This window comes from Sulfitobacter sp. SH24 (assembly GCF_965641895.1).
Lineage (GTDB): Bacteria > Pseudomonadota > Alphaproteobacteria > Rhodobacterales > Rhodobacteraceae > Sulfitobacter > Sulfitobacter dubius.
The window spans coordinates 1,656,373-1,767,335 of sequence record NZ_OZ282575.1; the positions used below are offsets into that span (position 1 = coordinate 1,656,373).

Below are 110,963 nucleotides of genomic sequence, written 5' to 3' on the forward strand. Positions count from 1 at the left end.
AAGGTTGATGTCGACCGTGCGCTGAAAGGCATCCAATGGATGCGGGCCGTCGCGGCCTGTGGTCTTGATGCCAAGGGCGATCCCGGCGCAGTTCACCGCTGCTGTGATCCAGCCCATTTTATCGGCGGCGTAGTCTACCGCCGCCTGAACTGAGCTTTCATCCGTCACATCGGTCAGAATGAAATGGCCACCGATTTCCTTGGCCACAGATTCGCCCCGGGCGGCGTCACGATCCAGCAGGGTGACCTGCGCCCCCTGCGACGCAAAATAGCGCGCCGTGGCTTCGCCAAGCCCCGATGCGCCTCCGGTGATGATGGCGGCTGTGCTGTCTAGTTTCATGATGGCTCCCCCCGATATGAACGCTTGTTCAGTTCAACACGAAGTTCCGCCCCATGCAAGCCATGCTTGCCCGGACCGAGATGGAGAAGGAGCAGGCCGGGGGCCGTAAGGCAGCCCCCGTTGAGACTTTAGCCGATCTGCACCAGCGCGTGGCGTTTCTTGCCCGCGCTCAGCTTGATCGGAGAGGACAGCGCACCAGCATCAAGCATCATGCCCGCATCTGTCAGCGGCTGATCATCAATCCGCGCACCATTCTCGGCAATCAGGCGCTTGGCCTCTTTGCCGGACCCAGCAAGGCCCGATTTCACCAGCAGTTGCACGATAGAGACGCCGTCGCCCACATCCGCCGCCGAGAGGGTCAGGGTAGGCAGATCGTCGCCAACGCCGCCTTTTTCAAAGACTTCGCGCGCCGTGGCTTCGGCGTTGCGCGCTGCTTCTTCGCCGTGCAGCAGGCCGGTGACCTCGTTGGCCAGACGCACCTTTGCCTCGTTGATCTCGGACCCGGCGAGCGCGCCCAGACGGTCGCATTCATCGACCGGCAGCTCGGTGTAGAGCTTGAGGAAACGGCCCACATCGGCATCGGTGCAATTGCGCCAGAACTGCCAGAACTCATAAGGCGAAAGCATATCGCCGTTCAGCCAGACCGCGCCGCCTGCCGATTTGCCCATCTTCTTGCCGTCGCTGGTGGTCAGCAGCGGTGAGGTCAGGCCGTAGACTTCGCCGTCGATCACGCGGCGCGTCAGGTCGATCCCATTGACGATGTTGCCCCATTGGTCGCTGCCGCCCATCTGCAGGATACAACCGTAGCGACGGTGAAGCTCCATAAAGTCATAGGCTTGGAGAATCATGTAGTTGAACTCGAGGAACGACAGCGATTGCTCCCGGTCCAACCGTGATTTCACGCTTTCAAAGCTTAGCATCCGATTGATCGAGAAATGCCGCCCGATGTCGCGCAGGAAATCGAGGTAGTTCAACTCATCCAGCCACTCGGCGTTGTTCAGCATCAGGGCACCTGTCTCGCCCTCGCCGTAATCGAGGTATTGGGCAAAGACCTGACGGATGCCTTCGACATTGTCGTCAATCGCTTCGGGCGTCAGCAGGGGGCGTTCATCCGACCGGAACGATGGATCGCCCACCTTTGTCGTGCCGCCGCCCATCAGGGTAATCGGCTTGCCGCCGCATTTCTGCAACCAACGCAGCATCATGATATTGACCAGATGCCCCACGTGCAGCGATTTGGCTGTGGCGTCATAGCCCACATAGGCAGGAGCGGCACCTTTCATCAGGGCGTCGTCCAATCCCTGATAATCGGTGCAATCGGCCAGAAAGCCGCGCTGCATCATCGTGTGGATGAACTCCGATTTGGGATGGTATGTCATGGTGACTTGCCTCAAAACTGTATTGCGGGGCAATCTATATGCGCACGAGCGGCAAAGGAAAAGGCCATGAATAGGGCCATGCACAGGCAACATGTCGGAACCGGTGTGGTGACGGCTCTGGGAATGATGTCGGGCACCTCTTTGGATGGGGTGGACGCCGCGATTTTGCGTACCGATGGGCATGACATCACCAGCTTTGGCCGCAGCGCCTATCGCAGCTATTCGGCAGAAGAGCGTCGGGTGATCGCCGCCGGATTCGGGAAATGGCACGGGGCCGAGGTCGAGGCGGCAGCCCAAGCGGTCGAGGCCGCGCATCTGGCGCTGTTGGATGATCTGTTAAAAGATGAACCCGGGGTCGAGCTCGTCGGCTTCCACGGCCAGACCCTTGCCCATGCGCCGCGGATGCAGGGCACGCTGCAAGTGGGCGACGGGGCGCTGTTAGCGCGCACCATCAACTTGCCCGTTGTCTGGGATTTTCGCAGCGCCGATGTGGAACTGGGCGGAGAGGGCGCGCCTTTGGCCCCGTTCTTTCACCATGCCTGCGCCCGTTTTGCAGGGCGGGAGGGCCCGGTGGCTTTCTTGAACCTTGGCGGCGTGGGCAACCTCACTTGGGTCGATCCGCGAGTCGCACGGCCAGAGGAAGAAGGCGCGCTGCTGGCTTTCGATACCGGTCCGGCAAATGCGCCGATCAACGACCTGATGCAAGCCCGCCTTGGCCAAGACTTTGACGAAGGTGGCAAGCTGGCCGCGCGGGGCAGGGTGGAGCATGGCGCGTTGGAGCTATTCCTTGCCGAGCCATACTTCGCACGCATGCCGCCAAAATCACTCGACCGGAATGATTTTGCTGAAATGGTGGCACTGGTGGGCGAACTGTCCGACGCCGATGCCTGTGCCACCTTAACCGCCATGTGCGCCGCTGGCGTGGCCGAGGCGATGCAGCACTGCCCAGCCCCGCCCGAGCGGGTCTATGTGACCGGGGGCGGGCGCCATAATCCGGTGCTGATGCGGATGCTGGATGTTAGCCTTGATTGCCCTGTCGCTCCGGTGGAAGAGATCGGGTTGGATGGCGACATGCTGGAGGCGCAGGCTTTTGCCTATCTCGCCGTGCGCGTGGCGCGTGGCCTGCCGACTTCATGCCCCGGCACCACTGGCGTGCGTGCAGCAGTGGGTGGCGGTACTGTCAGCCGGGTATAGCCGCGTTCAGACAGATCCGGCGCTTGCCGGTATGTCGGTCAGCGGCAACTCATAAAAGCAGATCGCGTCGCGTGTGAACTCAGGCATCGGTTGGTAGGCACCGCGCTCAATGAATCCCAATGATGTATAAAGCGCGCGGGCAGGGGCAAAGGCGATGGAGGTGTCGAGATAGACCTTCGCAAACCCGTCCTCCCGCGCCTGGTCGATCAGCCTTTGGCAGATCGCGCGGCCCGCGCCGGTCCCACGGGCAGCATCCGTCACAAAGACGCGCTTGATCTCACTCTCGGTATTGCTCAGCGCATGGGACATGCCGCAGCCCAAAGGAATGCCGTCACGCTCGGCCAGCAGAATGATCCCACGCGGACGGGCGTGTTCCTCGGCCAGACGGTCCATCAGGGCGCTGTATTTGTCGTGGGGGTAGAATGTCTCAACAATCCGCCGCTCGGTCGGGGCGAAGTTGTACAGAAAGTCGCGGTAGGCCCAGCAAAGATCAACCACCGCCGCGAGGTCCGCAGCGGTGGTGACAGGGCGAATGGCGATTTCAGACATCAGCCGCGCAGGATCGAGCGGCCCGCGTATTGTGCGGTCTCGCCCAGCATTTCCTCAATACGGATCAGCTGGTTGTACTTCGCCAGTCTGTCGGAACGCGCCAGCGAGCCGGTTTTGATCTGACCGCAGTTGGTCGCCACGGCGAGGTCTGCGATGGTGGCATCCTCAGTCTCACCCGAGCGGTGCGACATGACGTTGGTGTACCCCGCGCGATGCGCGATATCGACAGCCTTGAGCGTCTCGGTCAGCGTGCCGATCTGGTTGACCTTCACCAGCATGGAGTTGGCGCAGCCGCGCTTGATGCCGTCGGACAGACGCGCGGGATTGGTGACGAAGAGATCATCGCCAACCAGTTGCACCTTGCCGCCCAAGACATCTGTCAGTGCCTTCCAGCCGTCCCAGTCATCCTCGGCCATGCCGTCTTCGATGGAGATGATGGGATAGTCGTTCACGAGGGCAGCCAGATAGTCGGCGTTCTCTTCGCTCGACAGGGTCTTGCCCTCACCGGAGAGGACATATTTGCCGTCTTTGTAGTATTCCGTCGCCGCGCAATCGAGGGCGAGGTACATGTCTTCGCCGGGCTTGTAGCCCGCTTTTTCGATGGACTTCAGGATGAAATCAAGCGCGTCGCGCGACGAGCTGATGTTGGGGGCAAAGCCACCTTCGTCGCCGATCCCGGTCGACAGGCCCGCGGCGGAAAGCTCTTTCTTGAGCGTGTGGAACACCTCGGCCCCCATGCGCACGGCTTCGCGGATGTTTTCCGCGGCGACCGGCATGATCATGAATTCCTGTATGTCGATCGGGTTGTCGGCATGTTCGCCGCCGTTGATGATGTTCATCATCGGTACGGGCAGAACGCGGGCGGTGGTGCCGCCGATATAGCGGTAAAGCGGCTGTGTGCAGTAATCCGCAGCGGCTTTGGCAGCGGCCATCGACACACTCAGAATGGCGTTCGCGCCCAAGCGAGATTTGTTCTCGGTGCCGTCGAGTTCGATCATCATCTCGTCGATTTCGACCTGCTCGGTCGCATCAATGCCCACCAGCGCTTCCGCGATCTCGCCATTCACGGCGGCACAGGCTTCCAACACACCTTTGCCCATGTAGCGAGACTTGTCGCCATCGCGGCGCTCATTCGCTTCATAGGCGCCAGTGGATGCGCCGGAAGGAACCGCCGCACGGCCCATTGTGCCGTCTTCGAGGATTACGTCGACTTCGACGGTCGGGTTGCCCCGGCTGTCGAGGATTTCGCGGGCGTGGATGTCGATGATCGTGCTCATGGGCTTTGTCCTCATGTTCGGGTTTGCAGCGGTTTACCCCGGCAGGCCCGGCTTGGAAAGACCGCGGCGGGGCCGGGGGGTGATTTTGCGTTCGCGCAGCAGGGTATAGACCCCCGAGGCGATGATGATTGCGGCCCCAACCAGCGTCAGTGTGTCGGGAGTTTCTTTAAAGACCAAGATCCCGGCAACCAGCGCGAATAGCATCCGCATGTAGCGAAACGGCGTGACGAAGCTGACTTCGCCCACGCGCATGGCGGCCACGATGGCGTAATAGGCCATCACACCGATCACCATCGCCGCGGTAAGATAAATCACCTCGGCACCGCCCGGCATCACGGCGGGGGTGCCAGCGGCGGCCATCAGGATCAACCCTGCCGGGACCAGCACGATAAAGGCAAGAAAGCTAAGCTGCATGGAACTGATGCTTTTGGGAACCTTGCGCGTCGCAAGATCACGCAGGGCAAGACCGATGACTCCAGCGACAGCAAAGAGCGACAGCGCGTTGAACCCTTCCAACCCTGGGCGCACGATCAGCAGCACGCCAAGAAAGCCTACAACAATCGCGCTCCAACGGCGCCAGCCGACGGGTTCACCCAGAAACAGTGCGGCCCCAAGGGTCACGGCCAGCGGCGTGGCCTGAAGGATGGCAGAGGCCGAGGAGAGCGGCGTCAAAACAATGGCGGTCACGAAACACAGGGTGCCAAGCACCTCACCCACGGCGCGCAGCAGGATCGGCCCGGTGAGCATATCCGCAGAGAACAACCGCCGCCCCTGAATGCGCAGGATCACGGCAAAGATCGCCCCGCCGCCCGCGCCCAACAGCGCGATGATCTGCCCCACGGGGAGGGCGTCGCTCGTCAGTTTGACGAACATGTCTTCGATGGCGAAACCGGCCATGGCCAGAACCATCAGCATCGCGCCGCGCAGATTGTCCATGATCACGTCCCTCCATCCGTGGAATTGCCAGTCGCCCATGAACCTTTTGCGACGAAAGGGCAAGGGTGCGCGATGCGCGCCATGCGTGTGACACTGGCGCCCGCTCTACCGGGGTGCTAGCCCTACCGCATGAGATGGCCGATCCCTTCGCTCGCCCCGCGCGATACTGTGCTGACCCTTGCGACCGGGGGCTTTGGCGCGCTGCTGTTCTGGTGGCTCAATGCGCCTGTCTATATGCTGCTGGGGCCGGTGATCGCGGTGAGTGGTCTGGGGCTGGCCGGTCTGCGCACGGCAGTCGACCCGCGGCTGCGGGATGCTTGTTTCGTGGTTTTGGGCATCGCTGTTGGCGCGGGTTTTAACCAAGATGCGGTCAACGCCATGGTGCGCTGGCCGCTGGCCTTTGTCTTTATGACCCTGGTGATCTGGGGCATCATGGCCGTCTGCCGCTGGATGCTGGCGCGATATTTCGGGTTTGACGCGCGCTCAGCGCTTTTGGCTTCGGCACCGGGGCATCTTAGTTTTGTGATGGCGATTGCCAGCGACAGCGGCTCTGACGTGCCGCGGATTTCGATCACCCAGTCGGTTCGCCTTTTGGCACTGACGATCGTCGTGCCTTTTGCCGCTTTGCTGATGGGCGTCGACATGACCGGCAATATTGCCCCGGCGGGCGCGGGGATGGGGGTGCTTTCAATCTTTGTGATGATCTTTGCGGCCGTGCTTGTGGGGCTGATCTTTGCCCGGCTTTCGGTGCCCGCGCCGCTTTTGATGGGGGCGATGGTGGTCTCTGCCATCGCGCATCTGACCAAGTTGGAGACCGGGGTACTGCCGGGTTGGCTGACCCTTATCGCCTATCTGGTGCTGGGCTGTCTGATCGGCACGCGGTTTTCGGGCATCACGCCCGCGCGGTTTGTCAGCGGCCTTGGCGCGGGGCTTGCGATTACCGGCGTGGCCGTCGGGCTGGCGGGGTTGGGCGCGGTGCCGGTGGCTTGGGCGCTTGGCATGCCGCTGGGCCATGTGTTGGTGGCCTTCGCGCCCGGTGGGCTTGAGACGATGATCGCGCTTGGCGCGGTGCTGGCGGTGGTGCCGGGGTTTGTCGCTGCCTGTCACATCATGCGGCTGGTGGTGCTGAGCGTTCTATTGCCCGCCATGCTGTCGCGGGTGGCGAAGCAAAAACAGCGCGCCGCCGAGTGATTCCGTCCTAGCTTTTCAAGCGGACCATGAGCCGGTTGCCATCTTTGCGCGTCTCCAAGGCTTTGAGGTCAGCTGCCAAGGCGCTCAGCTTGCCATGGCCATATGTCCGGCTGTCGAAATCCGGATGCGCTGCCTGAATCGTCTGGCCAATCTGGCCGAGATTGTACCAATCGTCTTCGGTGTCAATCTTGTCCATCGCCGATTTGAACAGGGGCAGGGCGTCGGCCACCTTGGCGCTGGCGCGTGACGTGGTGTCCGGCTCGGCTCCGTCGAGGTTTTCGATCAGGATGAAACGGTTGTAGACGTTGCGCAGCGAATCGTGAGTCTTCTTCTCGCCGATGCCGATCACCGTCACCCCATCTTCGCGCAGGCGGTTCACCAGCGCGGTGAAGTCACTGTCGGAGGAGACGATCACGATGATATCGAAGCGGCGGCTGTGCAGGATGTCCATCGCCTGAATGACCAGACCAATGTCGCTGGCGTTCTTGCCCTTGGTGTTCGCGGTTTCCTGATGGGCCACCAAGCCCAACTCACGGATCGGCGCCTTCCAACCCTTGAGGTGGTCATTCGACCAATCGCCATAGACGCGGCGCAGGGCGGGCTCTCCGATGGTTGTGACCTCCCGCATGATGGCTGCGGCATGTTTGGCCGGGACATTGTCGGCGTCGATCAACACGGCCAGAAGCGGGCGGTCTCGGTCGGTCATGGGTCATCCTTTTTAATAGGCACACCGTAAAGTTCCATCCGGTGCCCCTGCAGTTTGTACCCCAATTTACGCGCGATACGTTCCTGAAGCTCTTCGATTTCGGCGTCGACGAATTCGATCACCTCACCTGAGTTCACATCGATTAGATGGTCGTGATGTTCGCGCTGCGCATCTTCATAGCGCGCCCGGCCATCGCCGAACTCCAACTTGTCGAGGATGCCTGCCTCTTCGAACAGTTTCACCGTGCGGTAGACCGTGGCGATAGAGATGCCGCTGTCGATCTCAGTGGCGCGGGCCAGCAATTCCTCGGCATCGGGATGATCGTCGCTGTCGTGGATCACCTGCGCGATGACCCGGCGTTGACCTGTCATGCGCAGGCCCATGGCCTCGCACCGTTTGATAATCGGGTTGCGCATCGTTTCGCCCTTCGTCCGTCGGACCACGTACCTAGCATTCTAGCGCGGCCAGACGCCACCGCAATTGAACCCTGCCGGTTGACTTTTGCCCGCGCGCGGCCCATGTGGGGGTCAAGCGAAGCCTTCTGCCGCGTGAGCAGTATCAGCGCCAAGTCCCATAAGGGGCCTCTGGGACGCTGACGACAAGGCCCGCCGATGTTCCCAAAATCACGCGTGGGGCCAAGCGCGACAGACGGGTGTGAGGCATGTGGCCTGCGCCCGCGATCTGGCTTGCGCGACCCCGTGGCGCCTGAAATGGGCGCGGCGACTAAGGATGGCGCGCGCTCTGCGTGCCGGAAAGTGAACGAATGAGCGATTTTGACATGATGGGCCTGCCAAAGAACTTGGTGGCCCGCTTGAATGAAATGGGTCTGAAAGATCCAACCCCGATCCAACGCCAAGCAATCCCCCAAGCCATGAATGGCCGCGACGTGATGGGCCTTGCCCAGACCGGCACCGGCAAGACAGCGGCCTTTGGTGTGCCGCTTATCGCACAGATGATGGAGCTTGAAGGCCGTCCCGCGCCACGCTCCGTGCGCGGCCTTGTCTTGGCCCCAACACGCGAGCTGGCCCAACAGATCGCCGTGAACCTGCGCGGCTATGCCGAAGGCACGCCGATCAAAGTGGCGATGGTTGTCGGAGGCCAGTCGATCAATACGCAGATCAAGCGTCTGGAACGCGGTGTTGATCTGTTAATTGCCACGCCGGGCCGTCTGCTCGACCTGCTCGACCGCCGCGCGGTCAAGCTCGACACGACGACCTTCCTCGTGCTCGACGAAGCCGACCAGATGCTCGACATGGGCTTCATCCATGACCTGCGCAAAATCTCGAACCTGATCCCAAAAGAGCGTCAGACGATGCTGTTCTCGGCGACCATGCCCAAGCTGATGAACGAGATCGCCAACAGCTATCTCAACAGCCCGATCCGCATCGAGGTCTCACCTCCGGGCAAGGCGGCGGACAAGGTGACGCAAGAGGTTCACTTCATCGCGAAGGCCGAGAAGACAGAGTTGCTGAAGGAACTGCTGGCCAAGCACAAGGGCGAGCGGGCGTTGGTCTTTGGCCGCACGAAACACGGCTCGGAAAAGCTGATGAAGACGCTGGTGAAGGCCGGGTTTGACGCCGCTTCGATCCATGGCAACAAAAGCCAAGGCCAGCGTGACCGGGCGATTGCGGGCTTTAAAGGTGGCGAGATCACTGTGCTGGTGGCCACCGATGTGGCGGCGCGGGGTTTGGACATTCCGGATGTGAAACACGTCTACAACTTCGACCTGCCGAACGTGCCCGACAACTATGTGCACCGCATTGGCCGGACCGCGCGCGCGGGCAAAGACGGCGCTGCCGTGGCCTTCTGCGCACCGGATGAGATGGGCGAATTGAAGGCCATTCAGAAGACTATGGGGATTTCGATCCCGGTGGCCTCGGGCCGTCCTTGGGAAGTGATCGATGAGCCGTCCAAACCCAAGGGCCGTGGCCGTGGGCGTGGTGGCCGACCCGGTGGCGGCGGTGGTCGTCCCGGTGGTGGTGGCGGCGGGGGCGAAGGCGCTGGAAAACCAAGTGGCGGTCGCCGTCGGCGGCGCGGCGGTGGCGGCGGCAAGCCGGGCGGCCAGCAGGCAGCCTAAGCCGACACTTAGCAATTAAACGATCCAATGGCGCGCTGTGAAAACCACGGCGCGCCATTGACTTATCCGGGCCGGATGGCGCTTCTGGCGGAATGGAACGCAAATTGCACATCGATGGTTTTGGCGCTGTGGCCTTGGTGCTCTTTGCGCTAAATTTGGGCTTTAACCAAGTTGTAATCAAAGTAAGCACCGGTGGGTTCAATCCTGTCTTTCTGGCCGGATTGCGGTCTCTCGGTGCTGTGTTTTTACTGCTGATCTGGATGCGGCTTCGGGACGTGAGCCTATCGCTTCCGCGCTCTGCGCTGATGGGCGGGCTGGCAGCTGGGGCTTTCTTCACGCTTGAGTTTGTCTGCCTCTTCCTTGCGCTCGATCTGACCACGGTCAGCCGTGCGTCGATCTTGCTCTATTCCATGCCTGTCTGGCTTGGGATAGCGGCCCATCTGTGGCTGCCCGGCGAGCGCCTGAGCAGGGCGCGCCTGTTGGGCATGGGGCTGGCCATGGGCGGCGTGGCACTAGCGCTGAGCGATGGCGGGGCCGAGGGGGCGAGCTGGCTTGGCGATCTACTGGCCCTGCTTGCGGCGCTTTGCTGGGCTGGCATTGCGCTTTGCGTTCGGATCACACCGCTGTCAAAAGTACCGCCCGCGCAGCAGCTGATGATGCAACTGATCATCTCGGCCCCGGTGCTTTTGCTGCTTGCGCCGCTCTTTGGCCCCTTGCTGCGCGAGGTCGAGCCGGTGCATCTGGCAAGTCTCGCCTATCAGATCATCGCGGTGGCGAGCTTTGGGTTTCTAGCGTGGTTTTGGCTGCTAACCGTCTATCCTGCAGCCTCGGTGGCGTCCTTCAGCTTCCTCTCGCCCGTCTTTGCGGTGCTCTTGGGTTGGCTGATCCTGTCGGAGAAGATCGGGCTTACCGTTTGGCTCGCCCTGCTGCTGGTCGCGGCAGGGATTTACCTGATCAACCGCAAACCCCGAGCGCGCTAGGGGTCAGGTACCGCAAAAGGTCGCGGGCACAATCTCATCTTCGGTCGGCGGGCGCTGCAACTCTGGGTTGGTCTCTTCAAAGGGCGAAGATAGCGCCTTCATTAACCGCTCAAACGGGGCCATGTCGCCTGCGACGGCGGCTTCGATCATCTGCTCAATCCGGTGGTTTCGCGGGATCACGGCAGGGTTTGCCGATTGCATGACCGCCTGCGGGTCTGGCTCATCCTCAATCCGGGCGCGCCAGCTTTCCGCCCATATATCAAAGGCGTCACGGTTGGTGAACTGATCACGTGCTTGATCGGTGCCCAGAGCGCGGAATGTGTTGGTGAAATCCGCGCCGTCCGTTTGCATCAGGCTCAGCAGTTCATTGATCAGATCAACATCTTCGGGGCGGGGGGTGGAAATTCCGACCTTGGCCGCGAAACGGCGCAGCCATGCGGCTTCGATCAACTCGGGCATGTCATGAACGATTTCGGTGGCGTCTTCGACGGCGGTCTCTTTGTCGTCCATCTGTTGCAAAAGCGAGGTCGCCAGTTGCGCCATGTTCCACACAACGATCTGCGGCTGATTGCCGTAGGCATAGCGGCCCTGCCGGTCGATAGAACTGAACACACGGCCCTGATGAAACGCATCCATAAAGGCGCATGGGCCATAGTCGATCGTCTCGCCCGAAATGCTGCAATTGTCGGTGTTCATCACCCCGTGAATAAAGCCGAAGGACATCCACTGCGCCACCAGTTCCGCCTGCGCAGCACAGACCGCGCGCAGAAGGCCAAGCGGACCCTTTGCATCGGGATAATGCCGCGCGATGGCATAGTCGGTGAGGGCTTTGAGCGCCTCCGTCTCACCGCGATGGGCAAAGACCTGAAAGGTGCCGACGCGCAGATGGCTTGCGGCGACGCGGGTGACGATGGCGCCGGGCAGGGGGCCGCTTTCGCGCAGGATCGGCTCCCCGGTGGCAACGGCGGCGAGGGCACGGGTGGTCGGCACGCCGAGCGCATGCATCGCCTCGCTGATCAGGTATTCGCGCAGCACCGGCCCAACCCATGCGCGGCCATCGCCCATACGCGAATAGGGCGTAGGGCCGGAACCTTTGAGCTGAATGTCACGGCGCTTGCCGACGCTGTCGATGACCTCACCCAGCAGGATCGCACGGCCATCGCCAAGCTGCGGGTTGAAATTGCCGAACTGATGCCCGGCGTAAAGCTGCGCCAAGGGTGCCGCCCCTTCGGGCACCGCATTGCCGCCGAAAACCTGCTCGCGGGTCTCTGCATCGCCCCCTTCGATCCCCAGCAATGCCGCCAGATCAGCGTTCCAAGCCAAGAGCTTGGGCTCTTTTACCGGCGTCGGGTCGAGCCGGGTAAAGAACCCCTCAGGCAGGATGGCATAGCTGTTATCGAAGGGAATACGCATCACAGTTTCCGAGACATAAGCATATAATCCTCGCGGGGGCGGAAGCCCGCGCGGGTGTAGACTTTGAGCGCCGCCTTATTGGTGCGGTCAACTTCGAGATGTATGGCCTTCAACCCGCCCGCAGCCAGCGCGCGCGGCAGAGCGATCAGCGTCTCTGAAGCGATCCCGCGTCCCCGCACGCCGGGACGGACGTAGATTTCATCAATGATGGCGTCCAGCCCGCCGAATTCAACAGACCAGCCGAAACAAATCACCACATAGCCAATCGGCGCACGGGGTGGGCCGATCAGATAGGCGGCGCCATGGGGGATCCCCTCCAGCAGCGGCGCAAGCCCGTTGCGGCGCTGCTCATCAGTCATCTCAATGCCCGCTTCGGCGTGAAAGGCAGTGACCAGCCCGACCAATTTATCAAGATGCTCAGGCGCGCCGAGGGTGAGATGTGCGCTCATAGACGTGCCAGCCTTTCGGTGAGCAGCGCAAAGAACCCGTCGGCGTCAAGGTCGCCTACAAAAACTGCGTTGGGCGCGCGGTCGGTCACGCCCCACCAGTCGGCCACGGTCATGCCCATGGTCAGTTCTGACTGGGTTTCGATCTCGACGTTGATGTGGCGACCTTTGAACAGGTCTGGATTTATCAGATAGGCGGTGACGCAAGGGTCATGCAACGGCGCGCCTTCGGAGCCGTATTTCTCTTTATCGAACCGCTCGAAGAAATCGGTCATCTCGGCCACGGCGACGCCTACCGGCGTGCCAAGCGCGCGGAAGGCGTCATTGCGCGGTTTGGTGACCAGCGCCTTGTGCGTCACATCGAGCGGCATCACGACGATGGGGATGCCGGATTTAAAAACGATATCAGCGGCATGCGGGTCGACATAAATGTTGAACTCCGCCGTGGGGGTGATGTTGCCCCCCTCGAAATAGCCGCCGCCCATCAGCACGATCTCTTGCACCTTCTCGGCGATATCGGGCGCCTTTTGCAGGGCGGTTGCGATATTGGTGAGCGGGCCTAAGGGGCAGAGGGTCACGCTGCCTGCGGGATGGGCACGGACCTGTTCGATGATGAAATCGACGCCATGGCCCTCGGTCAGCGGCATGGTGGGGTCGGGCAGGTCGGGACCATCAAGGCCGGTCTTGCCGTGCACATGTTCTGCCGTCACCAAGTCACGGCCCAACGGGCGGTCGCAACCGGCAAAGACCTTTATATCCCGGTGCCCCGCCAATTCGCAGACGATGCGGGCGTTTTTCGAGGTGAGATCCAGCGGCACGTTGCCCGCGACACAGGTGATGCCCAGCACATCGATCTCTTCGGGGCTGGCCAGCGCAAGGAGGATCGCGACGGCGTCGTCCTGTCCGGGGTCGGTGTCGATAATGATTTTGCGCGGGGTCATGGGCTTACTTTCGTCAAATTGCTTGGGGCAGAGCCTTGCCGGAGGCTCATGTCTTTGTCCAGCCGCAGGCCCGGCGATTAGCCGCGTTCCGCCAGTTTCACTGCATCCCAAAGCGCATCCATCTCGGCCAGATCACTGTCTTGCGGGGTTTTGCCCATTGCCGCGAGCCGGGCCTCAATGCCCTCGAAACGCCGGGTGAATTTGGCATTGGAGGCGCGCAGAGCGGCTTCGGGGTCGAGCCCAAGGTGGCGGCCCAGATTGGCCATGACGAAGAGAAGATCGCCGTATTCCTCCTCAACCTCCGCTTGGCTTAGCGTGTCCCTCGCCTCGACCAGTTCCGCGGCCTCTTCGGTGATCTTATCCAGCACCTGTGTCGTCTCGGGCCAGTCGAACCCCACCCGCGCCGCGCGTTTCTGCAGTTTCATCGCGCGCAAAAGCGCTGGCAGGCCGATTGCCACCCCGTCCAAGGTGCCTCCCTGTGCCTTGCCAGCGCGCTCTGCGGCTTTAATCTTTTCCCAATCGGCGGTCTGCTGTTCGGCGTTTTTGTCGCGGGATTCGTCGCCAAAGACATGCGGGTGCCGCGCCACCATCTTATCGCTAATGTTGCGCACCACGGATTGAAAGGTGAAGTGCCCAGCCTCTTCGCCCATGGCCGTGTGATAGACCGATTGCAGCAGCAGATCGCCCAACTCGCCCTCAAGTTCCGCCCAATCGCGGCGGGCAATGGCATCAGCAACTTCATAAGCCTCTTCAATGGTGTAGGGGGCGATACTGTCGAAATCCTGTTCGATATCCCAGGGGCAGCCGGTGTCGGGATCACGCAGGCGGCGCATGATTTCAAGCAGCCGTTCAATGCCCGCATCGGAATCGTGAATGAGATCGGCTTTTGTGTCGTCCGGCATTGCAGGCCCCGTATGTCTGGTGTCAGATGCACCCTGACCAAACCAACCCCAAGGAGTCCAGCCCATGCCCGTGGTAAACCGCATCAACGCCTTTGCGGAGGATATGACAGCGTGGCGGCGCCATTTGCATACGATCCCCGAGTTGGGGTTGGAATGCCATGAGACGGCGGCTTTCGTGGCCGAGCGGCTGCGCGCGTTCGGCGTGGATGAACTGCACGAGGGCATCGCGACGACGGGCATCGTGGCGATCATCGAGGGGCAGGGCGAAGGCCCGACCATTGGCCTGCGCGCCGATATGGATGCGCTGCCGATCCATGAGGCGACGGGCAAGGACTATGCCAGCACGCGGGAGGGCAAAATGCACGCCTGCGGGCATGACGGGCATACGACGATGCTGCTGGGGGCCGCGCGCTATCTGGCGGAGACCCGCAATTTCGCGGGCCGGGTGGCGCTGATCTTTCAACCTGCTGAAGAAACGGGCGGCGGCGCGGGCGTTATGGTCGAAGAGGGCATTATGGAGCGGTTCGACATCGCCCAAGTCTACGGCATCCACAACGCGCCGGGCTTTGACGAAGGCGCGTTTTACACCACTCCGGGGCCGATCATGGCGGCGGTGGATGAATTCCATATCCATATCAAAGGCAAAGGCGGCCATGGCGCGATGCCCCATGATACCCGCGATCCGGTTGTGGCGGCCTGTGGCATCGCCACGGCGATCCAGACCATCGTCAGCCGCAATCATGTCGCCACGCAGGACTTGGTGGTCTCAGTCACACAGATCCACACCGGCTCTGCCGATAACGTGATCCCTGAGACCGCCTATATCAACGGCACCGTGCGGACCTTTGACCGCGAGGTTCAGGCCATGGTCATGCGTCGGATGCAGCAGATCGTGGACGGGCAGGCGGCAAGCTATGACGTCTCAGCGGAACTGGACTATGAAGTCGGCTATCCGGCCACGATCAACGACCCGGCCAAGACCGAAACCGCCATCGCGGCGGCGAGCGAAGTGGTGGGCGCGGCCCAAGTGCACGGCGATTATGGGCGCGAGATGGGCGCGGAAGATTTCAGCTATATGCTCGAAAAACGCCCCGGTGCATATCTGTTCCTCGGTGCCGGTGAAGGCGCAGGGCTGCACCATCCAGAATACGACTTCAACGACGAGATCGCGCCGCTCGGCGCATCCTTTTTCGCCCGTATCGTTGAGCGGGCACAGCCAGCAGGAGGCAAGTAATGGCACTGGAAGACGCGGCCAAACAGATGGATATGGCCTTTACCCGCGAGGACCTCAAAGGGCCGAGCTATGAGTTGACCTTTGGCGGGGCGACCTCTTTCCTGCGACGTAAATACACCAAGGATCTGACCGGCGTGGACATCGCGGTAACCGGCGTGCCGTTTGATCAGGCCGTCACCAACCGCCCCGGTACGCGCCTTGGCCCCCGCGCCATCCGCGAGGCGAGCGCCTTGCAAGCCCCCGACGCGCCCTATGGCTGGGACTTTGACGTACTGAGCGAATTTGCAATCGCGGATTATGGTGATCTGGCCTTCGACTATGGCCATGTCAGCCAGTTCCCCGCCGCACTCACGTCGCATATCAAGACCATCCTTGATGCTGGCGCGGCCTCGGTTGTCTTGGGCGGGGATCACTATATCTCTTTCCCGATCCTCAAGGCCTATGCTGAGAAATACGGTCCGATCAGCCTGTTACAGTTCGATGCACACACGGACACATGGCAAGACGACGACATGGACCGGATCGACCACGGCACCATGTTCTACAAGGCGGTCAAGTCCGGCATCGTTGACCCTTCCACCAGCGTGCAGGTTGGCATACGCACAACCAACGAAGACACGATGGGCGTCAACATTATCGATGCCCGTGAGGTACATGAGAAGGGGCCGCAGGCCACCGTGGCTAAGATCAAAGAAATCCTCGGCGATCGGCCCTGTTACCTGACCTTCGACATCGACGCACTGGATCCGGCCTTTGCCCCCGGTACCGGCACGCCGGTTTGGGGCGGGCTGACCTCGGCGCAAACCTCGATCATGCTGCGCGATTTGGCCGGGATCAACATCATGGGCGGCGACGTGGTTGAGGTCTCTCCGCCTTTCGACACCACAGGGGCGACAGCGATCGCGGGCGCGCATGTCGCGACCGAGATTCTGTCGCTGCTGGGCCACCGCATGAGAACCGCGTGAGCGAAGACCACAACTTTATCGGGCAGCCCTCAGGCTTGGGGGCCGCCCACCTCACCGCGACCACCTGCGTCGCCTCAAATCGCCGACCTTTGAAAGGTGCTTAAAATGCTGTTCTGGATCATCGTGATCGCCCTCGTCGCCTTGGTGGCCTATGTCCGCCTTGCGCCCATCGACACCGCACGTTGGCATATGCAGGCCGAAGGGCAGAAGATGGGCAAGTCCCAAGGCACCAACAGCTATATCTGGCGCGCACCCGTTGACGGCGACGGGCAAGAGACCTTGGCGCAGCTTGACCGTGCCATCATGCAGACCCCGCGTACAGAGGTCGTCGCCGGATCACTGGCCGAGGGGCAGGTCACCTATGTTACCCGCACCAAATTGATGGGCTACCCCGATTTTACCACCATCGGCGTCTACGGTGACAACCCGAGCTATGTCGAAGTCTATGGCCGCTCGCGCTTTGGGCGGTCAGATATGGGCGTCAACGCCAAGCGGGTCAATGCTTGGCTCGCTCAGATCGAGGCGCGATGACAGGCAGCCCTGCTGCACTTCGCGCCACATCGGCACATTGAGCGACATCTGACACTGGGCCATGAACATGCGGCCGCCGACCTGTAGACAGATGGTTTCACCCAGTTCCACACGGTCGCCGGTGCTGTTGGTGCAATAGCAATCAATCGTCTTCCCGCCCGGCGCTTTGACATCCGCAAGGGCAGGGTGCAGGGCCGTCAGGGCCAAGAGGCAGGACAGCGGCAAGATGCGTTTCATAACCTATGATAGCATAAGCCGCCTCTTGACCAAAGCATTTGCATAAGCGACAGGAACCCCATGATCCCGATGCACCGCCTCGCGCAAATCTCGCAACGCTTCCAGTTTTTGGAGGCCAGCATGTCTGCGGGCTCCGATGGGGCCGATTTTGCAGCCCTCGCCAAGGAATACAGCGATCTCAAGCCCGTGGTGGATCAGATCGACCTTTACCAACAGCTTCAGCGTGACCTCGAAGAAGCCGAGTTGATGCTAAAAGACCCCGAAATGGCTGAGCTTGCGCGGGAGGAGTTGCCGCGTCTCCGGGCACGTCTGCCAGAGGTGGAGCAGGGGCTGCAACTGGCGCTTCTGCCGCGCGATTCTGCCGATGCAAAACCCGCGATGCTGGAGATCCGGCCCGGCACGGGCGGAGATGAGGCGGCGCTGTTCGCGGGCGACCTGCTGCGCATGTACCAACGCTACGCCGAAGCGCGGGGCTGGGGTTTCGACCTTATTGAAAGCCAGATGACCGAGTTGGGCGGCGTCAAGGAAGTTGTGGCCCATATCACCGGGCAGAACGTTTTTGCCCGGCTGAAGTTCGAGAGCGGCGTGCACCGTGTCCAGCGCGTGCCCTCGACAGAAAGCGGTGGGCGCATTCATACCTCGGCGGCCACTGTGGCGGTCCTGCCCGAGGCCGAAGACGTGGACATCGAGATCAACGCGAATGACCTGCGGATCGACACGATGCGCTCTTCGGGCGCTGGTGGGCAGCACGTCAACACAACTGATTCCGCTGTGCGCATCACCCATATTCCGACCGGGATTGTGGTGACATCTTCGGAAAAATCCCAGCACCGCAACCGCGACAAGGCGATGCAGGTGCTCAAAGCGCGGCTTTATGACATAGAGCGCAGCCGGATCGACAGCGCACGGTCCGCCGACCGCGCGGCGCAGGTCGGAACCGGCGACCGGTCCGAGCGCATCCGGACCTACAACTTCCCACAAGGGCGGATGACCGACCACCGGATCAACCTGACGCTCTACCGTCTTGAGGCCGTGATGCAGGGCGATCTGGATGAGATCGTCGATGCCCTGACCGCCGACGCCCAAGCACGTCAATTGTCGGAGATGGAGGGGTGAGCCCCCAGACCGCCGCCCAAGCCATGGCCGCTGCTGCCGGCCGGCTGCGTGCCGCGGGCGTGCCCGATCCGGCACGAGACGCGCGGCTTTTGTTGGCCCATGCCGCAGCCGTGGATGCCGTCCGCGTGACACTGATCGCGCCCGAAGAAATTGCCCCCGACGTGGCCGAACGCTTTGATCAACTCATCGCCCTGCGCGCCGTGCGTGTACCGGTCTCACAACTGATCGGGAAGCGCGCGTTCTATGGCCGCGATTTCAGCATCAGCCGCGATGTGCTGGACCCGCGGCCAGAGACGGAAACGTTGATTGATCTGGCCTTAACCACCGATTTTACCCGCATCCTGGACCTTGGCACCGGATCGGGCTGTATCCTTGTCACGCTGCTCGCCGAACGCCCACAGGCCACGGGGCTGGGCGTAGACCTCTCGGAAGCCGCTTGCCTTCAGGCCAGTGCCAATGCGGTACAGCACGGCGTGGCCGAGCGTGCCGACATCCGCCAGTCAGATTGGTTCAGCGCGGTCGAGGGGCGGTTTGACCTGATCCTGTCGAACCCGCCCTATCTTGCCGCCGAAGAGATGGCCGATGTCTCGCCCGAATTGCGCCGGCACGAGCCGGAAATGGCGCTGACCGATGGTCAGGACGGGCTGAGCATTTACCGCATCATCGCCACTGAGGCGCAGGGCTATCTGACATCCGAAGGCCGCGTCATGGTGGAAATCGGCTGGCAACAGGGTGAGGCGGTACAAGATATCTTTACCGCTGCGGGCTGGGGCCGGGTGACGTTGGCGCATGATCTGGATGGCCGCTCTAGGGTGGTTTGTGCAGATAAACCGGCATGAAATCGCGAAAATTCGGGTCTTTAGCAGGTTGGATCGCAATTTCTTCTTGCTCAAGGCTTTCTGGCATGGTTAGTCAGAGGTGTTGCAGCGGTGGATGCCATAGGCGGTCCCGCGCGGCACTATGCCCAACATATCGCTTAGGCCGGGACGATGACGTGCTTTGCACCCCCGGTAAACGACACACAGCACACAAGGCTGACATCATTCCATGAACTCTCCCAGATCACGCTCCCGGTCGAAGAACAATCGTAAACGCTCCCCACATGGTGGTGGCGGCGGCAATGTCGTCAATCGGGTGTTCGACAGCTCCGGTCCTGAGGGTAAGGTGCGCGGCACGCCGCAGCAGGTTATCGAGAAATACAACCAGCTGGCCCGCGACGCGCAGCTTAGCAATGACCGTGTGGCGGCTGAGAATTTTCAACAGCACGCTGAACATTACCTACGCCTGCTGAGCGAAGCACAGCGCGAGATTGACCAGCGCCGCGAAGAGCAAGAACGCCAGAACCGTGAGCGTCAAGCCGAGCGGGATCGCGAGCGTGCTGAACGTCAGGAGCGCGAAGCACAGCAAGGTGGCCAGCAACAGGGCGATCAGCCGCAAGCGGAACAGCAGCCTGCGCAGGACAGCGCGCCCGAGCAACAGCAGCCACAGCAGCAGGCTGAGGCCGAAACCAACGGCGAAGAGAGCACGCTGGTTGAAACGCCCGAGAGCAAGCCCAAACCAAAACGTGCTCCGCGCCGCAAGCCCAAGCCGAAAGTGGCAGAGGCACAGCCGCAGGATGCTGGCGGTGACGGTAGCAACGATCCGGCCAAGGCCGCAGAATAAAGAAAAGCCCCGCAATTTGCGGGGCTTTTTCGTATCGGTCCAGGGCAGGGTGGCCTACCCTTCCATTCCCGCTTGCACGTATCTGATCCGCCCATTGCGGCGCAGAACCTCTTCACGCGGCTCCCAATCATAGCGCGGATCGTTTGTGACCGGCGACCAGAACAGCACGCCCCCCTTGCGCCACGGATCAAGGACAATCCCCGCTTGCATCGGCGCGCCTGCCGCCGAGATGATGGCGGTGGAGTGGTCTATCAGCAGCCGGGTGTCACCGTTGGCAATGGCCCGGTGCATGTCGAGCGTGGCGAAACCTTCGGCCTTCAAACGTTTCTCCAGATCCTCAGCCCAATGCCAGCACAGCCCGCGCGGCCGGCGGCCGCTGTTGACCTTGGCATTGTGAATAAGCGGCGCATCGGTGATCTGATAGGCAATCGCCAGTTCATGCGTGTGGCGATAGGCAATCTGCGCTGCGCGCGCGGCCTCTGCCGGGTCAATGGCGGGCGAAAGCCGTTCGATGGCCCGCGTCAATTCCGAAATCTCGGCGTCTGTGCCGACGGGCGGCGGGCCGTTGCGGGGCATGGCGCAGGCAGACAGGCTTAGAATTAGCGCGCAAAGCAGCAGTAGACGATGGAACATGATCACCCCTTGGCGATTTCGCGGGCAAGGGCGCAGAAACCCTCCAGCGGGATCTGCTCGGCTCGGTCGGTGGGTTTCAGCCCAGCGGCCTGCAGGCGATCCTCAATGTCGGGTGCCGCCCCTTTAAGCGCCGAACGCAGCATCTTGCGGCGTTGATTAAAGGCCATGGCGACCACACGGCTAAGCACGGCGGGGTCGGCAGGATAGCGCGGCTCAGTCAGCGCGGTCAGATGCACCACGCTTGAAGATACCTTAGGCGGCGGTGTGAAAGCTCCGGGCGGCAATTGCATGACGATCCGCGCATCGCTGCGCCACTGTGCCAGCACGGCCAGCCGCCCATAGGCTTTGGAGCCGGGCGTCGCGACGATCCGCTCGGCCACTTCGCGTTGGAACATCAGCGTCAGGCTCTGCCAGAAGGGGGGCCATTGCGGCGGGGTAAGCCAACGCACCAGCAATTCGGTCCCGACGTTATAGGGCAGGTTGGCGGCCACGCGGATCGGCGGGGTCAGGTGGCTCAGCGGGTCGATCTCCAGCGCGTCGCCTTCGATGACCGTCAGGCGACCGGGGTAGTGTTCCGCCACTTCAGCCAGCGCGGGCAGGCAGCGGCGGTCCTTCTCGATCGCCAAGACATGACGCGCGCCTTCGGCCAGCAGTCCACGGGTGAGGCCACCGGGGCCGGGGCCGATTTCAAGCACGTCGCAATCGGCCATATCCCCGGCCTGTCGCGCGATCTTGGCCGTGAGGTTCAGGTCCAGCAGAAAGTTCTGGCCCAGCGATTTCCGCGCGGCCAGTTCGTGTGTGTTGATCACCTCGCGCAGCGGCGGAAGGTTGTCGATTGCACTCATGTTTTCTGGCCCATCTGCCATGCCAGTTTGATCGCTTCGATCATGCTGGTCGGATTGGCGCGCCCTTGTCCCGCGATGTCAAAAGCTGTTCCGTGATCGGGGGAGGTACGCACGAAGGGCAAGCCCAACGTCACGTTCACGCCTCGGTCAAAATCCAGCGTCTTGATCGGGATCAGCGCTTGGTCGTGATACATCGCTACCGCCGCGTCATAGCCTGCGCGGGCGCGGGCGTGGAACATCGTATCGGCGGGCAGCGGCCCGGTCAGTGCGTAGCCTTCGCCCTGCATCTCGACAATCAGCGGCGCGATCCAGTCGATCTCTTGCCGGCCCATACTGCCGCCTTCGCCCGCGTGCGGGTTCAGCCCGGCGACGGCAATGCGGGGGCGGGCGATGCCAAAGCGGTTTTGCAATTCCTGCGCGGTGATCTCAATCGTGCGGCGCAGGCCGATAGGGGTGAGCGCCTGCGGCACCTGATCGAGTGCGATATGGATGGTAGCGGGCACGACGCGCAACTGGTCGGAGGACAGCATCATCACCACATCCTCAACCCCTGCCAGTGCAGCGAGGTATTCAGTATGGCCGGGATAGGCGAAATTCGCGCCATCCTGCAGGGCTTTCTTATGGATCGGTGCGGTGCAGATGGCGCAAGCGGCCCCGGTCTGCACCAGATCGACCGCGCGGGCGATCACGTCAATCACCCCCTGCGCATGGCCGGGCTGCGGCACACCAGCGAGGGCGGTGCTTTCGAAAACATGAGACAGCACAGGCAGCGCATCGGTGCTCGGTTCGCCTACATCTTCGGGGCTATCGATCAAACGGTGCGGCACATCTTCAGGCAGGTGGCGCGGGTCGCCAATCCAGAACATCGGGATGTCAGACGAAATCGCCGCCCAAGCATGGGCGGCGATTTCAGGGCCAATCCCGGCGGGTTCACCGCAGGTGATGGCCACAGGCCGAGACGGGCGGCTCATTGGCGGGTGATGCGGGCTTCGGCGCGGGCCTGTTCCAACAGTTGCGTGGCATAGCCCTCAAGCTTGCGCTGCCGGATCGAGCTGATGACCGCGTCGCGGTTCACCTCCGCATTGGCCGCCGTGGTGCGGTTGCAGAGCATCAGGAAGACCAGCGTTTGCCCATCGGCACGGGTCAGCGTGGTCGAGACTTCGCCGGGATCGAGCTTCGCCAGTTCAATGGCCACATCCTGTGGGATCTCACCCGGAGCCTTGGTGCCACGGTCGAGCACATTCGCGGGCTGGCCCTTGGCCACGCCATAGAGGTCATCGCACTGATCCACCTGACCGCGCAATTGTGCGGCGCGCGACAGGGCGGCCTCGGAACGGCCACCGGGGATGTAATAGGCCGCATAGTCAATCTCGGAGTATTCGACGCTTGGCTTGCCGGTCTCTTCGATGCCGCGCAGTTGGAACAGGGCCACGGCATTCGGGATCGGCAGCGGCGCTGTCACCTCACCCGGCGCGAGGGCCAGGAGGATCGGCCGCAGGCTGGCGGGAAGGTTTTCGAGCGGCGTCCAAGGCATTTTACCGCCGCGGCCCCGAGAAGCAGTGGCGGAATACTGGCTCGCATAAGAGGAAAACTCAGCCTCGGAACTGCTTTGCGCAATCCGTTCGGCCAGCGCGTTCACTTGATCGGCATTTTGCGGCGGGGCGGGAATGATGATCTCTGACAAAAGCACGCGCAGGCCGTTGTTGCCCCGGCTGCTGCCAAGTGCGCGCTCTACCTCTTCGTCGGTGATGTTGACCCGGCCATTATAGCGCGCGCGGATCAGATCGCGCCATGCAGCGCTGATGACGATGAAATCCCGGAATGTCTCTTCTGAGATCTGCGCTTGGCCGAGCACCTCAAGGAATTCTTCGGTCGACAGATCAGCACGGCTTGCGAATTCGGCCATGCCGGACTGTATCCCGTCTGGGCTGACTTGCAGCCCAGCTTGGTCAAGGATTTGCCCCCGCAGCCGGTCGTTGATCAGACTGTCGATGACGTTTTCGGTGTCCGCCCCCGGCGCACCGATCAACTGCATAAAGCGCTGACGCTGCTGCACCTCATAGCCTGTGATGGCCTCGTCGTTAACACGAGCGACGGGCGCAAAGAGGTTTTGTGCTGCCGCGGATTGCCCCACGACCAAAGCGAGGGCGAGGACCGCGGTGCCACGGATCCCGGCACGGACTGTCTGTTTCGTTACTTCCCACATGAGCGTACGTATCTTTCTGTTCCGGTGTTGGCGGCAAAGCCCCTGAGGCCGATGTTAAAACCGAAATCCGTTGAGGGCTCAACACTTGTTGAGGATGAATAGCTCCGGCTGACGGAAAGGTCGACCTGTACACATTCATTGTTATAGCTCAGGCCAAGACCCGCCGTCGCTGCGCGTTCGTCGGCCAAGTCAAAACGCCAGTCAGCAGAGGCCTGCCATTGGCTGTTGATCGAAAAGCTGCCGTCAAAGGTGATCTCCGACACGTTTTCATCGCGGTCTTCGGCGGCATCTTCTTGAAGCCAGACATAGCTGCTCGCGATTTGGCCGCGTTTGAAATTCCAAACGCCGCGCAACTCGGCCTTGGCGACCTCGAAGTCATCATCGACCAGCCCGCGCCCGATGAGCGCGAGACCATTGTCGCTGCGCAATTGCCCAGCCAGCAGAAAGTCAGAGTAAGTCCCCTGCAAGCCCGAGCTAAAGCTGAAATCGTCATCCGCATCAGCCCGGATCACCTGACCGAAGGAAAAACTTGCGTCGAGCCCGTTAGGGTCTATCCGTGCCCAATTCACGCCGAAGGCCGCAACCGCGCCGCGCTCGCGGCGGTCGGGTCGAGGGAAACGGCTGAGCGACAGTAGGTTGCCTTCGTCATACTCAACCAGTGTGCTTTCTTCATTGGGAATGTCCAGCCGATCGCCGCCGGTCCAGCCGAATTGTACAAGCGGTTCAATCTGTTGTACCGCGCCGCCCGTCTCGCGACGTTGCATGGGATAGCGCAGCGCGACGGCAACTTCGGGCACTAGATCACCATGGCGCGGTTCAAATCCAGCATCCTGCGCAATATTAAAGAGGCCAAAATTCGCACCAGCATGAAGGTCGCTGACCAACCCGTTAGAGAATGTCAGGCGTCTTAACCATGTCGCTTCACCGTTCAACCGCGAGACATCGCGGCCAAGCCCGCCCGCACTCACGTCGGAGCCGCGGCGGTGGGTGTGCGCTTCGAGCGATAGGCGCAGCTCTCCGCCCAGACGGGTTGGGAAATAGCGTCGCTGATGTTCGCCGTCCAATACCAGTGTCGGCAGTTCGGCGTTTACATCATCATCACGCAGGGAACGGTAATTGAGCAAACTGGCGCGGGTGTAATCGTCGCGCCGGGCGCGGCTCACGGTCAACTCATTCGTCAGGCGATCTTTGTCGGAATAGCCATAGTCATTGAGGTAGGAGCGGTCGCTGGTGGTCTCAATGTCGAAATAAAGCTTGTAGTCGCGCCGTAAATTAAAGGTGCCGTTTCCAAACAGATAGCCGCGCGTTTCGCCCGGTTCTTCATCATCGCGGGTAATCGCACCGTCAAAGTCAATCCGCCCCGAAACGAAGGCTTGACGGTAGCGGAACTCAAGCGTGCGGGTTTCGGCGGAAAGATAGGGCGTCAGCGTAAGGTCGCGGTGATCGCCCAGCTTGATGAAATAGGGCAGTTTCAGCCCCACACCCAGTTGCGAAGTGGACCGGATGGAAGGCGCTAGAAAGCCGGTGGCACGGTCCAACGTCGGGTCAGGCAGGCGCAGGCGGGGCAAATAGAAGATCGGCACATTCTTGATGCGAAACTGCGCTTCGTCGAAATAAAGCTGCTGGGCCAGTTGGTCATGCACCACTCGTTTCGCGCGGATTTGCCAAAGCGGGGCTTCACCATCTTCGCATACTTTACATGAGGTTACAGCCGCTTTGTAAAGCTGGCTATATCGCCCTTCGACCTGATTGATCTGCACAGCGGCAAGCTGCAACTGCTGCTCAAGGATCATGCGCGCGCCGCGCAACAACCCTGATTGTAACCCCGCATCGAGAGAGGCGGCATCAGCAAGAATTGTGGTATTCTCGCCCTCTGATAGCACAATCGGACCTTCAATGCTCAAGGCACCGGTGGCTTGATCATAGCGGATCGCGGTGGCGCGCAGCCGTGTCTCGCCCCTAAAGGCTTCGACATTCCCCTGCGCGACCAAGACCTTATCGCGGGTAATGAACACCTGATCGGCCACCAGAACGGCGGGTCGGTCGGTGGCCGGGGCGGTTTGCGCGCTGACCGTCAGGGGCGCAAAAGTAAGGGCAAGTCCAACCAGAGCCGCGCGCATGTCAGCCGTCCTCCGCATGCAAGAGCAGACCAAGTGCCAAAAAGATGGCGGCCACGGGTGGTGCCCAAGCGGCAAGGGTCACTGGGATTTGGCCATTCTCGCCAAGGATTTGCGCGAAACTGCGAATAAAATACAAACCGAACCCCAGCAAAATCGAGGCCAGCACAGCAACGCCGGTCCCCCCAAAACGGGTATGGCGCATGGTGAATGCGCTCGCAACCAGAACCATGGCCACCAGAAAGAAGGGTCGGGCTAATTCGGCCTGCAACCAAACCTCATGTTGTCGCGTGCTAAAGCCCGCCTGCTCCAACTGACGAATGAATTCAGGCAGCTCATAGATCGAGACGGCGGCGACACGGCCAATGCTTTCCCGAATACGCTCAACCGTGAGCGACGCGGGAATCGACAACGTCTCATGTACCTCGGCTTCGCCTTCGGCATTCACCCCGGCCGCAAGCGGCCAAATCTTGGCCCCGGTCAACTGCCAATCGCCACCGCTAAGCTGCGCGCTTTCGGCCTCGATCCGGCGGATCGGGCCTTTTTCGGCGTCATAGCTGATGATTGTCACATTATATAGGACAGAGGCATCACTGTTGGTACGCCATGCACGGATGACCGATTGGCCTTCCTCTGTGCCTTGGCGCAGCCAGAGCCCTTCGTCGCTCACAGAAAGGGCCGAGCTTCCGTTTGAGCGGTATTTCTGGGTCAGGTACTCCGCCCGTTCGCTGGTTGCCGCTACGATGGGGTTAAGCATGGCCACGGCCAGCGTGCCGATGATCAGCGCCACCACCATCGGTGCGATCAAGGCGCGCAAAGCAGAGCGGCCTGCCGCGCGGGTCACGACCAACTCAGAAGACCGCGCCAGACCGATGAATAACGCAACGGTGGCAAGAATCATGATCAGTGGAAGGATCATATTGATCGTCTGCGGCATGTGCAGCAGCGTCATCCCCAAGACCTGATCCCAGCCCACATCATCATCGGCAAAGCGCCGGGCCTGATCCACACCATCGACCAGCATCACCAAGGCGGCCAGCACCCCGGTGATGACGAGAAAGCTCATGAAAAAGCGGCGGGCGAAGTAGAGATGGAGGATCATGCGGCCGCCCCTTTGCCACGTAGCCGCCGCCTTATCCAGCGCGGATGCGCCGATTGCCAAAGCATCGCAAGTGTCAGTGCCGCCCCGATAAGCGACGGTAGATAGGCAAGCGGCCAAGCGGCGGCAGTCTCGCGAATTTGCACCACCAAGGTACCCCGCAGCCCGTCAATGGCGATCAACAGGCCAAAGGCGATCACTGCTTCGCGCCAGACACCAAAACGCGAGAAACCACCAAGGATCAAAGTGGCAAAACCAATCATTGCGGCGACGATACAGAACAAGGGCTGCGCAAGGCGGCCATGTAATTCTTCGGCAACGATGCCTTGTGTTGTGTCAGCCTGCGCGGCAACCCCGGCCCAGTCCCATAACAACGCAGGCGTCACCATTGAAGACACCGACTGGCCAATAGCCTCGTCACTGCCGACCAAGGGGGAGATATCGAAGGAAAAATCACGAAATTTGGCGGTGGCCAGCCGGTTCTGGACCGTATCAAGGCGCTGCGCCATGCCGTTGAGCATGATTAAGGTCGTATTCTCACCATTGCGGGCCAAGTAGGCTTCGGCGGCAGTATAGATCACCCCCTCATCGGCCTTGCGGCGATCCGACAGAAACACATCGCGCAAGACGCCATCGTTATCGATCGCGCGGGTATAGAAGGTCACCTCATCCGACGGATGCAAAAACGTCCCTTCCGTCAACAGCCGCGCGGTGAGATTACGCGAGATCTCGGCCTCACGCTGCTTAAGTTGACCCTGCGCCATGGGCACAAGAAAATTGCTCAGCACTGTCATCATCAGCGCCACGCAAAGGCCAAAGACAAAGACAGGCCGCGCCAGACGCCAAGGACCGGACCCCGCGGCCTGAAGGACAGACAGTTCAGATTCGCTCGACATGCGGTTGGTCACATAGACCGACGCGGCAAAGGTTGCGATTGGCAGGACGGTGACAATCAACTTGGGCAGGCCAAGGGCCGTAAACTCCAGAAACACCAATGCAGATTGGCCATCTCCGATCAAACGGTCGAATAAAACCACCGCGCGGTTGATCCAAAACAGCGCCACCAGCACCAGCGCGAAAAAGCCGAACATAACCAGAAGTTGCGACAGCATGTAGCGGTCAATTCGTGCCACTCTGATCCCCCGAGATGCTCTGACGGCGTTTAACAGGATCTTAAAGCAAATCTTGGGGCGGGAAAACTGCTATCTGGCCATGGGCGGCGCGGCGCGCTAGGTCTGGGCCAAATCAAACACGAGGCATACCATGACCGATCTGACCCCCATCACCTTTGCTGAGACCGACATTGACCGTATCGCAGGGCATTCAGGGCGGGTCGCGGTCTTTCTTGAACCTGAGGGTCGGCTTGATGCCGGGGCGCGGCGGGTGAACCGGCTGACCAAGGGCGCATTACAACGGCTGGTGGAGAGCGATCGTTTTACCAGCCTCAACCCCGGTGATGTGCTTAGCATGGGCTTTCCCGCCGGAATGGCAGCAGAGGCGGTGGATGTAATCCACATGCCGCGCCGCGCCGATGTCAAAACCGCGCGCAAGGCCGGGGCCGCGCTCGCCAAGCGCCGGGGCGACAGTGACCTTCTGATGCTCGCCGCAGGCACGCGCCGGGTGACGGATGTGGCCTTTGGTTTGGCAATGCGGGACTATGGGTTTGAGGATCATAAATCATCCCCCAAACCCCGTAAGGGCAGTGTTGAGGTGATGTGTTCCAAGCCTGAGGATGCACGCGAAGCTGCAGCGCCATTGATGGCCGTGGCGGAGGGCGCATTCATGACCCGCGATCTGACCAATGCCCCGGCCAACATCCTGACGACGACCAACTTTGCCGAACGTCTGGCCGAGATGGAGAACTTAGGCCTTAAAGTTGAAGTACTAGATGAAGAAGAGCTTGTAACGCTCGGAATGAGAACGCTTTTGTCGGTCGGGCAGGGCTCTGATAGCCCCTCTAAGGTCGTGGTCATGCGGTGGGAAGGTGGCGCTGAAGGCGCGGCCCCGCTGGCGTTAGTCGGCAAGGGTGTCGTCTTTGACACAGGCGGCATCAGCCTCAAACCCGGCGCGGGCATGGAAGACATGACCATGGACATGGGCGGCGCAGGCGTGGTGTCGGGCGTGATGCGCACGCTGGCGCTGCGCAAGGCCAAGGCGAATGTCGTCGGGCTGGTTGGGATTGTGGAAAACATGCCATCGGGCAATGCGACCCGTCCGGGCGACGTGATTACCACTATGAAGGGCGACACGGTGGAGGTCATCAACACCGACGCCGAGGGTCGCTTGGTCCTCTGCGATGTCATGTGGTACGCGCAGGACCGCTTCAAACCTGCGGCGATGATCGATCTGGCCACGCTGACCGGTGCGGTCATTATCGGGCTGGGTCATGAAAACGCTGGCGTCTTCTCGAACGACGACGGGCTGTGCAACGATTTCCTGAAAGCCGCCGAGAGTGAAGGCGAGGGCGCATGGCGTCTGCCGCTGGGGCAAGGCTATGACGATCAGTTGAAAAGCCGGATTGCCGATATGAAAAACATCGGCGGGCGTCCGGCGGGGTCTATCACTGCAGCGCAATTCCTCAAGCGTTTCGTCAAGGATGAAACGCCTTGGATCCACCTCGACATCGCCGGGGTTGCCTCGCTGAAGTCCGAGAGCACGCTGGCCCCCGCAGGCGCGACCGGCTGGGGCGTGGCGGCGCTGAACCGTCTGGTCGCCGACCGCTTCGAGAAGGGCTGAACCGGAAATGGGAGCGGCTTACTTCTACCACCTGACCCAGCGACCTCTGGTCGAGACGCTGACGATGCTGCTGGAAAAGTCGCTCGCCAATGGGTGGCGCGTGGCCCTGCGCGGGACGGATCGCGAGGGGCTAGAAGCGCTGGATCGGGCGCTTTGGACATTTTCCGAAGACAGCTTCCTGCCACATGGCATGGTTGGTGGTCCACAAGATGCAGATCAGCCGGTGCTGTTGACGATGGAAGACAGCACTCCCAACCGGGCGGATTGCCTGATGGCGGTACATGGTGCCAATGTCACGGCGCAAGAAACCGCAGCGTTGCAACGGGTTTGCGTGTTGTTTGACGGACATGACCCCATGGCACTGGATCACGCGCGAGGTCTATGGAAGCGGCTGAAGTCCGACGGTGCATCGGCACAATATTGGTCAGAAGAGAGTGGCCGCTGGGAAAAGAAGGCTGAGACCTGAAAAAGGGGCAGGTGGCAAATGCCTCCCGCCCCTCGAATGCGTAATCTCGGATCAGGCCGCTTTGTCGACTGCGGATTTTGCAGCGGATGCAGCGTTGTTGGCCGTGCCGTCTTGCGATTGCGGCTCGACCTTGGTGACGTAGGATTTCGCGGCCTTAACAGCGCTGTTATTCACCGGCGCAATTGTATCGAGCAGAGCGCGGGTGCGAACACTCTCAACGTTACGCTGTGCCGCAGCGCGGGCGAAAGCTTCGCTGTCAGCGTCTGACGCCTTCGGGGCTGTTTCCACCGATTTTGTCTGCGCGACAGCCTGCACCGCTTGGGTCTTTGCGGGCGCTTGCACGGATTGAGATTTGGTCGCTTCCTGTGCGGCGGCGCTATTTTGCGTCGCCTGTGGTTCGCTGGCTGGTTTTGCCTCAGCCTTGGGGGCGCTATTTTGGTTCTTTTCCGATTTCTCGGTCTTTTCGGCCTTCTCGGCTTTGGGGGGCTTGTTACTCTGTTGGTAGGAGGAAGACCCCCATAAAATGTTCGATAGCATGACAGCAAGTTCTCCAAATTCGGGTACAGTTGTGCCTTGCAGATATTCGCGCAAAACGGCGGTAACCTGTCCAATTTGCGGCGAATGCGGCGTCATTTTGCGGCGAATTTGATTGTTCAATGCCGGGAGGATAGGAAATTAGGTGCAGGATCAGCGACTTAGACGTAACTCGCCACCGCTAATCTCAATCCATCCCCAGCGTTGTAGATAGCCCATACCCAAAAGTGACTGTGACATTGCGCCTTCATTCACCACAGCAGAGACATTGTGATCTACCGCGTTGCCCACGACGATTTCGTCAAGCTTTACGAAAGCGGTGCGGGTTTCACCATTCGCTGTAGCGGCACGCCCGAGGTAGTTAAGTTCTTCGGGGTCGATGCCAATCCGCCCGGCATCGGCCTTGCTCAACACAATATCTGACGCGCCCGTGTCGACGACAAAACGCACCGGGGCTCCGTTGACTTCAGCAGTCAGGTAATAATGACCATCGCGCCCGCGCGGCAGGATAATCTCGCCTGCTTCGCTGATGCTGAGTTGCTGGCGCGCGGTGTCGCGGGTGATGTCTTGCCACAGGCCAACACCAGCGGCAGCACCGACAAAGATCAGGCCCCAGACTGCGGCCTGTTGCAGCGTCTTGTTCATGCTGGGACGATTTTGGAGGAAAAACCAGCCCGCCAACATGGTGAGCAGGACAATTAGGTAGATCAGATGTGCAGTGTCGATTTCGGCCATAAGTTCGCCTCCTTAATCCAGATATAGGAACGCAGAGGGCAAATGTCAGCCGGGTGTCGGGCCGGGGCCGAAACCAAAGGCCGCAAGGCCATCGAGCACGAATTGAACCGAAAGGGCCGCCAGCAGCATGCCCAGCAAACGGGTGATGATATTGATGCCGGTCTTGCCCATCGCGCGCTCAAGTGCGCCGCTTACTTGCATGGTCAGCGCCATAACCACCAACGTAAGTGCGGTGATCACGATAATGGTCAGCAACCCTTCGCCGCCCGGTTTCTCACCCGTCAGCAGGATGACAGAGGCGATAGAGCCGGGACCCGCGATCAGTGGGATCGCCATGGGAAAGACCGATGGATCGTCGTGGTCATCCTCATCCGCGCGGTCCTCGCGCCGTTTGGTCCGACGGTCAAAAAGCATGTCGAGAGCGGTTATGAATAGCAAAATGCCCCCCGCGACACGAAAAGCGGGCATTGAAATCCCGATGAAACCAAGCACCGCTTCGCCGAAGGCCGCGAAGATCAGCAAAATCAACCCGGCTACGCCCACCGCGCGCCAAGCGATTTTGCGCCTCTGCGCATTGCTCATCCCACGGGTCAGCGCCAGAAAGACAGGCGCAATGGCGATGGGGTCGATCACAACAAACATCGTGACGAGGGCGGTAATCATATAGGCGGTATCGAAGGTCATCGGTATTCCTTGGCGCGGTGCAGCCTTGTCAGAATGCACGAGGGCCGCCCTTTAGGCGACCCCCGCGTTGTATTGATATGAGAGTTTCAAGATCAGGCGGTGGCCTTCTCCAGCTTTTCCTGCGCCCCCATCCAAAGAGTTTCGGCGCGGTGGAGCGCCTCCATCACTTCGGCGTATTTCTTGTTCCAGACCTCAAGCTCGCCGGTCTTGGCGTCTTCGTAAAGCGCCGGATCGGCCAGTTTCTTGGCCAGTTTGTCGCGCATCTCATTGATCTTTTCCATGCGTGCTTCGGCCTTGCGAACCTCGCTGCGCAGGGCCAGCACCTCATCGCGGCTGGCGCGTTTGACTTTGGGTGCTTCTTTGGGCTGTTTCGAGGGGTTCTTGCTGACCGGTTTTTCGGGTGTCAGCAGCATCTTGCGATATGCTTCGAGGTCTTCCTCATAGGGTTTGACCGTGCCGTTGGATACGAGCCAAAGCCGGTCGGCCACCAGCGACAATAGGTGCATGTCGTGGCTGACAAGGATCACCGCGCCCGAGTAGCGCGTCAGCGCCTCAACCAGCGCCTCGCGGCTTTCGATATCAAGGTGGTTGGTCGGCTCATCGAGGATCAGCAGATGCGGGGCGTGCAGCGTGGCCAACAGCAGCGAAAGCCGCGCCTTCTGCCCGCCTGACAGGCGGCCCACTTCGGTTTCGGCCTGCTCCGGGCCAAGACCGAAGCCCGCCAATTGCGCGCGCAGTTTCGATTGCATCACACCGGGGCGGGCGGCGATCATATGTTGCAGCGGCGTCTCTTCGACGATCAACTCATCCACTTGGTGCTGGGCAAAGAAGCCCACCCGCAGCTTGGAGGAGTTGACCTGCCGTCCGGCCATCAGCGGCAAACGGTCCGACAAAAGCTTGGCCAGCGTCGATTTGCCCTGACCGTTCTTGCCCAAGAGCGCGATACGGTCGTCTTGGTCGATGCGCAGGTTCAGACGGGTCAGCACCGGGTTGTCGTCGGTATAGCCGACGGAGCCGTTCTCGATGTTGATAATCGGCGGCGAGAGTTCCTCGGGCTCAGGGAAGGTGAAGACCTTGCGCGCCACATCCTCGGGCGCGGTGATCATATCCATCTTCTCGATCATCTTCAGACGGGATTGCGCCTGTTTCGCCTTGGAGGCCTTGGCCTTGAAGCGATCCACGAAGCTTTGCATGTGATCGCGGCGGGCCTGTTGTTTCTTGGCCATCGCCGCCTGAAGCGCGCGTTTCTCGGCGCGCTGGCGGGCGAATTGGTCGTAGGGGCCCTGATAATACGTCAGCTTGCGGTCTTCGAGGTGCAGGATACCGCCGACGGCGCGGTTCAAAAGGCCGCGGTCGTGGCTGATGATCAGCACCGTATGCGGGTATTTCGCCAGATAGCTTTCCAGCCACAACGCGCCTTCAAGGTCGAGGTAGTTGGTCGGCTCGTCGAGCAGCAGCAGGTCGGGCTGGGCAAAAAGCACGGCGGCCAGCGCCACACGCATCCGCCAACCGCCGGAGAAGGCGGAGCAGGGCATCTGCTGCTCTTCGTCGTCAAAGCCCAGACCCTTGAGGATCGACGCCGCGCGCCCTTCGGCGGACCATGCGTCGATATCGGCCAAACGGGTCTGAATGTCAGCGATGCGAGAGGGATCCTCGGCGGTCTCGCTCTCTTTCATCAACCGCGCGCGTTCGATGTCGGCTTCCAGCACCGTATCGATCAACGAGGTCTCGGAGGACGGCACTTCCTGCGCCACGCCGCCAATCTTGGCGCGGGACGGCAGGGACAACTCGCCGCTGTCCAGCGTGAGTTCACCACGGATGAGTTTGAACAGCGTGGTCTTGCCCGCGCCATTGCGCCCGACGATGCCCACTTTGTGGCCCTCGGGGATCACGGCGGAGGCTTCCTCGAACAGAGGGCGGCCTTCGACGGAGTAGTTGATTTCTGAAATGCGTAACATGCACGCCGTTTGGAGCAAGCCGGGCCGAAGGTCAATCACGGCTTTTCATGTGTCAGACCCCATGCTAGGGAGCGCGCAAATCAACACCCGCTATGGAGTACAGCCAATGGCCCTCGAACGCACTTTCTCGATCATCAAGCCCGACGCAACCCGCCGCAACCTGACCGGCGCCATCGTCAAGAAATTCGAAGACGCTGGCCTGCGCGTTGTCGCACAAAAGCGCATCCACCTGACCAAAGCGCAGGCGGGCGAGTTCTACAAGGTGCACGCCGAGCGTCCCTTCTATGACGAACTGTGCGAATTCATGGCCTCCGCGCCGATCGTTGCTCAGGTTCTCGAAGGTGAAAACGCCATCGCAAAAAACCGCGAAGTCATGGGCGCAACCAACCCTGCTGACGCGGCAGAGGGCACCATTCGCGCAGAATTCGCTGAAAGCGTTGGCGAAAACTCCGTTCACGGTTCCGACGCGCCGGAAACCGCAGCGGTTGAAATCGCGTACTTCTTCTCCGGTCTGGAACTGGTCGGCTAAGCCACGGTTCTTCGGACACAGAATGAAAGGGTCGCCCTCGGGCGGCCCTTTTGCGTTTGGGATCAATTGTTAAGGGTCGGATGATGAGAGGACATGCGCCCTTCGATGTCTCCCATAGGCGGTGCCTTGGCGGCTTGGTCTGTAAGGTGACGTTCGAGCAGATCCACGTTGCGCAGCTTCGATTTCCAGCCGATGTCGAACAGATCACCGACCAGAGGCACCGAACCGATGACATAGTCGATCCCGGTGTTGACCAGCATTTTGGCCAACACGCCCTTTGGCGCGCCCATTCGGTGCGATTCTTTCAGAATATAGGCCGAGGGGAGCAGCGCGAGGGTATCGCCCACCACCGGCACCAGGCCCAGAATCGAATCCCATCCCATCCGCACGCCGACGATCGGCAGCTTATAGGCGCTGTCCATGCTGACGGCCAAACGGCGCAGACGGGCGAGGTCAGCCTCGTGAGAGGGGGGATGGGGTTTCATATCTTTCCTTGCGTGTTGCTCTAGGCGGCAAACGCATGGTCCGGCCCCAAAGTTCCCCCCATCCACCGGCCCCATCCGGTGCGCGGGGAGCGCCGTTCAAAGACTGGCGTAGTCGGTGATCAGCGGCGTGGGGCGCTGCGGTGGTTGGGCCGAGGTGCCGTTCGGCTTCGGCGCGGGCTTCGGTTTTTGCGGTTGCGGCGTTCTGTCAAGTCGGGCCATCGGGTAGCTCCTTTGCTGCTCGCTGGGGTTTGATGTCTCTCACCCCCGCAACCAGCTTGGGCGCGGTTCGGGTCCATAAAGGGGCCAGATTGCGCCCAGAATGGGGCATTTGTTGCGATTTTGCGACGGAAAGGCCCGCATTCCCCTATGAGTTGAGAGTGAAATGCGCCTCTGCCTGCAAGGCGCCCTCTGGGGCCACGCGCCCCCGGCCGGTCAGATCGACCAGATGCGCCAGCACGTTTCGGGTGGCCGCGCCTAAGAGCGCGGCAGGCGTTTCGGTATAGATGGCGCGAGCGAGGTCCTCCGCCGTCGCGGGTCCGGCAGCCAGTGCGTCGAGGATCGACACCTCTCGCGCGCGACGATGCGCGACCAACCAGTCGAGTCGCGCGTTGGGTTCGCTCACCGGGGCGCCGTGACCGGGGTAGAACACCCGCCATTGCCGCGCGCCCAGCTTCTCGCAGGAGGACATGAAATCGGTCAAATCCCCATCAGGGGGCGAGACGAGCGAGGTCGCCCAGCCCATGACGTGATCCGCTGTCAGACAGGCATCCCCCCAAGCGAGGCTGACGTGATTGCCGATATGGCCCGGCGTGTGCAGCACCTCCAGCGCCCAGCCGTCCCCCTTCAGTACATCCCCATCGGCCAGTGTGTGATCGGGGCGAAACCCGTGGTCCACGCCTTCACCGCCGCCCATCAACCCCGCCTCGGCCAGCCCCTGCATCACCGCCGAACGGCCCGCCGTGGCCTCACCAAAGGCCCAGACCTCGGCCCCCGTGCGCGCGGCCAGCGGTCGGGCGAGCGGCGAGTGATCCAGATGCGTATGGGTCACGATGATATGGCTGATGCGCTGCCCGGGCTGGATCGCAGCGAGGATCGCTTCAAGATGTGCGGGGCTGTCGGGGCCGGGGTCGATCACTGCCACATCGGTCTCGCCCAACAAATAGGTATTCGTGCCGCGATAGGTCATCGGCGAAGGGTTGGGCGCCACGATACGGCGCAGCCCGGGCTCCAAGGTTTCGGCAAGGCCAATCTCGGGGTCGAAGTTGTCGGGCGGCAGCATGGTTTCACCTTTCGCTGGGGCAGGGGGCTGGCTAAGGTCTAGCCATGAATTTTGCCTGGCTCAAACGATATGTGCCGCGCGGCATCTACGGACGCGCCGCGTTGATCCTGCTGTTACCAGTGGTGTTTTTGCAATTGGTCGTCGTGGTGATTTTTGCTCAGCGGCATTTCGAAGGCGTCACCGGCCAGATGACCGACACGGTCCTGCGGGAGTTGGAACTGGTGATGCTCGCCGTTGGTACCGCGCCCGATGCGCAGTCGGTCCCAATGGCAGTAGAGGCACGCGCGGGCCCGCTAGATTTTGTGGTGACCCCCGCTAATCGCCCGCTGCCCGAAACGGATAGCCTGCTGTGGTACGATTATTCAGGCCGGGTGCTGATGCCGCGTATGAGAAACCGCATGGAGGGGATCAAGGCATTCGACCTCAGCGATGATGATTTTGTCGTGCTCTATGTCGAAAGCGTGCATGGTCCCCTGCGCATTCAGTTTGAACGGCGGCGGATCTCGGCCTCGAATCCGCATCAGCTTTTCGTCTATACGGTGTTCTTTGGGGTGCTCTTAAGCCTCATCGCCTCGATCTACCTGCGCAACCAACTGCGCCCGATCAAGCGCTTGGCCCGTGCGGCGGAGGCTTTTGGCCGGGGGCGGCATGAACCCTACACGCCTACCGGTGCCGTCGAAGTCCGCGCGGCGGGCAACGCCTTTGTCGATATGCGCGCCCGGATTGAGCGGCAGATTGAGCAACGAACCTTGATGCTCTCGGGGGTGAGCCACGATCTGCGCACGCCGCTGACCCGGATGCGACTTGGTCTGTCGATGATTGACGAAGAGGATGCCGCGCCGCTTTTGGCCGATGTGGATGACATGCAGCGGATGCTGGATGAGTTCCTAAACTTCGCCAAAGGGGCCGCCGAGGGCGAGCCGGAGAAGGTGGAGCCGCATGGATTTGTCCGGACAATCGTCGAAGACGCGCAGCGCGGGGGGCGCAGGGTGACGCTGCTGCCGCCCGAAGGCAGAGGCGATGGCGTGGTGAAACTGCGTAAAATGGCGATGCGTCGGGCGGTCGATAACCTGATTTCCAACGCCGTACGCTATGGCACGCAGGCCGAAGTCTCGGTCATGCTCAGCGACCGCACCCTGCGCATCCGCGTCGAAGACGATGGCCCCGGCATTCCCGAAGAACGCCGCGACGAGGCGACGCGCCCATTCTCACGGCTTGATCCTGCACGCAATCAGGACAAGGGCGGCGGCGTGGGCCTTGGTCTTGCTATCGCCACTGACATCGCCCGCGCCCATGGCGGGGTGCTTCGGCTTGGAGAATCAGAGCGGTTGGGCGGGCTGCGCGCGGATATCGTCATTGCACGGTGACCCGGCGGCATGATTGTGCCATGCGCGCGCCTTTGCCAGAGTGAACCAACATCAAAGCGGAGCGCAGCCATGACCCCCTATGACATGATCAAAGCCCATCTCGATTCGGCAGTGCCCTTCGCGGCCCATGTTGGAGTGAAATTACTCAAGATCGGCGATGGCACCGCCAGCGCCGAACTGGTGCAGCGGCATGAAACCTCGAACCATATCGGCACGCAGCACGCAGGGGCGATGTTCACGCTAGGAGAGGCGGCCTCGGGTGCCGCCATGGCCGGGGCGATTGCGCCGGTGATTATGGACATGCGCCCCGTGGCGGCCATGGGGCAGATCACATTCAAAAAGATCGCCGAAGGCATGCTGACGGCCCACGCTGAAACCTCGCGCCCCGGGGCCGAGCTGCTGACCGCGCTGCAAGAGGACGGAAAAGTCGCCTTTGACGTGGCGGTCGACATCCAGAATGAGGCGGGCGAGACGGTCGTTGAGATGCAGGTGAACTGGCATGTCAGCGCCAAACGCTGAGGTCTGCGCGAAAGGCGGGGGCGGTATGGTAGGCCCGGCAGGACTTGAACCCGCAACCAAAGCGTTATGAGCGCTCTGCTCTAACCAATTGAGCTACAGGCCCGCCATGGGCGTTTGGGTATGACGCCACAGGCCGAGCGTCAAGACATTAGCTGCACCAAATGATTGCAGTGGGCGGCGCAATACTCTAACTCCGCGCGCAAGGGAAAATGCGCGCCGGGGGCCATGACCATGACAAAATCTGACAACGGAATCACCTATGCCGAAGCAGGCGTGGATATTGACGCAGGCAATGCGCTTGTAGAGCGGATCAAACCGGCGGCGAAATCCACCGCGCGGCCCGGCGTTATGTCCGGCCTTGGCGGCTTTGGCGCGCTGTTCGATCTGAAGGGCGCAGGTTTCACCGATCCGGTGCTGGTTGCCGCGACTGACGGTGTGGGCACCAAGCTGCGCATCGCCATCGACACCGGCAATGTGGACAGCATCGGCATTGATCTGGTCGCCATGTGCGTCAACGATCTGGTCTGTCAGGGGGCCGAGCCGCTCTTCTTCCTCGACTACTTCGCCACCGGAAAGCTTGAGCTCGACAGTGCCGCGCGGATCATCGAAGGCATCGCCCAGGGCTGCGCCGATTCCGGTTGCGCCTTGATTGGCGGCGAGACCGCTGAAATGCCGGGCATCTATCACGCGGGCGATTTTGACCTCGCCGGTTTCTCGGTCGGCGCAATGGAGCGGGGGACGGAACTGCCGCGCGATGTGAAGGAGGGCGATGTGCTCTTGGGGCTGCCGAGTGACGGGGTGCACTCCAACGGCTACAGCCTCGTGCGCAAGATTGTCGAGCGTAGCGGTCTGGGCTGGGGCGACGATTGCCCATGGGGCGAAGGTGATTTAGGCAGTGCACTGCTGACACCCACGAAGCTCTACGTCAAAGGCGCCGTGGCGGCCCTGCGCGCCGATGCCGTGTCGGCGCTGGCGCATATCACCGGCGGCGGCCTGACCGAGAACCTGCCGCGCGTGTTGCCCGTTGGGTTGGCGGCCGAGATTGACCTCAACGCATGGGACTTGCCGTCGGTCTTCAAATGGCTGGCCGCCGAAGGGGGCATGGCCGAGGCCGAGATGCTCAAGACCTTTAACGCTGGGATTGGCATGGTTGCCGTCGTCTCTGCCGATAAGGTCGAGGCTGCGAAGGCCGCCTTTGCCGAGGATGGCCACGCCGCCATCGAAATCGGGCGTATCACGACAGGCAATGGCGTCACCTATTCCGGCGCTCTGCTTTGACCAAGCGGGTTGCGATTTTCGTCTCGGGCGGTGGCTCCAACATGCGGGCGCTGGTCGAGGATATGACCGGCGACCATGCAGGCCGTCCCTGTCTGGTGCTGTCCAACAACGCGGATGCGGGCGGAATCGCTTGGGCGCAGGAGCAGGGGATCGCGACCGAAGTGGTCGATCACCGCCCCTTCGGCAAGGATCGTCCGGCGTTTGAGGCGGCGCTCACTGCCGCGCTCGAAGCCCATGCGCCCGACATCATCTGCCTTGCCGGTTTTATGCGCAAATTGACCGAAGGGTTTACCGATGCTTGGGCCGGGCGGATGATCAACATCCACCCCTCGCTACTGCCAAAATACCGCGGGCTGCACACCCATGCCCGCGCGCTGGAGGCTGGCGATACCGAACACGGCTGCACCGTGCATGAGGTGACCGCCGCTTTGGACGATGGCCCCATCCTTGGGCAAGCGCGCATTCCGGTTCTGCCGGGCGACACGGCGGAGACTTTGGCCGAGCGCGTGCTGGTGCAGGAACACCGCCTTTACCCCGCCGTGCTGCGCCGCTTTGCCGCTGGTGAGCGGCAGCCAGTCATGCTCACGGGCTGACGCTGGTCAAACCTTCGTACGTGATGTACCTCTTGGCACAAAGCCCGATGACCGGGCATGCAACTTGTCAAAGAGCATTTATGAAAACCATCACCACGACAGCCGATCTCGCGCAATTCTGTGAAGAGGCGGCCCGCCATGATTATGTGACCGTCGACACCGAATTTCTGCGCGAACGCACCTACTATTCCAAGCTCTGCCTCGTTCAACTGGCCATGCCCGGCACCGACGACAGCAACGCGGTACTGGTCGATCCGCTGGCCGAAGGCATTTCGCTTGAACCGCTCTACACGCTCTTTCGCGACACGTCGGTGGTGAAGGTTTTCCACGCCGCGCGGCAAGACCTTGAGATTTTCTTTGTCGATGCCGAAGTTTTCCCTGAGCCGCTGTTCGACACCCAAGTGGCCGCGATGGTCTGCGGCTTTGGTGAACAGGTGGGCTATGAGACACTGGTCCGCAAGATCGCCCATCAGGCGCTGGATAAGACATCGCGCTTTACCGATTGGTCGCGCCGCCCGCTGACCGAAGCACAGAAAACTTATGCGCTGGCCGACGTCACTCACCTGCGCCAGATTTACGAGTTTCTGGCCGGTAAGCTTGAGCAGACAGGCCGCGCACGTTGGGTTGCTGAAGAGCTCGAAACATTGCTCAGCCCCGATACCTATGTGACCCAACCGCAGGATGCGTGGAAACGTGTCAAAACCCGGACCAATTCGCCGAAGTTCTTGGCGATCGTACGGGAACTGGCTGCATTCCGTGAGGACTATGCCCGCACCCGCAATATCCCGCGCAACCGGGTGTTTAAGGATGACGCGCTGGTCGAATTGGCCAGCCTCAAGCCTTCGAACGGAGAAGAGTTGAACCGCGCCCGTCTGCTGCTCCGCGAGGCCCGCAAGGGTGAAATCGCCGAGGGCATCTTGAAAGCCGTGGCCGCAGGCGTCGCTTGCAAAGCCGCCGACATGCCTCAGCCTGACCGAAAGCGCGAGAAGCTGCAGGTGAACCCGGCGCTGGCCGATCTTTTGCGTGTGCTGCTTAAAGCCAAGACCGAAAGCGCGGGCGTCGCGGCCAAGCTGATCGCTTCGGCCAGTGATTTAGACATGCTTTCGGCCGGGGAGCGCGATGTGCAAGCGCTGCGCGGCTGGCGGCACGAAGTCTTTGGCGCCGATGCATTGCTGCTTTGCGAGGGCAAAATCGCCTTGGCGGCAGACGGCAATGACGTGAAAACCGTAAAGGTCTGAAACGCAAAGAGCCGCCCGATCAGGGGCGGCTCAACTCGGCAAGGCGCGGTGGAATCTCAGCGGCGCGACACCAATGTGTTCAGCTGCCCTTGAACGCGAATTTCACGCACACCGATCAGATCTTCGTCAGTCAGACGCCGCCCGGCGATAACTTCGCGAGTGGGTTGGCTGCCTTGGCGTGTCGCTTTGTCGGGGCGGATCCCTTCCAATCGATAAGTCAAAACACCGTCGACGGGCAATTCATCAACCGTTGCGGGGGTCAGACGTACCGCATAGATACCCTGCCGCGTGGCCAGCCCCGTGGCGCGCAGAATCGCACCACCCGGCACAGGCTCAATCGTCAGGTCGGTGATCTGCTCAAAGGGACGCCCCTCATAAGTCTCGGCCTCAACTGCGCGTCTGGCAAAAAGACCACGGCGTTGCGGGATCAGTGGGTTCGTGCTCTCCGCCGGTGCAGCCTCAACCGAGCGGGCGGGCCCGAACCAATTCATCGGGTTGATACGGCTGTCACGCACCGTGCCGCAGGCGGATACCAAGAGGGTCGAGGCCAAAAGAGCGAGGGTTGTCTTGCGCATAAGATCCGCCGTTAAGTTAACTTGTCTTGTGCTAACCCATCACGCAGGTCTTGGGAAGGGGGTGGACCTTTGCGCATCGGCATCCTACCTGTCAAACAGTGAAATTCACCCAAAGAGAGTGCACAGATGGCCACGCCCGCCTTTGAAGAACTGGTCGAAGATTTCGAGTTTTTGGAAGACTGGGAAGATCGTTATCGTCATGTGATCGACCTTGGCAAAGCGATGGACCCGCTGCCCGAACCACTGCGCGTGCCCGCGACCAAGGTCGATGGCTGCGCCTCTCAGGTCTGGCTCCATGCGCAGTTCGAGGGCGGTAAGTTGCATTTTGACGGTGCGAGCGACGCGATGATCGTGTCCGGGCTGATCGCGGTATTGCGTATACTGTTCAACGGCTTGGCGCCTGCTGAAGTTGGCAAAGTCGACGCAAAAGCGGAGTTGGGGCGGCTGGGGTTGAACGACCACCTTTCGGCGCAACGCTCCAACGGGCTGCGGGCGATGATTGAGCGCATCCGCGAAACGGCTGCACAAGAAGCGTGAAGGTTTACAGGTCGCGCAGAGCGGTCTGTAGATCTCCATAGCCCGTAAATCGCCGCTCGAACGTAAGGCCGAGCCGCGCGGCGCAATCTCGCGCCTTTTGGGTCAGCGCCGGGTCATCGGTCTGCGCCTGATAGACGAGTTTTTCGTAATTACCGAAATACATATCGCGTAACTCTGGATGCCGGTCGAGGCCCATGGGCTTGACGATGAACGCCTCAAACTGCCGCACCAGAAAATCGGTGAGGTAGAAGGTGGTGATCTCATCTTCCGAGGTTTTGGCGAAGCTCTCGTTGCCTTGAAAAAAGCTGTAGCAATGCGGCCCGGCCACCATCTGCACGCCCATCTCTTCACAAGCCCGCTCCAGCCCGCCGCCCGTGCCGCAATCTGCGTAGACGACAAAGAAATCGTCATAGTCCGCACGGTGTTTGGCGACCGTGTCGCACACCGCTTGGGTGATCTTTTCCGGGTAGAGGTGATATTTCGCGGGCAGGCAGGTGAGATCCAGATGGCTCCAGCCGTTCGCAGCCTTCAGATCCAAAATCTCACGGGCCAGCGCGCCACAGGCGATAAGCAGAATGCGGCCCGCGCGGGTGGGCGCGAGCCCCTCTTGGGTGAGGGTCCGATCATCTGGCAGATTGCTGTCGCTCATAGCGTCATCATCGCATGTCATCGACACCAACGCAAAGCAGGGACGGCCGCTCAGGCGTTGGCGGAGTTGTGTTTCCGGCCCATCCAGTCTTTGGCCGTTTCCACTGCCACGGCAGCATCGCGGCAATAGGCGTCAGCCCCGATGGCCTTGCCGAACTCTTCGTTCAGCGGCGCGCCACCGACCAGCACGATATAGTCATCGCGCTTGCCCTGTTCGATCAATGTGTCGATCACGACCTTCATATAGGGCATGGTCGTGGTGAGCAGGGCAGACATGCCAAGGATGTCGGCTTTTTCCGCTTCCAATGCTTCGAGATAGGCTTCGACCGCGTTGTTGATCCCAAGGTCTACGACCTCGAAACCCGCGCCTTCCATCATCATCCCGACGAGGTTTTTGCCGATGTCGTGAATGTCGCCTTTGACGGTGCCGATCACCATCTTGCCCACACGCGGCGCGCCGGTTTCAGCAAGCAGCGGCTTGAGGATCGCCATGCCGCCCTTCATCGCATTGGCGGCCAGCAAGACTTCGGGCACAAAAAGGATACCATCGCGGAAATCCGCGCCCACGATGGTCATCCCGCCGACCAGCGCTTTGGTCAGAACCTCATAGGGTTCCCAACCGCGATCGAGCAAGATTTGCACCCCTTCCTCGATCTCTTCCTTGAGACCGTCATAGAGGTCATCGAACATCTGCTGGACCAGTTCTTCGTCGTCCAACTCGGCCAGGATGATATCGTCTTCTTCCGACATGGTGTTTCCTTCTGCTGGGCGTGCAGGTGCATGACACTTGGGCCCTTGTCTCACGGAATGTTAGCGCCGGGGTCGCGGTTTGCGACATCGGCCGCGCCTTGCGCGACGCCTTGGGGACAAACTACTGCTTTTTGCGGTGTAAGGACAAGGGTTTGCACAAGGTTACTTGTCGATGTTCGCGCAATGTTCTAACCTTCTTTCATGGATAGGGAAGACCAGCGATTCCGCGTGCTTGGCCGCGCGGCAGCCAGCAATGACGCGGGCCGGTTTGAGCGTCATACCCGCGTGGCCGAAGATGATGATTGGGCACGCGAAGAGGTGCTTCCGGTGCTGCGAACCAGCACAAGCATCGAAGTGCCGCGCCGGGTGATTACCTACAACCGCTCGCCGGATTTGCCTTTTGATCGGTCGATCAACCCTTATCGCGGCTGCGAACATGGCTGCGTTTACTGTTTCGCGCGGCCCAGCCATGCCTACCTCGGCCTGTCTCCGGGCTTGGATTTCGAGACCCAGCTGATCGCCCGGCCCGAAGCGCCGCAGGTACTGGCGCGGGAGCTGCGGGCGAAACGTTATCAGGTCGCGCCCATCGCCATCGGCACTAACACCGATCCGTACCAGCCCATCGAAAAAACCCATGGCATCATGCGGGACTGTCTTGAGGTGCTGTCTGAATTCAATCACCCGGTGGCGATTGTCACTAAGGGCAGTCTGATCGAACGCGACATCGACATTCTGGGCGATATGGCCGAGCGCGGATTGGCGACGGTTGGCATTTCGGTGACCACGCTGGACGCAAAGCTCAGCCGTTTGATGGAGCCCCGCGCGCCCGCACCGCAGCGGCGGTTGCAGGTGATCCGAAAGCTGTCGGAGGCGGGGATCCCGGTGCGGATCATGGCGTCCCCAATGGTTCCGGCGCTGACCGATCCGGAGTTAGAGGCGATCCTGACCGCAGGGCGCGATGCCGGGGCGCGGCATGCCAGTTGGATCATGCTGCGCCTGCCGCGTGAGGTATCGCCGCTGGTGCAAGAATGGCTCGCCACCCATTATCCCGACCGGGCCGAGCGGATCATGGCGCGGCTGCGCGATATGCATGGGGGCAAGGAATACGACGCGGGCTGGCATAAACGCATGCGGGGCGAGGGGCCCTATGCGCAGATGGTGGCGCAGCGCTTTGATCTGGCAGTCAAACGTCTGGGGCTGACCCGCGCGGGCGTGCCACTGCGCTGCGATCTGTTTCGACCGCCCTCCGAAAAGGGCGATCAATTGAGCTTGTTCTGAGGCTTAGCCCCGACGGCGGCCGCGGCGCGGTGCGCGCACCGGGCCTTGCCCGTCGGTGCCGTCGCTTTCGGACGAGAAATCACCGATCTCTTCGCGGATCTGCTCAAGCGTCGGGGCCGGGCCTTTTTCCGTGCTGTCGAGCGCTTCGCGCATCGCAACCAGATGTTCGGGAAGGGTGCCGCAGCAGCCGCCGATGATGCTGGCACCGGCGTCGCGCGCCATGGTCGCATAACGTGCCATCAACTCAGGCGTGCCGTCGTAATGGATGTGGCCTTCGACGTATTTTGGGATGCCCGCATTGCCCTTGGAGATAATCGGCAGCGTGCCGTTCTTTGCGGCGAAGCCGAGCACAGTGCGTAGCAAGTCAGACGCACCTGTGCCGCAGTTGGCACCATAGGCCAGCGGCGTGTTGTCCAGCCCATGCACCATATCGACCATCCCTTCGGAGGTCAGGCCCATCATTGTGCGGCCCGCGGTGTCGAAGCTCATCGTGCCGCACCACGGCAGGCCCGCCAGCGCGAAGCCTTCGGCAGCGGCGCGGTATTCTTCGGGGGCGCTGATCGTTTCCAGCCAGCCGATGTCGGCACCGCCAGCCTTGAGACCATCGGCGGTCTCATGGAACATCTCAACGGCGAGGGAGTGGGTCAGGGTGCCCACCGGCTCCATAATCTCACCCGTAGGGCCGACAGAGCCCGCGACGATGACTTTCCGCTCAGCGGTATCGGCCACCTCACGCGCCAGTTCGGCAGAAACACGGCTCAACTCATGCACCCGCTTTTCAGCACCGTGCAGTTTAAGCCGTGAGGCATTGGCCCCAAAAGAGTTTGTCAGGAACAGATCGCTGCCCGAATCCACTGCAAACCGGTAAAGCTTGATGATCTTCTTCGGCTCGTCAGTGTTCCACATCTCAGGCGCGTCGCCCGACATCAGCCCCATGTTGAACAGATTGGTGCCCGTGGCCCCATCCGCGAGCAATGTGCCCTTTTCAGCGAGAAGATCGGTGAATGCGTTGCTCATGGGGGCTCCTGTAGGGTCTGGGAATTTCGCCTGATGTCATGATGGGTTCATGGGGGCAATCTCATAATATTCATCTTCATTATGAGGGCAGGCGGGTAGAGTGCACCCCGGCGCGTGGCCGGGGTGAGAGGGAGTTAGCTGGATTCGCTCAGAAGCTGCGCTTTGGCCTCGGCCATGAGGGTCTGCATCTTGGCGCGGATCGTCGTTTCATCAGCGCGGTCGCCCAAGTCGCCAGAGACTTTGCGGTAAACATCTTCGTCGCCCGCCTCTTCGAAGTCGGATTTGACGACTTCTTTGGCATAGTCGTCAGCGTCGCTACCCGATTTGCCTAAAAGTTCAGCAGCCCAGAGGCCCAACAGTTTGTTTCGGCGCGCCTCGGCGCGGAATTGCATCTCTGCATCGTGGGCGAACTTGCTTTCAAAGGCATTTGCACGGTCGTCGAACTTGCTCATAGCGGGTCTCCGATTGCTGGTGTTACCCTATTCATATGCGGTCGCCCCCGCCTTCCCACAAGTGGCGCGTCAAAGGTGACGGGCCATGCTTGCAGCAGCGGGGTGGTTGCACTAAGAGAAGCGCAAGCGGCGGGGATGTTCCCGGCCCCCTGTTGGAAAGGATGTTCATGGCCCGGCGCAACAAGATCTACGAAGGCAAGGCAAAGATCCTCTATGAAGGTCCTGAGCCCGGCACCATCGTGCAATATTTCAAAGACGATGCGACGGCCTTTAACGCCGAGAAGAAAGCCACGATCGAGGGCAAGGGCGTGTTGAACAACCGCCTGTCCGAGTTCTTTATGACCGGGCTGAACAACATCGGCGTGCCGACGCATTTCATCAAACGCCTGAACATGCGCGAGCAGCTCGTGCGGCAGGTTGAGATCATCCCGCTGGAAGTGATCGTGCGCAACTATGCTGCAGGCTCCATGTCCAAGCGTCTTGGCATCGAAGAAGGCACGCAACTGCCGCGCCCGATTGTCGAGTATTGCTATAAAGACGACGCGCTTGGTGATCCGCTGGTCACCGAAGAGCATATCGCCGCCTTTGGCTGGGCCACCCAGCAAGACATGGACGATATCCTGAGCCTCGCGCTGCGGGTCAATGACTTCATGTCGGGCGTGATGATGGCCGTCGGCATCAAGCTGGTGGACTTCAAAATCGAGATTGGCCGCGTTTACGATGGTGACTTCCAGCGTCTGATCGTCGCCGATGAGATCAGCCCCGACAGCTGCCGCCTGTGGGACATCGAGACGGGCCAGAAGCTCGATAAAGACGTGTTCCGCCGGGATCTGGGCTCGCTCACCGATGCCTATACCGAAGTGGCCAAACGTCTCGGCGTCATGCCCAAGAACAATGCGCCGGTGTCCAAGCCGACGTTGATCAACTAACGCGGCTTCGCCGTTCAATTTGCAGATGTTACAAAGGGGTGTCGCGCCATGAAAGCACGGGTGCATGTGATGCTGAAGAACGGGGTTCTCGACCCTCAGGGCGAAGCTGTCCGCCACGCGCTCGGAGCCTTGGGCTTTGACGGGGTGAACGGCGTGCGTCAGGGCAAGGTGATCGAGCTTGACCTCGCCGAGGGCACGACCGAGGCCGATGTGACCGCCATGTGCGAAAAGCTCTTGGCCAATACGGTGATCGAATCCTATTCGGTGGAGCTGGCCTGATGCACGCAGCGGTAGTTGTCTTTCCCGGGTCCAATTGCGACCGCGACCTTGCCGTGGCTTTCGAAGCAGCAGGCGCCAAGGTTTCCATGGTCTGGCACAAGGACAGCGAACTGCCGCAAGGCGTTGATATCGTGGGTATCCCCGGCGGGTTCTCCTATGGGGACTACCTGCGCTGCGGGGCCATTGCCGCGAATTCGCCGATCTGCCGCTCTGTGGCGGCTCATGCCAATCGCGGCGGTTATGTGCTGGGCATCTGCAACGGCTTTCAGGTGCTGACCGAAACCGGTCTGCTGCCGGGTGCACTGCTGCGCAATGCGGGGCTGAAGTACATCTGCAAGACTGTCGGCCTCAAGGTTGAGACCACGGCGAGCGATTACACCTCTGGCTACGACGCCGGTCAGGTCATCAACATTCCGATCGCGCACCATGACGGCAACTACTTTGCCGATGATGAGACGATTGGGAAACTGCGCGGCGAAGATCGTGTGGCGTTCAGCTATGCCGAGAACCCGAATGGTGCACGCGATGATATTGCCGGAATCCTGTCGGAAAACCGCCGTGTGCTGGGCATGATGCCGCATCCTGAGCGGGCGGCGGAAGCAGCCCATGGAAATACGGATGGGGCGGCGCTCTTCCGCGCATTGACTGGCGCATTGCAGACTGCTTGACTTGAGTGCATCGCGCGTAAGGCGTAAGTTGCCATGATGAGCGATGCATCCCGTCCTGAGCGCAGCAGTATAGCCGTATCCTGGCGGGTGCGGTTTGCTATTGCAGCGTTGCTGGTTTTGGCCGTGGTGACGATTTCGATCACCAACAAGCTGCTGACTGATCGCTTTACCGAGAGCACCCGCAACCGCGCGGAACTGCGTATCGCGCTCTACAGTGGCAACTTACTGGCCGAACTGCGCCAGAACGCGATTGTACCACAGCTTCTGGCGCGCGATCCCACGTTAATCGGCGCGCTGCAAACGGCAGATTATTCGCTTTCCACGCAGCGGCTTATCTCTTTTGTTGAGGAAATCGGCGCGGCGTCTTTGATGTTGTATGACATTGACGGGCGTACGGTGGCCGCGACCGACCGCAACCGGCTTGGATCAGCGCATAAGTCAGAGCCCTATTTCGTTGATGCCATCCGTTCCAACGCGACGATCTTCTCGACCATCGCGCGTGAGCAAGGCGGGTATCGGTTTCTTTATTCGCGCCGGATGCAATCGGGCGGCGAAACGCTGGGCGTGATAGCGGTTGAGGTTGATCTGCAAAAGTTCGAGCGTGCTTGGGCCGGGATTTCCGATGCGGTGATCGTCATGGACAGCACTGGCCAGATCATCCTCGCCACTGAACCGCGCTGGCGCGGGCTGACCGAACCCGAAGCGCTGGCCAACCACACGCCGCAAAGCGCGATTGAGCGTGCCATCCAGGCCACGACGGATTGGACAGCATTACCCCCCGATGCCTATCTGCAAGGCGAAGCGGTGATGCGGCTGGAAAACCGGATTCCCTTTCGCGGTTGGCGGATGAGCAGTTACACCACCTATGCGTCTGTCCGCGAAAAGGTGAATGGCGTCTTGGCGCTAGAGGTCATGGGTTTTGCGATACTTCTGGCCTTAGCATTCTATTTCCTTAGTCGCCGGACGGCGGGCCGTTTGGCGATCTTTCAGCGGGAATCGGCCAAGCTTCGGGCGCTGAACTTGGCGTTACAGCGTGAAATCGCCGAGCGGAAGCGCGTGCAACAGACCCTCGCCGTGGCTGAGCAAACGCTTGAGCAGTCGTCAAAACTGGCCGCCTTGGGCGAAATGTCGGCTGCCGTGAGCCATGAGTTGAACCAACCCCTAGCCGCGATGAAGACCTATCTGGCAGGCGCACGTCTGCTGCTTAATCGGAACCGGCAGGAAGAGGCGCTGTCTTCGTTCGGCCGCATTGATGACCTGATCGAGCGGATGGGCGCGATCACCCGGCAGCTGAAATCCTATGCCCGCAAGGGGCAGGAGGCGTTCTCTCCTGTCGATATGGGGGCGGCGCTGGCATCATCGTTGTCGATGATGGAGCCACAGCTGCGCCAGCGGCAGGTCCAGATCAGCCGTATTCTTCCCGATAACCCGGTACTTGTAATGGGAGACCGTATGCGGATCGAGCAAGTTATGGTAAACTTGCTAAGAAACGCATTAGACGCAACAAAATCGGAACGAAACCCGCAGGTAGACATTATACTATCAGCGGGGGAGACGGCGACATTGACCGTGCGCGATAATGGCCCGGGGATTGAGGACCTAGACGCGCTGTTCGAACCTTTCTACACGACCAAGCAGCCCGGCGATGGTGTTGGGCTGGGTCTTGCTATTTCCTCGGGGATCGTAAACGACCTCGGAGGACGGCTGACAGCGCGCAACGGACAGAACGGCGGTGCTGTATTTGAAATGCAACTGCCTATATTGGCAGACGAAACGAAGATAGAAGCGGCGGAGTGAACGCATGGCTCAGGCAATGAAAATCGCGATTGTAGATGACGAACAGGACATGCGGCAGTCCATTAGCCAGTGGTTGGCCTTATCGGGCTATGACACTGAAACCTTCGGCAGCGCCGAAGATGCGCTAAAGACGCTCGGCCCGGATTATCCGGGCATCGTCATCTCCGACATCAAAATGCCGGGCATGGATGGGATGCAGTTCCTGAAAAAACTGATGGGCAGCGACTCGGCCCTGCCGGTTATCATGATTACTGGCCACGGCGATGTGCCGATGGCGGTTGAGGCGATGCGCGTGGGTGCGTTCGACTTCCTTGAAAAACCCTTCAACCCCGACCGGATGAGCGAACTGGCCAAGAAGGCCACGAATGCGCGCCGTCTGGTGATGGACAACCGCGCCCTGCGGCGCGAGCTGTCGGACGGCGGCCAACTGATGAAGAAGTTGATCGGCCAGTCCCCCGTGATGGAACGGCTGCGCGAGGATATCCTCGATCTGGGGCAGGCCGACGGGCATGTGCTGATCGATGGTGAAACCGGCACGGGGAAGACGCTTGTGGCACACGCGCTTCACGCTGTTGGCAGCCGCGCAGGTAAGAAATTTGTGCTTGTCTCCTGTGGTGCGCTGGAAGAAGACGCGCTGGCAAAGCGCCTTTTCGGCCCGATGCAGCCTGAAGACGCGCAATTGCCCGCCATTGAAGAGGCGCGTGGTGGGACGTTGGTGTTGGAAGACATCGAGGCACTCACAGAAAGCCTTCAGGCCCGGCTGTTGAGCGCGATCAATGAACAGGGCACTCCAGCAGAGACGCGGATCGTCGCGATCTCGAACCTACAAGAAGCGGGCCGGACATCAGAGGACGCGTTGCGCTCTGATTTGTTCTACCGGTTGGCCGCGTTGCGCATCACGGTGCCACCGCTGCGCCAGCGGGGCGAAGACATCCTGACGCTTTTCACTCGTCTAAGCGACCAATTCGCCGATGAATACGGCTGCGACGCACCGCAGGTTTCGGCGCAAGAGGCTGCACAGCTGTTGCAAGCTCCGTGGCCCGGAAATGTGCGTCAGTTGATCAATGTGGCTGAACGCGCGGTGCTGCAATCTCGCCGCGGATCGGGCACCATCGCGTCCTTGTTGATGAGCGATCATGATGAGATGCAGCCGGTGATGACCACCGAGGGCAAACCGCTAAAGGAATACGTTGAAGCCTTTGAACGCATGTTGATCGACAATACGATGCGCCGTCACAAAGGCTCTATCGCCAGCGTGATGGACGAACTTTGCCTGCCGCGCCGGACATTGAATGAGAAGATGGCAAAATACGGATTGCAGCGGTCAGACTACCTCTGACCGCGATTGGGACAGCGCGGCTTAACCGCTGCGCTGCTCTGCAATCTCGATGGCTTTGCCGCTTGGATCGGTGATGCACGACCAGCTTGCGCCACCGGGCACATTCACCACATAGCGGTAAAGTTCGACCACAGGACGCGTGGTGTTGATTGCCACGCCCGCCGCGCCCGTTTGCTGGCCTACTGCTGCCAGACAGCTTTTCTGACCGCGCAGGTCGGCCAACGCCGCCGGATCATCGGCCACGGCGATTTCGTCACAGGCGGCGAGGCCAAAAAGCGTAAGGCAAATTGCCGGGCTGAGTATTTTTTGCATAGAATGCGGTCCTTCAAGGCTGGGTGCCGCAGCCTGTGACCGGGCAATACTTTTGCGTCGCGCAGGGTAACCGTGCCGACAGTCTGAATGTTTCCAAGCGCATGCGGCTTGTCAACCGAGCGGAGATAAACCGCATTTGACTGTTGCTCATTCGATTGCCCATTGTCTTTCACCCCTTAAAGCTCTTAACTAGTCCGATAAGTCCCGTAACGCCCGACAGGCGTATGAAGACTTTTGACAGTTTCGCTGCTGCGTCACTCCGAGACCGGGGGGCAGGCAGACCGATTGGGCCGGAAACGGCCGAAGAACCGCTGATATTCGCGAGGGTTAGCCCAGACGAAGCACAGCTAATTAATGGATGGGAGAGGCGCAAAGGCCCTCGCATCGGAGAAGAACCGCGATGACGCGCGCAGATGCTCAGAGCAGACAGACCGGGGCCATTCGTGGCCCTGCTGTTGCCGCGTCCTCCATCGCCCTGACAAGTCACACCTCCCAGCCCGATGCCCCGCCAGGGGCCTTCCGTGCGCGGGTGCTGTGCATAATGGATCTATGTCTAAGAAAATGCTTATCGATGCCACCCACGCCGAGGAAACTCGCGTTGTGGTCGTGGACGGAAACAAGGTCGAAGAATTCGATTTTGAATCAGAGAACAAACGCCAGCTTGCCGGCAATATTTATCTAGCCAAAGTTACACGGGTCGAACCGTCGCTTCAGGCGGCCTTTGTAGATTATGGCGGCAACCGTCATGGCTTCCTCGCTTTCTCGGAAATTCACCCCGATTATTACCAGATTCCCGTGGCCGACCGTCAGGCGCTGCTGGAAGAAGAACGCGCCTATGCCGAAGCGCAGGCGGCCAAGGACGACGAGGACGAAAAGCCCAAGCGGACCCGCTCGCGGTCGCGCAGCCGGTCGAAAAGCCAAGCCGCAGAAACCACCAGCGACGACGCCGTCGCTACGGTCGAGGTTTCTGACGACAGCAGCGACCAGATCGCTGGGATGGAGACGGTCGACCTCGACAGCGAAGAGGGCAGCTCGCCCATGGAGCGGGTCGCCGAGACACCGGTAGAAGGGCCGGAGGCTAACGGCGACGAACGCGATACATCGCTGGCAACGGAGTCTGCGGAAAGTGACGCGGACGACTCTCATGCTGACGAAGCCAATGGCGACGACGACAAGGGCAGCGATGCCACGGCGAAGGACGATTCCATCGAATCCGTCGCCGACGAGGACGACAGCGAAGACATCCGCCCAGTCCGCAAACCGCGCCCGCGTCGGTACAAAATCCAAGAAGTGATCAAGGTTCGCCAGATCCTTCTGGTGCAGGTGGTTAAAGAAGAGCGTGGCAACAAAGGTGCGGCGCTGACCACATACCTCAGCCTTGCGGGCCGTTACTGCGTCTTGATGCCCAACACCGCCCGTGGTGGTGGCATCTCCCGCAAGATCACCAATGTTGCAGACCGCAAGAAGTTGAAGGAAATCGCGACCGAGATCGAGGTGCCGAAAGGTGCCGGCCTCATCGTGCGCACCGCAGGCGCGAAACGCACCAAGGCCGAGATCAAGCGCGATTACGAATACCTCCAGCGCCTCTGGGAGCAGATCCGCGAGCTGACGCTGAAGTCCATCGCGCCCGCCAAGATCTACGAGGAAGGCGACCTAATCAAACGTTCGATCCGCGACCTCTATAACCGCGAGATTGACGAGATTCACGTTGAGGGCGAGCGCGGCTACCGCATTGCCAAGGACTTCATGAAAATGATCATGCCGTCCCACGCCAAAAACGTGAAGCTCTACAACGAAAGCCTGCCGCTCTTTGCGCGCTATCAGGTGGAAAGCTACCTGTCGGGCATGTTCAACCCCACGGTGCAACTGCCCTCGGGTGGCTATATCGTGATCGGCGTGACAGAAGCGCTGGTGGCCATCGACGTGAACTCGGGCCGGGCGACCAAAGAAGGCTCGATCGAGCAGACGGCGACCAAGACCAACCTTGAGGCCGCCGCCGAAGTGGCACGTCAGTTGCGTTTACGTGACCTTGCGGGCCTCATCGTGATCGATTTCATCGACATGGACGAGCGCAAGAACAACGCCGCCGTCGAAAAGATGATGAAAGACAAGCTCAAGACCGACCGTGCGCGCATTCAGGTGGGCCGCATCTCGGGCTTTGGCCTGATGGAAATGTCGCGCCAACGTCTGCGTCCGGGCATGATCGAGGCGACGACCCAGCCGTGCCACGCCTGCCACGGCACCGGTCTGGTGCGCTCTGACGACAACCTCGCCCTGTCGATTATCCGCCAGATCGAAGAAGAGGGCACTCGCCGCCGTTCGCGCGAAGTGCTGGTGCGTGCGCCCGTGGGCATCGCCAACTTCCTGATGAACCAAAAGCGTGAGCATATCGCCAATATCGAAATGCGCTACGGCATGTCGGTGCGGATCGAAGGCGACCCGTCCTTGGTGAGCCCCGATTTCCACATCGAGAAGTTCAAGACCGCCACCCGCACCGTGCCGCCCGTGTCAGATCACGTTGTGTCGGTCGATACATCGCTGATGGATCAGATTGACGAAGACGAGAGCACCGCAGAGGCCGAAGTGGAAGAGGCACCTGCCGCACAGGAGGCTGCCCAGTCCGAGAACGGAAACGGGAATGGCAACGGCAATGGTGAAGAGGGCGAGGGCAAATCCAAACGCCGCCGCCGCCGTCGTCGCAGCCGGGGTGGCCGGGGCCGCAATGGCAATGGCGATCATCAAAATGGTGCCGACGATCAGAACGGCGGTCAGCAGCAGGAAGAGGCGAAGCCGGACGAAGGCGACAAGGCCCAGCCGGTAGAAGCTCAGGCGTCGCAGACCGAAAGCGATGATGCGCCTGCCGCCGAGGAAAAGCCCAAGCCGAAGACGCGCAGCCGGTCGCGCAAGCCGAAAGCTGAAGTGGCCCCCGAAGCGGAACCAGCACCTGAGGCGCTTGCCGCAGCCGAAGGCGAAGAGCCAAAGGTCACTGCAGAGGCCGAGGTTGAAGACACACCGAAGCCCAAGGCCAAACGCAGCCGTGGCAGTCGCGCCAAGAAGCCCAAGGCTGAGGTCGAGGCCGCGGAAGGCACCGTAACGGCAGACGCTGTGGCGACAGAGGAAGAGGCCGCACCGGCGCCGAAACCCAAGCGCCGCAGCCGTGCCAAGGCGAAACTGGTCGAACCGGTAGCCGAAGCCACGCCTGATGCATTGGCTGAAGCTTTGCCAAGTGACGCGCCAATCACGACACCGTCGCCGGAAACGGCAACGCCTGTCGCTGAAGAACCGCAGTCTGCACCTCAACCCGAGCCAGCACCGCAGCCCGTAGCTGCTGAGGTTCCGGCAGCGGAGGCCGCGCCTGAACCTGTTGCGGAACAGGTCGAGGAACAACCTGCCGAAAGAACCAAGCCGAAACGTAAGGGCTGGTGGTCGCTGGGCAGCTAAACCACGGCACTTGAACAGAAACGGCGGGCCTCAGGGCCCGCCGTTTTCGTTTTGATCATGTGAAAGGTAACGACAGCGCCTGCGCGGTCTCAGCCGCCTTTGGTAATGACGTAAAGCTCCGCCGCACCTTCCGTCCGGGTTTCGGTCAACTCATGCCCGGCCTCAATGCAAAAATGCGGCACGTCGATCACAGCGGCCGGATCATCGGCATGCATATGGAGTTGATCGCCCGGCGCCAAAGCGGCCAGTCGCTTGCGTGCTTTCAACACGGGCAGGGGGCAGAGCAGCCCCGTGGCATCTAGTTTTTCGATCTTCATAGGATCAGTTAATCCAAGAGTTTCTCAAGGTCCACGATCTTGTGACAATATGACAGGTGACGCCGGAGCGCTCTCGGTCTAGGAGTCAGTCATGTTTGAAATCAGCCTCCTCGACGCCGGGCTTTTGCCCGCCATGACAATCGCCCTGATCGCCGGGATTTTCAGTTTCCTGTCACCCTGCGTTTTGCCCATTGTGCCGCCCTATCTGGCCTATATGGGGGGCGTGTCGATCAACGACATGTCCAGCCAATCCAGCGCCAGGCGGCGCGCGGTCGTGGCGGCGTTGTTCTTTGTGCTGGGGCTGAGCACGGTGTTCATCCTTCTGGGCTTCACCGCCTCGGCGTTCGGGATGTTCTTTCTACAGAATCAGGCGCTCTTTGCCAAAATCTCAGGCGTGGTCATCATCGTCTTTGGCCTGCATTTTGTGGGTCTGTTCCGCATCCCGTTCCTCGATCAAGAGGCGCGTTTGGACGCGGGCGACAAGGGTGGCTCCAGTTTCGGTGCCTATGTTCTGGGGCTGGCCTTCGCCTTTGGCTGGACGCCCTGTATTGGCCCGCAGCTCGGCGCGATCCTGTCGCTGGCGGCGAGCGAGGCTTCCGTATCACGCGGCACGCTTTTGTTGGGCGTCTATGCGGCGGGGCTGGGCATTCCTTTCCTGCTGGCGGCTATGTTCATCACCCGCGCCATGACGCTGATGAACCGGATTAAACCGCATATGAAGCTCATTGAACGGATCATGGGCGGGCTGCTGGTTCTGGTGGGTCTGGCGCTGGTGACCGGGGCGTTCACGACCTTTTCTTTCTGGCTGCTAGAGACCTTCCCGATCCTCGCCACCGTGGGATAAAGCCTTATTCTTGCCCCGAATTGCGGCTAGACTGTGCCGGACAAGGGGTTGAACATGAGCGACAGCAAAGCAGGGCAGGTCAAGACACGCCGGGTGTTCTACATTCCCGGCTACGATCCGATTCACCCGCGCCGCTACCGTGAGCTTTACCGCAAGGAGAGCGCGGCGCAGGCCGCGATTTCGGGCTATGAGATTGCGCTGGAACCAAAAGCGGGCAAGGGCAATTACGGCTGGCGCGTTAACGCTGGGATCGACGGTCATCAGGTGACCTCTCAGGTCGAAGTGCTGGTCTGGTCCGACATCGTGCGCGAAAGCATGAGCAATTCGATCCCCGCGACCTATTGGCAATTGCTGCGCACCGCTTGGGTCTACATCGGCTCGGGCGCGCTTTGGCGGTTGATGCGGCTGCGCAAGGGGCCAGTGATTGCGGCGCTTTATCCGGTGGGAATGCTAATCTTGCAGGCGTTGCTGGCGCTGGCGATTGGCCTGCTGACATATCGCCTTCTCGGAGTGATAAGCGACCATTGGGCGGCGCGGCTGGCTTTTGCGGCTATCGGCGTGGGTTTGGGCATCGCTTTGCTTCGCTGGTTCAAGAAGAAAGACGGCAAATTCTTCGCCTATTACCTCATGCATGACTATGCCTATTCCGCCGCCACGCGGGGTGCGAACCCGCCGGAGTTGGAAGCCCGCATGGAGATGTTTGGCCACGACATCGCCGCCGCCTTGGCCGAGGACGTTGACGAGGTGCTGGTTGTCGGACATTCCTCTGGCGCACATCTGGGGGTTTCGGTACTGGCAGACCTGATCCGCGCGGGCAGGGTGCCCGGGCAGGGACCTGCTTTGGGGTTTCTCTCGCTAGGGCAGGTGGTGCCGATGGTGTCCTTTCTGCCGCGCGCCGACCGGTTGCGCGCCGACTTGCGCTATCTCTCAACCCGCGATGAACTTACGTGGGTCGATGTCACCGCGCCCGGCGATGGCTGCGCCTTTGCGCTCTGCGATCCGGTGTCGGTTTCTGGCGTCGCCCCCGACGGGAAACGCTGGCCACTGGTCTTTTCCGCCGCCTTCACCCAAACGCTAAGCCCCGCGCTCTGGAAGGCGTTGCGCTGGCGGTTCTTCCGGCTGCATTTCCAGTATCTCTGTGCCTTCGACCGGCCGCGCGACTATGACTATTTCCAAATCACTGCAGGGCCGCAGACCTTGGCCGCGCGATATGATGGGCGCCCGGCCTCCAAATCTCGTATTGACCACGCGGTCAGCAAATACACTTCTGTCGCCGCATGAACCTGCCCCCGAAGCCTCCCGCGCGCCCTGATCGTGTGTCACTCTGGCGCTATGCCAAGCTGTTTCGCGCCGACATCCTCTCGGCCCAGCCCGCCCGGCTTTACCGGGCGTGGATGGCGGAGTTTAAAACGCCGTTTTTCCGCAGCTACTTGATGAACCAGCCCGAACTGGTGAAAACGGTACTGAAGGACCGGCCCGATGATTTCCCCAAGTCCGACCGGATCGGTGAAGGGCTGCGCCCGCTTTTGGGCAACTCCGTCTTCCTGACCAATGGCGAGACATGGAAACGCCAACGCCGCATCATCGATCCGGCGTTCGAAGGGGGCCGCCTGCGCGAAACCTTTCCTGCCATGTGGGACGCGGCAGAAGCCGCCGCCGTGCGGCTCGACGGACAAGTGGGGCAGGTGGTCGAGATCGAGGCCGAAACCAGCCATGCCGCCGCCGATGTAATCTTTCGCACGCTGTTTTCGCTGCCAATTGAACACGAAGTCGCCCGCGCGGTCTTTGACGAGTTTCGCAACTACCAACGCAGTCAGCCGATCCTGAACCTTGGTGCGCTCTTGCCGCTGCCACGTTGGATGCCGCGCCTGTTTCGCAAAGACACCCGCGCCAGCGCCGCGCGGATCAGGGCGTTGATTACCGAGTTGACCCAAGAACGGATGCAGCAAATCAAGGCGGGCACCGCGCCTGACGATCTTGCCACCAAAATCATGACACAGGCAGACCCCGAAACGAGGGCGCGGTTTGACACCGAGGAGATGGTCGATCAGGTCGCGATCTTCTTCCTCGCGGGCCATGAGACAAGCGCCTCTGCATTGGCTTGGGCGCTTTATCTGATGGCCACGCACCCCGAATGGCAAGAGCGGCTGGCCGAGGAGGCACAGGCGCTGGAGACCTGCGATTTCTCGGTGATGTCCAAGCTCAAACTCAGCCGCGATGTCTTTCGCGAGACGCTGCGCCTATACCCGCCTGTGCCGATGATGGTGCGCGAGAACAGCTGCCCTGAACGCTTTCGGGATCGGGATGTGAAGAAGGGGGCGCAACTGGTGCTCAGCCCGTGGCATCTGCATCGGCACGAACGGCTCTGGGACAATCCCGACGGTTTTGACCCGACCCGCTGGCAGACCGAGAACGGCAAGCAATGCCAGCGCGAGGCCTTCATTCCATTCTCAGCCGGGCCGCGGGTCTGTACAGGGGCCGGGTTCGCGATGGTCGAAGGGCCACTGATCTTGTCGCGCATCCTGCGCGACTTCCGCGTAACGGCGCAGCCCGACCGTGTGCCCGTGCCTGTCGCACATTTGACCGTCCGTTCAGATAAGGGTATTTGGTTAGCGCTATCAAAGCGCTAGCCTTCTATCATCGGCTTTGCGTTTCGATTAGAAACGCTGCAAACGGAATCAACAATAGGACGTGGGTGACATGGGCTACGACAAGGCGCAACTTGAGCAAATGAACAGCGGCAAGGGCTTCATCGCGGCGCTCGATCAATCGGGTGGCTCTACCCCCAAGGCGCTAAGCCTCTATGGCGTGGAACCGTCGGATTACAACGGCGACGAAGAAATGTTCAAAGCCGTCCACGACATGCGCGCGCGGATCATTCTGGCCGAGGATTTCACCTCTGACAAAGTGATTGGCGCGATCCTTTTTGAGCGCACGATGGATGACACGATCAACGGCAAACCCGTCGCGCAGTTGCTCTGGGAAGACCGGGGCGTGGTGCCTTTCCTGAAGATCGACAAGGGGTTAGAGGAAACCAACAACGGCGTGCAGATGATGAAGCCGATTATGGAGATCGACGACCTGCTGGCCCGCGCGGTGAAACATGGCATCTTCGGCACCAAGGAACGCTCGGTCATTCACGAGGCCAATGAAAACGGCATCGCCGCCGTGGTTGCACAGCAGTTCGAACTGGCGAAACAGGTCTGTGCGGCGGGCTTGGTACCGATCATCGAGCCTGAGGTGAACATCAAGTCCGACAGCAAAGCCGAGGCTGAAGAGATCCTCCGCGACGAGATCGAGAAGCGCCTAAACGCGCTCCCTGAGGGCGAGATGGTGATGCTGAAACTGACAATCCCCGAGAGAGCCGGCCTTTACGACGAGCTGGCGGGTCACGCTAACGTTCTGCGCGTTGTGGCGCTGTCGGGTGGGTATTCCACGGCAGAGGCCTGCGAACGGTTGGGCAAGAACCGCACCATGATCGCCAGCTTCTCGCGCGCTTTGACTGAAGGGTTGAACGTCAAGATGACAGATGCAGAGTTCAACGAGGCGCTTGGGCAGAACATCGAGAAGATTTACCAAGCGTCAATCTGCTGAAACGGAATTTTTTGAAAATTCCGAGGCCGTTTTCTTTAAAAGAAAACGGCTACGCAATCCGCCGGATGGGTTCTCTATTGCAAAATATGATGACCTGTCCGGCGTTCTCAACCGCTTGGAAACCCCGACGTTTCAATTCGTTTTCAAATTCTTGGCGTCCGACAAACTTCTCAATATCCCGCGCTTTACGTCTAATAACCTGTCCGCGGATTGCCGCCTTAGAGGCGAATATATCATCCAGCCAAGCGGCGGGTGAGAGAGGGGATGCGAGGGCCATGGCCCGACGCTAATCTGCCTTTGGTAAACGTTCTTTTAACGCGCGCAACACGAACAACCGGATTGCCCCGGCAAGCCCGATGTCCAGCCCGCGCGCCGCGTCGATTTCAGTCACCAGCGCATTGATCGGCAGCCCCCGCGCGGCCGCAATGGCGCGGAACTCATACCAGAATTCATCTTCGAGAGAAATCGATGTCCGGTGACCCCGAAGGGTCACCGAATGTTTGCGGGGCCGCGCGTTCATGTCTCGCGCTTATGCGCTTCCAGATTGCGGGCGATCTGTTCGGCGCGGGCCTTCAGCGCTTCTTTTTGCGCTTTGGTCTGGCCAAAACCCACGGCGTTTTCATTCGCGCGGGCCTTGCGGGACGACCGATCCCGCTCTTTCTTCACCTTGTTAAGGTTGATGGGCGCACTCATTTTGGTCCGATCATGTTCTCGGGCCGCACGACCCGTTCAAAGGTTTCGGCGTCCACAAAGCCCAGTGCGATGGCTTCTTCTTTCAATGTGGTGCCGTTCTTATGCGCGGTCTTGGCGACCTTGGTGGCATTGTCATAGCCGATCTCGGGGGCCAGCGCGGTTACCAGCATCAGCGACTCGCGCATCAGCTTTTCGATCCGGTCCGCATCGGCCTTGAGGTCGACCACCAGATTGTCGGTGAAGGCCGAGGCCGCGTCACCCAAAAGCTGCATAGATTGCAGAACGTTATAGGCCATCATTGGCTTGTAGACGTTCAATTCGAAATGCCCTTGGCTGCCTGCGAAACCCACAGCGGCATCATTGCCCATCACGTGGATGCAGACCTGCGTAAGCGCTTCGCATTGGGTCGGGTTTACCTTGCCCGGCATGATAGATGAACCCGGCTCGTTTTCCGGCAGGATCAACTCGCCCAACCCGCAACGCGGGCCGGAACCCAGAAGGCGGATGTCATTGGCGATTTTGAACAGCGAGGCAGACACGGTTTTCAGCGCGCCAGAGATTTCCACCATCGCGTCATGGGCAGCCAACGCTTCAAATTTGTTAGGCGCGGTGACGAAGGGCAGGCCGGTGATCTCGGCCATGTTATGCGCCACGGTCTCGGCCCAGCCCTGTTTGGTGTTCAGCCCGGTGCCAACGGCGGTGCCGCCTTGCGCCAACTCATAAATGCGGCCCAGAGCGTCACGCACGCGAGCGATGCTCATAGCGACCTGATGGGTATAGCCCGAGAACTCTTGGCTCAGCGTCAGCGGCGTCGCGTCCTGCGTGTGGGTCCGGCCAATCTTGATAATGCCGTCGAATTCCTCGACCTTCTTCTGCAATGCGCCGTGCAGCTTCTCCAGCCCCGGCAGCAGCACGTCACGCGCGGTCATCGCGGTGGCGATATGCATGGCGGTGGGGAAAGTGTCGTTTGACGACTGGCCCATATTGCAATGATCGTTCGGGTGCACCGGGTCTTTGGACCCGATGGTGCCGCCCATAAGCTCAATCGCGCGATTGGCAATGACCTCATTGGCGTTCATGTTCGACTGGGTGCCAGAGCCGGTCTGCCAGACCACCAGCGGGAAGTTGTCGTCGAACTTGCCTTCAAAGACTTCACCAGCGGCCTGAACGATTGCTTTGCCGCGTTCTTCGTCCAGCGAGCCTTGGGCCACATTCGCCTGCGCGCAGGCCTTCTTGATCACGCCAAGCGCGCGCACGATGGCGATGGGTTGCTTTTCCCAGCCAATCGGGAAGTTGATGATCGAGCGCTGCGTCTGCGCGCCCCAGTATTTATCGGAGGGGACTTCGAGCGGACCAAAGCTGTCGGTTTCGGTGCGAGTATCGGCCATTCTGCGGCTCCTGCTGTGACTTATCGTTGTCCAGCGGTGTACCTGTGCCTTGCGGTCTGCGCAATGCAGGGATGGCGCTAACGGTGCTGTTGCGCTTACTTCCTGAACGAATCCAGCGACACGATCTCGGCGTCTTTGGACGGCTCTTCCGCGACTTCCAACTCATCTTCGTCGGTCTGGTCGAGCGCATTCTCATCGGTCTCGTCGTCTTCTTCGGTTTCTTGCTGTTCAAACCGCAGACCGAATTCAACAGACGGGTCCACAAATGTGCGGATGGCATCGTAAGGGATATACAGCGGCTCTGGCGCATCGCCAAAGTTCAGCGTGATAGCAAAACCATCTGGCGTCACGTCCAGCCCATCATACCAATGCTGCATGACCACCGTCATCTCATCGGGGTAGCGGTCAGACAGCCAATCGGCCAGCTCCGCATCCGGATGGGAGGTATCGAAGGTGATAAAGAAATGGTGATTCCCCGGCAGGCCATTGTCAGAAATATCCTGCAAAACCTTGCGGATAAGACCCCGCATGGCTTCGTGCATTAGGTTGCCGTAATCAATGCTGCGGCTCATTCTTCTCTCCGGTCCGGGCGATGGGCAGGGGTCAGCATACCCCATTCACGGGCGAGTAAAAGGGGTCGCGGCGCTAAATCGCGCTTAACAGCAAGGCAAGGGCCGCGAGCAGGACCATAGAGGTGACGAAACCGCGCCTGAGCCCCAGCATCAAAACAGCGGCGAAGAATGTCAGCACTGCGGCCATTAGGTTAAAGCTCCCCCAGACCGGGGTGGGCAGGGCGAGGAGGGTCGCCGGATCGACACGATCAAACAACTCATGCAAGGAAAACCAGACAGAAAGATTGGCAATCACGCCGACCACCGCTGCGGTAATCGCCCGCAGCGCACCCGCGATACGCGGCTGCGCCGAAAGCGCTTCGAGGTAGGGACCGGCAAGGAAGATCCACAAAAAACACGGCGTAAATGTCACCCAAAGCGCCAGCATCCCGGCGGCAAGCGCGCCCCACGGCCCACTTTGCGCAAAACCCGCCAGCATTCCCACAAACTGCGTCACAAGGATCAGCGGTCCGGGGGTGGTTTCTGCCAGACCGAGCGCATCGATCATCTGATCCGTGTCGATCCAGCCGAAATCCTGCACAACCGTCTGCGTCATATAGGCCAGAACTGCATAAGCGCCGCCAAAGGTGACGACTGCGAGCTTCGAAAAGAACAGCCCTAATTGCAGCAGGAATTCATTCCCCAAAAGCGCCAATATAACGAGGGGCGCCGCCCAGAGAGTGCCCCCAATTAGCATGGTTCGAACGCTGTGGGCACGGGGCAGCTGCACATTTTCAGGCGCGGCAGCGGGTTCTTTTGCGATCATTCCAACGGCAGCGGCCCCCAAAATGATCAGAGGGAAAGGTAGCCCGAAAACAAAAAGCGCGATGAAAGACCCAAGCGCCAAGGCCCAGCCCAATCTGCCCTGAAGCGCTTTTGAAGAAACCTTGATAAGCGCTTGGAATACGACGACAATAACAGCCGCCTTTATTCCCAGAAATGCGGTTTGAACCAGCAGCAATTGCCCGTACCACGCATAAAGCAGCGCTAGAACGGCAATAAAAATCGCACCGGGTATAACGAAAAGCGTACCGCCCAAAAGCCCCCCGGCCACGCCGCGCAGTCGCCACCCGGCGTAGGTGGCAAGTTGCATCGCCTCCGGCCCGGGCAACAACATGCAGAGCGATAGGGCGCGCAGGAAGGTCTGGTCGCTCAGCCAAGGGCGATCTTCGACCAATTCACGGTGCATCACTGCAATTTGGGCCGCCGGGCCACCGAATGACATCAGGCCGACGCGCCCGAACACGCGAAACATCTCAGGCCAATTGGGCGGGGTCATCGGCGTGTCCTGCTATCTGAGAGGCCTTAACGGCGTTTTCTCATAACGGATAGGCAGGTCAAAGAGCGCGGTCAAGATCGCCACGTAAGCTGACATAAACAAACAGATATCGGGAATAAAAGTGCAGGTTTCTGTTGCCAGGTACCTGCGAACCCCGCCTTAAGCTGCAAAGCCTAAGGACTTAGATTTCAGTCGCTGAAACCGCTTACGCGGCCATCGCAACTGGAGCACGATTGTCATTTGCAATTGTACAGTTTGTACCGATAACGGTGGTAACTCACCGAGACAAAGCAACCCCTTTAGACGTTCGTCGATCCTATTTCGGCCCCATGATCCCCAAATGAAGGATGTTTGGTGGAGCCGCCGGGTACCGCCCCCGGGTCCGAACCGCTTATTACGAGCGCGTTTATGTCTATAGTCCCGAAGGACATGACTAAGGTAGGGCTGGGGGGGATGAATTGCAAGGGGTGCAGTTCCGGGAAAATTTTGGGCGAGCCTTAGCTGGCAACGCATTGAAAAGTATATCTTTCGTCAGACATCAACTTTCCAATCTAGCCTTCGCATCAAGCCGTGCAGCGCGGGCGGCGAAGACACTTTGCGCTAATTCTTGGGTCTCAACCTCAAGTGCGCTCAAACCTGCGGTAACCGCTGCACCGTCATGCGCCTCTGCCGCATCGGCGATTTCTTGGTGCAGTGCGACGATACGGGCACGATCCCGCGCAGTGAAGGTAATCATATTCATCAACGGCTGCATGGCCTCGACGGCGCCGGCAAGTTGATAGCTCAGAACAGGGTTGCCCGCCCCATCAACCAACGCCCGGTGAAAGGCGACATCCGAGGCGCAAAATGATTCATCGGTCAGCCCCGGCTGCGCCTGACGATGTATTTCTGCGCGCATGGTGGCAAGATGATCGGCCGTGCGCCGCTCCGCCGAGAGAGGCGCACAGGCCCGCTCAAGGGCATAGCGCGCTTCACAGGCGGTCTCAAAACTCACGGCGTTCATCGACAAAAGCAGCGTAGAGGTGGTGATCTGTTGGTCGTAAGCCTCTGGAAAACTGAGCCGATTAACAAATGCACCGCCCGTCGCCCCGCGTTGGGTCCGGATCAACGACTGCGCGGCGAGACGCTTCAACGCCTCCCGCACCGTGGGGCGAGAGACCTCAAATTGCTCGGCCAATTCGGCCTCAGACGGTAGCCGCTGGTCGACGATCAACCGCCCGCCCACAATGGCATCACGGATGGCAGAAGCGATCTGTGCCGACAGGTCAGCAGGATTTCTTGGATCGATTTTCATATGTCTTACAATTATTGTTTGCGGGGACTTTAATTGTCTGACATTAAATTCACAAGAGCATCCACGGGGAGGGGGGCGCGATGTCTGCAATGGTACGGTCTACAATGTGGCTGGGGTTCTTCGCCCTGATATTGGCCGCTTGGTGGATGATGTATGCCATGGCGATGCAGATGGACGTCGACCTGCTGGGACGCCCCGGTGAAATGGGCGAACGGATGCGGCAGATGGACCCGGGCATGGATATGTATATGCCCATGGCGCGGTTCTTTCCGCTGTTTGTGATGTGGGGCGCGATGATGGCGGCGATGATGGTGCCGACCATGGTGCCCACGCTGCGCGCTTACGAAGACCTCATGACCTCGGCCAATGGCAGCCGCATCGGTTGGGTCGCCGTGCTCGCGGGCTACTTTGCCGTCTGGCTCGCCTTTGCGGCAGGGATCGCGGGGCTGCAACTGTTGCTTTTACATGGCGGGGTCATCGACATGCTGGGAATCGCTAAATCCCGCTGGACAGCAGCGGCGCTTCTGGTTGCCGTGGGCCTGTTTCAATTCACCCGCGCCAAGGAGGTCTGCCACGGCGTGTGCCACTCTCCAATGATGTATTTCATGGGACATTGGCGGCCCGGTGCCGCGGGCGGCTTTCGGATGGGACTGGGCCTTGGCGCCTTTTGCGCAGGCTGCTGCTGGGGCTTTATGGTGCTGGGCTTCGCAGGCGGGGTGATGAACCTTGCTTGGATGGGATTAGCCACGTTTTTCATGGTCATCGAAAAGCTACCTCAAATCGGACATTACGTAACAAAACCAATGGGTTTCGCCCTGATCCTCGGCGCAGGCGTCGTGGCGGGTTGGCCCATGATAACAGGAGGATAATATGCCAAACAGAGAGATGACACCTGCCGATTGGGCCGTAAAAGGAGAGCTTTTCCTCAACTGCTCCTGCGACGTTTTCTGCCCCTGCGTGGTCAGCCTTGGCGCGCATTTGCCGACCGAAGGCCACTGCCATGCATGGATGGGCATTGTGATAGACGAAGGGCATTTCGAAGGCGAAGATTTAGCGGGGCTGAACGTTGGCTTGCTGGTCGATATCCCGGGCCGTATGGGCGAGGGCAACTGGAAAGTGGCTGCCTATGTCGATGATCGCGCGAGCGAGGCGGCATATGACGGATTGTTGAAAATCTTCAGCGGGGCAGCGGGCGGTACCACGGGGCTGTTTACCATGCTGGTGAGCGAGATCATCGGTGCCGAGCGTGCCCCGGTCGAGATTATCCGCGACGGCAATCGCCGTGTCATTAACATTGGCCGCAAGATCAATGGTGAGATTGAACTCCTCGCAGGGGCCGAACCCGATCAGCCGGTAACGATCACCAATTCAAAATACTGGATGGGACCCAATATCGTTGCCGCGCGTGGGGTGAAATCCAAAGTGCGCGATTATGGACGCGTTTGGGATTTCGGCGGAAAATCGGCTGAGGTCTGCGCGATCGATTGGCAGGGTGCTGCGTGATCACCCCCGGTTACGCTCAGGAAATGGCGCGATATAACGCCTGGCAAAACAGTCAGTTGGCAAGCGTTATTGAGGTGATGGACGAGGATGTGTTAACGCAAGACCGCAAGGCGTTTTTCGGCTCGATCTTGGGCACCCTCAACCATCTTCTTTGGAGTGATCAAATCTGGTTGTCCCGTTTTGATCCCGCCTTGCCCAAGCCGGAGGGGCCGGACACCGAACTTTGCCCCACCGGCATGGCTTGGTGCGCCGCGCGGCGCGAGTGCGACGGGGCGATTAAGGATTGGGCCCATGGCCTTCGACAGGAGGCTTTGGACGCCGACTTATCTTGGTATTCCGGCATCATGCAGCGCGCGGTTACCACTCCCTTGGCGCAAACCGTCGTGCATTTCTTTAACCACCAGACCCATCATCGGGGGCAGGTGCATGCCATGCTGACCAGCGCCGGGTACGATGCGCCCGTGACCGATCTTATCTTAATGCCGGAGGACGTGTGATGGCTGAACTCTCCCCCTCACGCCGGATACGGCGCACGCCCTTTTCTGCCAGGGTAGAGGTGGCAGGCGTGAAGGCCTACACCGTCTATAACCGGATGCTGCTGCCCACCGTTTTTGAAAGCACTGAAGCCGATTACCATCACTTGAAGAAAGCCGTGCAAGTCTGGGATGTGGCTTGCGAAAGACAAGTTGAGTTACGGGGGCCGGATGCGTCGCGGTTGATGCAAATGCTGACGCCGCGCGATCTGCGCGATGTGGCGCCGGGGCGCTGCGTCTACGTGCCGATCGTCGATGAGACGGGCGGTATGCTCAATGATCCGGTCGCGGTGAAACTGGCCGAGGATCGCTGGTGGATTTCCATTGCTGATAGCGATTTATTGTTGTGGGCCAAGGGGATATGCAACGGATATCATTTGGATGTGCTGGTGGATGAGCCGGATGTGAACCTACTCGCGGTGCAGGGACCAAAAGCCGAAGACCTGATGGAACGCCTGTTTGGTGCGGCAGTGCGGGAGGTAAAGTTTTTCCGTTTCGGTGAATTCCACTTCCAGGGGCGCGCCATGAATATCGCGCGGTCTGGTTACTCCAAACAGGGCGGCTTTGAGATCTACGCAGAGGGTGCGGATATCGCCATGCCGCTGTGGGATGCTCTGTTCGAGGCGGGGCGGGATTTGGATGTGCGCGCGGGCTGTCCAAATCTAATAGAGCGGATCGAAGGGGGATTGTTGAGTTATGGCAATGACATGACCGATAATAATACCCCGCATGAATGCGGCCTTGGCAAGCTTTGCGACACCCATGCCGCGATGGGCTGTATCGGCAGAGATGCGCTGCTACGGGTGGCCAAGGAGGGCCCAGTGCAACAGATACGACCCCTAGAGATTGCGGGCGATCCGGTGCCGCTTTGTGACCGAGCATGGCCGCTGATGGCAGGTGACAAGCGCGTGGGGCAGGTGACTTCGACCATTTGGTCGCCCGATTTTGGGGTGAATGTCGCCATCGGAATGGTGCGGATGACCCATTGGGATCCAGGCACGCGGTTGCAGGTTGAGACACCCGAGGGCCTGCGGGATGTTACCGTGCGTGAGAGTTTCTGGGCCTGAGGCTCGGCAAATTGAAACCTGAAAAGGAGATGAAATATGAGCTTTAATGCATTGATTGTGAACAAAGATGACGAAGGCAAGACCCATGCCGAGGTGACCCAGATCACCGAAGATCAACTGCCCGAGGCCGAGGTGACGGTCGCGGTGGAATATTCGACTGTGAACTATAAAGACGGGCTCTGCATTGGGCCTGGCGGTGGTCTGGTTCGCAACTATCCGCATGTGCCGGGGATCGATTTTGCCGGTACCGTAGAAAGCTCTGATGATGACCGCTACAAGCCCGGTGACAAGGTCGTGTTGACCGGCTGGCGCGTGGGCGAGGCGCATTGGGGCGGCTATTCGCAAAAGGCGCGGGTCAAGGCCGATTGGCTGGTACCGCTTCCCGAAGGGCTGGACACACGCAAAGCGATGGCAGTGGGCACGGCGGGCTTTACCGCAATGCTGGCTGTGATGGCGCTTGAAGACCACGGCATCAAAAAGGGGCCGGTGCTGGTGACAGGCGCGGCTGGCGGCGTGGGGTCGGTCGCCACGGCGATCCTTGCCAATCTCGGCTATGACGTCGCCGCAGTGACCGGACGGCCCGAGACCGAGGACTACCTCAAAAGCCTCGGGGCCACCAAGATCGTTGCCCGGGATGAGATCAATGAGACGGTGAAACGCCCGCTGGAAGGCGAAACTTGGGGCGGCTGCGTTGATGCCGTGGGCGGCGCGATGCTGGCCCGTGTGCTGGGGCAGATGGAATATGGCGCGAGCGTCGCAGCCGTGGGCCTTGCCGGTGGTGCGGCGTTGCCTGCCACAGTGATCCCATTCCTGCTGCGTGGCGTGAACCTTTTGGGCATCGACAGCGTAATGCAGCCCTATGACAACCGTCTGCGTGCATGGGAGCGGGTTGCCAAAGACTTGCCGATGGAGAAGCTTGACGCGATGATCCACCCCGCGACCCTCTGCGATCTGCCCAAACTCGGCGCGGACATCCTGAAAGGTCAGGTCAAAGGACGTGTGGTCGTTGACGTAAACGCCTGATATTGCCTAGGCGCGGGGCGGTGTGGTTAATGAACTGCGCTGCCCCGGCTGCCAAAAGGAGAGCATGATGGCTGACTATGAAGACGATAATATCTTTGCCAAAATCCTGCGCAAAGAAATCCCCAGCTTTAAGGTCTATGAAGACGACAAGACCTATTGTTTCATGGACATCATGCCGCGCGCTGAAGGTCATTGTTTGGTGATCCCCAAATCACCTTGCCGCAACATGCTAGACGCGAGTCCTGCGCAGTTGGCCGATTGTCTGGCAACTGTGCAAAAAGTCAGCCGTGCCTGTTTGCGAGCCTTTGGTGCTGATGGCATCACCGTGCAGCAATTTAACGAAGCGGCGGGCGGGCAGGAGGTGTTCCACCTGCATTACCATATTCTGCCGCGCCACGAGGGTGACAAGCTGCGCCAGCCGGGCGTCCAAGGAGACATGGATCGGATCCGCGAACAGGCCGATGCCATTGCAGCCGCGCTCGGGGCAGGTTAACCCCCTCAAACTTACGTCGCAGCAGGCCACGATTAGGTCGTTTTAGCTAAGTTCCTAAGGGGACTTGGCCTCAAGAGCTTGCCCAATGGTCGCAAGCCTCTATCCTGTTGCGCACGGATGGAAAAAAACAGAGGCCATGTTTTCGCATGGTGATCTGTCATCAAAGAGGGAACAGATAATGAGCGATACGAGTTCGCACGGCATCCCCGAGCCTGAGGGCAAGGCGGATGTGATCGATACCGATTATGAGATCGGTCAAGACAATATTGAACGGCAGATCGGGCCGTTCGGATTGGACATTCACAACCCGGTTTTTCTAATTTCGGGGATCGCTGTCGTGATCTTCGTCTTCTACACGATTGCTTTGCCAGAGCAGGCCGCCGGCGTTTTCTCGGCGATGTTCAACTTCACCACCAAGAACTTTGACTGGTTCTTGATCGGCGCGGCCGATTTGGTGGTGATCTTTGCGCTGCTGCTGATTGTGACGCCCTTTGGCAATGTTCGCCTTGGCGGCAACGAAGCGGTGGCTGATTACACCTATCTGGGCTGGTTCGCGATGCTGTTTGCCGCGGGCATGGGCATCGGGCTGATGTTCTACGGTGTGTCGGAGCCGCTGACCCATTTCTCAACATCCATGGGCGAGACCACGATTGAAAACGGCCTTCGCACCGACTGGGCGCCTTTGGGAGCCGCAACAGGAGACGAGGCCGGGTCGCTGCGCCTTGGCATGGCTGCGACGATCTATCACTGGGGTCTGCACCCTTGGGCGATCTACGCTATCGTCGCGCTGGCGCTGGCGCTTTTCACCTATAACAAAGGCCTGCCGCTAACGATCCGTTCGGCCTTTTATCCGGTGTTGGGCGAGCGTGTCTGGGGCTGGCCCGGACATATCATCGACATCATTGCGGTCTTTGCCACGCTCTTTGGTCTGGCCACCTCGCTGGGTCTGGGTGCGACACAGGCGAACGCGGGCTTGAACGAGCTGTTCGGGATCCCGATTGGCACCACCTCTGAGATCGTGCTGATTTCGCTGATCACCGCCGTGGCGCTGATTTCGGTGCTGCGCGGTCTTGATGGCGGCGTCAAAGTGCTGAGTGAGATCAACATGGGGCTGGCGGCATTGCTGGCGCTCTTCACGCTGATCGTTGGTCCGACTGTCTTCCTGCTGACGTTCTTCTGGGACTCGCTGGTGGCCTACATTGAGTATCTGCCTGCGCTGGCCAATCCTTTTGGCCGTGAAGACGTGAACTTCTCCCAAGGCTGGACAGCGTTCTATTGGGCGTGGTGGATCAGCTGGTCCCCCTTCGTCGGCATGTTCATCGCTCGCGTCAGCCGGGGCCGCACCGTGCGCGAATTCATCGTTTGCGTGCTGTTGATCCCCTCGCTGGTCTGCGTGCTGTGGATGTCGATCTTTGGCGGCACCGCGATCCATCAGGTGCTGAACGACGGCTACACCGCTGCTCAAGATGCGGGGCTGCCGTTGCAGCTCTTCAAGATGCTGGACGCGTTGCCCTTGGCCTCGATCACTTCGTTCATCGGCATCGTGCTCGTCGTGGTGTTCTTTGTCACGTCGTCTGATTCCGGCTCGCTGGTGATCGATACGATCACTGCTGGCGGCAAGGTCGATGCGCCGGTGCCACAGCGGGTGTTCTGGTGCATCTTTGAAGGTGCCGTTGCGATCGCGCTGCTGATCGGTGGCGGACTTGCGGCCCTGCAATCCATGGTGATCTCCACTGGATTGCTGTTCACGCTGCTGTTGCTGTTCATGTGCTACTGCATCTTCCGCGGTCTGCAAGATGAGCGCAAAATTCGCTAACCGTTAGCGACTCGACGAAAAATTTGAACGGCGGCCTTTCGGGGTCGCCGTTTTTTCTTTGAGCGCTTGACCTTAGCCGCGCTCCGGTGGACCTTCGCGCCATGCATATTGATTCCGAATGGGTCCGCGCCCAATTTCCCGCCTTCGCCGAGCCGAGCCTTCAGGGTCAGGCTTTTTTCGAGAACGCCGGAGGGTCATACACCTGCCAGCAGGTCATCGACCGTCTGCACCGTTTCTACACCCAGCGGAAGGTTCAGCCCTACGGCGCCTATGCCGCCAGCCGCATGGGCGGTGAAGAGATGGACGAAGCCCGTAGCCGCATGGCAGCGATCCTTGGGGTTATGCCGGAGGAGCTGAGCTTTGGCCCCTCGACCACGCAGAATGCCTACGTCTTGGCGCAGGCTTTTGGTCAGATGATGCAGCCCGGTGAGGCGATCATCGTGACCAATCAAGACCACGAAGCCAACACCGGCCCATGGCGGCGCTTGGCCGAACGGGGCATCGAAATTCGTGAGTGGCAGGTTGATCCAGAGACTGGGCATCTTGATCCGGCAGCGCTCGAAAAATTGCTTGATGAAAAGGTGCGGCTGGTCTGCTTCCCGCATTGCTCCAACGTTGTGGGAGAAATCAATCCGGTGACGGAGATCACAGCACTTGCCCATGCGGCAGGGGCGTTCGTTTGCGTCGATGGTGTGTCTTATGCCCCGCACGGGTTTGCCAATGTCGGTGACCTGGGGCCAGATATCTATCTCTTCTCGGCCTATAAAACCTATGGGCCACATCAAGGTATCATGGTCATCCGCCGCGCGCTGGCGCAATTGCTGCCGAACCAAGCGCATCACTTCAACGGCGATGTTCTATACAAGCGCTTTACCCCCGCAGGGCCCGATCATGCGCAGATCGCAGCGAGCGCGGGGATGGCGGATTATATCGATGCATTTCATGCGCATCATATCGGCGGTGCGGCGGAGGCCACGGCGCGCGGGATCGCCGTACATGACGCCATGCGCGCCCATGAGACAGCGCTGTTGCAACCGCTGCTTGACGCGATGTCGGCGCGTAACTCGGTACGGGTAATCGGCCCCACAAACGCGGATGAACGCGCCCCGACGGTGGCACTGGCACTTGACCGAAGCGGTGTCGAGATGGCCCAAGCATTGGCAGAACGCGGCATCATGGCAGGGGGCGGCACGTTTTATGCAGGCCGGGCGCTTTCGGCGATGGGTGTGGATCAGGAACAAGGCGTTCTGCGCCTTAGCTTTACCCATTACACCACCAAGGCAGAGATGGATAAACTGCTGAATGCGCTGGATGATCTGCTCTGAGCCTTGACCCCGCCGCGGGGGCGCTATGTTTCGAGGTCAACCGAGGAGCAAGACCCCAAACGTGAGTGAGAATACCCCGATTATCATGTGGTTCCGCCGCGATCTACGGCTGAGCAACCATTCTGCATTGGCGGCGGCCTGCAAGACGAGCCGCCCGGTGATCCCGCTTTTCATTCACGATGATCAGTCGGAAGCCTTGGGTGCCGCGCCCAAATTCAGGTTGGGGTTGGCCTTGGGCAGCCTTGATGAAACGCTGAAGGAAAAGGGCAGCCGCCTGATCCTCCGTCGCGGCGATGCACTGGAGGTGCTGCGCGACGTGATCAAAGACACCGGGGCAGGCGCGGTTAATTGGAGCCGCCTTTACGATCCAGATGCCATAGACCGCGACAGCCGCATCAAGGAGACATTGAAAGACGATGGCATCGACGCCCAAAGCTTTGCCGGACACCTGATGTTTGAACCTTGGACGGTCGAAACCAAGACCGGCGGCTTTTACAAGGTGTTCACCCCCTATTGGAAATCCGTCCGAGGCCGCGATGTGGCGACGCCCGTGTCGACCCCGAGCGATATTGCGGTGCCCGAAAACTGGCCCGAGAGTGACGCCTTGGACGATTGGCAGATGGATGCCCCGATGCAGCGCGGGCGTGATATCGTGCGCCCCTTTGTCCGTCTGGGCGAGGCCGCAGCGCAGGCGCGGCTGGGGGCCTTCATTGCGCATATCGTCGAAGGCTATGATGAAAGCCGCGACATGCCGGGCGAAGATGGGACCTCTGCGCTGTCGGAAAACCTTTCTTTAGGCGAAATCAGCCCGGCGCAATGTTGGCATGCCGGTCAGCGGGCGATGCAAGAAGGCAAGCGTGGGGCGGAGACCTTCCTGAAAGAACTCGCATGGCGCGAGTTTGCTTACCATCTGATGTACCACACGCCACGCATCCTCGACCAAAACTGGCGCGAGGAATGGCAGGCCTTCCCGTGGAACGAGGATGAGCGCCGCGCGGAGGTGCTGGCGTGGGAACAGGGGCGCACCGGCGTGCCATTCGTCGATGCCGCCATGCGCGAGTTGCAGGTCACCGGGAGGATGCACAACCGGGGCCGCATGATCGTGGCGAGCTATCTGACCAAACACCTCATGTGTCACTGGCGGATCGGGCAAAAGTGGTTCGAAGAGCACCTAATCGATTGGGATCCGGCCAATAACGCGATGGGCTGGCAATGGGCCGCAGGCTCTGGCCCCGATGCGACGCCGTTCTTCCGTATTTTCAATCCTGGAACCCAGCTTGATCGGTTTGACAAGGGCCGCGACTATACCCGCCGATGGATCGCCGAAGGCCGGGCGAGCCCGAGCAAGGATGCGCTGGCCTATTTCGATGCAATTCCGCGCCGCTGGGGCCGTAGCCCCAATGATGACTACCCTGAACCGATCGTCGATCTTTCGGAAGGGCGCGAACGGGCACTGGACGCCTACCGCAATCGTGATTTTTAAATTTTTGCGAAACAGCAGCCTGCGGTTACAGTAGGCAAGAACAAGAACGGAACCGAGGTATGAAGCTGACGACAACAGAGGGGCAGAAAGGTCTGCCGCGCTATTTCCCACAGGTCTTTGCCATGGCGCAGGCGATGCAGCATGGGCGGGTGGATTTCGTTTTGCCCGATGGCCGCGCGTTCCGGGCCGAAGGGGCCAAACCCGGCCCGGTGGCAGAAGTGCATATCCACAACGATGACCTTTTTGCCCGGTTGATCCGCGAGGGCGATCTGGGTTTTTGCGACGCCTATTTGGACGAATGGTGGTCGACGCCGGATCTGCAAGCCTTCATGGATCTGGTTCATGCGGGGAATGAGACGGTTTACGACGGCTTCCCCGGCCAAGGGCTGCTGCGCCAGTTTGAGAAGTTCCGCTTTTGGCTGCAACGCAACAACCGCAAGCAAGCCAAACGCAACATCAGCAAGCACTATGATCTGGGCAATGAGTTCTACGGGCTTTGGCTGGATGAGACGATGACCTATTCCTCGGCCATGTTCGAGGACGGCGCGCAGATGTCGCTAGAGGCTGCGCAGACCGCCAAATACAAATCCATGGTTGACCAGATGGGTGTCCAACCGGGCGACCACGTGCTGGAGATCGGCTGCGGCTGGGGCGGTTTCGCCGAATATGCCGCTGCCGAACGGGGCTTGCACGTCACCGCGCTGACGATCAGCTCCGAGCAATATAAGTACGCTGTGGACCGGATCAAAAAAGCCGGGCTGTCAGACCGTGTGACCTTTAAGTTGCAGGACTACCGCGATGAGCGCGGGCTCTATGACGGGATCGCCAGTATCGAAATGTTCGAGGCAGTGGGCGAGCAATATTGGCCGATCTATTTCGAGACCGTCCGCCAGCGGCTGAAGCCCGGACGCGCAGCCACGCTACAGATCATCACCGTCGATCATGCCCGCTGGGACGTTTACAAGCGCGGCGTGGATTTCATTCAGAAATACATCTTTCCGGGCGGCATGTTGCCCAGCCCCAAGGTGCTGCGCGAGCAAGTGGAACGCGCCGGTCTGGTGGTCGACCGCTCGGTCGAGTTCGGCAAAAGCTATGACATCACGCTGCGCCGCTGGCACGAGACCTTTAACGCGAAATGGGATCAGATCACCGCGCTTGGCTTTGACGAACGCTTTCGCCGAATGTGGAATTTTTACCTCACTTCCTGCGCTGCGACATTTGACAGTGGAAATTGCGACGTGACGCAGATTACGGTACGGCGACCTGTGTGACCGCCCCTGCGGTCCGACCCCGCTAGGAGCCGAAAATGCCGACTGGTGCACGACTTATGGCCGCGATCTCACTCGCGGTGCTGGCCTTTATCCTGTCTGGAATGGTCGTGCCCTTGATGCCGGAAAGCACGGATTTCGGGTACTTCCTGCCGCTCAACATGGTGCTGGGCCTTGTGGTCGGCTGGCGTGTGATGGGCAGGCGGGCCGGGCGGGGAACTACGGCGGCAATCAACAACGGTCTGGCCGGAGTCTTTGTGCTGATGCTCTGGGCAATTTTCTTGCAGGCTGCGAATGAGATGGTCCGTCTCGCCTTGCGCAATCGCTATGATGATCCCTTTGAGGCCATCGTCGCCATTTTCCAGATTGGGGCTGAGTTCGGCGTGATGATTGCCACTGTACCCATGGGCGTGGCGCTTGTAGTGGGTGCCGTGATCTCTGGTCTGTTGACCGAATTTGCCTATAATCGGTGGTCCTAACCCCCATGCGACATTTGTTTATCTACGGAACTTTGCGGCATCTGCCGCTGCTGGAGCTTGTACTGGGCCGCCCCGCCGGGGCGATTGATCTCAGCGAGGCGAGTTTGCCCGGCTACCGCGTCTCTGCCGCAGCGGAGGGGCCGTTCCCCACGATAGAAGTTTGCGAAGGGGCGCAGGCCGAAGGCTTGCTGGTGCAGGGGCTCAGCGCGGATGATTTCGCGCGGCTCGATTTCTATGAAGGCGCGTTCGATTATGATCTGGTGCCGGTGACGCTGGCAGAGGGGCAGGCGGCCGAGGTCTATCTGCCGCAGCCGGGGCGCTGGACGGCGCAGGGGCCGTGGTCGCTCGCACAGTGGGAGGCCGATTGGGCCGCGCTCTCGTGCCACGCCGCGCGCGAAGTGATGAGCTATATGGGCAAGCGCCCCCGCGCCGAAGTCGACGCGATGTTCCCGATGATCCGCCGCCGCGCCCATCAGCAGGTGCTGGCAGAGCAGGGTGCCCATGATCCGCTGACCCTTAACGGCAAGATTAAGGTGACTGATCGCAGCCGCGTTTACGCAAAATTCTTCGCCCTTGATGAAATCTCGCTGCGCCATGAGACCTTTGACGGCGGCATATCCCCGCAGATTGACCGCGCGGTTTTCATCGGCGCGGATGCGGCGCTGGTGCTGCCTTATGATCCGCTGCGCGACCGCGTGCTGCTGGTTGAGCAAATCCGCATGGGGCCACTGGCCCGAGGCGATCACACCTGCTGGCAGTTAGAGCCCATTGCGGGCCATGTCGATCCCGGCGAAACACCGCAGGCCGCCGCGCGGCGTGAGGCGCAGGAAGAGGCCGGAATCACGCTGAGCGTCTTGGAATCGGTGGGCAACGTCTATGCCTCGCCCGGCAATGCGACGGAATTTTTTCACATTTTCGTGGGATTGGCGGATTTACCGGATCATATCATCGGCACGGGCGGTTTGGCCGCCGAGGGCGAGGATATCCGTTCGCATCTGATGTCCTTTGACGATCTTATGGCTTTGGCTGATGCGCAGGCGCTGGCCAATGCGCCATTGGTGGCAAGCGCCTATTGGCTGGCCCGTCACCGCGAACGCTTGAGGTCCGAAGGCACGACAGCTAAACCGGACGGAACATGAACTGGGGGCAAACATGCAGGTTGCAAAAGATCTGGCCGAGGCCATTGGAAACACACCGCTGATCCGGCTGCGCGGCGCGAGCGAAGAGACCGGCTGCGAAATTCTGGGCAAAGCGGAATTCATGAACCCCGGTCAGTCGGTCAAAGACCGCGCGGCGCTGTTTATCATTCGCGACGCCATCGCACGGGGCGAGTTGAAGCCCGGCGGCACCATTGTCGAGGGCACCGCGGGCAATACCGGCATTGGGCTTGCGCTCGTGGGCGCGTCGATGGGGTTCAAAACCGTTATCGTTATTCCTGAGACACAGTCGCAGGAAAAGAAAGACATGCTGCGGCTTGCCGGTGCAGAATTGGTGCAGGTGCCCGCAGCCCCTTATAAAAACCCCAACAACTTTGTCCGCTATTCCGAGCGTTTGGCCAAGGAACTGGCCAAGACCACGCCCGAAGGGGTGATCTGGGCCAACCAGTTCGACAATACCGCCAACCGTCAGGCGCATATTGAGACGACAGGCCCCGAGATCTGGGAACAGACAGGCGGCAAAGTGGATGGTTTCTGCTGCGCCGTAGGCTCTGGCGGCACGCTGGTTGGCGTTGCCATGGCACTTCAGCCTAAGGGCGTGAAGATCGCGCTGGCCGATCCCGATGGCGCGGCGCTGCACAACTACTACACCGAAGGCGAGTTGAAAGCCGAGGGCAGTTCCATTGCCGAAGGCATCGGGCAGGGGAGGATCACCGCGAACCTCGAAGGATTCAAACCGGACTACTCCTACAACATCTCTGACGAAGAAGCCCTGCCGGTGGTCTTTGATCTGCTGGAGAACGAAGGGCTCTGCCTTGGCGCTTCTTCTGGCGTGAACGTCGCAGGCGCCATGCGCATGGCGAAGGACATGGGGCCGGGGCATACAATTGTCACCGTCCTTTGTGATTTTGGCACGCGCTATCAGTCCAAGCTCTTTAATCCAGAGTTCCTGCGCGAGAAGGGGCTGCCGACGCCCAGCTGGCTTGATGCCGCGCCGCAATCCATCCCAGGTGTTTTCGAGGATACATGACCCAAATGCTCCGCTTCGCCCTTGGCCTTACCGCGTTGCTGGTCTGGCTGACCGGCGCTGCAGTCGCGCAAGAACCGGCTTTGCCGGATTTCAACGAATGGGAGACCGTCGCGTCAACCGCTGAAGAAGCGATTGACGTGACGGATACCACCGAAGCCATGCTAGAGGTGCAGCGCGCCCGGCTGGTTGAGTATCGCACGGAATTTGACGCGGCGCGCAACTTGAACGCGGCGCGGATCAATGCGCTGCGGGAACAATTGGCCGCGCTTGGCACCCCGCCGGAGGGCGAGGGGGCCGAGCCGGAATCCCCCGAAGTCGCCGCCAACCGGGAGGAATTGAACCGACAGCTCAATACCCTACTGACCCCGGTTCAACGGGCCGAAGCGGCGTATCTGCGCGCCGACGCCCTGATTGGCCAGATCGACGTGGCGCTGCGCGAGCGCCAGACCGAGCAGTTGATGGAGGTTGTCCCAACCCCGTTGAATCCGATGCATTGGCAAACGGCAATCAATGATCTGGCCGTCGCGGCGGGCGGGATCGCGGCCGAAGCCCCCGACGAGGCGGAAACCGCACGCCGTAGCATTCGGTCATCGCTGCCCGCCGTGCTGGCCCTTACCGTTCTGGGTTTGGTGCTGATTTTCCGTGGCCATCATTGGTCGACAGCGATTGTCGGACGTTTGCAGCGCTTTGGTGCGCGTGGCTTTGGAATTTGGCGCTTTGTCGTTTCGCTTCTGCGGATTATCCTGCCCACGGTGGGTATGGTCTTGCTGGTCATGGGTATACTGACGACTGGTTTGCTTGGGCCGCGTGGGTCGGCCCTGCTGCAACTGCTCCCCGTGATTGGCGGCGCGATGTTGGGCGTACGCTGGGTGGCCGAACGTGTGTTTTCCCGCGACGAAGATGAGGCGCTCATCCTGCTGCCGCGGCCCGAGCGTAAGGCCGTTCGCTTTTACGTCAGTATCATCACCGTCACTGTACTTTTCGGCGCCCTCTTAGATGCTATTTTTGATGGGGTTCAACCGGCAGAAACAACCGAGGCCGTGCTGCGCCTGCCTCTCTTGCTGATCAGTGCCTTTGCGCTGTTCCGCATTGGCCGAATTCTGCATGGTCACAGCGACCCGACGCCCGACGAAGCGCCAGACTCTGAGGAACCTCGCGTTTCAACGCTTAGCCGCGTGGTGCGCGGATTGGGCTTGGGGGCGATGATTGTGGCCATCGTTTCGCCGCTGTTGTTGATCAGCGGCTACTACAACGCTGCCGTGTCGCTATTGCCGCCCTATGTCATCACGTTGGTTCTGCTGGGATTGGTGATGACCCTGCAACGGTTCTTGGCGGATGTATACGGCGCGATGACCGGGCAGGGGGTGCAGGCACGCGATGCGCTGATGCCGGTTTTCTTCGGCCTGATCCTGCTGCTGCTGTCCTTGCCCTTCATGGCGCTGGCTTGGGGCGCACGGGTTACCGACCTGACCGAGCTTTGGGCGCTTTTCAGCCGCGGGTTTGCCTTTGGCGAAACCCGCGTCCGCCCGACTGATTTCCTGTCTTTCGCGGTGATTTTCGCCATCGGCTATGGCGCGACCCGGTTGATCCAAGGCGCGTTGCGCAGCAACGTTCTACCCAAAACCCGGATGGATATTGGCGGACAGAATGCTATCGTTTCGGGCATCGGCTATGTCGGTATTTTCCTTGCTGCGCTGCTGGCGATCACTGGCGCAGGGATCGACCTTTCGGCGCTTGCCTACGTAGCTGGTGCATTGTCAGTTGGTATCGGTTTCGGTCTGCAAAACGTAGTGTCGAACTTTGTTTCCGGCATCATTTTGTTGATCGAACGCCCGATCTCCGAAGGCGATTGGATCGAGGTTGGTGGCCAGATGGGCTATGTGCGCGACATCTCTGTGCGCTCAACACGGATCGAAACCTTTGACCGCACCGATGTGATTGTTCCAAATGCGGACCTAATCAGCGGCACGGTCACCAACTACACGCGGGGCAACACCGTGGGTCGCCTGATCGTCCCTGTGGGCGTCGCCTACGGCACCGACACCAAGCGTATCGAAAGCATCCTAGAGGAAATCGCGAGGTCCCAGCCCATCGTGCTGACCAATCCTCCGCCTGCGGTGCTTTTCCTGAACTTCGGTGCCGATGCTCTGGAGTTCGAGGTGCGTTGCTACCTGCGTGACGTCAACTGGATGATGAAAGTCAAGAACGACATCAATCACGCCATCGCCGCCCGATTCAAAAAAGAAGGAATCGAAATTCCCTTTGCGCAACGTGATCTTTGGCTGCGCAACCCCGAGGCGTTCAGACCCGAGGCTGCTGAGAATCCGCAAGCGGATGGGAGCAACGAGAAACCGGAGCCTCTGAAATGACCGGTGAGCTGTTCCGCGAGGATGCTTATCTGCGCGATGCGCCAGCCCGTGTAGCTGCCCATACACCGGAAGGAGGAGTCATTCTGGATAAATCCCTCTTCTATCCTACAGGGGGCGGTCAGCCTGGCGACAGCGGCTGGCTGACATGGGACAAGCAGGTACTTTCAATCGCGACCACCGTGCGCGACCGCGACAGCGGCGGCATCGCGTTGGTCCCCGCGGAACCCCGCGCGCTGCCCCCGGTGGGGGCCTATGTCACGCAAGAACTCGACTGGGACCGCAGGCACAAACACATGCGCGTCCATACAGCACTGCATCTACTGTCCGTGGTGATCCCGCATGCAGTGACAGGTGGGCAGATTTCGGCCAGTCATGGGCGATTAGATTTTAACATGCCCGACGCACCGCAAGACCGTGATGAATTGGAAGGGGCGTTGAACCACTTCGTTTCACTCGATGCTCGGGTCAGTGAAGACTGGATGACCGAAGACGAACTTGATGCGTCACCGGAACTGGTCAAAACAATGTCCGTCGCGCCGCCCCGGGGGCGCGGGGATATTCGACTGGTCCGTATAGGTGAGCCGCAAGAGCCCATTGATTTGCAGCCCTGTGGCGGCACCCATGTCGCGCGGACCGGCGAAATCGGTGCGCTTCGCCTTGGAAAGATTGAGAAAAAGGGCCGTTTAAACCGCCGCGTCTACCTTCATCTTGGTGGCTGATTAAATTTATCGGCTTCGGGGGGATTTCGCTCTTGCAACTCACTGTCCCCCCAAGCTAAACCGCGCATCAACGGAGCGGTGGCCGAGTGGTCGAAGGCGCACGCCTGGAAAGTGTGTAGGCGGGAGACCGTCTCCAGGGTTCGAATCCCTGTCGCTCCGCCATTTACCTTTTTAAGGTGAGATACGACGCTGCCCAGTTCGGCGAGCCGTCGAGATCATGAAAAAGCCCGGTACCTTTCGGTCCGGGCTTTTCCTGTATTACGCCAAACTATCAGCGCGAGTCGTTGCCGGGGCCGTAGCCGCCATAGGCAAAGCCTTCGCCCAGGCTGCTCTGAGGGCCGCTGGTTGAGAACGTGGCGATCGGGTGGTTGTCGTTACCAAAGGTGTCGAGCCGCAGGTCAGCGGCGCGGTTATTGGGGCGGGTGTCGCCTGCGCCTTCGGCATAGATGACATCCGCTGTCACAGAGGTATCCAGCCGCAGATCTTCGTAGCGCGTTGACTGGCCAGCAAAGCTTGCTGTGGCGATCAATGTGGCGGCGGCTGTTGCAATAAAGAGTTTCATTTTTGGGTCCTTTCAAGGTTGTGGAAAGGGGCATCGGCTTTCGCGCTCTGGGAGGAAGCGGGGAGGTCGGGAGGCCCGTTCGATACAATGATATTAAAGCGTTGCGATGGCCGGTTACAAAGCAACTCAGATCACCGGTCTGTGTCGCAGCGAGACGGGGCGCGATTGGATCGTAACAGAGCGGGGAGATATGTTAGTAGATTGATATTACTAGAATTAACCAAGATCCGCGCGCCGACAGAACTTCTCAAAATCCCGTCGAACCAGCGCGCCAACCTTTGTTACAACTCTGTCTCAGCATCGTGACCCAACTGGCCGCACACACCGCTCTTCTCGGCGTGTAAATTGTTTCAACCTGAGCCTATGATCTCGGCCGAAAAAAGCCCGCGACGGATAATCTCCATCCCGGGCTTCGGTTTTCACCTGATGCTCCGTCAGGCCAGTGGTTCGTAAAGCACCACGCGTGTATTCATCGGCACGCGGTCATAAAGCTCCGCCATTTGATCGTTTACCAAACGCGCACAGCCGTTCGAAACGCGCTTGCCTAGCGTGCTGGGGTCGTTGGTGCCGTGGATGCGCAGGAACGTATCCCCGCGTTCTTCCGTAAAGAGATACAACCCGCGCGAGCCAAGCGGGTTGTTCACGCCGCCTTCCATTCCATCGGAATACTTCGCGTATTTGTCGGGCTCGCGGTCAATCATGTCTGGGGTTGGTGTCCAGCTTGGCCATTCCTTTTTGGCCCCCACGTAAAATTCACCGGACTCGTACAGACCCGGACGGCCAATACCCACGGTATAGCGCCACGCCATATTATCAGGAAGCGTCCAGTAGAGGGCGAAACTGTCAGGATCGACGTGGATTTCATAGGGCGGCGCGCCCGCGGCAATCGGCACCATGCGCGGCATCATGTCTGGCGGCACATCATAGGTCGGCATTTTTTGGGGCGGCTGCGCAAGCGCCGGTGTCGCAAGGCCTGCGCCAAGCGCTGCGCTGCTTGCGGCCACGCTGGTAATGAAATGTCGTCTTCTCATTGTATCGTTCCCCTATTCTTCAATTTCGTGTTGAGAAACAAACCCCCTTCGGGCGGCGTCGTTCCAAGAAGAGCGAAGGATCACGAACTGTTGTAACTTTTCTGCCGCCAATCAGCGCGTCATTCCATTATCCGTTGAACGACGCCCTCGGCCCACCGATCAGCGGATTGGCCAAAGCAATCGTGAAGCGAATCCACCGCCGTTACACTCCCAAGCGCCAAGCGCCCGAGCAAGCACAGGCCGGGAACGGGGCTTCCGTTCTGGTCGCACACAGTGCCGTCAGCCCCGATCGCCGCAGCCAGATAGTCAGAAATCGGAGCGACCAAACCCTTCGCCATGAGATCGGGCAGGGGTGGCACGTTGATGCTGTGCAGATCTGGCGAAGGCAGCACCGCGTCTATGATCACAGAAACCTCACTGTCCTCGTCCTCCGCTTTCAAGGTCCAGCCCCGCGCTGTTTCGGCAATCTCTGGGTTTGCGGCAAAAGACAGGTCCACCCGGCCCGCGTCGATCAGGGCCAAGAGTTCACGGGCCGAAGACAGGGGCGGGCCGTAGGAATACCGTTTTAGCCCCTCGTCGAACGCAACCAGAACCCTGGCCGTCTCGGGTGCTACTTGCCGTGGGTTGAACCCGGAGCGCCATTCGTCCTGCCACTTACGCCAGACTTGGCCTAGCGCATAACCGATGGTTGGCACGGTTTGACCAGAGGCCAGTTCAATCCCGTGGCGGAGAGCCTCCATCGGGGTTTGACGGTCCTGAGAGCCAGGGGCCGACCATTCGGTTGCGAGCCATTTCAAAACCTCAGCTTTGGTCACATCTTGGGCCTCAAGGATTCGTGTCACCACGGGTGCCAAGGCGGCGGAGATGAGAGACGATGCTGTCTCCGGGGTAGCCGTGACCGCTGCGGAGACAGCTTGCGCAAAATCTTCGGTCTCGCTCCCCAGTGGCTCAAAAAGCGCGTCGAGTGTTTCATCTTTCGGTTTGGGAAAGGGGGGCTGGCCGTTTAACGAGAAGGGCAGAATGCAGGCAGGCTCCCGGGCCGATGCATGATACCCCACCGTGTCGAAGTGACCGCCTTGCGCAACGGTGAGGCCGCGCAAAACGTCAAAGGTCGATAGCCCCAGCCCGCGAATGGCCACCCGTTTGCCCGACCACTCTGCTGCGTGCGTATACAGCTCTGCCGCAGGATAGGCCTGCGCGAGTTCGCCCTCCGTCTGTGCGGCATGACGTTGCCACCTCGCCCATTGGTCATCCGGCTCTACCGAAGGTTGGCCGAGGGTAAGAAGCACCTCATCGTACAGCGCAGGCGCGCAGTTCTCTAAATGAAGGCGCCAGCCGCGTTCCTCTTGCGTCAGCCGCTTAACATGGGCGCGGACCAACGTGAGTTTTGCATCGGTTTTTGTGAAACCTTGCCCAAAAAGATCAACACGCCGCGCTTCCAGATAGCGGCCCATATCGGCCCGGGACGGAAATTCGTTGGGGTTGACCGGGTGCCCTTGCCAGTCAGCAAAACTGCCAACAAGCGATCCCTGCGGCGGTCGAATGGCGATGTCGCGGTAGGGTATGTTGAGCAGGCAATACTCTGGCTCGGACGGCGCGAAATTTGGTCCTGCGCCGGGGAAGGGGCTGGGCTCATAAATATCGATCTGGATGCGGTGAGTGGTTCCCTCTAACCGCTGAGAGAGTGCCTCCAACGCACCAAGTCCGCGTGGGCCGAAGCCTATTATGGCAATCCTTGCAGTCGCATCTGCACGCATATCTGTTTCCACTCTATTCCCGCGCGACCGTAAACGCAGGCCAGTGGCGGGGAAAGGCCACAGGAGCAACAAAAAAGGCACCCGAAGGCGCCCTAATTAAATCAGTCGTCTGGCAGCCGGTGCTGCGATCAGCCGCCCCAGCTCCGGACCGCGCCACAATCCATATGGGTAAAGTTGGAACCGGAGTAGCGCCCAACACCGCCACCGCTGCAGGCAATCGCGGCACGAGCAACCTGATGCACAGAACGCGATGCAAGACGCAGATCAGCGGCCTGACCTTTGAGGTGCAGCGAATTCTTGGCCACACCGCTTGAGCGGGAGCGCAGCATAGCGTTCGTTTTGGGGCTGCGGTAACCGGACAAAAGCATATAGGGCTCGTTCACGTCCAACAGGTTATGCGACGCGGCCATGATGTCCACGGTGCGCAGGTCCATGTTCATGACGTCATCTGTCCGCCAATCGCGCATGAAGTGGTTGATCTCGGCAAAAGCGTCTTTGATATAGTGACCTTCGATCCAATAGATCATGTCCAGTCGCTCACCCGTCCGGCCAGAATACATACGGATGCGTCGGATATCGCCGGCGCCACGCAAAAAACCTGCCGCGTTGGAGAAGGTGGGGGCTGCTGCAACAGTGGTTGCTGCGAATGCACCCAAGAGGGCGCGTCGGGTCATCCCCGAGGAGCTTTTGCCTGTCATGTGTCTCTGTCCCGTTGTCTGCCTAAGTTACCCAAGATGTTACATGGGCCATTCATCTCATCCCCAGATGCAACATTGTTATTGCATAGCGGGAAAATCTGACCAAGGCCTGAATCGGAAAGGTTCCCGAGCGCATCAAATTTAGGCAACTTTTTGCGCAAAGCGATTAAAATCCCCAAGGTTCTCAGGGAAAAGCGATGCGCGATACGCACATTCGGGAACCTGATTTTCCGATGAACGGAAATTTGAATGGACTTGCGCGCGTTAATATTGGCAGACCAAACTGAGATTAAAGTCGCTCGGCGGCAGCGGTATACTAACGGGGAACAACATGGCATTCAGCGCGACCTTTTCACGGCAATTGCCCAATCTAATTGCGGGGCTGGCCCTAATGATCGCGGCGCTGGTTTTGGCGGCACCCGTGGGGGCGCAGGTCACTGCATTTAAACAAGCGGTCGCCGAAGCCGCAGCCCAAGACGATGACATCGCAGCCTTTTACCGTGAGAATGATTATACCGCGATCTGGACAGGTTCGGCCGACGAACATCGCGCCCGGCGTTCCGAATTGCTGCGCGCGATCTCTCTCGCAGATAACCACGGGCTGCCCGTCACCCGCTATAACCCCGACGCCATCTTGGAAATGCTGCGCAATGCACAATCCCCGCGCGACCGTGGTTTCGCCGAGGTAGAGCTGAGCCGTGTGTTTCTGCGCTATGCCCGGGACGTGCAAACCGGCGTATTGATCCCCAAGCGCATTATCAGCCAGATCGTGCGCGAAATCCCCTATCGTGACCGCAAGACCTATCTGCAAGATCTGCCGAAAGCTTCTCCTGCCGCTTTCTTCCGCGCGCTGCCCCCCCGCAGTCTTGAGTATAACGCGTTGCTCAAAGAAAAAATTGTGATGGAAAAACTGTTGTCGCAGGGCGGTTGGGGGCCAGCCGTGCCCGCAGGAAAGCTTGAGCCGGGCGATACAGGCAACGATGTCATTGCACTGCGCAATCGTTTGATCGCGATGGGCTACCTGAAACGTTCCAATGCCGTGGGCTATGACGCCAGCCTCACCGATGCCGTCCGCCAATTCCAAGAAGCGCATGGGCTGAACACCGATGGTGTGGCCGGTGCTACGACGATGAAGCAGATCAACATCGGCGTAGAACAACGGCTCCAGTCGGTCATGGTCGCGCTGGAACGGGAGCGTTGGTTCAACACCGATCGGGGCAAACGTCACGTCCTTGTCAACATCCCTGACTTTTCGGCAAAGATCATCGACGATGGGAAAACCACGTTCCAAACCCGCTCTGTCGTCGGCGCCGCACGCGAGGACCGACCGACGCCCGAATTCTCAGACGTGATGGAGCATATGGTCGTGAACCCAAGTTGGTATGTGCCGCGCTCAATCATTGTTGGGGAATACCTGCCACAGCTCAAGCGCAACCCCTACGCAGTGGGCCATATCGAAATCACAGACAGCCGGGGCCGCAAAGTAAACCGAGGCGCGGTCAACTTTAACAGATACACCGCGCGGACCTTCCCCTTTGCCATGCGCCAGCCGCCCAGCAATACCAACGCTTTGGGTCTGGTGAAATTTATGTTCCCGAATAAGTACAACATCTACCTGCATGACACCCCAGCCAAGAGCCTGTTTGACCGCGACGTTCGCGCCTTCAGCCATGGCTGTGTCCGTTTGGCCGAACCGTTTGAATTTGCCTATGCGTTGATGGCTCCGCAGTCTGCGGATCCCGAAGGCGAGTTCCAAGCCATTCTGCGCAGTGGCCGCGAGACCCGCATCGTGCTGGATGAGCAGGTTCCCGTGCATCTGATCTACCGCACCGCTGTGACCAACGCCCGCGGCCACACCGAATACCGCGATGACGTTTATGGCCGGGATGCGCTGATCTGGAAGGCACTTGCCAAGGCGGGGGTGGCCTTGCGCGGCGTTCAGGGGTAACTCTCGGGCGCGCAACAAGTAAGGGCCGCCCGAAATGACCTATAGTGTTCAGCAAATCGCCAAGGCCGTCGGCGCCAGCGCCGAGGGCGACATCGCACTCAAGGTCCGCGGCGTTGCCGAACCGGCCAGCGCCCAACGCGGCGAGATGGCGCTGGCGATGGACCCGCGCTATGCCAGCAGCCTCTCCGATGGGGCCGCCGAAGTGGCAATGCTTTGGGAGGGGGCTGATTGGCGGGCACTGGGGCTGAAGGCCGCGATCCTGCCCAACCGTCCGCGCTATGCGCTCTCTGGCGTGACGCGGTTGCTCGACAAGGGGCAGGGGTTCAAACCGGGCATCCATCCTACAGCCGTGATCGATCCCGATGCCACTTTGGGTGATGGCGTCTCGGTCGGCCCGCTGGCGGTGATCTCTGCCGGGGCGATGATAGGGGCAGGAAGCGTGATCGGACCGCTGTGCTTTGTCGGCGTTGATGCATCACTGGGCGAGGGCTCTTTCCTTCGTGAACACGTCAGCATCGGCGCGCGCGTCACCATCGGGCCACGCTTCATTGCGCAGTCCGGCGTGCGCTTGGGCGGCGACGGTTTCTCTTTCGTGACGGCTGAGCTTTCTACCGTGGAAAGCGCGCGGCAAACCTTGGGCGATCAGGGCGACGCGGCACCGCAACCTTGGACCCGTATTCATTCGCTCGGCGCCGTGACCATCGGCGCAGATGTGGAAATGGGCATGGGCTCTACCATCGACAACGGCACCATTCGGGACACGCAGGTCGGCGACGGCACGAAAATCGACAATCTCGTGCATATCGGCCACAACGCGGTGATTGGCAAAAACTGCCTGCTCTGCGGGCAGGCAGGCGTTGGCGGCTCCACCCGCGTGGGCGACAATGTGGTTCTCGGCGGGCAGGTCGGTCTGGCCGACAATATCACCATTGGCGACCGGGTAATCGCGGGCGGCGGGACCATTGTTCTGTCTAACGTGCCCGAGGGCCGAACCATGCTGGGCTACCCCGCCACGCAGATGAGCAAGCAAACCGAAATCTACAAATCGCTGCGCCGCTTGCCCAAGCTGCTGCGTGATGTCGCGGCTTTGCAAAAGGTGGTTTCCAAAACCGACAAGGCTGACTAAACCTGCCGCGGACATTGTTGAGGGACGCAGCCATGAGCACTCAAGATCAGGTCATTACCATCCTCGCCGAACAGGCCATGATTGAACCGGAGGATGTCACGCTCGACAACACGCTGGAGGATCTGGGCATCGACAGCATGGGGGTTGTCGAATGCATCTTCGCCATAGAAGAGACATTCGACATCAACGTGCCCTTCAATGCCAACAGCCCCAGCGAAAGCGATTTCGACATCTCGACAGTACGCAGCATTGTCGCCGGGGTGGAACGGCTAAAGGCCGAACAGAGCTAAGCACATGAAGAGAGTTGTCATCACCGGCGCCGGCACGATCAACGCTCTGGGCCTGTCGGTGCCAGAGACGCTCGCCGCGATGCGCGAGGGTAAATGCGGCATCGGCCCGCTTGAGTTCCGCGATGTGGAGCGGCTGGCTATTCGCATTGGCGGGCAGGTGCGCGGGTTTGAGGCCGAAGGGCGCTACAACCGCCAGCAGATCGCGCTTTACGACCGTTTCACCCAATTCACCCTCGCCGCCGCACGCGAAGCGATTGAGCAATCGGGGCTGACCTTTACCGATGAGTTGGCCGCCCGCGCCGGGGTGGTGCTGGGCACGGCGGGCGGTGGTGTGTCTACGTGGGACGACAACTACCGCGCGGTCTATGAAGAGGGCAAAAACCGGGTGCATCCCTTCGTGGTGCCCAAACTGATGAACAACGCCGCCGCCAGCCATGTCAGCATGGAATGGAACCTACGCGGCCCGTCCTTCACCGTCTCTACCGCCTGCGCATCGTCCAATCACGCCATGGCGCAGGCCTTCGCCATGGTCCGCTCTGGCATGAGCCCGGTTATGGTGACGGGCGGATCGGAGTCGATGCTATGCTTCGGCGGCGTGAAAGCGTGGGAAGGGCTGCGCGTGATGAGCCGCGATGCTTGCAGGCCTTTCTCGGCCAACCGCAACGGGATGGTGCAGGGCGAGGGCGCGGGGGTCTTTGTCTTTGAAGACTATGACCACGCGCGGGCACGGGGGGCCGAAATCCTTTGCGAGGTTGCAGGTTTCGCCATGACTTCGGATGCCAGCGACATCGTCATGCCTTCTAAGGCCGGGGCCGCACGGGCCATGCAGGGGGCGCTGGCCGATGCGGGGATCAATCGCGAAGAGGTCGGCTATATCAACGCTCATGGCACCGGGACGGCGGCGAACGACAAGACCGAATGTGCGGCGGTCGCGGATGTGTTTGGCACTCACGCGGATCAGTTAATGATCTCATCGACCAAATCGATGCACGGCCATGTGATCGGCGGCACCGGTGCGGTTGAGCTTTTGGCCTGCATCATGGCGCTGCGGGACGGGGTGATCGCGCCCACCATCGGCTATGAAGAACCCGATCCGGAGTGCGCCCTCGACGTGGTGCCGAATGAGGCACGGGATGCGCGGGTCGATGTGGCGCTGAGCAATGCCTTTGCCTTTGGTGGGATGAACGCCGTTCTGGCCCTGCGCCGCACCTGATCCATCCTAACGCCGGACGAAAAATGCCGCCCCCGTCAGGGAGCGGCATCAAAATTCGTAAGTTTAAGCAGGTCTTACTGCTCGATCACCGACACTTCGTCGTAGCCAGCGGTGAAACCGTCGAGCGAGAGTGTCAACTTGACCTCTTGATCGGGGGCCAATGCGGGCACGATGGTCAAGACCGCTTCTTTGCCGCGCTTGAAGGCGCCGATATCGGCATCTGTCAGACCCATCCGCACATAGCAGCCCACCGGGTTGCAGAAAGCATAGGGATAGCGGCGGGCTTTGCCACCGTCGACCGACAGGGTCAGCTGTGCGGGCAGGGCGGTCTCAAGCGGGACAACAACCGTGGCACCGGCTTTGGCTTGACCACCATCGGGCAGACGGAAAAGCGAGACTTCGGCAACTGGCGCGCCTTCACCATCGGCAAGCAGTTGGTACATCTGACAAGGGTCGACCTCTTCTTCGGTCTTGATGCAGCGCATCTCCCAGGAGCCAATCTCTTTCTTGGTGTAGGGCTTGCCCAATTCGGGGTCTTTGTCCGCGTCTTCACCAAGGCTCAGCTGCTCTTCGATCTGAGAGGCATTGCCGCTGGTGCCGGCCTGCGGTGCCTGCTCTTCGCTCGGTGCGCTGTTTTCTTCCGCGGCCGTGTCCGGCGTTGCGGTCTGGGCGAAAGCGGTCATTGGGGCCGTCAGTGCAAGCGCTGCACATAGCGGCAGGGCGGTCATAAACTTGCTCATGTCATATCCACATTAGTTGCGTTACCGCCCCTTACCATGCCGCCCCGCGATTGTCAGTGGTCATAGCCGCATTTCAATCATGGATCGGGCAATTTCATGCCGACCCAATGTCCCGCGAATTTTCCGCAATGTCAGAGACTTAGCCGCTGTAAACGCAAAAGGGGACGCAACGCGCCCCCTTCCGTGTACTTTCTCCCCGTCGGACTGGGCCGACTTATTAATGCCACGTTAGGCAAGCGCGTGATGCCGGTCAACAGTAAAAATGCGACAATCTGTCATGGAGGAAGCAACAGCCTATGGTAGAAAAAGGGCCGCACCCGAGGGCGCGGCCAAGTCTAACAGGGAGGAAGTACACCCACCCGAAAGAAGGACATGCGGGCGGGGTGCCTTCACTATGGCGCGCAAAGGTTAAGTTTGTATGCTCTAGTGGAACGGACGAATGGCTAAAATTGACAGAAAGGCCCCAGCGTGAGCAGTGACATCTTTATCGGCGGCGGCGGTCCCGACTATGCGACCAAGCAATTTCTCGACCTCGGCTATGCAAACCGCCACGGACTGATTGCCGGGGCCACCGGGACGGGCAAGACGGTAACGCTGCAAATCCTTGCTGAAGGGTTCGCGAATGCAGGCGTGCCGGTGTTCCTATCGGATGTGAAAGGTGACCTCTCGGGCCTTGCCATGGCGGGCAGTGACGCTGCGAAACTGCACGTACCCTTCACCGAACGCGCCGCCAAGATCGGCTTTGACGATTATATCTACCAGTCGTTTCCAGTGACCTTTTGGGATCTCTTCGGAGAGCAGGGCCACCCAGTCCGCACCACCGTTTCCGAGATGGGACCGCTGCTGATCGCGCAGCTTCTAAGCCTCAGCGAGGCGCAGGAGGGTATTTTGAACATCGCCTTCCGCGTCGCAGATGAAGAGGGCATGCCGCTTTTGGACCTCAAAGACCTGCAAGCGCTGCTGGTGTGGGTTGGGGAGAATGCGAAAGACTTGGCGCTGCGCTATGGCAATGTCTCAACCGCTTCGGTCGGCACGATCCAGCGACGCTTGCTGGTCTTGGAAAATCAAGGCGGCGCACAGTTGTTCGGCGAACCGGCATTGGCGCTGTCTGATTTGATGCGCTGCGATGCGGATGGGCGCGGACGGATCAACATCCTAGCCGCAGACAAGCTCATGGCCTCGCCGAAGCTCTACGCGACGTTCCTGCTATGGCTGATGTCCGAACTTTTTGAGGAACTGCCCGAATTGGGCGACCCCGACAAACCCAAGCTGGTATTCTTCTTTGACGAGGCCCATCTGCTGTTTGATGATGCGCCCAAGGCGTTGGTGGATAAGGTGGAACAGGTGGCGCGGCTGATCCGCTCCAAGGGGGTCGGCGTCTACTTCGTGACCCAGAACCCCGCAGACGTGCCTGATGATATTCTGGGCCAGCTTGGCAACCGTATCCAACACGCGCTGCGCGCCTTTACCGCACGGGACCGCAAGGAGCTTCGCCAAGCCGCCGAGACCTACCGCGAGAACCCGCGTTTCGACACCGAAGAGGCGATCCGCGAGGTTGGCGTGGGCGAAGCGATAACCTCGATGCTGCAACGCAAAGGCGTGCCCGGTGTGGTCGAACAAACGCTGATCCGCCCGCCGTCATCGCAACTTGGCCCTATTTCTGTGGGTCAGCGTGCGGCGGTCATGGCGGGCTCTGATCTTGCCGGGAAATACGAAACTTTGAAAGACCGCGAGTCGGCCTATGAGATGCTCAAAACCCGTGCCGAGGCGGCCGCCAAGGAAGCGGAAAAGATTGAGGCCGCCGCAGAAGCCGAGGACGAAGCTGCGCGGGAATTCCAGAAGGCTCGGCGCTATGGCGGCGCGCGTAGCAGCAGCAGGTCGGCTCGAAAATCATCGGATGGTTTCGGGGATGCCATCGCCAGCGCCGTAATCAAGGAGTTAAAAGGCACCACAGGCCGCCGGATTGTGCGCGGCATTTTGGGCGGGCTGTTCAAAGGTCGCTAAGGCAAGGGAAGACAAAATAAAAGGGGCGCGGTATTGCGACCGCGCCCCTTTTTTGTGGCTTGGAAAAACCACCGCGTTTACCGCTCGGGGATCAACCCACGCGGGCTGAAGCGCAGCACCAACAGCAGCACAATTCCCATCGTCAGTAGACGCATATGAGCAGCACTCTCAATCAGATGGGCCTTTAGAGCAGAACCTTCGGACATGCCAGCCGTGATGAGGTTCATCAGCCAAAGGCCCATCGGTTCAACCTGCACCCAAAGGAACCAAATCAGGAATCCGCCCAAAATCGCGCCGAAGTTGTTGCCCGACCCGCCGACGATCACCATGACCCAGATCAGGAAGGTAAAGCGCAGCGGCTGGTAGGTGCCGGGCGTGAGCTGGCTGTCCATCGTTGTCATCATCGCACCAGCAATACCGCAGATGGCAGAGCCAAGGATGAAGACCTGCAAATGCCGCGCGGTGACATCTTTGCCCATCGCTTCGGCGGCGACTTCGTTATCACGGATCGCGCGGAGCATGCGCCCCCAAGGCGAATGGAGCGCACGTTGGCTCATCCACAGGAGAATTAGCAAAACCACGGCAAAAAGAGCGATATAGAGCAGTTTCACCCAAAGCGTCGACGCCTCTACCGGGTCGAACCCGAAACCGGCAGCGCGCTCGACAAACGAGGCGCTGTTTTGGAGGTCGATCTCATAGGGCACCGGGCGCGGCAGGCCAATGACGTTCTTGACGCCCCGGCTCATCCAATCTTCATTTTTCAGTACCGCGATGATGATCTCGGCAATGCCCAATGTGGCAATCGCCAGATAATCCGAGCGCAAGCCCAGAGCTGTCTTGCCGATAAGCCATGCGGCGCCAGCGGCAAAGAGACCACCCACGGGCCAAGAAATCAGGACCGGCAGTCCCAAACCACCGAGGTAGCCGCTTTGCGCAGGGTTGATTGCCTCGACTGCTTCGACCGCGGGGTCAAGCAGTGCCCGGAAAACGAAAAAACCGACAACAAGCACCGCGATAACCGCGAGGGTACGGGCGATACCCGGTGCCATACGCTTCATCAGCATGACCGCAGCAACGACCGTGCCCGCTCCTAACAAAAGCGCACCGATTATAGCAAAGCCGCCCGTGGTCCATGCGCCCTCGGTCGGGGGCATTGAAACCAGCACCGCCGCCAGACCGCCGAGCGCCACAAAGCCCATGATGCCGACGTTAAAGAGCCCCGCGAAGCCCCATTGGAGGTTCACCCCAAGCGCCATGATCGACGAGATCAGACCCATAGCGACGATCAAGAGCGCCGAGTTCCAGCTTTGTGCAAAGCCCGTGTAGATGATCATCAGAGCGATGATCGCGAAAAGGATGGTGTTTTTCACAGTCTGGGTCATACCGATTTCCCCTTGAACAGGCCGGTGGGCTTGATCAGCAGAACGATCAGAAGAATGACGAAGCTGACCGCAAATTTATAATCCGTGCTCATAAGCTGGACCAAGCCGTCAGGCTCCAGCCCTTCGGGCATGACGTAGCCCAGCACCTTTTTCCACGCGTAGGTGATCGTCACCTCGCTAAAGGCGATGACGAATCCACCCGCAATGGCCCCCACCGGGCTGCCAAGGCCGCCCACGATCGCCGCAGCAAAGATCGGCAGCAAAAGCTGGAAGTACGTGAATGGTTTGAAAGACTTATCTAGCCCGTAAAGCGTGCCTGCGATGGTCGCGAGCGCGGCGACGATCATCCAAGTGATCATCACCACACGCTCAGGATTGATACCCGACAGCAGCGCCAGATCTTCGTTGTCCGAATAGGCACGCATGGATTTGCCCGCGCGGGTCTTGTTGAGGAACCAAAACAGCAACGCGACAACGATGATCGCGGTGACGATGGTGATGCCTTGGGTGGTTTTGAAGGCCAGACCTTCTTTCAAACCCGTCAGCGCCTTAAAGTCCCGCGCCGACATGATGAACCGCTCCCCATCAAGGAAGTTCTGATCGTCCGCGCCAATAATGAACCGCGTGATGCCGTTATAGATAAACGTCACCCCGAGGGAGACGATCACCAAAATCACCGGCTTGGCCTTTTGCTCGCGGTAGAATTTATAGACGACCCTATCGGTCCCCAACAGTAGCAGAATGGCAAAGCCGATGCCGAAGGGCAGGGCGAGCAGTGCTGTGGGCAAGAAGCCAAGGCTCAGCCCCATTGACTGGAACAGCCATGTGACAAGGATCGTCGCCATCGTCCCCATGGCCATGGTGTCGCCATGTGCGAAGTTTGAGAAACGCAGGATGCCGTAGACCAAAGTCACGCCAAGCGCGCCGAGTGCGAGCTGCGAGCCATAAGCAATGCCCGGAATGAGGACATAGTTCGAAAGTGCAATAAATGCGTTGAGCAGATCCATGTTCAGCCCCCCAGAAACGATTTGCGGACTTCAGGATCGGCCAGAAGCTCTTTGCCGGTGCCGGTAAAGGCGTTTGCCCCCTGCACAAGCACATAGCCTTTGTCCGCGATCTCAAGCGCCTGACGGGCGTTTTGTTCGACCATCAGGATCGGGATGCCGGTGCGGGCAACCTCGATAATCCGGTCGAACAATTCGTCCATGACGATCGGGCTCACGCCCGCGGTCGGCTCGTCGAGCATCAGGACTTTAGGCTGGGTCATCAGCGCCCGGCCCACGGCGACCTGCTGACGTTGACCGCCCGACAACTCGCCCGCCGCCTGATTGCGCTTTTCCTTGAGGATCGGAAACAGGTCATAGACCTGCGCCATCGTATCGCGGAAATCATCGCGGCGGATGAAGGCGCCCATCTCAAGGTTCTCTTCGACCGTCATGGAGGTGAAGATGTTGCTGGTCTGGGGCACAAAGCCCATGCCCTTGGCCACCCGGTCTTGCGGGCTGAGGCCGGTGATATCCTCACCATCTAGCCGGACATGGCCCTTGCGCATGTCGAGCATGCCAAAGACCGCCTTCATGCCCGTGGATTTGCCTGCGCCGTTGGGGCCGACGATCACGGCGATCTCGCCGCGGTCCACCGCGATGGTGCAGTCGTGCAAAATGTCGGGGCCATTGCCATAGCCCGCAGTCATGCTGTCGCCGATCAGAAAGGGGCCGCCGGGGGCGGGGTGGGTTTTGCCGCTGGCCTTGGGCATGATGCTGCCTTGGCCCTTTGCGTTGCCGACCGACCAGTCTTTGTTGCCGCGGTCGCCGTAGGGTTCATTGCTCATGCGCCTACCTTGTCCTTGTTCTTCAGGCCGGTGCCGAGATAGGCCTCGATCACCTGCTCGTTCGCCTTGATCTCATCGAGCGTGCCTTCGGCCAGCACGTGGCCCTCGGCCATGCAGATCACCGGGTCGCAAAGGCGGCCGATGAAATCCATGTCATGCTCGATGACGACGAATGTGTAATTGCGTTCTTTGTTCAGCCGGATGATCGCGTCACCGATGGTATTGAGCAGCGTGCGGTTCACGCCCGCGCCGACCTCATCAAGAAAGACGATCTTAGCATCCACCATCATGGTGCGGCCCAGTTCCAGCAGCTTTTTCTGACCGCCCGAAATCTGACCGGCCTTTTGCTCGGCCAGATGTTCGATGGTGAGGAATTCCAGCACCTCATCGGCCTTGGCCTTGAGCGCGCGTTCCTCATTGGCGATGCGCTTGGTGCCGAACCATGTGTTCCACAGCGTCTCACCCGATTGATCGCCGGGGACCATCATCAGGTTCTCGCGGCAGGACATCGATGAAAACTCATGCGCGATCTGGAAGGTGCGCAGCAACCCCTTGTGAAACAGCTCATGCGGCGGCAGGCCGGTGATGTCTTCACCGTCCATGGTCACCCGGCCCGACGTGGGCTGAAGCACGCCAGCAATGACGTTGAACAGCGTGGTCTTACCCGCGCCATTGGGGCCGATCAAACCGGTGATCGATCCCTTCTCAATAGACAGGCTGGCCCCGTCCACGGCGTGAAAGCCGCCGAAATGTTTGTGTAAGTCGTCTACGACGATCATATGTCCATCCCCGTGTCCGCCACCTTTGTGGCTGGTTTTTATTGGTCGTAACGCGGCTGGCCGCCCCAAAAAGACGGGCCACCTTACTTGTTTACAGTCTGCTGCGATTCTTGAAAGGGACCGGTGCGGCCATTTTACGAAGAAAGCGGCCCTGTGCCTCAATAAAGGCAGCTTGTGCGCCGCTGCCGAATTTAGCCTCGGCATCTCCCATGCGCGAAGCCCTGACCGGCACGGCCATCAAATGCTTATTCATCCTGTCCTCCCAGTCGGAACATGTTTCCCACGTTCTCGCTATTGGATTTGTAGAGGCTGCCTTCGCGGAAGAAAAGGCGATTTACTATGCAAAAGGCCCGATCGCGATGCGACCGGGCCCCTTTGGACGTTTCAAACAAGAGGTAAATCAGCGGTAGCCAATTGTAACCATCTTGCCGTCTTTCATCTCGATCTCGCGGTAGCTGCCCGCGCTTTCGCCCGGTCCGATCAGCTCAACAGCAGAGGCACCGACATAGTCGACATCACCGCCGTCTTTGATGATCTGCAAAGCTTTGCCAAGCTCACCCGGCAGAATTTTCTCACCTGGTGCGTTGGCGACTTCCATCACCTTTTCTTTGTAGGCAGCAGGATCGTTGGAGCCCGCGGCCTGCATCGCCAGCAGCATCAAAGCCGCAGCGTCATAGGATTCAGGAGAGAAGGCGTTTGTTGGCTCGAAACCGGCCTCTTCGCCCATCTTTTTGTAGTTGTCCGGGCCTTCGCCAGCGGCACTTGGGTTCTGGCCAAAGGAGCCATCCGCGCTTTCGGCGAATTTCTCTTCCAGCGTGTCGGAAACCATGCCGTCGGGGAACATGAATGTGTCGAACGCGCCTGCGTCAAGCGCACCGTTCACGATACCCGCGCCGCCTTGGTCGACGTAGCCCGCAACGATCAGCACTTCACCACCGGCAGAGGCCAGCGCGCCGACTTCGGCGGAATAATCCGCTTTGCCGTCTTCATGCGAGGTGTTGATTGTGACCGTACCGCCGGATTCTTTGAAAGCGGATTCAAAGCTGTCGGCCAAACCTTTACCATAGTCGTTGTTGGTATAGGTCACGGCGACTTCGGTGATGCCACGGTCGTTCAGGATGTCGGCCATGACTTGACCCTGACGGGCGTCAGATGGCGAGGTGCGGAAGAACAGGCCGTTGTCTTCGACAGTCGACAGGGCCGGAGATGTCGCGGAAGGCGAGATCATCACGATGCCGTTCGGAATGGCAACGTTTTGCAGCGAAGCGGTGGTCTCGCCCGAGCACATGCCGCCAACGATGCCGCTGACGCGGTCAGAGGTGATCAGACGCTCTGCGGATGCCACGGCAAGGCCCGCGTCGATGCAGCCGGTGTCGCCACGCTCGGACGATACGGTCGCGCCATCGAGGAACATGCCGCTCTCGTTGACTTCGGCAATCGCCAGTTCAGCACCGGCTGCCATGTCATTGGCCAGCGATTCCAGCGGGCCGGTGAAGCCCAGCAGAATGCCGATTTTTGTGTCTTCTGCCTGCGCGCCTGTGGCGAGCAAAGCAACAGCCGTTGTGGCCATCAATATTTTTTTCATTTGGTACTCTCCCTTAGTTGAACTCTCGTTCTGATCGAACGTTAGGTCGTGATTTCGAAAAAGAAAAGGCGATTTATCAAGTGGTCTGCGCGGGCGGCTTTTCGCGTGTGCCGAGTGGAATGCTGGAAATGGGCCGCTTGCTGGCTATGTCTTGATCCAAGCCCCCATGCCCAAAGGAGCCTGCCCATGACATCCGCCAAACAATTCGCGACCGCCACTTTCATCGGCCTTAGCAGCCTCTGCGCCGCAGGCGCGGTGAGCGCCCAGAGCAGCCTGACGATCACCCCTATGGCCGAAGGTCTAGAGGCGCCTTGGGGCATCGCCCCCATGCCCGGCGGCGGGCTGTTGGTCACCGAGAAAGCCGGGCGGCTGATCTACCAAAAAGACGGCGCACGGCATGAGGTATCGGGCCTGCCCGAGGTGGCCGTGGTCGGGCAGGGCGGTCTGTTGGATATCACCCTGGCCGAGGATTTCGCGCAGAGCCGCCTGTTGTTCTTGACCTATGCCAAACCCCAAGAAGGCGGCGGCGCGGGCACCGCTTTGGCCAGCGCGCGCCTGTCGGAAGATGCCCGCAGTCTGGAGACCCTGACCGAGCTTTTTGCCATGAAACCCGGCAGCAACGGCGGGCAGCATTTCGGCTCGCGCGTGGTTGAGGCACCGGATGGCACGCTTCTGGTGACCATTGGCGAACGCGGCGACCGACCCGCCGCACAAGACCGCAGCACCCATAACGGCAGCATCATCCGGGTAAACCGCGACGGCTCGATCCCCGACGACAACCCATTTCTGGACATGCCCGATGTGCTGCCCGAAATCTGGTCCTACGGCCACCGCAACCCGCAAGGCGCGGGGCTTGATCTGGAAGGGCGGCTTTGGGTGTCTGAACACGGGGCCAAGGGCGGTGACGAAGTGAACCGCATCACCAAAGGCGCGAACTATGGCTGGCCGGTGATTTCCTACGGGGAGCATTACTCAGGCGCGAAGATCGGTGAAGGGTCTGAAAAAGAGGGCATGGAGCAGCCCGAATTCTACTGGGATCCCTCCATCGCGCCCGCGGGTCTTATGGTCTACTACGGCGCGCAATTCCCAGAATGGAAAGGTGATATCTTCGTAGGCTCGCTCAAGTTCGACTATATCGCCCGGCTGAGTGGTGACCCGCTGGAAGAGGTGCAGCAGATCAAAACCGAGGAAACCGCCCGCGTGCGCGACGTGGTTGAAGGCCCAGAGGGGGGCATCTGGTTCATCTCTGAAACCAAAGGCACCGTTTACCGGATCACGCCCTAGGCTTTACGCCGGCTGCCGCGACGATTGGCTGCCCCGTTCCCGGTAAGGGGTGGTCTGGTAATGCGCACGGTAGCATTTGGAAAAATGTGAGGGCGAGGCGAAACCACAGGCCAGCGCCACATTGATCACGCTCATATCCGTCTGCATCAACAAGTTGCGGGCCTTTTGCAGCCGCAGTTCCATGTAATATCGTTTCGGACTGCGGTTGAGATAGCGCCGGAACAACCGCTCTAACTGGCGGGTCGACATGCCCACGTCACGCGCAAGGATCGACGGGCTGATCGGCTCTTCGATGTTACGCTCCATCTGTTGAATGACTTGGCTGAGTTTGGGATGGCGCACACCGATTCGGGTGGGCACCGACAGGCGCTGCGTGTCTTGGTCGGTGCGGATCGAGGAATAAATCAGTTGATCCGCCACGGCGTTGGCTGTTTCTTCGCCGTGATCATCGGCGATGAGTTTCAGCATCAAGTCCAGCGAAGAGGTGCCGCCCGCTGTGGTCAGCCGGTTGCCGTCCACCACAAAGACCGATTTCGTCAGCACAACCTCTTCGAACTCCTCGCCAAAGCTGTCTTGGTTTTCCCAGTGGATCGTGGCGCGCTTGCCGTCCAGCAGCCCGGCCTTGGCCAGCGTATGCGCCGCCGTACATAGCCCGCCAACAACCAGCCCTTTGCGGGCCTCACGGCGCAACCACGCTAACAGCTTCTTCGTGGTCGCCGCCTGCACATCGAGGCCACCACAAATAACAATCGTGTCGTCGCGGCCTAATTCCTCTAGCCCGCCATCGAGCGCAAAGACCGCACCAGAAGAACTCACGCATGTTTCACCCGTCTCGCCCACAACCTGCCATTCATAGGCCTTTTGGTCGAGCATACGGTTCGCGATGCGCAGACATTCCACAGCCGAGGCGAAGCTCAGCAACGTAAAATTCTCCAAAAGCACAAAGACGAAACGCCGCGGCTTGTCGGTTTGGGGGGGCATGCGGGTGGCCGGGCGCGATTGGGACATCTCGGCGTCTTTCTACTCAGGTCGTCTCGGGCGGTATGTGCCATGGCCGCCAGAACTTGCCGAAAACATTGCCCACGGCCCTGTCGCAACGTCAATAGGGCGCATTTCGGTTCTGGTCACTTTCCCCGCACCTTTGTATAGAGAAAGATCACGAAGCGCCGACACTCGGCGCTGTGGAGCGGAGTAGAAAGATGACAGACTGGAGCACCTCAAGCTGGCGCAGCAAACCGCGCGTCCAGATGCCCGATTACCCTGACCAAGCCGCGTTGCAGGCGGTTGAGGCACAGCTGGCACGCTATCCGGTCCTCGTTTTTGCGGGCGAAGCACGCCGGCTGAAGAAACATCTGGCCGCCGCTGGCCGTGGCGAAGCCTTCCTCTTGCAGGGCGGCGACTGTGCCGAGAGCTTTGAGCAGTTCAGCTCGGACGCCATTCGCGACACATTCAAAGTGATGTTGCAGATGGCCATCGTGTTGACCCATGGCGCCAAAGTGCCGGTGATCAAGCTGGGCCGTATGGCGGGGCAATTCGCCAAACCGCGTTCGGCCCCGACCGAGACGGTTGATGGCGTGGAACTGCCCAGCTACCGCGGTGATATTATCAACGATCTGGCCTTCACCGCCGAGTCGCGCATTCCCGACCCGCAAAAGATGCTGCGCGCCTACACACAGGCCGCCGCCACGCTGAACCTGTTGCGTGCCTTCTCAACCGGGGGCTATGCCGATGTGCATCAAGTCCACGGCTGGACGCTGGGCTTCACCGATGACGAAAAGGCCGAGAAATACCGCGAGATCGCGAACCGCATCTCTGACACGCTGGATTTCATGGCCGCCGCTGGCGTGACCGCCGAAACCGCGCATACGCTGCAATCGGTGGAATTCTACACCAGCCACGAATCCCTGCTGCTGGAGTATGAAGAAGCGCTTTGCCGTCGGGACAGCCAGACCGGCAAATGGCTGGCGGGCTCGGGCCATATGATCTGGATCGGTGACCGCACGCGGCAGCCGGACGGCGCGCATGTGGAATTCGCCAGCGGTGTGCAAAACCCCATCGGCCTGAAATGCGGCCCCTCCATGACCAGCGATGACCTCAAGCAATTGATGGCCAAGCTGAATCCCGACAACGAAGAGGGCCGTTTGACCCTGATCTCGCGCTTTGGTGCGGGGCAGGTGGGCGATCACCTGCCGCGTCTCATCAAAACCGTGCAGGAAGAGGGCGCGAATGTCGTTTGGACCTGTGACGCGATGCACGGCAATACGATCAAATCCTCGACCGGCTACAAGACCCGGCCCTTTGATTCCGTACTGCGCGAAGTGCATGAGTTCTTTGCCGTGCATAACGCCGAAGGCTCTGTCCCCGGTGGTGTGCATTTCGAGATGACCGGCCAAGACGTGACCGAATGCACCGGCGGTGTGCGGGCGGTCAGCGACGAAGACCTGTCAGACCGTTATCACACGGCCTGCGATCCGCGCCTGAACGCCAGCCAATCGCTGGAACTGGCGTTTTTGGTGGCCGAAGAACTGTCGAACCGCCGCTCGGCGCAGGCGACACGCGCGGCTGGATAACAGGCGCGGTCTTAGCCTGACTATATCATGGTAAACGCCGCCCCGCTTGATGTTGGGCGGCGTTTTTACGCCCGAACGACTGTCGCGCTATTCCTGCTTGGACTTCACCAATCGCAGATAGGCCGGAATATGTCCCGTCGTGGCAGGGGTGAAATTAGCTTTCCCCTCAGCAAATCCAGTCTCTCTTGGCAAAGACGGCTGTTGAAATGGGGCGGCGTATCGCAAAGGTCGGGTCGCTCCGCCCAAGACGCTGTGCCGCTTCTCTTGAGCCAAATCAAACCGGCGTGGCGTTTGGCCGATATCACCTTGCACCACCAAACAGCCAAGCACGCGGCTTACATCACCCAGATCGCTTTCCAAAGGCAGCAGCAAAATCCGCCCGGCCAAGGCGGGGCGGCCATGGGCAGCAGGGGCGATTAGATGCAGGTTTGTCTGACCGGGCATCTGAAAGACTTCCTCTAACACCTCGGAGACCCGGGGGCGCGATTGCGTGGCAAAGAAGGCGGTGATTGGCATGCCGCGCACCTCCATCCCCATAAGGTCGCGTAGATGCCCCCCCGCAATGCGCAATCGCGCCACGCCAACCGCAACGCGTTCGAGGATAAAGGCATACTCCAACGCGGATTCGATCCCTCGCGGATCAATATCAGACCGTCGCGGCATCAATCTGCTGCCACGCAAGGATTCCCAATAGGCTTCGACCTGCGCCAGCGGGCCATAGCCAACATGCGTCCGATGATCTGACATGGCGACAACATTCTGCGCGGTGTGGTCTGTATGGCCCATAAAACTCTACCTAAAGGACTTGGCCAGTACAGCTGCCGCTTTCTTGAAACGACAGCGCATCATGTAGCCAGAGACATTACCAAATCATTAATACTGCAGGCAGAAAGGAAGCGCGTCAGGCTTTCGCTGGAATGGTTAACGGCGCGGGAGGCAGATCGGGCGCAGATCGGGCATCGTGTCGGTCCGGGGGCTTGCCCCGCGCGGGGGTTTCACCGTAAGGCAGGACATGACCGCCCTTGCAAGGAACGCACCGATGATCAGGTCCATGACAGGTTTCGCCTCTGCCTCCGGCGCTTTGGAGGGCTGGAGTTGGTCTTGGGAGCTGCGCGGGGTTAATGGTAAAGGGCTCGACCTACGCCTGCGCGTTCCTGATTGGGTGGAGGGGCTGGAAGTCGCCCTGCGCAAGCAGGTGACGGCAGAGGTGGCGCGGGGCAATATCACCTGTAACCTGCGCATAGCTTCAGCCGAGAATGACGGTACGCTACAGGTCAACACTGCACAGGTCGACACGTTGCTCGCGGCGCTGCAAGAAATCGAAACCCGCGCGATGGATGCCGGTGTCTCGCTCGCACCCTCGCGGGCCAGTGACATTTTGACCATGCGCGGCGCGTTGGAGCAGTCCGATCAGGCGCAGGACATTGATGCGCTGCGCGAGGTCTTGTTGGCAGAATTCCCTGCGGTCTTGGAAGACTTCAACGCCATGCGCCGCCAAGAAGGTGCTGCCTTGGCGGACGTGATGCAGGACCAGTTGAACGAAGTAGAGACCCTTGCCGCCAAAGCCGCAGCATTGGCCGATGCGCGAAAAGAAGACGCCGCCGCCAACCTCCGCCGCAACCTCGCGCGGGTGATGGACAACAGCGAAGGCGCGGATGCCGACCGGGTGGCCCAAGAGCTGGCCTTGATCGCGGTCAAAGCCGATGTCACCGAAGAGATCGACCGCCTTGCTGCCCATATCGCCGCCGCGCGCGCGTTGATCGGGCAGGGCGGGCCGGTGGGGCGCAAGCTGGATTTCCTGATGCAGGAGTTCAACCGCGAAGCCAACACGCTCTGTGCGAAGGCGCAGAGCACGGAACTAACGACTGTCGGTCTGGCCTTGAAGGCGGTGATCGACCAAATGCGCGAACAAGTGCAAAATGTGGAGTAAGACGTGACAAAGCCAAGCCGACGCGGCCTTCTGATCATCCTCAGTTCCCCCTCCGGGGCGGGCAAATCGACCATGGCCCGCGCCCTGCGCGCATGGGATCCGACGATCAATTTCTCGGTCTCCGCCACCACCCGCGCGCCCCGCCCGGGCGAGGAGGACGGCAAGGATTACCGTTTCGTCGGCGAAGAGGATTTCCGTCAGGCCGTGGCTGAGGGCGAAATGCTGGAACATGCACATGTCTTCGGCAACTTCTATGGCTCCCCCAAAGCGCCGGTGCAGGCGGCGATTGATCAGGGGCAGGACATCCTTTTCGACATCGACTGGCAGGGCGCCCAGCAGATCCGTAACTCTGACCTGAACACGCACACGCTGTCGATTTTCCTTCTGCCGCCCTCGATCACCGAGTTGAAGCGCCGTTTGGAAAGCCGGGGGCAGGACGATGCCGAGACCATTGCCAAGCGCATGGGCAAAAGCTGGGATGAGATCAGCCACTGGGATGGCTATGACTTCGTGCTGGTCAACGACGATCTCGACCAGACCGAGGCGCGGCTGAAATCCATCATCACCGCCGCGCGGCTGCGGCTGAGCCAACAGCCCGCCATCAAGGATCACGTCCGCCGTCTGCAATCTGAATTTGAGGATTTGAAATGACCCTTTACGCCCTTGCCGACGCCCGCCCCGATGTCTCTCCCGATGCATGGGTCGCGCCTGACGCCAATGTCATCGGCAAGGTGACGCTCGGCCCCGAAGCCTCTGTCTGGTTCGGCAGCACCCTGCGTGGCGACAATGAGATGATCACCGTGGGGCGCGGCAGCAATGTGCAGGAGAACTGCGTCTTTCACACCGATATGGGCTATCCACTGACCGTGGGCGAAGATTGCACCATCGGTCATAAGGTCATGCTGCACGGGTGCACCATTGGCGACAACTCCTTGATCGGCATGGGTGCCACGGTGCTCAATGGGGCCAAGATCGGCAAGAACTGCCTGATTGGGGCAGGGGCGTTGATTACCGAAAACAAGGTGATCCCCGATGGGTCGCTCGTTATGGGTGTGCCGGGTAAGGTGGTACGGGAGCTCGATGCGCAGGCGATCCAGCGGCTAACCGCGAGCGCCAAACACTACGCCGAAAACGCCGCGCGCTTTCGCCGCGATCTTGAACCGCTCTGACATGGCGACCACTGCCGTTACCTTGACAGATGTCGTGGCGGCCTTGCCGCTGCCAAGCGTCGCAATCAACGCCGAGGAGCGGATTACCGTTCTGAATGTCCCTGCCGAAGACCTGCTGGGCAAAGGGCTTGTTGGCCGCCATTTCGTGACCGCGCTGCGTCAACCGGGGCTGGTTGAAGCGGTGGAGCGGTGCCTTGCCGGAGACGGCCCGAGCCAAGCGCGTTTCACCAGCGTCGGCGGCGAACATGGCACCACCTATGACGTCAGCCTGCGCCCGGTGGGCGATCACGGGATTGTTCTGCTAAGCTTCAATGACGTGACGGAGATGGCGCAGGCAGGCCAGATGCGCCGCGATTTCGTGGCGAATGTGAGCCATGAGTTGCGCACCCCGCTAACCGCACTGATCGGGTTTATTGAGACGCTACAAGGCCCGGCACGCGACGACACGGCGGCGCGCGAGCGGTTCTTAGGAATCATGGCGCAGGAAGCGGAGCGGATGAACCGATTGGTGGGAGAGTTGCTGTCCCTCAGCCGGGTCGAGGCTGAAGAGCGCGTGCGCCCCGAGGCGCCGATTGACCTGCGTGATGTGCTCCGCGGCACCCTGCGCAACCTCGCGCCTTTGGCAGACGATAGCAACGTGACATTGGCGCCGACATTGGGCGATGCCCCGGCGCTTGTGCTGGGGGATGCGGACCAATTGGTACAGGTCTTTACCAATCTTATCGAGAACGCGATCAAATACGGCGGGCGCGACAACAGGGTCGAGATTTCGGTTAAAAGCACGGCCCATGACCCGGCGATGCGCGGCCCGGCGGTACATATCAGCGTCAGGGACCACGGCCCCGGCATTGACGCGATCCACCTGCCGCGTCTCACCGAACGGTTCTACCGTGTCGATAGCCATCGCAGCCGCGCACTTGGCGGCACAGGGCTGGGTCTGGCCATCGTAAAGCACATCATGAATCGCCACCGCGGGCGGCTCAAAGTTACCAGCACCCCCGGTCAGGGCGCTGAATTCCGCGTGATATTGCCGATAAAAACGAATTCCGCCTGATTTTTTTAGAAATTTGGTGATTCAGGCCGACTGTCATGAAACTGTAACGTTGCTGTCACAAAAGCACAGCATCGCCTTCATAAACGGGGCGCAGATCACCATGGGGTGGTCACCAATTCGCATCTGACAGGAGATATCATGTCACTCGCAAAACTCACCACTTCCGCCTTGGCGATTGCCGCCGTATCCGCAACTGCTGCTGCCGCGCGTGACCAAGTGCAGGTTGCCGGTTCTTCGACCGTGCTGCCCTATGCCTCCATCGTCGCCGAAGCCTTTGGCGAAAACTTTGACTTCCCGACACCGGTCGTGGAATCGGGCGGTTCCTCGGCTGGCCTCAAACGTTTCTGCGAAGGCGTGGGCGAGAACACCATCGATGTGGCCAACGCCTCGCGCCAGATCAAAGACGCCGAAGTGGCGGCCTGTGCCGAGAACGGCGTGACCGACATCATCGAAGTGCGCATCGGCTATGACGGCATCGTTTTCGCCTCCGACATCAACGGCGAGACTTTCGCCTTCACCCCGACCGATTGGTACAAGGCTCTGAGCGCCAAAGTTGTCGTCGACGGCGAAGTGACCGAGAACCCCTATACCACATGGGATCAGGTCAGCCCCGACTTCCCCGCGCAGCCGATCCAAGCCTTCATCCCCGGCACCAAACACGGCACGCGCGAAGTGTTCGAGGAAAAAGTGATCCTCGCGGGCTGTGAAGAAACCGGCGATCTTGAAGTTTTCGCCGAAGCTGCGGGCGGCGACGAGAAGGCGGCTGAGAAAGAGTGCATCAGCCTGCGCACCGACGGCAAGTCGGTCGACATCGACGGCGACTACACCGAGACGCTGGCGCGCATCGAAAGCAACAAAGACGGCATCGGCGTCTTCGGTCTGGCCTTCTATGAAAACAACACAGACAAGCTTCAGGTTGCCACCATGGGCGACGTCGAGCCGACCACCGAAAGCATTGCATCCGGTGACTACCCCGTGTCGCGCCCGCTGTTCTTCTACGTCAAGAAAGCCCATATCGGCGTGATCCCCGGCCTGAAGGAATACGCTGAGTTCTTCGTCGCGGACGAAGTTGCTGGCCCCGATGGCCCACTGGCCGAGTACGGTCTGGTCTCCGATCCTGAGCTGGCCGAGACTCAAGCCGTAGTGTCCGATGAGACCGTGATGGGCGGCGGTTCCTGAACCCAAATCTGACGACACCGGGGGCGGGCTGCTGCCCCCGGTTTTTTTGCCTTTTGATCCACCGGGGGACATGTGGGACAAATTCTAACAACAGGCGCGGTACTGCCGCTGGTGGTGCTGATCGCAGCGCTGGCCTTGGGTGGCTATTTCCTTGCCCGCAAGCGCGCATTGGCATCGGCCAAAGGTGACAGCCGCAATCTGCATTCGCTGCCCAGCTATTACGGTTATAACGCGCTGATGAGCGTGGCCGTGCCTGCGCTTTTGGTTCTGGGCATTTGGCTGCTGGTGCAGCCGATGCTGGTGCAATCTTCGGTGGTCGACATGATCCCCGCCAGCGCGGTGCCAGAAGGGTCTTCTGTTAACCTGATCATGAGTGATGTGCGCCGTCTGGCCGATGGGCTGGATGCGGCGGTTTCTACCGGGGTGATCAGCGCGGATGACGCTACGGGCCTATCCGCTGCGGACGACCTACGCGCTTGGCTTGCTGAACGCGGGGTCGCCCTCGGCGCAGACGTGAGCCCCGAAGTGCTTGAGGCCGCCCAGGCTTACCGTGAGATGACAGCGACGGGCAATTTCTGGCGCAATATCCTTGTGGCCTTGATCGCGCTAGTTGCGCTGATGTTGGTGCTTCGCGAAACCAATAAAGACTTCCGCGCCCGCAACCGGGTCGAGGGTGGCATCAAAGCACTGCTGATCCTTGCGGCCTCCCTCGCGATCCTCACCACCGTAGGCATCGTGCTGTCGATGCTGTTTGAGACGATCAACTTCTTCAACCTGCATCCATGGACCGACTTCTTCTTCGGCTCCTCTTGGGCGCCGAACTTTCGCGGTGACAGTGACCTGTCGATCCTGCCGCTGCTCTGGGGGACGCTCTATATCTCTTTCATCGCGCTGCTGGTCGCCGTGCCTATCGGGCTTTTCGCGGCGATTTACCTGAGTGAATATGCAGGCCCCAAGGTACGCGCCACGGCCAAGCCGCTTTTGGAAATCCTGGCCGGTATCCCCACCATCGTCTATGGTCTGTTCGCGTTGCTGACCGTAGGGCCGTTCCTTGTGAACGTCTTCGGTCGCGGCGACGCTGGGCTTCTTGGCGTCGACTGGATGTCGGGGGCGACGTCGGTTTTGACCGCAGGCCTGGTGATGGGGATCATGCTAATCCCCTTCGTCTCCTCCTTGTCGGACGACATCATCAACGCGGTGCCACAGTCGCTGCGCGACGGCTCCTTCGGCTTGGGTGCCACACAGTCCGAGACAATCCGTCAAGTTGTGATACCCGCCGCTTTGCCGGGTATCGTCGGAGCCGTTTTGCTGGCCGCGAGCCGCGCCATCGGTGAGACGATGATCGTCGTGCTGGGGGCAGGGGCCATCGCCCGCATCTCGGGCAATCCATTGGAAGCCATGACCACCATCACCACCCGCATCGTCAGCCAGTTGACCGGGGACAGCGATTTCGCCAGCCCAGAAACGCTGGTGGCCTTTGCGCTTGGCCTGACCCTCTTCGTCCTGACCTTGGGCCTGAACGTGCTGGCCCTCTACATCGTGCGCAAATACCGGGAGCAGTACGAATGAGCGATATCCCCAACCCCGCAGCCCCTTTTGCAGACCCGCGCGGTGCATCCTTGCTGAAGCAAGACGGGCGCACCAAACGCCGCAACGCCGCTGAGGGACGTTTCAAACTCTATGGTATCGTGGCCATCACCATCGGCTTGCTGATGCTGCTGACGCTGCTCTTTACCATCATCTCGCGCGGCACTGGCGCGTTCCAACAGACCTATGTGACGCTTTCAGTGCCACTTCTGGAGGACAAGCTCGACAAGAACGGTAACCGTGATCTGGAAGACATCAAAAAGGTCTCAACCTTTGGCTATTCGCCCCTGTTGAAAGCCGCCTTTGAAAACAAAGTCGAAGCGGCGGGGATTGAGATCCAGCTAAAGTCTAAGGACATGGCCGACATCCTGTCGAAAGATGCCGCCGCACAGCTTCGCGATCATGTTTTGGCGAACCCTGAACTGATCGGTGGCGATGCTGAGTTTGAGTTCCTGACCAACAGCCGCGTCGATGGCTACCTCAAGGGCCGCGTGACCCGTGAAAGCATCGCGAATGATAAGAGCATTAACGCAGAACAGCTTGATTTTGTAGATATTTTGGTAGCTGATGGAAGCATTGAGAAACGCTTTAACCTCGACTTCATCACTGGCGCCGACGCCTCTGACGCGCGGCCCGAAGCTGCAGGTATGGGCGTCGCGATGATCGGCTCTTTCGCAATGATGCTGGTGGTGCTTGTGCTGGCACTGCCCATCGGAGTCGCGGCCTCGATCTATCTTGAGGAGTTCGCCCCGAAAAATTGGATCACCGACATTATTGAGGTGAACATCAGCAACCTCGCAGCGGTCCCGTCGATCGTCTTTGGCATCTTGGGCCTTGCGGTATTTATCAACTACATGCACCTGCCAAACTCCGCACCCTTGGTCGGGGGTCTGGTGCTGACGCTAATGACGCTGCCAACCATCATCATCTCGACCCGCGCTTCGCTAAAATCCGTGCCGCCGTCGATCCGTGATGCGGCGCTCGGGGTAGGGGCCTCGAAAATGCAGTCGGTCTTCCACCATGTGCTGCCCCTCGCCGCGCCCGGCATTCTGACCGGGACCATCATCGGGTTGGCCCAAGCGCTTGGGGAAACGGCACCCTTGCTGCTGATCGGCATGGTCGGCTTCATCGCCTCCAACCCGCCGGAAAGCATCGCCGAAGGGCTGATGTCGCCGAACTCAGCCATGCCGGCCCAAATTTACGAATGGGCCAAACGCGCCGACCCAGCCTTCTATGAACGTGCCTGGGGCGGTATCATCATCCTACTGGTGTTCCTGATCTCTATGAACGCCATCGCCGTACTGCTCCGCCGCCGCTTTGAGCGACGCTGGTAAACAAGGGACGGGACCATGAAAGACAACAGATATTCGGAGAGTGACGTGACAATCCAACCCGTCAAGATCGCGGCCCGCAATGTGCAGGTCTACTACGGTGACAGCCACGCCATTCGTGACGTGGACATCGATATCGCCGACAAAACCGTGACGGCCTTTATCGGCCCATCAGGCTGCGGCAAGTCGACTTTTCTTCGCTGTATCAATAGAATGAACGACACTATTGA

113 protein-coding genes, 2 tRNA genes and 1 other RNA gene (2 of these 116 only partly in view) are annotated in these 110,963 nt (G+C 60.2%); 61 read left to right on the top strand and 55 right to left on the bottom strand.

The features are described from left to right. Both ACSQ16_RS10730 and tyrS read right to left on the bottom strand, forming a co-directional pair. Positions 1-339, bottom strand: partial view of a 3-hydroxyacyl-CoA dehydrogenase gene (locus tag ACSQ16_RS10730; RefSeq protein WP_243260616.1) — the 5' portion only. It extends 417 nt beyond the left edge of the window; the window shows 339 of its 756 coding nt (coding positions 1-339); it begins with the start codon at positions 337-339; its stop codon lies off the left edge, out of view. Positions 340-467: 128 nt separating this feature from the next. Next, on the bottom strand, positions 468-1,718 hold the full coding sequence (tyrS, locus tag ACSQ16_RS10735) for a tyrosine--tRNA ligase (RefSeq protein ID WP_243260614.1): 1,251 nt from the start codon (positions 1,716-1,718) through the stop codon (positions 468-470). Between the two features lie 66 nt (positions 1,719-1,784). On the opposite strand from tyrS, the gene ACSQ16_RS10740 reads away from it, so the two are divergent. Next, positions 1,785-2,912, top strand: a complete 1,128-nt coding sequence (locus ACSQ16_RS10740) for an anhydro-N-acetylmuramic acid kinase (RefSeq protein WP_243260612.1) — start codon at positions 1,785-1,787, stop codon at positions 2,910-2,912. 6 nt (positions 2,913-2,918) lie between these two features. Here ACSQ16_RS10740 and ACSQ16_RS10745 read toward each other — a convergent pair whose 3' ends face one another. From ACSQ16_RS10745 to ACSQ16_RS10755, 3 genes are read right to left on the bottom strand one after another with little or no spacing between them, the layout of a single operon-like run. Beyond that, complete coding sequence (locus tag ACSQ16_RS10745) at positions 2,919-3,461, bottom strand: GNAT family N-acetyltransferase (RefSeq protein ID WP_243260611.1); 543 nt, start codon at positions 3,459-3,461, stop codon at positions 2,919-2,921. After that, positions 3,461-4,738, bottom strand: a complete 1,278-nt coding sequence (gene eno / locus ACSQ16_RS10750) for a phosphopyruvate hydratase (RefSeq protein WP_243260610.1) — start codon at positions 4,736-4,738, stop codon at positions 3,461-3,463. The genes ACSQ16_RS10745 and eno overlap by 1 nt, the downstream gene beginning before the upstream one ends. 33 nt (positions 4,739-4,771) lie before the next feature. Beyond that, positions 4,772-5,674, bottom strand: a complete 903-nt coding sequence (locus tag ACSQ16_RS10755) for a DMT family transporter (RefSeq protein WP_093926103.1) — start codon at positions 5,672-5,674, stop codon at positions 4,772-4,774. Positions 5,675-5,803: 129 nt separating this feature from the next. Here ACSQ16_RS10755 and ACSQ16_RS10760 point away from each other — a divergent pair, with 129 nt between their 5' ends. Then, a complete protein-coding gene (locus ACSQ16_RS10760; RefSeq protein ID WP_317406192.1) occupies positions 5,804-6,865 on the top strand; it encodes an AbrB family transcriptional regulator in 1,062 nt (353 codons plus the stop codon). 7 nt (positions 6,866-6,872) lie between these two features. Here the strand turns inward: ACSQ16_RS10760 and ACSQ16_RS10765 are convergent, their stop codons facing one another. Both ACSQ16_RS10765 and ACSQ16_RS10770 read right to left on the bottom strand, forming a co-directional pair. Next, on the bottom strand, positions 6,873-7,571 hold the full coding sequence (locus ACSQ16_RS10765; RefSeq protein WP_243260604.1) for an NYN domain-containing protein: 699 nt from the start codon (positions 7,569-7,571) through the stop codon (positions 6,873-6,875). Beyond that, complete coding sequence (locus ACSQ16_RS10770) at positions 7,568-7,987, bottom strand: Fur family transcriptional regulator (protein WP_067629018.1); 420 nt, start codon at positions 7,985-7,987, stop codon at positions 7,568-7,570. The genes ACSQ16_RS10765 and ACSQ16_RS10770 overlap by 4 nt, the downstream gene beginning before the upstream one ends. Positions 7,988-8,334: 347 nt before the next feature. On the opposite strand from ACSQ16_RS10770, the gene ACSQ16_RS10775 reads away from it, so the two are divergent. Continuing rightward, positions 8,335-9,648, top strand: a complete 1,314-nt coding sequence (locus ACSQ16_RS10775; RefSeq protein ID WP_243260603.1) for a DEAD/DEAH box helicase — start codon at positions 8,335-8,337, stop codon at positions 9,646-9,648. A 92-nt stretch (positions 9,649-9,740) separates the two neighbouring features. Next, complete coding sequence (locus tag ACSQ16_RS10780) at positions 9,741-10,628, top strand: DMT family transporter (RefSeq protein WP_243260601.1); 888 nt, start codon at positions 9,741-9,743, stop codon at positions 10,626-10,628. Between the two features lie 3 nt (positions 10,629-10,631). On the opposite strand, the gene ACSQ16_RS10785 is transcribed toward ACSQ16_RS10780, so the two are convergent. From ACSQ16_RS10785 to mazG, 4 genes are all read right to left on the bottom strand, one after another. After that, positions 10,632-12,041, bottom strand: coding sequence for a protein adenylyltransferase SelO (locus ACSQ16_RS10785; RefSeq protein ID WP_243260599.1), 1,410 nt, complete (start codon positions 12,039-12,041; stop codon positions 10,632-10,634). Next, a complete protein-coding gene (locus tag ACSQ16_RS10790; protein WP_243260598.1) occupies positions 12,041-12,490 on the bottom strand; it encodes a GNAT family N-acetyltransferase in 450 nt (149 codons plus the stop codon). Before ACSQ16_RS10790 ends, ACSQ16_RS10785 begins: the two co-directional genes overlap by 1 nt. Next, positions 12,487-13,428 carry a nucleoside hydrolase gene (locus ACSQ16_RS10795; RefSeq protein ID WP_243260596.1) on the bottom strand — a complete coding sequence of 314 codons (942 nt, stop codon included), beginning with the start codon at positions 13,426-13,428 and terminating at the stop codon, positions 12,487-12,489. The genes ACSQ16_RS10790 and ACSQ16_RS10795 overlap by 4 nt, the downstream gene beginning before the upstream one ends. 77 nt (positions 13,429-13,505) lie before the next feature. Beyond that, positions 13,506-14,330 (bottom strand): nucleoside triphosphate pyrophosphohydrolase, encoded by an 825-nt coding sequence (gene mazG / locus ACSQ16_RS10800; protein WP_243260594.1) that lies wholly within the window; start codon positions 14,328-14,330, stop codon positions 13,506-13,508. A gap of 64 nt (positions 14,331-14,394) precedes the next feature. On the opposite strand from mazG, the gene ACSQ16_RS10805 reads away from it, so the two are divergent. From ACSQ16_RS10805 to ACSQ16_RS10815, 3 genes are all read left to right on the top strand, one after another. Further along, positions 14,395-15,564 (top strand): M20 aminoacylase family protein, encoded by a 1,170-nt coding sequence (locus tag ACSQ16_RS10805; RefSeq protein ID WP_243260592.1) that lies wholly within the window; start codon positions 14,395-14,397, stop codon positions 15,562-15,564. Then, the gene (gene speB / locus ACSQ16_RS10810) at positions 15,564-16,529 is read left to right on the top strand and encodes an agmatinase (RefSeq protein WP_243260591.1); all 966 of its coding nucleotides are present in this window, start codon (positions 15,564-15,566) and stop codon (positions 16,527-16,529) included. The genes ACSQ16_RS10805 and speB overlap by 1 nt, the downstream gene beginning before the upstream one ends. 105 nt (positions 16,530-16,634) lie before the next feature. Continuing rightward, positions 16,635-17,060, top strand: a complete 426-nt coding sequence (locus ACSQ16_RS10815) for a DUF1499 domain-containing protein (protein WP_243260589.1) — start codon at positions 16,635-16,637, stop codon at positions 17,058-17,060. Here the strand turns inward: ACSQ16_RS10815 and ACSQ16_RS10820 are convergent. After that, positions 16,998-17,297: a hypothetical protein gene (locus tag ACSQ16_RS10820; RefSeq protein ID WP_243260587.1), complete on the bottom strand. Its 300-nt coding sequence runs from the start codon at positions 17,295-17,297 to the stop codon at positions 16,998-17,000. The genes ACSQ16_RS10815 and ACSQ16_RS10820 overlap by 63 nt on opposite strands. A gap of 60 nt (positions 17,298-17,357) precedes the next feature. Between ACSQ16_RS10820 and prfA the strand changes: the two genes are divergently transcribed. The 3 genes from prfA (at position 17,358) to ACSQ16_RS10835 (ending at position 20,075) form a co-directional block, all read left to right on the top strand. After that, positions 17,358-18,413 (top strand): peptide chain release factor 1, encoded by a 1,056-nt coding sequence (gene prfA / locus ACSQ16_RS10825; protein ID WP_243260586.1) that lies wholly within the window; start codon positions 17,358-17,360, stop codon positions 18,411-18,413. 23 nt (positions 18,414-18,436) lie between these two features. Further along, the gene (prmC, locus tag ACSQ16_RS10830; protein ID WP_243263170.1) at positions 18,437-19,252 is read left to right on the top strand and encodes a peptide chain release factor N(5)-glutamine methyltransferase; all 816 of its coding nucleotides are present in this window, start codon (positions 18,437-18,439) and stop codon (positions 19,250-19,252) included. A 208-nt stretch (positions 19,253-19,460) separates the two neighbouring features. Then, entirely contained in the window at positions 19,461-20,075 is a 615-nt protein-coding gene (locus ACSQ16_RS10835; RefSeq protein ID WP_093926119.1) for a DUF4167 domain-containing protein, read from the top strand. A 54-nt stretch (positions 20,076-20,129) separates the two neighbouring features. On the opposite strand, the gene ACSQ16_RS10840 is transcribed toward ACSQ16_RS10835, so the two are convergent. From ACSQ16_RS10840 to lptF, 7 genes are read right to left on the bottom strand one after another with little or no spacing between them, the layout of a single operon-like run. Next, positions 20,130-20,708 carry a hypothetical protein gene (locus tag ACSQ16_RS10840; RefSeq protein WP_243260585.1) on the bottom strand — a complete coding sequence of 193 codons (579 nt, stop codon included), beginning with the start codon at positions 20,706-20,708 and terminating at the stop codon, positions 20,130-20,132. Between the two features lie 2 nt (positions 20,709-20,710). After that, positions 20,711-21,553, bottom strand: a complete 843-nt coding sequence (gene rsmA, locus ACSQ16_RS10845) for a 16S rRNA (adenine(1518)-N(6)/adenine(1519)-N(6))-dimethyltransferase RsmA (protein ID WP_243260584.1) — start codon at positions 21,551-21,553, stop codon at positions 20,711-20,713. Then, on the bottom strand, positions 21,550-22,524 hold the full coding sequence (pdxA, locus tag ACSQ16_RS10850) for a 4-hydroxythreonine-4-phosphate dehydrogenase PdxA (protein WP_243260582.1): 975 nt from the start codon (positions 22,522-22,524) through the stop codon (positions 21,550-21,552). Before pdxA ends, rsmA begins: the two co-directional genes overlap by 4 nt. Next, positions 22,521-23,759, bottom strand: a complete 1,239-nt coding sequence (locus tag ACSQ16_RS10855) for a peptidylprolyl isomerase (RefSeq protein ID WP_243260581.1) — start codon at positions 23,757-23,759, stop codon at positions 22,521-22,523. The genes pdxA and ACSQ16_RS10855 overlap by 4 nt, the downstream gene beginning before the upstream one ends. Next, on the bottom strand, positions 23,747-25,879 hold the full coding sequence (locus ACSQ16_RS10860) for an LPS-assembly protein LptD (protein WP_243260580.1): 2,133 nt from the start codon (positions 25,877-25,879) through the stop codon (positions 23,747-23,749). The genes ACSQ16_RS10855 and ACSQ16_RS10860 overlap by 13 nt, the downstream gene beginning before the upstream one ends. A gap of 1 nt (position 25,880) precedes the next feature. After that, positions 25,881-26,978: an LPS export ABC transporter permease LptG gene (gene lptG, locus ACSQ16_RS10865; protein WP_093926125.1), complete on the bottom strand. Its 1,098-nt coding sequence runs from the start codon at positions 26,976-26,978 to the stop codon at positions 25,881-25,883. Beyond that, complete coding sequence (gene lptF / locus ACSQ16_RS10870) at positions 26,975-28,108, bottom strand: LPS export ABC transporter permease LptF (protein ID WP_243260578.1); 1,134 nt, start codon at positions 28,106-28,108, stop codon at positions 26,975-26,977. Before lptF ends, lptG begins: the two co-directional genes overlap by 4 nt. Before the next feature lie 130 nt (positions 28,109-28,238). Between lptF and ACSQ16_RS10875 the strand changes: the two genes are divergently transcribed. Next, positions 28,239-29,711, top strand: a complete 1,473-nt coding sequence (locus ACSQ16_RS10875) for a leucyl aminopeptidase (RefSeq protein WP_317406193.1) — start codon at positions 28,239-28,241, stop codon at positions 29,709-29,711. A 7-nt stretch (positions 29,712-29,718) separates the two neighbouring features. Next, the gene (locus ACSQ16_RS10880; RefSeq protein ID WP_243260576.1) at positions 29,719-30,177 is read left to right on the top strand and encodes a DNA polymerase III subunit chi; all 459 of its coding nucleotides are present in this window, start codon (positions 29,719-29,721) and stop codon (positions 30,175-30,177) included. A 51-nt stretch (positions 30,178-30,228) separates the two neighbouring features. Here the strand turns inward: ACSQ16_RS10880 and ACSQ16_RS10885 are convergent, their stop codons facing one another. The 4 genes from ACSQ16_RS10885 to ACSQ16_RS10900 all read right to left on the bottom strand — a co-directional run bounded on the left by ACSQ16_RS10885 (position 30,229) and on the right by ACSQ16_RS10900 (position 34,088). Beyond that, positions 30,229-30,714 carry a hypothetical protein gene (locus ACSQ16_RS10885; RefSeq protein WP_317406194.1) on the bottom strand — a complete coding sequence of 162 codons (486 nt, stop codon included), beginning with the start codon at positions 30,712-30,714 and terminating at the stop codon, positions 30,229-30,231. Between the two features lie 150 nt (positions 30,715-30,864). Further along, positions 30,865-31,446 (bottom strand): retropepsin-like aspartic protease family protein, encoded by a 582-nt coding sequence (locus ACSQ16_RS10890; protein WP_243260574.1) that lies wholly within the window; start codon positions 31,444-31,446, stop codon positions 30,865-30,867. Positions 31,447-31,491: 45 nt separating this feature from the next. Continuing rightward, on the bottom strand, positions 31,492-32,130 hold the full coding sequence (locus tag ACSQ16_RS10895; RefSeq protein ID WP_093926131.1) for a MarC family protein: 639 nt from the start codon (positions 32,128-32,130) through the stop codon (positions 31,492-31,494). A gap of 92 nt (positions 32,131-32,222) precedes the next feature. After that, positions 32,223-34,088 (bottom strand): ABC-F family ATP-binding cassette domain-containing protein, encoded by a 1,866-nt coding sequence (locus ACSQ16_RS10900; RefSeq protein WP_243260572.1) that lies wholly within the window; start codon positions 34,086-34,088, stop codon positions 32,223-32,225. A gap of 106 nt (positions 34,089-34,194) precedes the next feature. On the opposite strand from ACSQ16_RS10900, the gene ndk reads away from it, so the two are divergent. Then, positions 34,195-34,617 carry a nucleoside-diphosphate kinase gene (gene ndk / locus ACSQ16_RS10905; RefSeq protein ID WP_067266630.1) on the top strand — a complete coding sequence of 141 codons (423 nt, stop codon included), beginning with the start codon at positions 34,195-34,197 and terminating at the stop codon, positions 34,615-34,617. Positions 34,618-34,679: 62 nt separating this feature from the next. Here ndk and ACSQ16_RS10910 read toward each other — a convergent pair whose 3' ends face one another. The 3 genes from ACSQ16_RS10910 to ACSQ16_RS10920 form a co-directional block, all read right to left on the bottom strand. Next, on the bottom strand, positions 34,680-35,102 hold the full coding sequence (locus ACSQ16_RS10910; protein WP_243260571.1) for a DUF4112 domain-containing protein: 423 nt from the start codon (positions 35,100-35,102) through the stop codon (positions 34,680-34,682). A gap of 96 nt (positions 35,103-35,198) precedes the next feature. Next, entirely contained in the window at positions 35,199-35,321 is a 123-nt protein-coding gene (locus tag ACSQ16_RS10915) for a hypothetical protein (RefSeq protein WP_269451603.1), read from the bottom strand. Positions 35,322-35,466: 145 nt separating this feature from the next. Further along, positions 35,467-36,381: an MBL fold metallo-hydrolase gene (locus ACSQ16_RS10920; RefSeq protein ID WP_243260569.1), complete on the bottom strand. Its 915-nt coding sequence runs from the start codon at positions 36,379-36,381 to the stop codon at positions 35,467-35,469. Positions 36,382-36,425: 44 nt separating this feature from the next. Here ACSQ16_RS10920 and ACSQ16_RS10925 point away from each other — a divergent pair, with 44 nt between their 5' ends. Both ACSQ16_RS10925 and ACSQ16_RS10930 read left to right on the top strand, forming a co-directional pair. Continuing rightward, on the top strand, positions 36,426-37,748 hold the full coding sequence (locus ACSQ16_RS10925; RefSeq protein WP_243260567.1) for an ATP-binding protein: 1,323 nt from the start codon (positions 36,426-36,428) through the stop codon (positions 37,746-37,748). 69 nt (positions 37,749-37,817) lie between these two features. Then, positions 37,818-38,267, top strand: coding sequence for a DUF4442 domain-containing protein (locus ACSQ16_RS10930; RefSeq protein WP_243260565.1), 450 nt, complete (start codon positions 37,818-37,820; stop codon positions 38,265-38,267). A 26-nt stretch (positions 38,268-38,293) separates the two neighbouring features. On the opposite strand, the gene ACSQ16_RS10935 is transcribed toward ACSQ16_RS10930, so the two are convergent. Continuing rightward, positions 38,294-38,370, bottom strand: a tRNA-Ile gene (locus tag ACSQ16_RS10935). A gap of 128 nt (positions 38,371-38,498) precedes the next feature. On the opposite strand from ACSQ16_RS10935, the gene purM reads away from it, so the two are divergent. From purM to rnd, 3 genes are all read left to right on the top strand, one after another. Then, positions 38,499-39,545, top strand: a complete 1,047-nt coding sequence (gene purM / locus ACSQ16_RS10940; RefSeq protein ID WP_435988488.1) for a phosphoribosylformylglycinamidine cyclo-ligase — start codon at positions 38,499-38,501, stop codon at positions 39,543-39,545. Next, positions 39,542-40,138 (top strand): phosphoribosylglycinamide formyltransferase, encoded by a 597-nt coding sequence (gene purN / locus ACSQ16_RS10945; protein WP_243260563.1) that lies wholly within the window; start codon positions 39,542-39,544, stop codon positions 40,136-40,138. Before purM ends, purN begins: the two co-directional genes overlap by 4 nt. Positions 40,139-40,218: 80 nt before the next feature. Next, positions 40,219-41,376, top strand: a complete 1,158-nt coding sequence (gene rnd / locus ACSQ16_RS10950) for a ribonuclease D (RefSeq protein ID WP_243260562.1) — start codon at positions 40,219-40,221, stop codon at positions 41,374-41,376. A gap of 56 nt (positions 41,377-41,432) precedes the next feature. On the opposite strand, the gene ACSQ16_RS10955 is transcribed toward rnd, so the two are convergent. Continuing rightward, a complete protein-coding gene (locus ACSQ16_RS10955) occupies positions 41,433-41,951 on the bottom strand; it encodes a hypothetical protein (RefSeq protein ID WP_243260561.1) in 519 nt (172 codons plus the stop codon). Positions 41,952-42,077: 126 nt separating this feature from the next. Between ACSQ16_RS10955 and ACSQ16_RS10960 the strand changes: the two genes are divergently transcribed. Then, positions 42,078-42,488: a SufE family protein gene (locus ACSQ16_RS10960; RefSeq protein WP_243260559.1), complete on the top strand. Its 411-nt coding sequence runs from the start codon at positions 42,078-42,080 to the stop codon at positions 42,486-42,488. 4 nt (positions 42,489-42,492) lie between these two features. Here ACSQ16_RS10960 and ACSQ16_RS10965 read toward each other — a convergent pair whose 3' ends face one another. Then, complete coding sequence (locus tag ACSQ16_RS10965) at positions 42,493-43,137, bottom strand: DUF1638 domain-containing protein (protein WP_243260558.1); 645 nt, start codon at positions 43,135-43,137, stop codon at positions 42,493-42,495. 50 nt (positions 43,138-43,187) lie between these two features. Then, a complete protein-coding gene (locus ACSQ16_RS10970; protein WP_093926142.1) occupies positions 43,188-43,886 on the bottom strand; it encodes a corrinoid protein in 699 nt (232 codons plus the stop codon). 201 nt (positions 43,887-44,087) lie between these two features. Between ACSQ16_RS10970 and ACSQ16_RS10975 the strand changes: the two genes are divergently transcribed. Then, positions 44,088-45,164 (top strand): PA0069 family radical SAM protein, encoded by a 1,077-nt coding sequence (locus ACSQ16_RS10975; RefSeq protein WP_243260557.1) that lies wholly within the window; start codon positions 44,088-44,090, stop codon positions 45,162-45,164. A gap of 3 nt (positions 45,165-45,167) precedes the next feature. On the opposite strand, the gene bmt is transcribed toward ACSQ16_RS10975, so the two are convergent. Beyond that, positions 45,168-46,181, bottom strand: coding sequence for a betaine--homocysteine S-methyltransferase (bmt, locus tag ACSQ16_RS10980; protein ID WP_243260555.1), 1,014 nt, complete (start codon positions 46,179-46,181; stop codon positions 45,168-45,170). A gap of 134 nt (positions 46,182-46,315) precedes the next feature. Continuing rightward, positions 46,316-46,633, bottom strand: coding sequence for a DUF1476 domain-containing protein (locus ACSQ16_RS10985; protein ID WP_243260553.1), 318 nt, complete (start codon positions 46,631-46,633; stop codon positions 46,316-46,318). Between the two features lie 167 nt (positions 46,634-46,800). Here ACSQ16_RS10985 and purC point away from each other — a divergent pair, with 167 nt between their 5' ends. Genes purC through ACSQ16_RS11010 form a run of 5 tightly spaced genes read left to right on the top strand, consistent with a single transcriptional unit; the run spans position 46,801 to position 51,645 of the window. Continuing rightward, on the top strand, positions 46,801-47,562 hold the full coding sequence (gene purC / locus ACSQ16_RS10990; protein WP_067629081.1) for a phosphoribosylaminoimidazolesuccinocarboxamide synthase: 762 nt from the start codon (positions 46,801-46,803) through the stop codon (positions 47,560-47,562). A 48-nt stretch (positions 47,563-47,610) separates the two neighbouring features. Next, the gene (gene purS, locus ACSQ16_RS10995) at positions 47,611-47,841 is read left to right on the top strand and encodes a phosphoribosylformylglycinamidine synthase subunit PurS (RefSeq protein ID WP_067629083.1); all 231 of its coding nucleotides are present in this window, start codon (positions 47,611-47,613) and stop codon (positions 47,839-47,841) included. Then, positions 47,841-48,509 (top strand): phosphoribosylformylglycinamidine synthase subunit PurQ, encoded by a 669-nt coding sequence (purQ, locus tag ACSQ16_RS11000; protein WP_243260552.1) that lies wholly within the window; start codon positions 47,841-47,843, stop codon positions 48,507-48,509. Before purS ends, purQ begins: the two co-directional genes overlap by 1 nt. A 36-nt stretch (positions 48,510-48,545) precedes the next feature. Continuing rightward, the gene (locus ACSQ16_RS11005; RefSeq protein WP_093927186.1) at positions 48,546-50,306 is read left to right on the top strand and encodes a sensor histidine kinase; all 1,761 of its coding nucleotides are present in this window, start codon (positions 48,546-48,548) and stop codon (positions 50,304-50,306) included. 4 nt (positions 50,307-50,310) lie between these two features. Beyond that, entirely contained in the window at positions 50,311-51,645 is a 1,335-nt protein-coding gene (locus ACSQ16_RS11010; RefSeq protein WP_243260551.1) for a sigma-54-dependent transcriptional regulator, read from the top strand. A 21-nt stretch (positions 51,646-51,666) separates the two neighbouring features. Here the strand turns inward: ACSQ16_RS11010 and ACSQ16_RS11015 are convergent, their stop codons facing one another. Further along, complete coding sequence (locus ACSQ16_RS11015) at positions 51,667-51,957, bottom strand: hypothetical protein (protein ID WP_243260549.1); 291 nt, start codon at positions 51,955-51,957, stop codon at positions 51,667-51,669. 549 nt (positions 51,958-52,506) lie between these two features. Here ACSQ16_RS11015 and ACSQ16_RS11020 point away from each other — a divergent pair. Next, the gene (locus ACSQ16_RS11020) at positions 52,507-55,398 is read left to right on the top strand and encodes an Rne/Rng family ribonuclease (RefSeq protein WP_243260548.1); all 2,892 of its coding nucleotides are present in this window, start codon (positions 52,507-52,509) and stop codon (positions 55,396-55,398) included. A gap of 89 nt (positions 55,399-55,487) precedes the next feature. On the opposite strand, the gene ACSQ16_RS11025 is transcribed toward ACSQ16_RS11020, so the two are convergent. Continuing rightward, the gene (locus ACSQ16_RS11025; RefSeq protein ID WP_093926150.1) at positions 55,488-55,715 is read right to left on the bottom strand and encodes a sulfurtransferase TusA family protein; all 228 of its coding nucleotides are present in this window, start codon (positions 55,713-55,715) and stop codon (positions 55,488-55,490) included. A gap of 91 nt (positions 55,716-55,806) precedes the next feature. Here ACSQ16_RS11025 and ACSQ16_RS11030 point away from each other — a divergent pair, with 91 nt between their 5' ends. From ACSQ16_RS11030 to ACSQ16_RS11045, 4 genes are all read left to right on the top strand, one after another. Next, positions 55,807-56,559: a cytochrome c biogenesis CcdA family protein gene (locus tag ACSQ16_RS11030; RefSeq protein ID WP_243260547.1), complete on the top strand. Its 753-nt coding sequence runs from the start codon at positions 55,807-55,809 to the stop codon at positions 56,557-56,559. Positions 56,560-56,613: 54 nt separating this feature from the next. Next, positions 56,614-57,840 (top strand): hypothetical protein, encoded by a 1,227-nt coding sequence (locus ACSQ16_RS11035; RefSeq protein ID WP_243260545.1) that lies wholly within the window; start codon positions 56,614-56,616, stop codon positions 57,838-57,840. Continuing rightward, positions 57,837-59,189, top strand: coding sequence for a cytochrome P450 (locus ACSQ16_RS11040; RefSeq protein ID WP_243260544.1), 1,353 nt, complete (start codon positions 57,837-57,839; stop codon positions 59,187-59,189). Before ACSQ16_RS11035 ends, ACSQ16_RS11040 begins: the two co-directional genes overlap by 4 nt. Before the next feature lie 70 nt (positions 59,190-59,259). Continuing rightward, positions 59,260-60,153 (top strand): fructose bisphosphate aldolase, encoded by an 894-nt coding sequence (locus ACSQ16_RS11045; RefSeq protein ID WP_243260543.1) that lies wholly within the window; start codon positions 59,260-59,262, stop codon positions 60,151-60,153. Positions 60,154-60,439: 286 nt separating this feature from the next. Here the strand turns inward: ACSQ16_RS11045 and ACSQ16_RS11050 are convergent, their stop codons facing one another. From ACSQ16_RS11050 to ACSQ16_RS11080, 7 genes are all read right to left on the bottom strand, one after another. Continuing rightward, positions 60,440-60,673, bottom strand: a complete 234-nt coding sequence (locus tag ACSQ16_RS11050) for a ribbon-helix-helix domain-containing protein (protein ID WP_243260541.1) — start codon at positions 60,671-60,673, stop codon at positions 60,440-60,442. Continuing rightward, positions 60,670-60,846 carry a DUF4169 family protein gene (locus ACSQ16_RS11055; RefSeq protein ID WP_007119696.1) on the bottom strand — a complete coding sequence of 59 codons (177 nt, stop codon included), beginning with the start codon at positions 60,844-60,846 and terminating at the stop codon, positions 60,670-60,672. Before ACSQ16_RS11055 ends, ACSQ16_RS11050 begins: the two co-directional genes overlap by 4 nt. Next, positions 60,843-62,234 carry a class II fumarate hydratase gene (gene fumC, locus ACSQ16_RS11060; protein WP_093926156.1) on the bottom strand — a complete coding sequence of 464 codons (1,392 nt, stop codon included), beginning with the start codon at positions 62,232-62,234 and terminating at the stop codon, positions 60,843-60,845. The genes ACSQ16_RS11055 and fumC overlap by 4 nt, the downstream gene beginning before the upstream one ends. A 95-nt stretch (positions 62,235-62,329) precedes the next feature. Next, entirely contained in the window at positions 62,330-62,806 is a 477-nt protein-coding gene (locus tag ACSQ16_RS11065; protein WP_243260539.1) for an SspB family protein, read from the bottom strand. Between the two features lie 73 nt (positions 62,807-62,879). Continuing rightward, positions 62,880-64,124: a chromate efflux transporter gene (chrA, locus tag ACSQ16_RS11070; RefSeq protein ID WP_435988489.1), complete on the bottom strand. Its 1,245-nt coding sequence runs from the start codon at positions 64,122-64,124 to the stop codon at positions 62,880-62,882. 120 nt (positions 64,125-64,244) lie between these two features. Beyond that, positions 64,245-64,592: a transfer-messenger RNA gene (gene ssrA, locus ACSQ16_RS11075) on the bottom strand. 70 nt (positions 64,593-64,662) lie between these two features. Beyond that, positions 64,663-65,418: a FadR/GntR family transcriptional regulator gene (locus ACSQ16_RS11080; protein WP_243260536.1), complete on the bottom strand. Its 756-nt coding sequence runs from the start codon at positions 65,416-65,418 to the stop codon at positions 64,663-64,665. 80 nt (positions 65,419-65,498) lie between these two features. Between ACSQ16_RS11080 and ACSQ16_RS11085 the strand changes: the two genes are divergently transcribed. From ACSQ16_RS11085 to ACSQ16_RS11160, 16 genes are all read left to right on the top strand, one after another. Continuing rightward, entirely contained in the window at positions 65,499-66,287 is a 789-nt protein-coding gene (locus ACSQ16_RS11085) for a DUF2182 domain-containing protein (protein ID WP_243260535.1), read from the top strand. Position 66,288: 1 nt separating this feature from the next. After that, complete coding sequence (locus ACSQ16_RS11090) at positions 66,289-66,921, top strand: DUF1326 domain-containing protein (RefSeq protein WP_243260534.1); 633 nt, start codon at positions 66,289-66,291, stop codon at positions 66,919-66,921. A gap of 56 nt (positions 66,922-66,977) precedes the next feature. Beyond that, on the top strand, positions 66,978-67,418 hold the full coding sequence (locus ACSQ16_RS11095) for a DinB family protein (protein WP_435988490.1): 441 nt from the start codon (positions 66,978-66,980) through the stop codon (positions 67,416-67,418). Continuing rightward, on the top strand, positions 67,418-68,521 hold the full coding sequence (locus ACSQ16_RS11100) for a dimethylsulfoniopropionate demethylase (protein WP_243260533.1): 1,104 nt from the start codon (positions 67,418-67,420) through the stop codon (positions 68,519-68,521). Before ACSQ16_RS11095 ends, ACSQ16_RS11100 begins: the two co-directional genes overlap by 1 nt. A 36-nt stretch (positions 68,522-68,557) precedes the next feature. Further along, positions 68,558-69,544 carry an acryloyl-CoA reductase gene (gene acuI / locus ACSQ16_RS11105; RefSeq protein ID WP_243260532.1) on the top strand — a complete coding sequence of 329 codons (987 nt, stop codon included), beginning with the start codon at positions 68,558-68,560 and terminating at the stop codon, positions 69,542-69,544. A 67-nt stretch (positions 69,545-69,611) separates the two neighbouring features. After that, positions 69,612-70,037, top strand: coding sequence for an HIT family protein (locus tag ACSQ16_RS11110; RefSeq protein ID WP_243260530.1), 426 nt, complete (start codon positions 69,612-69,614; stop codon positions 70,035-70,037). Positions 70,038-70,215: 178 nt separating this feature from the next. Further along, entirely contained in the window at positions 70,216-71,853 is a 1,638-nt protein-coding gene (locus tag ACSQ16_RS11115; RefSeq protein ID WP_208604011.1) for a BCCT family transporter, read from the top strand. 101 nt (positions 71,854-71,954) lie between these two features. After that, entirely contained in the window at positions 71,955-73,178 is a 1,224-nt protein-coding gene (locus ACSQ16_RS11120; RefSeq protein WP_243260529.1) for an aminotransferase class V-fold PLP-dependent enzyme, read from the top strand. Between the two features lie 61 nt (positions 73,179-73,239). Continuing rightward, positions 73,240-74,661: a cryptochrome/photolyase family protein gene (locus ACSQ16_RS11125; protein WP_243260528.1), complete on the top strand. Its 1,422-nt coding sequence runs from the start codon at positions 73,240-73,242 to the stop codon at positions 74,659-74,661. A 59-nt stretch (positions 74,662-74,720) separates the two neighbouring features. After that, positions 74,721-75,932 (top strand): SAM-dependent methyltransferase, encoded by a 1,212-nt coding sequence (locus ACSQ16_RS11130; RefSeq protein ID WP_243260527.1) that lies wholly within the window; start codon positions 74,721-74,723, stop codon positions 75,930-75,932. 35 nt (positions 75,933-75,967) lie between these two features. Continuing rightward, positions 75,968-76,408: a TrgA family protein gene (locus ACSQ16_RS11135; protein ID WP_243260526.1), complete on the top strand. Its 441-nt coding sequence runs from the start codon at positions 75,968-75,970 to the stop codon at positions 76,406-76,408. A gap of 5 nt (positions 76,409-76,413) precedes the next feature. Continuing rightward, positions 76,414-77,547: an NUDIX domain-containing protein gene (locus tag ACSQ16_RS11140; RefSeq protein WP_243260524.1), complete on the top strand. Its 1,134-nt coding sequence runs from the start codon at positions 76,414-76,416 to the stop codon at positions 77,545-77,547. Positions 77,548-77,560: 13 nt separating this feature from the next. Continuing rightward, positions 77,561-78,595, top strand: a complete 1,035-nt coding sequence (locus ACSQ16_RS11145; RefSeq protein WP_243260522.1) for a cysteine synthase A — start codon at positions 77,561-77,563, stop codon at positions 78,593-78,595. Then, complete coding sequence (locus ACSQ16_RS11150; RefSeq protein WP_394805077.1) at positions 78,592-80,964, top strand: DUF3772 domain-containing protein; 2,373 nt, start codon at positions 78,592-78,594, stop codon at positions 80,962-80,964. Before ACSQ16_RS11145 ends, ACSQ16_RS11150 begins: the two co-directional genes overlap by 4 nt. Beyond that, positions 80,961-81,683 carry an alanyl-tRNA editing protein gene (locus ACSQ16_RS11155; RefSeq protein WP_243260519.1) on the top strand — a complete coding sequence of 241 codons (723 nt, stop codon included), beginning with the start codon at positions 80,961-80,963 and terminating at the stop codon, positions 81,681-81,683. Before ACSQ16_RS11150 ends, ACSQ16_RS11155 begins: the two co-directional genes overlap by 4 nt. Positions 81,684-81,755: 72 nt before the next feature. Then, positions 81,756-81,845, top strand: a tRNA-Ser gene (locus ACSQ16_RS11160). A 109-nt stretch (positions 81,846-81,954) separates the two neighbouring features. Here the strand turns inward: ACSQ16_RS11160 and ACSQ16_RS11165 are convergent. The 4 genes from ACSQ16_RS11165 to ACSQ16_RS11180 all read right to left on the bottom strand — a co-directional run bounded on the left by ACSQ16_RS11165 (position 81,955) and on the right by ACSQ16_RS11180 (position 85,731). After that, positions 81,955-82,245, bottom strand: coding sequence for a hypothetical protein (locus tag ACSQ16_RS11165; protein ID WP_243260518.1), 291 nt, complete (start codon positions 82,243-82,245; stop codon positions 81,955-81,957). 434 nt (positions 82,246-82,679) lie between these two features. Further along, entirely contained in the window at positions 82,680-83,276 is a 597-nt protein-coding gene (locus tag ACSQ16_RS11170) for a L,D-transpeptidase (protein ID WP_243260517.1), read from the bottom strand. A 119-nt stretch (positions 83,277-83,395) separates the two neighbouring features. Next, a complete protein-coding gene (locus ACSQ16_RS11175) occupies positions 83,396-85,033 on the bottom strand; it encodes an FAD/NAD(P)-binding protein (RefSeq protein ID WP_243260516.1) in 1,638 nt (545 codons plus the stop codon). 128 nt (positions 85,034-85,161) lie between these two features. Further along, the gene (locus ACSQ16_RS11180; RefSeq protein WP_093926175.1) at positions 85,162-85,731 is read right to left on the bottom strand and encodes a YcbK family protein; all 570 of its coding nucleotides are present in this window, start codon (positions 85,729-85,731) and stop codon (positions 85,162-85,164) included. 331 nt (positions 85,732-86,062) lie between these two features. On the opposite strand from ACSQ16_RS11180, the gene ACSQ16_RS11185 reads away from it, so the two are divergent. Genes ACSQ16_RS11185 through ACSQ16_RS11200 form a run of 4 tightly spaced genes read left to right on the top strand, consistent with a single transcriptional unit; the run spans position 86,063 to position 90,308 of the window. Continuing rightward, entirely contained in the window at positions 86,063-87,679 is a 1,617-nt protein-coding gene (locus ACSQ16_RS11185) for a L,D-transpeptidase family protein (RefSeq protein WP_394805078.1), read from the top strand. Between the two features lie 34 nt (positions 87,680-87,713). After that, positions 87,714-88,805: a UDP-3-O-(3-hydroxymyristoyl)glucosamine N-acyltransferase gene (gene lpxD / locus ACSQ16_RS11190; RefSeq protein WP_243260515.1), complete on the top strand. Its 1,092-nt coding sequence runs from the start codon at positions 87,714-87,716 to the stop codon at positions 88,803-88,805. 32 nt (positions 88,806-88,837) lie between these two features. After that, complete coding sequence (locus tag ACSQ16_RS11195) at positions 88,838-89,095, top strand: acyl carrier protein (protein ID WP_243260514.1); 258 nt, start codon at positions 88,838-88,840, stop codon at positions 89,093-89,095. A 4-nt stretch (positions 89,096-89,099) separates the two neighbouring features. Further along, on the top strand, positions 89,100-90,308 hold the full coding sequence (locus ACSQ16_RS11200; protein ID WP_243260513.1) for a beta-ketoacyl-[acyl-carrier-protein] synthase family protein: 1,209 nt from the start codon (positions 89,100-89,102) through the stop codon (positions 90,306-90,308). 74 nt (positions 90,309-90,382) lie between these two features. Here the strand turns inward: ACSQ16_RS11200 and ACSQ16_RS11205 are convergent, their stop codons facing one another. Beyond that, positions 90,383-91,048, bottom strand: coding sequence for an invasion associated locus B family protein (locus ACSQ16_RS11205; RefSeq protein WP_243260511.1), 666 nt, complete (start codon positions 91,046-91,048; stop codon positions 90,383-90,385). A 468-nt stretch (positions 91,049-91,516) separates the two neighbouring features. Between ACSQ16_RS11205 and ACSQ16_RS11210 the strand changes: the two genes are divergently transcribed. Further along, positions 91,517-93,052, top strand: coding sequence for a helicase HerA-like domain-containing protein (locus tag ACSQ16_RS11210; RefSeq protein ID WP_243260510.1), 1,536 nt, complete (start codon positions 91,517-91,519; stop codon positions 93,050-93,052). 77 nt (positions 93,053-93,129) lie between these two features. On the opposite strand, the gene ACSQ16_RS11215 is transcribed toward ACSQ16_RS11210, so the two are convergent. The 6 genes from ACSQ16_RS11215 to ACSQ16_RS11240 all read right to left on the bottom strand — a co-directional run bounded on the left by ACSQ16_RS11215 (position 93,130) and on the right by ACSQ16_RS11240 (position 98,629). Beyond that, positions 93,130-94,434, bottom strand: coding sequence for a branched-chain amino acid ABC transporter permease (locus ACSQ16_RS11215; protein WP_243260509.1), 1,305 nt, complete (start codon positions 94,432-94,434; stop codon positions 93,130-93,132). Further along, positions 94,431-95,441: a branched-chain amino acid ABC transporter permease gene (locus ACSQ16_RS11220; protein WP_243260508.1), complete on the bottom strand. Its 1,011-nt coding sequence runs from the start codon at positions 95,439-95,441 to the stop codon at positions 94,431-94,433. Before ACSQ16_RS11220 ends, ACSQ16_RS11215 begins: the two co-directional genes overlap by 4 nt. 2 nt (positions 95,442-95,443) lie before the next feature. Further along, positions 95,444-96,265 carry an ABC transporter ATP-binding protein gene (locus ACSQ16_RS11225; RefSeq protein ID WP_243260507.1) on the bottom strand — a complete coding sequence of 274 codons (822 nt, stop codon included), beginning with the start codon at positions 96,263-96,265 and terminating at the stop codon, positions 95,444-95,446. Then, positions 96,262-97,044: an ABC transporter ATP-binding protein gene (locus ACSQ16_RS11230; RefSeq protein ID WP_243260505.1), complete on the bottom strand. Its 783-nt coding sequence runs from the start codon at positions 97,042-97,044 to the stop codon at positions 96,262-96,264. The genes ACSQ16_RS11225 and ACSQ16_RS11230 overlap by 4 nt, the downstream gene beginning before the upstream one ends. A 91-nt stretch (positions 97,045-97,135) precedes the next feature. Continuing rightward, complete coding sequence (locus ACSQ16_RS11235) at positions 97,136-97,297, bottom strand: hypothetical protein (RefSeq protein WP_243260504.1); 162 nt, start codon at positions 97,295-97,297, stop codon at positions 97,136-97,138. A gap of 147 nt (positions 97,298-97,444) precedes the next feature. Beyond that, the gene (locus tag ACSQ16_RS11240) at positions 97,445-98,629 is read right to left on the bottom strand and encodes an ABC transporter substrate-binding protein (protein WP_093926186.1); all 1,185 of its coding nucleotides are present in this window, start codon (positions 98,627-98,629) and stop codon (positions 97,445-97,447) included. 186 nt (positions 98,630-98,815) lie between these two features. On the opposite strand from ACSQ16_RS11240, the gene ACSQ16_RS11245 reads away from it, so the two are divergent. Continuing rightward, positions 98,816-99,913 carry a PQQ-dependent sugar dehydrogenase gene (locus ACSQ16_RS11245; RefSeq protein WP_435988491.1) on the top strand — a complete coding sequence of 366 codons (1,098 nt, stop codon included), beginning with the start codon at positions 98,816-98,818 and terminating at the stop codon, positions 99,911-99,913. 3 nt (positions 99,914-99,916) lie between these two features. On the opposite strand, the gene ACSQ16_RS11250 is transcribed toward ACSQ16_RS11245, so the two are convergent. Then, the gene (locus tag ACSQ16_RS11250) at positions 99,917-100,921 is read right to left on the bottom strand and encodes a GlxA family transcriptional regulator (RefSeq protein WP_093926188.1); all 1,005 of its coding nucleotides are present in this window, start codon (positions 100,919-100,921) and stop codon (positions 99,917-99,919) included. 191 nt (positions 100,922-101,112) lie between these two features. Here ACSQ16_RS11250 and ACSQ16_RS11255 point away from each other — a divergent pair, with 191 nt between their 5' ends. Further along, the gene (locus ACSQ16_RS11255) at positions 101,113-102,483 is read left to right on the top strand and encodes a class II 3-deoxy-7-phosphoheptulonate synthase (protein ID WP_093926189.1); all 1,371 of its coding nucleotides are present in this window, start codon (positions 101,113-101,115) and stop codon (positions 102,481-102,483) included. An 87-nt stretch (positions 102,484-102,570) separates the two neighbouring features. On the opposite strand, the gene ACSQ16_RS11260 is transcribed toward ACSQ16_RS11255, so the two are convergent. Continuing rightward, entirely contained in the window at positions 102,571-103,269 is a 699-nt protein-coding gene (locus tag ACSQ16_RS11260; RefSeq protein ID WP_243260501.1) for a PAS domain-containing protein, read from the bottom strand. A gap of 135 nt (positions 103,270-103,404) precedes the next feature. Continuing rightward, positions 103,405-103,536, bottom strand: a complete 132-nt coding sequence (locus tag ACSQ16_RS11265) for a hypothetical protein (protein WP_276521330.1) — start codon at positions 103,534-103,536, stop codon at positions 103,405-103,407. Between ACSQ16_RS11265 and ACSQ16_RS11270 the strand changes: the two genes are divergently transcribed. The 8 genes from ACSQ16_RS11270 to pstB form a co-directional block, all read left to right on the top strand. After that, positions 103,523-104,413 carry a YicC/YloC family endoribonuclease gene (locus tag ACSQ16_RS11270; protein ID WP_243260500.1) on the top strand — a complete coding sequence of 297 codons (891 nt, stop codon included), beginning with the start codon at positions 103,523-103,525 and terminating at the stop codon, positions 104,411-104,413. The two genes, ACSQ16_RS11265 and ACSQ16_RS11270, sit on opposite strands and share 14 nt — an antisense overlap. A 72-nt stretch (positions 104,414-104,485) precedes the next feature. Further along, positions 104,486-105,064: a guanylate kinase gene (gene gmk, locus ACSQ16_RS11275; RefSeq protein WP_243263167.1), complete on the top strand. Its 579-nt coding sequence runs from the start codon at positions 104,486-104,488 to the stop codon at positions 105,062-105,064. Continuing rightward, positions 105,061-105,582 (top strand): gamma carbonic anhydrase family protein, encoded by a 522-nt coding sequence (locus tag ACSQ16_RS11280; protein ID WP_243260499.1) that lies wholly within the window; start codon positions 105,061-105,063, stop codon positions 105,580-105,582. The genes gmk and ACSQ16_RS11280 overlap by 4 nt, the downstream gene beginning before the upstream one ends. A gap of 1 nt (position 105,583) precedes the next feature. Beyond that, positions 105,584-106,636, top strand: coding sequence for a sensor histidine kinase (locus ACSQ16_RS11285; RefSeq protein WP_243260498.1), 1,053 nt, complete (start codon positions 105,584-105,586; stop codon positions 106,634-106,636). Positions 106,637-106,774: 138 nt separating this feature from the next. After that, positions 106,775-107,815 carry a substrate-binding domain-containing protein gene (locus tag ACSQ16_RS11290; protein ID WP_243260497.1) on the top strand — a complete coding sequence of 347 codons (1,041 nt, stop codon included), beginning with the start codon at positions 106,775-106,777 and terminating at the stop codon, positions 107,813-107,815. Positions 107,816-107,887: 72 nt separating this feature from the next. Next, positions 107,888-109,384, top strand: coding sequence for a phosphate ABC transporter permease subunit PstC (pstC, locus tag ACSQ16_RS11295; protein ID WP_243260496.1), 1,497 nt, complete (start codon positions 107,888-107,890; stop codon positions 109,382-109,384). Further along, positions 109,381-110,736, top strand: a complete 1,356-nt coding sequence (gene pstA / locus ACSQ16_RS11300) for a phosphate ABC transporter permease PstA (RefSeq protein ID WP_243260495.1) — start codon at positions 109,381-109,383, stop codon at positions 110,734-110,736. Before pstC ends, pstA begins: the two co-directional genes overlap by 4 nt. A 15-nt stretch (positions 110,737-110,751) precedes the next feature. Then, positions 110,752-110,963: the 5' end (the start) of a phosphate ABC transporter ATP-binding protein PstB gene (pstB, locus tag ACSQ16_RS11305; protein WP_093926197.1), read on the top strand. Its footprint extends 586 nt past the window's final position; the window shows 212 of its 798 coding nt (coding positions 1-212); its start codon is at positions 110,752-110,754; its stop codon lies off the right edge, out of view.

Coding starts and splice junctions, on each gene's coding strand:
- ACSQ16_RS11220 (WP_243260508.1), bottom strand. CDS start 95,441: ATGGATCTGCTCAACGCATTTATTGCACTTTCGAACTATGTCCTCATT.
- ACSQ16_RS11215 (WP_243260509.1), bottom strand. CDS start 94,434: ATGACCCAGACTGTGAAAAACACCATCCTTTTCGCGATCATCGCTCTG.
- ACSQ16_RS11180 (WP_093926175.1), bottom strand. CDS start 85,731: ATGACAGGCAAAAGCTCCTCGGGGATGACCCGACGCGCCCTCTTGGGT.
- bmt (WP_243260555.1), bottom strand. CDS start 46,181: ATGAGCAACGCATTCACCGATCTTCTCGCTGAAAAGGGCACATTGCTC.
- ACSQ16_RS10805 (WP_243260592.1), top strand. CDS start 14,395: ATGCCCGTGGTAAACCGCATCAACGCCTTTGCGGAGGATATGACAGCG.
- ACSQ16_RS10975 (WP_243260557.1), top strand. CDS start 44,088: ATGGATAGGGAAGACCAGCGATTCCGCGTGCTTGGCCGCGCGGCAGCC.
- ACSQ16_RS10820 (WP_243260587.1), bottom strand. CDS start 17,297: ATGAAACGCATCTTGCCGCTGTCCTGCCTCTTGGCCCTGACGGCCCTG.
- ACSQ16_RS11170 (WP_243260517.1), bottom strand. CDS start 83,276: ATGAGAAGACGACATTTCATTACCAGCGTGGCCGCAAGCAGCGCAGCG.
- ACSQ16_RS10885 (WP_317406194.1), bottom strand. CDS start 30,714: ATGCTATCGAACATTTTATGGGGGTCTTCCTCCTACCAACAGAGTAAC.
- ACSQ16_RS10760 (WP_317406192.1), top strand. CDS start 5,804: ATGAGATGGCCGATCCCTTCGCTCGCCCCGCGCGATACTGTGCTGACC.
- ACSQ16_RS11155 (WP_243260519.1), top strand. CDS start 80,961: ATGACCGGTGAGCTGTTCCGCGAGGATGCTTATCTGCGCGATGCGCCA.
- ACSQ16_RS10960 (WP_243260559.1), top strand. CDS start 42,078: ATGGCCACGCCCGCCTTTGAAGAACTGGTCGAAGATTTCGAGTTTTTG.
- ACSQ16_RS11260 (WP_243260501.1), bottom strand. CDS start 103,269: ATGGGCCATACAGACCACACCGCGCAGAATGTTGTCGCCATGTCAGAT.
- ACSQ16_RS10770 (WP_067629018.1), bottom strand. CDS start 7,987: ATGCGCAACCCGATTATCAAACGGTGCGAGGCCATGGGCCTGCGCATG.
- ACSQ16_RS10785 (WP_243260599.1), bottom strand. CDS start 12,041: ATGCGTATTCCCTTCGATAACAGCTATGCCATCCTGCCTGAGGGGTTC.
- ACSQ16_RS11020 (WP_243260548.1), top strand. CDS start 52,507: ATGTCTAAGAAAATGCTTATCGATGCCACCCACGCCGAGGAAACTCGC.
- mazG (WP_243260594.1), bottom strand. CDS start 14,330: ATGCCGGACGACACAAAAGCCGATCTCATTCACGATTCCGATGCGGGC.
- purM (WP_435988488.1), top strand. CDS start 38,499: ATGACAAAATCTGACAACGGAATCACCTATGCCGAAGCAGGCGTGGAT.
- ACSQ16_RS11100 (WP_243260533.1), top strand. CDS start 67,418: ATGGCTGAACTCTCCCCCTCACGCCGGATACGGCGCACGCCCTTTTCT.
- ACSQ16_RS11255 (WP_093926189.1), top strand. CDS start 101,113: ATGACAGACTGGAGCACCTCAAGCTGGCGCAGCAAACCGCGCGTCCAG.
- ACSQ16_RS11015 (WP_243260549.1), bottom strand. CDS start 51,957: ATGCAAAAAATACTCAGCCCGGCAATTTGCCTTACGCTTTTTGGCCTC.
- ACSQ16_RS11030 (WP_243260547.1), top strand. CDS start 55,807: ATGTTTGAAATCAGCCTCCTCGACGCCGGGCTTTTGCCCGCCATGACA.
- ACSQ16_RS11040 (WP_243260544.1), top strand. CDS start 57,837: ATGAACCTGCCCCCGAAGCCTCCCGCGCGCCCTGATCGTGTGTCACTC.
- ACSQ16_RS11200 (WP_243260513.1), top strand. CDS start 89,100: ATGAAGAGAGTTGTCATCACCGGCGCCGGCACGATCAACGCTCTGGGC.
- ACSQ16_RS11150 (WP_394805077.1), top strand. CDS start 78,592: ATGACCCAAATGCTCCGCTTCGCCCTTGGCCTTACCGCGTTGCTGGTC.
- ACSQ16_RS10795 (WP_243260596.1), bottom strand. CDS start 13,428: ATGACCCCGCGCAAAATCATTATCGACACCGACCCCGGACAGGACGAC.
- ACSQ16_RS11230 (WP_243260505.1), bottom strand. CDS start 97,044: ATGATCGTCGTAGACGACTTACACAAACATTTCGGCGGCTTTCACGCC.
- tyrS (WP_243260614.1), bottom strand. CDS start 1,718: ATGACATACCATCCCAAATCGGAGTTCATCCACACGATGATGCAGCGC.
- rsmA (WP_243260584.1), bottom strand. CDS start 21,553: ATGAGTGCAATCGACAACCTTCCGCCGCTGCGCGAGGTGATCAACACA.
- ACSQ16_RS10740 (WP_243260612.1), top strand. CDS start 1,785: ATGAATAGGGCCATGCACAGGCAACATGTCGGAACCGGTGTGGTGACG.
- ACSQ16_RS10875 (WP_317406193.1), top strand. CDS start 28,239: ATGACCGATCTGACCCCCATCACCTTTGCTGAGACCGACATTGACCGT.
- ACSQ16_RS10775 (WP_243260603.1), top strand. CDS start 8,335: ATGAGCGATTTTGACATGATGGGCCTGCCAAAGAACTTGGTGGCCCGC.
- ACSQ16_RS10915 (WP_269451603.1), bottom strand. CDS start 35,321: ATGGCCCGACTTGACAGAACGCCGCAACCGCAAAAACCGAAGCCCGCG.
- ACSQ16_RS11005 (WP_093927186.1), top strand. CDS start 48,546: ATGAGCGATGCATCCCGTCCTGAGCGCAGCAGTATAGCCGTATCCTGG.
- ACSQ16_RS11175 (WP_243260516.1), bottom strand. CDS start 85,033: ATGCGTGCAGATGCGACTGCAAGGATTGCCATAATAGGCTTCGGCCCA.
- ACSQ16_RS11235 (WP_243260504.1), bottom strand. CDS start 97,297: ATGAATAAGCATTTGATGGCCGTGCCGGTCAGGGCTTCGCGCATGGGA.
- ACSQ16_RS11120 (WP_243260529.1), top strand. CDS start 71,955: ATGCATATTGATTCCGAATGGGTCCGCGCCCAATTTCCCGCCTTCGCC.
- ACSQ16_RS10920 (WP_243260569.1), bottom strand. CDS start 36,381: ATGCTGCCGCCCGACAACTTCGACCCCGAGATTGGCCTTGCCGAAACC.
- ACSQ16_RS11010 (WP_243260551.1), top strand. CDS start 50,311: ATGGCTCAGGCAATGAAAATCGCGATTGTAGATGACGAACAGGACATG.
- ACSQ16_RS11045 (WP_243260543.1), top strand. CDS start 59,260: ATGGGCTACGACAAGGCGCAACTTGAGCAAATGAACAGCGGCAAGGGC.
- ACSQ16_RS10895 (WP_093926131.1), bottom strand. CDS start 32,130: ATGACCTTCGATACCGCCTATATGATTACCGCCCTCGTCACGATGTTT.
- ACSQ16_RS10790 (WP_243260598.1), bottom strand. CDS start 12,490: ATGAGCGCACATCTCACCCTCGGCGCGCCTGAGCATCTTGATAAATTG.
- ACSQ16_RS10910 (WP_243260571.1), bottom strand. CDS start 35,102: ATGAAACCCCATCCCCCCTCTCACGAGGCTGACCTCGCCCGTCTGCGC.
- ACSQ16_RS11270 (WP_243260500.1), top strand. CDS start 103,523: ATGATCAGGTCCATGACAGGTTTCGCCTCTGCCTCCGGCGCTTTGGAG.
- ACSQ16_RS10985 (WP_243260553.1), bottom strand. CDS start 46,633: ATGAGCAAGTTCGACGACCGTGCAAATGCCTTTGAAAGCAAGTTCGCC.
- ACSQ16_RS10965 (WP_243260558.1), bottom strand. CDS start 43,137: ATGAGCGACAGCAATCTGCCAGATGATCGGACCCTCACCCAAGAGGGG.
- ACSQ16_RS11145 (WP_243260522.1), top strand. CDS start 77,561: ATGCAGGTTGCAAAAGATCTGGCCGAGGCCATTGGAAACACACCGCTG.
- prmC (WP_243263170.1), top strand. CDS start 18,437: ATGGCCGCTGCTGCCGGCCGGCTGCGTGCCGCGGGCGTGCCCGATCCG.
- ACSQ16_RS11090 (WP_243260534.1), top strand. CDS start 66,289: ATGCCAAACAGAGAGATGACACCTGCCGATTGGGCCGTAAAAGGAGAG.
- ACSQ16_RS10755 (WP_093926103.1), bottom strand. CDS start 5,674: ATGGACAATCTGCGCGGCGCGATGCTGATGGTTCTGGCCATGGCCGGT.
- prfA (WP_243260586.1), top strand. CDS start 17,358: ATGATCCCGATGCACCGCCTCGCGCAAATCTCGCAACGCTTCCAGTTT.
- ACSQ16_RS10835 (WP_093926119.1), top strand. CDS start 19,461: ATGAACTCTCCCAGATCACGCTCCCGGTCGAAGAACAATCGTAAACGC.
- ACSQ16_RS11025 (WP_093926150.1), bottom strand. CDS start 55,715: ATGAAGATCGAAAAACTAGATGCCACGGGGCTGCTCTGCCCCCTGCCC.
- fumC (WP_093926156.1), bottom strand. CDS start 62,234: ATGGCCGATACTCGCACCGAAACCGACAGCTTTGGTCCGCTCGAAGTC.
- ACSQ16_RS11140 (WP_243260524.1), top strand. CDS start 76,414: ATGCGACATTTGTTTATCTACGGAACTTTGCGGCATCTGCCGCTGCTG.
- lpxD (WP_243260515.1), top strand. CDS start 87,714: ATGACCTATAGTGTTCAGCAAATCGCCAAGGCCGTCGGCGCCAGCGCC.
- ACSQ16_RS11290 (WP_243260497.1), top strand. CDS start 106,775: ATGTCACTCGCAAAACTCACCACTTCCGCCTTGGCGATTGCCGCCGTA.
- ACSQ16_RS10855 (WP_243260581.1), bottom strand. CDS start 23,759: ATGTGGGAAGTAACGAAACAGACAGTCCGTGCCGGGATCCGTGGCACC.
- speB (WP_243260591.1), top strand. CDS start 15,564: ATGGCACTGGAAGACGCGGCCAAACAGATGGATATGGCCTTTACCCGC.
- ACSQ16_RS11205 (WP_243260511.1), bottom strand. CDS start 91,048: ATGAGCAAGTTTATGACCGCCCTGCCGCTATGTGCAGCGCTTGCACTG.
- ACSQ16_RS10860 (WP_243260580.1), bottom strand. CDS start 25,879: ATGCGCGCGGCTCTGGTTGGACTTGCCCTTACTTTTGCGCCCCTGACG.
- ACSQ16_RS11050 (WP_243260541.1), bottom strand. CDS start 60,673: ATGAACGCGCGGCCCCGCAAACATTCGGTGACCCTTCGGGGTCACCGG.
- ACSQ16_RS11115 (WP_208604011.1), top strand. CDS start 70,216: ATGAGCGATACGAGTTCGCACGGCATCCCCGAGCCTGAGGGCAAGGCG.
- ACSQ16_RS10970 (WP_093926142.1), bottom strand. CDS start 43,886: ATGTCGGAAGAAGACGATATCATCCTGGCCGAGTTGGACGACGAAGAA.
- ACSQ16_RS11130 (WP_243260527.1), top strand. CDS start 74,721: ATGAAGCTGACGACAACAGAGGGGCAGAAAGGTCTGCCGCGCTATTTC.
- eno (WP_243260610.1), bottom strand. CDS start 4,738: ATGAGCACGATCATCGACATCCACGCCCGCGAAATCCTCGACAGCCGG.
- ACSQ16_RS11165 (WP_243260518.1), bottom strand. CDS start 82,245: ATGAAACTCTTTATTGCAACAGCCGCCGCCACATTGATCGCCACAGCA.
- ACSQ16_RS10765 (WP_243260604.1), bottom strand. CDS start 7,571: ATGACCGACCGAGACCGCCCGCTTCTGGCCGTGTTGATCGACGCCGAC.
- ACSQ16_RS11245 (WP_435988491.1), top strand. CDS start 98,816: ATGACATCCGCCAAACAATTCGCGACCGCCACTTTCATCGGCCTTAGC.
- ACSQ16_RS11110 (WP_243260530.1), top strand. CDS start 69,612: ATGGCTGACTATGAAGACGATAATATCTTTGCCAAAATCCTGCGCAAA.
- ACSQ16_RS11035 (WP_243260545.1), top strand. CDS start 56,614: ATGAGCGACAGCAAAGCAGGGCAGGTCAAGACACGCCGGGTGTTCTAC.
- ACSQ16_RS10745 (WP_243260611.1), bottom strand. CDS start 3,461: ATGTCTGAAATCGCCATTCGCCCTGTCACCACCGCTGCGGACCTCGCG.
- ACSQ16_RS10925 (WP_243260567.1), top strand. CDS start 36,426: ATGAATTTTGCCTGGCTCAAACGATATGTGCCGCGCGGCATCTACGGA.
- lptG (WP_093926125.1), bottom strand. CDS start 26,978: ATGATCCTCCATCTCTACTTCGCCCGCCGCTTTTTCATGAGCTTTCTC.
- ndk (WP_067266630.1), top strand. CDS start 34,195: ATGGCCCTCGAACGCACTTTCTCGATCATCAAGCCCGACGCAACCCGC.
- acuI (WP_243260532.1), top strand. CDS start 68,558: ATGAGCTTTAATGCATTGATTGTGAACAAAGATGACGAAGGCAAGACC.
- ACSQ16_RS10780 (WP_243260601.1), top strand. CDS start 9,741: ATGGAACGCAAATTGCACATCGATGGTTTTGGCGCTGTGGCCTTGGTG.
- ACSQ16_RS11065 (WP_243260539.1), bottom strand. CDS start 62,806: ATGAGCCGCAGCATTGATTACGGCAACCTAATGCACGAAGCCATGCGG.
- ACSQ16_RS10815 (WP_243260589.1), top strand. CDS start 16,635: ATGCTGTTCTGGATCATCGTGATCGCCCTCGTCGCCTTGGTGGCCTAT.
- purC (WP_067629081.1), top strand. CDS start 46,801: ATGGCCCGGCGCAACAAGATCTACGAAGGCAAGGCAAAGATCCTCTAT.
- ACSQ16_RS11080 (WP_243260536.1), bottom strand. CDS start 65,418: ATGAAAATCGATCCAAGAAATCCTGCTGACCTGTCGGCACAGATCGCT.
- pstA (WP_243260495.1), top strand. CDS start 109,381: ATGAGCGATATCCCCAACCCCGCAGCCCCTTTTGCAGACCCGCGCGGT.
- ACSQ16_RS10900 (WP_243260572.1), bottom strand. CDS start 34,088: ATGTTACGCATTTCAGAAATCAACTACTCCGTCGAAGGCCGCCCTCTG.
- ACSQ16_RS11285 (WP_243260498.1), top strand. CDS start 105,584: ATGGCGACCACTGCCGTTACCTTGACAGATGTCGTGGCGGCCTTGCCG.
- ACSQ16_RS11055 (WP_007119696.1), bottom strand. CDS start 60,846: ATGAGTGCGCCCATCAACCTTAACAAGGTGAAGAAAGAGCGGGATCGG.
- ACSQ16_RS11135 (WP_243260526.1), top strand. CDS start 75,968: ATGCCGACTGGTGCACGACTTATGGCCGCGATCTCACTCGCGGTGCTG.
- ACSQ16_RS11085 (WP_243260535.1), top strand. CDS start 65,499: ATGTCTGCAATGGTACGGTCTACAATGTGGCTGGGGTTCTTCGCCCTG.
- pdxA (WP_243260582.1), bottom strand. CDS start 22,524: ATGAGCCGCCCGTCTCGGCCTGTGGCCATCACCTGCGGTGAACCCGCC.
- purQ (WP_243260552.1), top strand. CDS start 47,841: ATGCACGCAGCGGTAGTTGTCTTTCCCGGGTCCAATTGCGACCGCGAC.
- ACSQ16_RS10840 (WP_243260585.1), bottom strand. CDS start 20,708: ATGTTCCATCGTCTACTGCTGCTTTGCGCGCTAATTCTAAGCCTGTCT.
- ACSQ16_RS11240 (WP_093926186.1), bottom strand. CDS start 98,629: ATGAAAAAAATATTGATGGCCACAACGGCTGTTGCTTTGCTCGCCACA.
- chrA (WP_435988489.1), bottom strand. CDS start 64,124: ATGACCCCGCCCAATTGGCCTGAGATGTTTCGCGTGTTCGGGCGCGTC.
- gmk (WP_243263167.1), top strand. CDS start 104,486: ATGGCCCGCGCCCTGCGCGCATGGGATCCGACGATCAATTTCTCGGTC.
- ACSQ16_RS10955 (WP_243260561.1), bottom strand. CDS start 41,951: ATGCGCAAGACAACCCTCGCTCTTTTGGCCTCGACCCTCTTGGTATCC.
- purS (WP_067629083.1), top strand. CDS start 47,611: ATGAAAGCACGGGTGCATGTGATGCTGAAGAACGGGGTTCTCGACCCT.
- ACSQ16_RS11195 (WP_243260514.1), top strand. CDS start 88,838: ATGAGCACTCAAGATCAGGTCATTACCATCCTCGCCGAACAGGCCATG.
- ACSQ16_RS11265 (WP_276521330.1), bottom strand. CDS start 103,536: ATGGACCTGATCATCGGTGCGTTCCTTGCAAGGGCGGTCATGTCCTGC.
- ACSQ16_RS11250 (WP_093926188.1), bottom strand. CDS start 100,921: ATGTCCCAATCGCGCCCGGCCACCCGCATGCCCCCCCAAACCGACAAG.
- ACSQ16_RS10890 (WP_243260574.1), bottom strand. CDS start 31,446: ATGGCCGAAATCGACACTGCACATCTGATCTACCTAATTGTCCTGCTC.
- ACSQ16_RS11185 (WP_394805078.1), top strand. CDS start 86,063: ATGGCATTCAGCGCGACCTTTTCACGGCAATTGCCCAATCTAATTGCG.
- ACSQ16_RS10880 (WP_243260576.1), top strand. CDS start 29,719: ATGGGAGCGGCTTACTTCTACCACCTGACCCAGCGACCTCTGGTCGAG.
- ACSQ16_RS11280 (WP_243260499.1), top strand. CDS start 105,061: ATGACCCTTTACGCCCTTGCCGACGCCCGCCCCGATGTCTCTCCCGAT.
- rnd (WP_243260562.1), top strand. CDS start 40,219: ATGAAAACCATCACCACGACAGCCGATCTCGCGCAATTCTGTGAAGAG.
- ACSQ16_RS11225 (WP_243260507.1), bottom strand. CDS start 96,265: ATGAGCAATGAACCCTACGGCGACCGCGGCAACAAAGACTGGTCGGTC.
- ACSQ16_RS10930 (WP_243260565.1), top strand. CDS start 37,818: ATGACCCCCTATGACATGATCAAAGCCCATCTCGATTCGGCAGTGCCC.